General features: G+C 31.6%; 101 protein-coding genes (1 of these 101 running past the window's edge). 56 read left to right on the forward strand and 45 right to left on the reverse strand.

The window, feature by feature from the left end; all coding sequences use genetic code 11:
- The first annotated feature begins 220 nt into the window (after positions 1 to 220).
- Positions 221 to 6,382, forward strand: a complete 6,162-nt coding sequence (locus HNV10_RS09755; protein ID WP_173301165.1) for an Ig-like domain-containing protein — start codon at positions 221 to 223, stop codon at positions 6,380 to 6,382.
- An 80-nt stretch (positions 6,383 to 6,462) separates the two neighbouring features.
- Here the strand turns inward: HNV10_RS09755 and HNV10_RS09760 are convergent, their stop codons facing one another.
- The 7 genes from HNV10_RS09760 to porX all read right to left on the reverse strand — a co-directional run bounded on the left by HNV10_RS09760 (position 6,463) and on the right by porX (position 13,815).
- Positions 6,463 to 7,842 (reverse strand): nucleotide sugar dehydrogenase, encoded by a 1,380-nt coding sequence (locus tag HNV10_RS09760; protein WP_173301166.1) that lies wholly within the window; start codon positions 7,840 to 7,842, stop codon positions 6,463 to 6,465.
- Between the two features lie 157 nt (positions 7,843 to 7,999).
- Positions 8,000 to 9,019, reverse strand: coding sequence for an NAD-dependent epimerase (locus HNV10_RS09765; RefSeq protein WP_173301167.1), 1,020 nt, complete (start codon positions 9,017 to 9,019; stop codon positions 8,000 to 8,002).
- Between the two features lie 88 nt (positions 9,020 to 9,107).
- Positions 9,108 to 9,485, reverse strand: a complete 378-nt coding sequence (locus HNV10_RS09770) for a hypothetical protein (RefSeq protein ID WP_173301168.1) — start codon at positions 9,483 to 9,485, stop codon at positions 9,108 to 9,110.
- Positions 9,486 to 9,534: 49 nt separating this feature from the next.
- Positions 9,535 to 10,734 (reverse strand): alanine dehydrogenase, encoded by a 1,200-nt coding sequence (locus HNV10_RS09775; protein ID WP_173301169.1) that lies wholly within the window; start codon positions 10,732 to 10,734, stop codon positions 9,535 to 9,537.
- Positions 10,735 to 10,842: 108 nt separating this feature from the next.
- Positions 10,843 to 11,397: a hypothetical protein gene (locus tag HNV10_RS09780; RefSeq protein ID WP_241695492.1), complete on the reverse strand. Its 555-nt coding sequence runs from the start codon at positions 11,395 to 11,397 to the stop codon at positions 10,843 to 10,845.
- 245 nt (positions 11,398 to 11,642) lie between these two features.
- Positions 11,643 to 12,107: a tRNA (adenosine(37)-N6)-threonylcarbamoyltransferase complex ATPase subunit type 1 TsaE gene (tsaE, locus tag HNV10_RS09785; RefSeq protein ID WP_173301170.1), complete on the reverse strand. Its 465-nt coding sequence runs from the start codon at positions 12,105 to 12,107 to the stop codon at positions 11,643 to 11,645.
- 160 nt (positions 12,108 to 12,267) lie between these two features.
- Complete coding sequence (gene porX / locus HNV10_RS09790; RefSeq protein ID WP_173301171.1) at positions 12,268 to 13,815, reverse strand: T9SS response regulator signal transducer PorX; 1,548 nt, start codon at positions 13,813 to 13,815, stop codon at positions 12,268 to 12,270.
- A 41-nt stretch (positions 13,816 to 13,856) separates the two neighbouring features.
- Between porX and HNV10_RS09795 the strand changes: the two genes are divergently transcribed.
- The 9 genes from HNV10_RS09795 (at position 13,857) to fabG (ending at position 25,092) form a co-directional block, all read left to right on the forward strand.
- Positions 13,857 to 15,086, forward strand: a complete 1,230-nt coding sequence (locus tag HNV10_RS09795; protein WP_173301172.1) for an HD domain-containing protein — start codon at positions 13,857 to 13,859, stop codon at positions 15,084 to 15,086.
- Positions 15,087 to 15,138: 52 nt separating this feature from the next.
- Positions 15,139 to 16,167: a UDP-3-O-(3-hydroxymyristoyl)glucosamine N-acyltransferase gene (lpxD, locus tag HNV10_RS09800; protein ID WP_173301173.1), complete on the forward strand. Its 1,029-nt coding sequence runs from the start codon at positions 15,139 to 15,141 to the stop codon at positions 16,165 to 16,167.
- Positions 16,154 to 17,560: a bifunctional UDP-3-O-[3-hydroxymyristoyl] N-acetylglucosamine deacetylase/3-hydroxyacyl-ACP dehydratase gene (locus HNV10_RS09805; RefSeq protein ID WP_173301174.1), complete on the forward strand. Its 1,407-nt coding sequence runs from the start codon at positions 16,154 to 16,156 to the stop codon at positions 17,558 to 17,560. Before lpxD (HNV10_RS09800) ends, HNV10_RS09805 begins: the two co-directional genes overlap by 14 nt.
- A gap of 99 nt (positions 17,561 to 17,659) precedes the next feature.
- Positions 17,660 to 18,445 (forward strand): acyl-ACP--UDP-N-acetylglucosamine O-acyltransferase, encoded by a 786-nt coding sequence (gene lpxA / locus HNV10_RS09810; protein ID WP_173301175.1) that lies wholly within the window; start codon positions 17,660 to 17,662, stop codon positions 18,443 to 18,445.
- 59 nt (positions 18,446 to 18,504) lie between these two features.
- A complete protein-coding gene (efp, locus tag HNV10_RS09815) occupies positions 18,505 to 19,071 on the forward strand; it encodes an elongation factor P (RefSeq protein ID WP_173301176.1) in 567 nt (188 codons plus the stop codon).
- 78 nt (positions 19,072 to 19,149) lie between these two features.
- Positions 19,150 to 20,085 carry a UDP-3-O-(3-hydroxymyristoyl)glucosamine N-acyltransferase gene (locus tag HNV10_RS09820; protein ID WP_173301177.1) on the forward strand — a complete coding sequence of 312 codons (936 nt, stop codon included), beginning with the start codon at positions 19,150 to 19,152 and terminating at the stop codon, positions 20,083 to 20,085.
- A 125-nt stretch (positions 20,086 to 20,210) separates the two neighbouring features.
- On the forward strand, positions 20,211 to 21,083 hold the full coding sequence (gene sucD / locus HNV10_RS09825; RefSeq protein WP_173301178.1) for a succinate--CoA ligase subunit alpha: 873 nt from the start codon (positions 20,211 to 20,213) through the stop codon (positions 21,081 to 21,083).
- A gap of 106 nt (positions 21,084 to 21,189) precedes the next feature.
- Positions 21,190 to 24,162: a M16 family metallopeptidase gene (locus tag HNV10_RS09830; protein ID WP_173301179.1), complete on the forward strand. Its 2,973-nt coding sequence runs from the start codon at positions 21,190 to 21,192 to the stop codon at positions 24,160 to 24,162.
- A gap of 183 nt (positions 24,163 to 24,345) precedes the next feature.
- Entirely contained in the window at positions 24,346 to 25,092 is a 747-nt protein-coding gene (gene fabG, locus HNV10_RS09835; protein ID WP_173301180.1) for a 3-oxoacyl-[acyl-carrier-protein] reductase, read from the forward strand.
- A 90-nt stretch (positions 25,093 to 25,182) separates the two neighbouring features.
- Here fabG and HNV10_RS09840 read toward each other — a convergent pair whose 3' ends face one another.
- The 4 genes from HNV10_RS09840 to HNV10_RS09855 all read right to left on the reverse strand — a co-directional run bounded on the left by HNV10_RS09840 (position 25,183) and on the right by HNV10_RS09855 (position 28,464).
- Positions 25,183 to 25,923: a LytR/AlgR family response regulator transcription factor gene (locus HNV10_RS09840; RefSeq protein ID WP_173301181.1), complete on the reverse strand. Its 741-nt coding sequence runs from the start codon at positions 25,921 to 25,923 to the stop codon at positions 25,183 to 25,185.
- The gene (locus tag HNV10_RS09845) at positions 25,904 to 26,953 is read right to left on the reverse strand and encodes a sensor histidine kinase (protein ID WP_173301182.1); all 1,050 of its coding nucleotides are present in this window, start codon (positions 26,951 to 26,953) and stop codon (positions 25,904 to 25,906) included. The genes HNV10_RS09840 and HNV10_RS09845 overlap by 20 nt, the downstream gene beginning before the upstream one ends.
- 23 nt (positions 26,954 to 26,976) lie before the next feature.
- The gene (locus HNV10_RS09850; protein ID WP_173301183.1) at positions 26,977 to 27,327 is read right to left on the reverse strand and encodes a DUF4907 domain-containing protein; all 351 of its coding nucleotides are present in this window, start codon (positions 27,325 to 27,327) and stop codon (positions 26,977 to 26,979) included.
- Positions 27,328 to 27,459: 132 nt separating this feature from the next.
- Complete coding sequence (locus HNV10_RS09855; RefSeq protein WP_173301184.1) at positions 27,460 to 28,464, reverse strand: Kelch repeat-containing protein; 1,005 nt, start codon at positions 28,462 to 28,464, stop codon at positions 27,460 to 27,462.
- Between the two features lie 275 nt (positions 28,465 to 28,739).
- On the opposite strand from HNV10_RS09855, the gene HNV10_RS09860 reads away from it, so the two are divergent.
- The 23 genes from HNV10_RS09860 to truA all read left to right on the forward strand — a co-directional run bounded on the left by HNV10_RS09860 (position 28,740) and on the right by truA (position 53,503).
- Positions 28,740 to 30,035 carry a DUF4270 family protein gene (locus HNV10_RS09860; RefSeq protein WP_173301185.1) on the forward strand — a complete coding sequence of 432 codons (1,296 nt, stop codon included), beginning with the start codon at positions 28,740 to 28,742 and terminating at the stop codon, positions 30,033 to 30,035.
- Positions 30,028 to 31,263 carry a PorV/PorQ family protein gene (locus tag HNV10_RS09865; protein WP_173301186.1) on the forward strand — a complete coding sequence of 412 codons (1,236 nt, stop codon included), beginning with the start codon at positions 30,028 to 30,030 and terminating at the stop codon, positions 31,261 to 31,263. The genes HNV10_RS09860 and HNV10_RS09865 overlap by 8 nt, the downstream gene beginning before the upstream one ends.
- Positions 31,264 to 31,391: 128 nt before the next feature.
- The gene (locus HNV10_RS09870) at positions 31,392 to 32,723 is read left to right on the forward strand and encodes a TolC family protein (RefSeq protein ID WP_173301187.1); all 1,332 of its coding nucleotides are present in this window, start codon (positions 31,392 to 31,394) and stop codon (positions 32,721 to 32,723) included.
- An 11-nt stretch (positions 32,724 to 32,734) separates the two neighbouring features.
- Positions 32,735 to 33,940 (forward strand): efflux RND transporter periplasmic adaptor subunit, encoded by a 1,206-nt coding sequence (locus HNV10_RS09875; protein ID WP_173301188.1) that lies wholly within the window; start codon positions 32,735 to 32,737, stop codon positions 33,938 to 33,940.
- Positions 33,941 to 33,946: 6 nt separating this feature from the next.
- Positions 33,947 to 34,690, forward strand: coding sequence for an ABC transporter ATP-binding protein (locus tag HNV10_RS09880; RefSeq protein ID WP_173301189.1), 744 nt, complete (start codon positions 33,947 to 33,949; stop codon positions 34,688 to 34,690).
- 91 nt (positions 34,691 to 34,781) lie between these two features.
- Positions 34,782 to 36,002 carry an ABC transporter permease gene (locus tag HNV10_RS09885; protein ID WP_173301190.1) on the forward strand — a complete coding sequence of 407 codons (1,221 nt, stop codon included), beginning with the start codon at positions 34,782 to 34,784 and terminating at the stop codon, positions 36,000 to 36,002.
- Between the two features lie 6 nt (positions 36,003 to 36,008).
- Positions 36,009 to 37,043, forward strand: a complete 1,035-nt coding sequence (locus HNV10_RS09890) for a sensor histidine kinase (RefSeq protein ID WP_173301191.1) — start codon at positions 36,009 to 36,011, stop codon at positions 37,041 to 37,043.
- A 3-nt stretch (positions 37,044 to 37,046) separates the two neighbouring features.
- Positions 37,047 to 37,775, forward strand: a complete 729-nt coding sequence (locus HNV10_RS09895) for a LytR/AlgR family response regulator transcription factor (RefSeq protein WP_173301192.1) — start codon at positions 37,047 to 37,049, stop codon at positions 37,773 to 37,775.
- A 128-nt stretch (positions 37,776 to 37,903) separates the two neighbouring features.
- Entirely contained in the window at positions 37,904 to 38,203 is a 300-nt protein-coding gene (locus HNV10_RS09900) for a hypothetical protein (RefSeq protein ID WP_173301193.1), read from the forward strand.
- 231 nt (positions 38,204 to 38,434) lie between these two features.
- Positions 38,435 to 39,028, forward strand: a complete 594-nt coding sequence (locus HNV10_RS09905) for a DUF6515 family protein (RefSeq protein ID WP_173301194.1) — start codon at positions 38,435 to 38,437, stop codon at positions 39,026 to 39,028.
- A gap of 236 nt (positions 39,029 to 39,264) precedes the next feature.
- Positions 39,265 to 41,298 carry a vWA domain-containing protein gene (locus HNV10_RS09910; protein ID WP_173301195.1) on the forward strand — a complete coding sequence of 678 codons (2,034 nt, stop codon included), beginning with the start codon at positions 39,265 to 39,267 and terminating at the stop codon, positions 41,296 to 41,298.
- 10 nt (positions 41,299 to 41,308) lie between these two features.
- Positions 41,309 to 42,121: a prohibitin family protein gene (locus HNV10_RS09915; protein ID WP_173301196.1), complete on the forward strand. Its 813-nt coding sequence runs from the start codon at positions 41,309 to 41,311 to the stop codon at positions 42,119 to 42,121.
- Positions 42,122 to 42,388: 267 nt separating this feature from the next.
- Entirely contained in the window at positions 42,389 to 43,246 is an 858-nt protein-coding gene (hisG, locus tag HNV10_RS09920; RefSeq protein ID WP_173301197.1) for an ATP phosphoribosyltransferase, read from the forward strand.
- Positions 43,247 to 43,304: 58 nt separating this feature from the next.
- The gene (gene hisD, locus HNV10_RS09925) at positions 43,305 to 44,633 is read left to right on the forward strand and encodes a histidinol dehydrogenase (protein WP_173301198.1); all 1,329 of its coding nucleotides are present in this window, start codon (positions 43,305 to 43,307) and stop codon (positions 44,631 to 44,633) included.
- On the forward strand, positions 44,633 to 45,691 hold the full coding sequence (gene hisC / locus HNV10_RS09930) for a histidinol-phosphate transaminase (RefSeq protein ID WP_173301199.1): 1,059 nt from the start codon (positions 44,633 to 44,635) through the stop codon (positions 45,689 to 45,691). Before hisD ends, hisC begins: the two co-directional genes overlap by 1 nt.
- A 32-nt stretch (positions 45,692 to 45,723) precedes the next feature.
- Positions 45,724 to 46,005, forward strand: coding sequence for a GIY-YIG nuclease family protein (locus tag HNV10_RS09935; RefSeq protein ID WP_173301200.1), 282 nt, complete (start codon positions 45,724 to 45,726; stop codon positions 46,003 to 46,005).
- A gap of 40 nt (positions 46,006 to 46,045) precedes the next feature.
- On the forward strand, positions 46,046 to 47,182 hold the full coding sequence (hisB, locus tag HNV10_RS09940) for a bifunctional histidinol-phosphatase/imidazoleglycerol-phosphate dehydratase HisB (protein ID WP_173301201.1): 1,137 nt from the start codon (positions 46,046 to 46,048) through the stop codon (positions 47,180 to 47,182).
- 75 nt (positions 47,183 to 47,257) lie between these two features.
- The gene (gene hisH / locus HNV10_RS09945) at positions 47,258 to 47,908 is read left to right on the forward strand and encodes an imidazole glycerol phosphate synthase subunit HisH (protein ID WP_173301202.1); all 651 of its coding nucleotides are present in this window, start codon (positions 47,258 to 47,260) and stop codon (positions 47,906 to 47,908) included.
- Between the two features lie 123 nt (positions 47,909 to 48,031).
- A complete protein-coding gene (gene hisA / locus HNV10_RS09950) occupies positions 48,032 to 48,757 on the forward strand; it encodes a 1-(5-phosphoribosyl)-5-[(5-phosphoribosylamino)methylideneamino]imidazole-4-carboxamide isomerase (protein WP_173301203.1) in 726 nt (241 codons plus the stop codon).
- Between the two features lie 90 nt (positions 48,758 to 48,847).
- The gene (gene hisF / locus HNV10_RS09955) at positions 48,848 to 49,603 is read left to right on the forward strand and encodes an imidazole glycerol phosphate synthase subunit HisF (protein ID WP_173301204.1); all 756 of its coding nucleotides are present in this window, start codon (positions 48,848 to 48,850) and stop codon (positions 49,601 to 49,603) included.
- Positions 49,604 to 49,709: 106 nt separating this feature from the next.
- Positions 49,710 to 50,309 carry a bifunctional phosphoribosyl-AMP cyclohydrolase/phosphoribosyl-ATP diphosphatase HisIE gene (gene hisIE, locus HNV10_RS09960; protein WP_173301205.1) on the forward strand — a complete coding sequence of 200 codons (600 nt, stop codon included), beginning with the start codon at positions 49,710 to 49,712 and terminating at the stop codon, positions 50,307 to 50,309.
- A 636-nt stretch (positions 50,310 to 50,945) separates the two neighbouring features.
- On the forward strand, positions 50,946 to 52,601 hold the full coding sequence (locus HNV10_RS09965) for a T9SS type A sorting domain-containing protein (protein ID WP_173301206.1): 1,656 nt from the start codon (positions 50,946 to 50,948) through the stop codon (positions 52,599 to 52,601).
- A 116-nt stretch (positions 52,602 to 52,717) separates the two neighbouring features.
- Positions 52,718 to 53,503, forward strand: a complete 786-nt coding sequence (gene truA / locus HNV10_RS09970) for a tRNA pseudouridine(38-40) synthase TruA (RefSeq protein ID WP_173301207.1) — start codon at positions 52,718 to 52,720, stop codon at positions 53,501 to 53,503.
- A 205-nt stretch (positions 53,504 to 53,708) separates the two neighbouring features.
- Here truA and HNV10_RS09975 read toward each other — a convergent pair whose 3' ends face one another.
- Entirely contained in the window at positions 53,709 to 53,930 is a 222-nt protein-coding gene (locus HNV10_RS09975) for a hypothetical protein (protein WP_173301208.1), read from the reverse strand.
- A gap of 289 nt (positions 53,931 to 54,219) precedes the next feature.
- Here HNV10_RS09975 and HNV10_RS09980 point away from each other — a divergent pair, with 289 nt between their 5' ends.
- The 3 genes from HNV10_RS09980 to HNV10_RS09990 all read left to right on the forward strand — a co-directional run bounded on the left by HNV10_RS09980 (position 54,220) and on the right by HNV10_RS09990 (position 56,163).
- Positions 54,220 to 55,122, forward strand: coding sequence for a mechanosensitive ion channel family protein (locus HNV10_RS09980; RefSeq protein WP_173301209.1), 903 nt, complete (start codon positions 54,220 to 54,222; stop codon positions 55,120 to 55,122).
- A gap of 93 nt (positions 55,123 to 55,215) precedes the next feature.
- On the forward strand, positions 55,216 to 55,401 hold the full coding sequence (locus tag HNV10_RS09985) for a hypothetical protein (protein ID WP_173301210.1): 186 nt from the start codon (positions 55,216 to 55,218) through the stop codon (positions 55,399 to 55,401).
- Positions 55,402 to 55,485: 84 nt separating this feature from the next.
- A complete protein-coding gene (locus HNV10_RS09990; RefSeq protein ID WP_173301211.1) occupies positions 55,486 to 56,163 on the forward strand; it encodes a DUF2461 domain-containing protein in 678 nt (225 codons plus the stop codon).
- Positions 56,164 to 56,167: 4 nt separating this feature from the next.
- Here the strand turns inward: HNV10_RS09990 and HNV10_RS09995 are convergent, their stop codons facing one another.
- Positions 56,168 to 56,581 carry a glyoxalase gene (locus HNV10_RS09995; RefSeq protein ID WP_173301212.1) on the reverse strand — a complete coding sequence of 138 codons (414 nt, stop codon included), beginning with the start codon at positions 56,579 to 56,581 and terminating at the stop codon, positions 56,168 to 56,170.
- Positions 56,582 to 56,780: 199 nt separating this feature from the next.
- Between HNV10_RS09995 and HNV10_RS10000 the strand changes: the two genes are divergently transcribed.
- Entirely contained in the window at positions 56,781 to 57,167 is a 387-nt protein-coding gene (locus tag HNV10_RS10000; protein ID WP_173301213.1) for an acyl-CoA thioesterase, read from the forward strand.
- A gap of 10 nt (positions 57,168 to 57,177) precedes the next feature.
- Here the strand turns inward: HNV10_RS10000 and HNV10_RS10005 are convergent, their stop codons facing one another.
- Together HNV10_RS10005 and HNV10_RS10010 are read right to left on the reverse strand one after the other, a co-directional pair.
- Positions 57,178 to 58,410: a mechanosensitive ion channel family protein gene (locus HNV10_RS10005; RefSeq protein ID WP_317166897.1), complete on the reverse strand. Its 1,233-nt coding sequence runs from the start codon at positions 58,408 to 58,410 to the stop codon at positions 57,178 to 57,180.
- Positions 58,403 to 58,699, reverse strand: a complete 297-nt coding sequence (locus HNV10_RS10010) for a DUF3817 domain-containing protein (protein WP_173301521.1) — start codon at positions 58,697 to 58,699, stop codon at positions 58,403 to 58,405. The genes HNV10_RS10005 and HNV10_RS10010 overlap by 8 nt, the downstream gene beginning before the upstream one ends.
- A 135-nt stretch (positions 58,700 to 58,834) precedes the next feature.
- On the opposite strand from HNV10_RS10010, the gene HNV10_RS10015 reads away from it, so the two are divergent.
- The 5 genes from HNV10_RS10015 to HNV10_RS10035 all read left to right on the forward strand — a co-directional run bounded on the left by HNV10_RS10015 (position 58,835) and on the right by HNV10_RS10035 (position 63,754).
- On the forward strand, positions 58,835 to 61,306 hold the full coding sequence (locus tag HNV10_RS10015; RefSeq protein WP_173301214.1) for a zinc-dependent metalloprotease: 2,472 nt from the start codon (positions 58,835 to 58,837) through the stop codon (positions 61,304 to 61,306).
- Between the two features lies 1 nt (position 61,307).
- A complete protein-coding gene (locus HNV10_RS10020; protein ID WP_173301215.1) occupies positions 61,308 to 61,784 on the forward strand; it encodes a DUF4251 domain-containing protein in 477 nt (158 codons plus the stop codon).
- An 83-nt stretch (positions 61,785 to 61,867) separates the two neighbouring features.
- Positions 61,868 to 62,569, forward strand: a complete 702-nt coding sequence (locus HNV10_RS10025; RefSeq protein ID WP_173301216.1) for a hypothetical protein — start codon at positions 61,868 to 61,870, stop codon at positions 62,567 to 62,569.
- Between the two features lie 182 nt (positions 62,570 to 62,751).
- Positions 62,752 to 63,210 (forward strand): cold-shock protein, encoded by a 459-nt coding sequence (locus tag HNV10_RS10030; RefSeq protein WP_173301217.1) that lies wholly within the window; start codon positions 62,752 to 62,754, stop codon positions 63,208 to 63,210.
- A 76-nt stretch (positions 63,211 to 63,286) separates the two neighbouring features.
- Complete coding sequence (locus HNV10_RS10035; RefSeq protein WP_173301218.1) at positions 63,287 to 63,754, forward strand: GyrI-like domain-containing protein; 468 nt, start codon at positions 63,287 to 63,289, stop codon at positions 63,752 to 63,754.
- A gap of 76 nt (positions 63,755 to 63,830) precedes the next feature.
- Here the strand turns inward: HNV10_RS10035 and HNV10_RS10040 are convergent, their stop codons facing one another.
- Positions 63,831 to 66,059 carry a type IA DNA topoisomerase gene (locus HNV10_RS10040; RefSeq protein ID WP_173301219.1) on the reverse strand — a complete coding sequence of 743 codons (2,229 nt, stop codon included), beginning with the start codon at positions 66,057 to 66,059 and terminating at the stop codon, positions 63,831 to 63,833.
- A 59-nt stretch (positions 66,060 to 66,118) separates the two neighbouring features.
- Entirely contained in the window at positions 66,119 to 67,018 is a 900-nt protein-coding gene (locus tag HNV10_RS10045; RefSeq protein ID WP_241695494.1) for a peptidoglycan DD-metalloendopeptidase family protein, read from the reverse strand.
- 242 nt (positions 67,019 to 67,260) lie between these two features.
- On the opposite strand from HNV10_RS10045, the gene HNV10_RS10050 reads away from it, so the two are divergent.
- The 6 genes from HNV10_RS10050 (at position 67,261) to lpxD (HNV10_RS10075) (ending at position 74,132) form a co-directional block, all read left to right on the forward strand.
- Positions 67,261 to 68,814 (forward strand): DEAD/DEAH box helicase, encoded by a 1,554-nt coding sequence (locus HNV10_RS10050; RefSeq protein ID WP_173301221.1) that lies wholly within the window; start codon positions 67,261 to 67,263, stop codon positions 68,812 to 68,814.
- Between the two features lie 77 nt (positions 68,815 to 68,891).
- Positions 68,892 to 69,341 (forward strand): KTSC domain-containing protein, encoded by a 450-nt coding sequence (locus tag HNV10_RS10055; protein ID WP_173301222.1) that lies wholly within the window; start codon positions 68,892 to 68,894, stop codon positions 69,339 to 69,341.
- A 28-nt stretch (positions 69,342 to 69,369) separates the two neighbouring features.
- The gene (locus tag HNV10_RS10060) at positions 69,370 to 70,920 is read left to right on the forward strand and encodes an SDR family NAD(P)-dependent oxidoreductase (protein ID WP_173301223.1); all 1,551 of its coding nucleotides are present in this window, start codon (positions 69,370 to 69,372) and stop codon (positions 70,918 to 70,920) included.
- An 87-nt stretch (positions 70,921 to 71,007) separates the two neighbouring features.
- Positions 71,008 to 71,607, forward strand: coding sequence for a DUF4251 domain-containing protein (locus tag HNV10_RS10065; RefSeq protein ID WP_262887133.1), 600 nt, complete (start codon positions 71,008 to 71,010; stop codon positions 71,605 to 71,607).
- A gap of 107 nt (positions 71,608 to 71,714) precedes the next feature.
- Positions 71,715 to 72,833 carry a DEAD/DEAH box helicase gene (locus HNV10_RS10070; protein ID WP_173301523.1) on the forward strand — a complete coding sequence of 373 codons (1,119 nt, stop codon included), beginning with the start codon at positions 71,715 to 71,717 and terminating at the stop codon, positions 72,831 to 72,833.
- A gap of 309 nt (positions 72,834 to 73,142) precedes the next feature.
- Positions 73,143 to 74,132: a UDP-3-O-(3-hydroxymyristoyl)glucosamine N-acyltransferase gene (gene lpxD, locus HNV10_RS10075; protein ID WP_173301225.1), complete on the forward strand. Its 990-nt coding sequence runs from the start codon at positions 73,143 to 73,145 to the stop codon at positions 74,130 to 74,132.
- A 160-nt stretch (positions 74,133 to 74,292) separates the two neighbouring features.
- Here lpxD (HNV10_RS10075) and HNV10_RS10080 read toward each other — a convergent pair whose 3' ends face one another.
- Entirely contained in the window at positions 74,293 to 74,556 is a 264-nt protein-coding gene (locus HNV10_RS10080) for a hypothetical protein (protein ID WP_157361556.1), read from the reverse strand.
- Positions 74,557 to 74,758: 202 nt separating this feature from the next.
- On the opposite strand from HNV10_RS10080, the gene HNV10_RS10085 reads away from it, so the two are divergent.
- Positions 74,759 to 74,950, forward strand: a complete 192-nt coding sequence (locus HNV10_RS10085; protein WP_173301226.1) for a cold-shock protein — start codon at positions 74,759 to 74,761, stop codon at positions 74,948 to 74,950.
- Between the two features lie 841 nt (positions 74,951 to 75,791).
- Here the strand turns inward: HNV10_RS10085 and HNV10_RS10090 are convergent.
- The 22 genes from HNV10_RS10090 to HNV10_RS10195 form a co-directional block, all read right to left on the reverse strand.
- Positions 75,792 to 78,695, reverse strand: a complete 2,904-nt coding sequence (locus HNV10_RS10090; protein ID WP_173301227.1) for an NACHT domain-containing protein — start codon at positions 78,693 to 78,695, stop codon at positions 75,792 to 75,794.
- 394 nt (positions 78,696 to 79,089) lie between these two features.
- Positions 79,090 to 80,187 carry a type 1 glutamine amidotransferase domain-containing protein gene (locus tag HNV10_RS10095; protein ID WP_173301228.1) on the reverse strand — a complete coding sequence of 366 codons (1,098 nt, stop codon included), beginning with the start codon at positions 80,185 to 80,187 and terminating at the stop codon, positions 79,090 to 79,092.
- Between the two features lie 80 nt (positions 80,188 to 80,267).
- Positions 80,268 to 81,128 (reverse strand): SDR family oxidoreductase, encoded by an 861-nt coding sequence (locus tag HNV10_RS10100; RefSeq protein ID WP_173301229.1) that lies wholly within the window; start codon positions 81,126 to 81,128, stop codon positions 80,268 to 80,270.
- A 109-nt stretch (positions 81,129 to 81,237) separates the two neighbouring features.
- Positions 81,238 to 82,398, reverse strand: a complete 1,161-nt coding sequence (locus HNV10_RS10105) for a serine hydrolase domain-containing protein (RefSeq protein ID WP_241695495.1) — start codon at positions 82,396 to 82,398, stop codon at positions 81,238 to 81,240.
- A gap of 3 nt (positions 82,399 to 82,401) precedes the next feature.
- Positions 82,402 to 83,052 (reverse strand): hypothetical protein, encoded by a 651-nt coding sequence (locus tag HNV10_RS10110; protein WP_173301230.1) that lies wholly within the window; start codon positions 83,050 to 83,052, stop codon positions 82,402 to 82,404.
- Between the two features lie 32 nt (positions 83,053 to 83,084).
- Positions 83,085 to 84,179, reverse strand: coding sequence for a serine hydrolase domain-containing protein (locus HNV10_RS10115; RefSeq protein WP_173301231.1), 1,095 nt, complete (start codon positions 84,177 to 84,179; stop codon positions 83,085 to 83,087).
- A gap of 239 nt (positions 84,180 to 84,418) precedes the next feature.
- Positions 84,419 to 86,161, reverse strand: coding sequence for a tetratricopeptide repeat protein (locus tag HNV10_RS10120; RefSeq protein ID WP_173301232.1), 1,743 nt, complete (start codon positions 86,159 to 86,161; stop codon positions 84,419 to 84,421).
- Between the two features lie 324 nt (positions 86,162 to 86,485).
- Complete coding sequence (locus HNV10_RS10125) at positions 86,486 to 87,340, reverse strand: alpha/beta fold hydrolase (protein ID WP_173301233.1); 855 nt, start codon at positions 87,338 to 87,340, stop codon at positions 86,486 to 86,488.
- 29 nt (positions 87,341 to 87,369) lie between these two features.
- Positions 87,370 to 88,332 carry an NAD(P)-dependent alcohol dehydrogenase gene (locus tag HNV10_RS10130; protein ID WP_173301234.1) on the reverse strand — a complete coding sequence of 321 codons (963 nt, stop codon included), beginning with the start codon at positions 88,330 to 88,332 and terminating at the stop codon, positions 87,370 to 87,372.
- A gap of 6 nt (positions 88,333 to 88,338) precedes the next feature.
- Positions 88,339 to 88,962: a CatB-related O-acetyltransferase gene (locus HNV10_RS10135; RefSeq protein ID WP_173301235.1), complete on the reverse strand. Its 624-nt coding sequence runs from the start codon at positions 88,960 to 88,962 to the stop codon at positions 88,339 to 88,341.
- A 13-nt stretch (positions 88,963 to 88,975) separates the two neighbouring features.
- The gene (locus HNV10_RS10140; protein ID WP_173301236.1) at positions 88,976 to 89,662 is read right to left on the reverse strand and encodes a DUF6624 domain-containing protein; all 687 of its coding nucleotides are present in this window, start codon (positions 89,660 to 89,662) and stop codon (positions 88,976 to 88,978) included.
- A gap of 36 nt (positions 89,663 to 89,698) precedes the next feature.
- On the reverse strand, positions 89,699 to 89,779 hold the full coding sequence (locus HNV10_RS17375) for a hypothetical protein (RefSeq protein WP_394353350.1): 81 nt from the start codon (positions 89,777 to 89,779) through the stop codon (positions 89,699 to 89,701).
- A gap of 451 nt (positions 89,780 to 90,230) precedes the next feature.
- The gene (locus tag HNV10_RS10150) at positions 90,231 to 90,947 is read right to left on the reverse strand and encodes a CPBP family intramembrane glutamic endopeptidase (RefSeq protein WP_173301238.1); all 717 of its coding nucleotides are present in this window, start codon (positions 90,945 to 90,947) and stop codon (positions 90,231 to 90,233) included.
- Positions 90,948 to 91,511 (reverse strand): hypothetical protein, encoded by a 564-nt coding sequence (locus HNV10_RS10155; RefSeq protein WP_173301239.1) that lies wholly within the window; start codon positions 91,509 to 91,511, stop codon positions 90,948 to 90,950.
- Positions 91,512 to 91,519: 8 nt separating this feature from the next.
- A complete protein-coding gene (locus tag HNV10_RS10160) occupies positions 91,520 to 92,089 on the reverse strand; it encodes a hypothetical protein (protein ID WP_173301240.1) in 570 nt (189 codons plus the stop codon).
- Between the two features lie 34 nt (positions 92,090 to 92,123).
- Complete coding sequence (locus tag HNV10_RS10165) at positions 92,124 to 92,726, reverse strand: hypothetical protein (protein ID WP_173301241.1); 603 nt, start codon at positions 92,724 to 92,726, stop codon at positions 92,124 to 92,126.
- A gap of 84 nt (positions 92,727 to 92,810) precedes the next feature.
- Positions 92,811 to 92,960, reverse strand: a complete 150-nt coding sequence (locus HNV10_RS10170) for a hypothetical protein (protein ID WP_173301242.1) — start codon at positions 92,958 to 92,960, stop codon at positions 92,811 to 92,813.
- Between the two features lie 30 nt (positions 92,961 to 92,990).
- Entirely contained in the window at positions 92,991 to 93,578 is a 588-nt protein-coding gene (locus tag HNV10_RS10175) for a hypothetical protein (RefSeq protein WP_173301243.1), read from the reverse strand.
- 37 nt (positions 93,579 to 93,615) lie between these two features.
- Positions 93,616 to 94,080, reverse strand: a complete 465-nt coding sequence (locus HNV10_RS10180) for a thioredoxin family protein (protein WP_173301244.1) — start codon at positions 94,078 to 94,080, stop codon at positions 93,616 to 93,618.
- Between the two features lie 14 nt (positions 94,081 to 94,094).
- On the reverse strand, positions 94,095 to 94,790 hold the full coding sequence (locus HNV10_RS10185; protein ID WP_173301245.1) for a hypothetical protein: 696 nt from the start codon (positions 94,788 to 94,790) through the stop codon (positions 94,095 to 94,097).
- 46 nt (positions 94,791 to 94,836) lie between these two features.
- On the reverse strand, positions 94,837 to 95,922 hold the full coding sequence (locus HNV10_RS10190; RefSeq protein WP_173301246.1) for an acyltransferase family protein: 1,086 nt from the start codon (positions 95,920 to 95,922) through the stop codon (positions 94,837 to 94,839).
- A 12-nt stretch (positions 95,923 to 95,934) separates the two neighbouring features.
- Complete coding sequence (locus HNV10_RS10195; RefSeq protein ID WP_173301247.1) at positions 95,935 to 96,528, reverse strand: ankyrin repeat domain-containing protein; 594 nt, start codon at positions 96,526 to 96,528, stop codon at positions 95,935 to 95,937.
- Positions 96,529 to 96,764: 236 nt separating this feature from the next.
- On the opposite strand from HNV10_RS10195, the gene HNV10_RS10200 reads away from it, so the two are divergent.
- Positions 96,765 to 98,864, forward strand: a complete 2,100-nt coding sequence (locus HNV10_RS10200) for a helix-turn-helix domain-containing protein (RefSeq protein WP_173301248.1) — start codon at positions 96,765 to 96,767, stop codon at positions 98,862 to 98,864.
- A gap of 201 nt (positions 98,865 to 99,065) precedes the next feature.
- On the opposite strand, the gene HNV10_RS10205 is transcribed toward HNV10_RS10200, so the two are convergent.
- Positions 99,066 to 100,064 carry a YhdH/YhfP family quinone oxidoreductase gene (locus tag HNV10_RS10205; RefSeq protein WP_173301249.1) on the reverse strand — a complete coding sequence of 333 codons (999 nt, stop codon included), beginning with the start codon at positions 100,062 to 100,064 and terminating at the stop codon, positions 99,066 to 99,068.
- Between the two features lie 136 nt (positions 100,065 to 100,200).
- Here HNV10_RS10205 and HNV10_RS10210 point away from each other — a divergent pair, with 136 nt between their 5' ends.
- Positions 100,201 to 100,527: a winged helix-turn-helix transcriptional regulator gene (locus HNV10_RS10210; protein WP_173301250.1), complete on the forward strand. Its 327-nt coding sequence runs from the start codon at positions 100,201 to 100,203 to the stop codon at positions 100,525 to 100,527.
- Between the two features lie 55 nt (positions 100,528 to 100,582).
- Here HNV10_RS10210 and HNV10_RS10215 read toward each other — a convergent pair whose 3' ends face one another.
- Positions 100,583 to 101,506 (reverse strand): 1-phosphofructokinase family hexose kinase, encoded by a 924-nt coding sequence (locus tag HNV10_RS10215; protein WP_173301251.1) that lies wholly within the window; start codon positions 101,504 to 101,506, stop codon positions 100,583 to 100,585.
- 260 nt (positions 101,507 to 101,766) lie between these two features.
- Between HNV10_RS10215 and HNV10_RS10220 the strand changes: the two genes are divergently transcribed.
- From HNV10_RS10220 to HNV10_RS10235, 4 genes are all read left to right on the forward strand, one after another.
- Positions 101,767 to 102,687: a glutaminase gene (locus HNV10_RS10220; RefSeq protein WP_173301252.1), complete on the forward strand. Its 921-nt coding sequence runs from the start codon at positions 101,767 to 101,769 to the stop codon at positions 102,685 to 102,687.
- Positions 102,688 to 102,852: 165 nt separating this feature from the next.
- Positions 102,853 to 106,185 (forward strand): transglutaminase family protein, encoded by a 3,333-nt coding sequence (locus HNV10_RS10225; protein ID WP_173301253.1) that lies wholly within the window; start codon positions 102,853 to 102,855, stop codon positions 106,183 to 106,185.
- Positions 106,186 to 106,204: 19 nt separating this feature from the next.
- Entirely contained in the window at positions 106,205 to 108,757 is a 2,553-nt protein-coding gene (locus tag HNV10_RS10230; protein ID WP_173301254.1) for a circularly permuted type 2 ATP-grasp protein, read from the forward strand.
- Position 108,758: 1 nt separating this feature from the next.
- Entirely contained in the window at positions 108,759 to 109,685 is a 927-nt protein-coding gene (locus HNV10_RS10235) for a transglutaminase family protein (RefSeq protein WP_173301255.1), read from the forward strand.
- A 114-nt stretch (positions 109,686 to 109,799) separates the two neighbouring features.
- Here the strand turns inward: HNV10_RS10235 and HNV10_RS10240 are convergent, their stop codons facing one another.
- Both HNV10_RS10240 and HNV10_RS10245 read right to left on the reverse strand, forming a co-directional pair.
- The gene (locus tag HNV10_RS10240; RefSeq protein ID WP_173301256.1) at positions 109,800 to 110,780 is read right to left on the reverse strand and encodes an alpha-E domain-containing protein; all 981 of its coding nucleotides are present in this window, start codon (positions 110,778 to 110,780) and stop codon (positions 109,800 to 109,802) included.
- Between the two features lie 11 nt (positions 110,781 to 110,791).
- Entirely contained in the window at positions 110,792 to 112,228 is a 1,437-nt protein-coding gene (locus HNV10_RS10245) for a circularly permuted type 2 ATP-grasp protein (RefSeq protein ID WP_173301257.1), read from the reverse strand.
- A gap of 553 nt (positions 112,229 to 112,781) precedes the next feature.
- Between HNV10_RS10245 and HNV10_RS10250 the strand changes: the two genes are divergently transcribed.
- Entirely contained in the window at positions 112,782 to 113,648 is an 867-nt protein-coding gene (locus HNV10_RS10250; protein ID WP_173301258.1) for an outer membrane beta-barrel protein, read from the forward strand.
- Positions 113,649 to 113,868: 220 nt separating this feature from the next.
- Here the strand turns inward: HNV10_RS10250 and HNV10_RS10255 are convergent, their stop codons facing one another.
- Positions 113,869 to 115,343: the 3' portion of a sugar porter family MFS transporter gene (locus tag HNV10_RS10255; RefSeq protein ID WP_173301259.1), read on the reverse strand. The gene runs 85 nt beyond the window's last position; the window shows 1,475 of its 1,560 coding nt (coding positions 86–1,560); its start codon lies beyond the right edge, outside the window — the gene reads right to left on this strand; its stop codon occupies positions 113,869 to 113,871.

Here is a 115,343-nt window from a genome sequence, read left to right on the forward strand (position 1 = left end):
TTATAATCTTTTTTTCAATTTGGTTCGTATTTATTAAAATCAGAATGATTGTTTAATTATTTGCAAATAACTACATCTTAAATTGTAAGGTTATTACTTACAAAAATATACATTATATCGAATAACTGTGGATTTTAACTGTTTTTGTTATAATATTTGTTTTTTTTGCCATGTGAATGATTGATAAAGACTTTTTAAATTTTCAAATCCCTAACAATAAATGATTGATTTTAATTTTCAAATAAAAAAAGTATTACCACTATTTTTTTTGTTTTTTATATTTACGGTTAATTGCTTTTCTCAGCAATTAGCTTTTCCAGAAGCTCAAGGTTTTGGGAAATATGCAACTGGAGGTCGAGGAGGTGTTGTATATAAAGTTACAAATACTAATAATGATGGACCAGGAAGCTTAAGAGCTGCTGTTGAAGCGTCAGGACCTCGTACAGTAATTTTTGAAGTAAGTGGTACTATAAATTTAACTAGTAATTTAAGGGTTTTAAATAGTAACCTAACTATTGCAGGGCAAACTGCGCCTGGAGAAGGAATTTGCTTAAAAGGTGCTTCTTTTATTGTTATGGCTCAAGACGTCATTGTAAGATACATGAGGTTTAGACTGGGGGATAATGGATATAAAGATGCAAATGGTAATGTTGTAGGTTCAGACGGACCAGATGCTGACACTGTAGCTATTTTTACTAGCCCAAATTCTACTCGTAATATTATATTTGATCATTGTTCTATAAGTTGGTCTATTGACGAAAATGTTGGTATTAGTGGACATTCTGATTTAACTAAAACTGTTTCAAATGTTACTTTTCAATATTGTATATTTTCAGAAGGATTATTCGCTAGTCATCATGGAGACGGCTCACATTCTATGGGGTTTCTTATTAATAATTTTACTAAAAATGTAACACTATATAAGAATTTATTTGCAAATAATAGAGAAAGACACATAAGAGCAGGTGGAGGATGTAGTTTTGAAATGATAAATAATGTTATATATAATTACACTTATTCATCAGTAATAGGACCTGCTAATAAATTTTCTGTTATAAATAACTATTATAGAGAAGGTACTGAAGGAGTTTCCGTATCCTATATTGTTGATTTTAGTTCACAAAGTGGTTTTAATATGTCCGAAACAGAAGCTTATGCATCTGGTAACATTAACAATTCAAATAAACCCGAATTTGATAATCTTTTCATTCCTTATCAATTAGATACTCCTTCAATTGATTCTGGTATAACACCAGATTCGGTTGATGATGCAATTGCAGATGTATTAGAGAACGTAGGTGCCATATTACCTCAAAGAGATGAGGTAGACTCTAGAATAATTGAACAGTATAATAGTAATACTGGTGCAATAATAGATACACAAGAACAAGTAGGTGGTTATCCAGTACTAAGTTCTTTACCTGCTTTGGAAGATTCAGATGAAGATGGCATGCCAAATGATTGGGAAACAGCTAATAGTTTAAATTATTCAGACCCAGCAGATAGAAATATAATAAATGTTAACGGATATACTAATTTAGAGCATTATTTAAATGGTATTGAATTAGATTTAAATGGCGTAATACCTGTTACAGGTGTTGAAACTTCTCCAGAATCAATTTTCTTAAATATTTCAGAATCAGAAACTATTATCCCATTGATATTTCCTGAAGATGCTACTAATCAATATGGTTATTGGATTTCTGACGACCCATCTATTGCCACAGTTGCAAATAATGGAACAGTCACAGGTATTTCCGAGGGTGAAACAGAGGTTAGATTCTATACAAGTGATGGAAATTATATGGACTCTACTTATGTAAATGTGACTGATGTTTACATACCCTTAGTTTCGGTATCTATTTTACCAGAAACTCAAACTTTAGCTTTAGACGATGAATTACAGTTAACATTATCTGTAACTCCTATTGATGCTTCAAATGTTTTTGGTACATGGACTAGTAGTAATGAATCCGTAGCTTTAGTAGATGATAATGGGAATTTAACCCTTATAAATGAAGGAGAAACAGAAATTAGTTTTGTTTCTGTTGATGGAGTACAGTCTTCAACAGCTTATATTACAGTGACGGATGATTTTTATGGAACTTACCATCTATATAATGCAACTACGGATGTGTTATTAAATGTAATAGAAGAAGATACTTCCATTGATATAAATACAAGCGGAACTCAAATTAATTTTAGAAGTATCCCACAAGATGGTGACGCAAATATATCAGTAGAGAGTGTTGAAGTTACTTGGACAGGTCAATCAGAAGGGTATTGGCTCGAAAGTTCGCCATTATATGCAGGTATGTCTAATCATAATGGTCTTAATTTTGAGCCTTATGCTATAGAGGAAGGTGAGTATTTGTTCACAGTAAAATATTATAGTGAGAATTCAGGTGAAGGAGAAGTAGTAGCGATAGATACATTTAAATTAGTTTTTTTTTATGATGTTGGAGTTACTGCTGATGCTGGTGTAAATCAAGATATTTGTGAAGGAGAATCGGTAACATTAACAGCTTCTGGCGGCTCAAATTATTTGTGGAATACTGGGGAAACTACTGAAACTATAACAGTCACCCCATTAACATCAGAAACCTACAATGTTACTGTTTCAGATGATGACGGGAATTTTGATAGTGATAGTGTAAATGTTTCTGTTTACCCTGTACCAATTGCATTTGCTGGAGAAGATCAAAATATATGTGAGGGTGAATCCGTAGTTTTAATTGCGACTGGAGGAACAACTTATTTATGGAGTACAGGAGAAACATCTGATACGATAGAAGTAAATCCTGTTGTTGATACTATTTATACTGTAGAAGTAAGTTCAAACAATTGTTCAAGTATAGATGAAGTTACGATTTTTGTAAATGAAATTCCAGATTTAATTCTTACAGAAGATTTGAATATTATTGAAGGTGAATCAGCTATATTAACCGTTGAAGGAAATGATAATTACATTTGGAGTACTGGAGATATAACAGAATCTATAACTGTAAGCCCTTTATCTACAACGACTTACTCTGTTAGTTCAACTGGATTAAATGGCTGTGTAGCTACTAAAAGTGTTACCGTTACGGTTCTACCAGAAGTTATTGCAAATGCTGGGGAAGATATTACAATTTGTAGTGGTGAGACAGTTTCTTTATTAGCAACAGGTGGGTCTAATTATTTATGGGATTCAGGGGAAATAACAGATGAGATTACCGTAAGTCCATTAGAAACAACAACTTATGTCGTAACTGTACAAGATGATTATGGTAATTCAAATTCTGATGAAGTAACTGTATTTGTTAACGAATCACCAAATATTACTGTTAATGACAACATGTATATGATGGTTGGTAATTCCGTTACATTAACTGTTTCTGGAGCTAACTCCTATTTATGGAGTACCGATGAAATTACCGAGTCTATAATTGTAAGTCCTGTTGTTACTACAACTTATACTGTTACAGGTTCTCTTGAAAATGGATGTCAAGATATCGAAGAAGTTACAATAACTGTAGTAGATGTTTTATCTGCTAATGCTGGAGATGACGTTTCCATATGTGAAGGAGAGAGTATTATTATGAATGCTTCTGGCGGTATAACATACACATGGAATACGGGAGACACAGGACCATCACCAATATTTACACCAGATGAAACCACAACATATTATGTTACTGTGACAGATGGTTTCGGTAATTCTGATACAGATAGTATAACCGTTACAGTTAATGCTTTACCTATAGCAGATGCAGGGGAGAGTCAAACAATATGTTTAGGCGAGTCAATAATATTAACTGCTAACGGTGGTGAAACTTATTTGTGGAGCACCGGTGAAACAACTTCATCTATTAATGTAAATCCGCAAATAGATACTGTTTATTCTGTTGAAGTTTTTTCAACTTCATGTTCTGATATCGATGAAGTTGAAATATTTGTATCTGAAACCCCAGAATTGTTGCTAACAGAAAATGTGTCAATATTTGAAGGAGAATCAGTAACCCTTCAAGTTTCTGGCTCAGACAATTATTTATGGAGTACAGGAGAATTTACCGATTCTATAATAGTAAGTCCATTACAGACAACTACTTATAGTGTTATAGGTACCTTAGAAAATGGTTGTAATAGTACCGAAAATGTAACTGTAACTGTATATCCAGAAGTTATTGCGGATGCAGGAAATGATGTTACTATTTGTTCTGGCGAAAGTATTACCCTACATGCTTCAGGAGGAGTTACTTATTTATGGAGTACAGGTCACTCTGTATCATCACCAACTTTTATTCCTAATGAAACTACAACTTATACTGTAACTGTTACTGATGGTTTTGGAAATTCAGATACCGATAGCGTTACGGTAACAGTGATTGATTTGCCTAATATTACTGTTACTGATAATTCGGTAATTGTATTGGGTGAAAGTATAACCTTAGAAGCTTTTGGAGCTGAAACCTATTTTTGGAATAATGGTAATACCTCAAATTCAATAACAGTTAATCCAACTACAACAACAACTTATACAGTTACTGGTTATAATTCGACAAATTGTTCGGTTACAGAAGAGATAACTATCACAGTTGTTCCTCAAGTAGAAGCAAATGCAGGCTTAGATTCAAATATTTGTTATGGTGATAGTATAACCTTAGTTGCTTCAGGAGGGAGTATTTATAATTGGGATAATGGAGCAACTACAGCAGAAATAACTTTGAGCCCTTTAGAAACTTCAACTTATACCGTTACGGTATCGGATAATTATGGTAATTCAGATACAGATAGTGTTACAATTACAGTTAATGAATTACCAATTATAAATGTATCTGAAAATGTCACAATAATAGAAGGAGAAAGTATTGATTTATATGTAAATGGTGCATTATCTTATTTATGGAGCACGGGTGAGACGTCGAATATAATCACTGTTAATCCAACACAAACAACAACTTACTTAGTTACTGGGTATTCAAGTCTTGGTTGCCAAAATTCAGCTGAAGTAACTGTTACTGTGATACCAGAAGTCAATGCAAATGCGGGTAACGATGTTTCTATATGTGTAGGTGAAAGTGTAACTTTAAATGCAAATGGAGGTTCTAATTATATATGGAGTACAGGTCAAACTGGCGAATCAATTACTGTAAGTCCTATTTCAACGGAGACATATACAGTTATGGTAACCGATGTATACGGTAATTCAGATTCAGATAGCGTTACAGTAACAGTTAATGAATTACCAATTATCAATGTATCTCAAGATGTTACCATAATTGAAGGAGAAAGTATTGATTTATATGTCAATGGTGCATTGTCCTATTTATGGAATACTGGAGAAACATCAAGCACAATAACTGTTAGTCCAACAGAAACAACAATTTATACTGTTTTTGGTACATCAAATTCTTGTGATAGTATAGTTGAAGAAATTGTTGTGACGGTAACTCCATTATTTGTTGCCTCAGCTGGTATAGATGAACATATATGTGATAATTTAAATTATGAAGTTGTTCTTACGGCTAATCAAGGAGATAATTACTTATGGAGCACAGGAGAAACTTCACAATCAATTATTGTTAGCCCATTATCTACTACGACATATCATGTAACAATCACAAATGGAGGGCAGGTAGATACCGATTCAGTAACAGTTTATGTCAATCCAAGTCCAGAAGTTGTCATTGAAAATGGTGAAAGCGTAGATATTATGAGTGGAGACTTTATAACATTATCCGCCTCCGGAGCGAATACTTTTGAATGGAATAACGGTGCTACTCAGCCAAATATAGCAGTGAGTCCTTCCGAAACTACTACATATGAAGTGAGAGGATACGTTGGAGACTGCTATGATGAGAAACAAGTTACGGTTAATGTATTACATCCAGTTATAGCTGATGCAGGTGAAGATTTTACTATTTGTTTAGACGAAGTAGTAATGTTAACGGCAACTGGAGGTGATGATTATGTTTGGAATACAGGAGAAACAACTCCTACAATACAAGTGTCTCCGTTGGAAACAACTGAGTATACTGTTACAGTTTTTAATGCTTTAGATTTTGATGAAGCTTCTGTAATAGTGGAGGTTGATTTAGATTGTACCACACAATCAAATAATCCATTAGATAATGAAATTTATAATGACTTGGATTTAAATATATACCCAAATCCAGCTAATAACATGGTAAACGTTAAATTAATTGGCAGTAGAGATATTTCAGAAATTCATTTTTATGATGTAACGGGTAAATTAATAAAACAGAAAATAATTACAAATGAAGATTTAGCTCCGATAGTAACATCTCAGATAGATATTAGTTCGTTTCAAGCAGGAGTATACTTTGTTAAAGTATTAGATGATAAAAATGCGATCACTAAAAAGCTTTTAGTTGAATGATTATTTAATATTAATATCAAAACAAAAAAGCACTAAATATTTCTTTTAGTGCTTTTTTGTTTTAAACATATTATTTTTAATCACTTCCCAATTGAGGAGTATTCAAAACCAATTTTTGTCATTTCATCTTTATCCAAAATGTTTCTCCCGTCAAAAATAAATGCAGGTTTCTTCATTTGGTCATAGATTTTTTTCCAATCGTAAGTTTTAAACTCATCCCATTCTGTCATAATTGCAACAGCATGAGCGTCTTTTGTCGTTTCATAAGGGTCGTCAAAAGAAGTTACAAGCTTCTTGTTTTCTTCTTCTGACCGTGTGTTAAGATAGTTAAGGTCTGCTTGTACTTTTAGATTATTTACTTTTGGATCATAAACAGCAATATTTGCTTGTTCGTTTAATAAATGATCTGCAACATAAATAGCAGCTGATTCTCTAGTATCATTGGTGTCCTTTTTAAAAGCCCAACCTAACATTGCAATCTTTTTTCCTGATACCGTGTTATATAATGTACTAATTAGTTTGTCAGAAAACCTTCGTTTTTGATGATCATTTAAAATAATTACTTGTTCCCAATAATCGGCTACAGCATTTAGCCCGTAACTTCTGGCAATGTAAACAAGGTTTAAAATATCTTTTTGAAAACATGATCCACCAAAACCTATTGAAGCATTTAAAAACTTAGGTCCTATTCTAGAATCCATACCAATTGCCTTTGCTACTTCGTTAACATTGGCTTCGGTATGTTCACATAATTCTGAAATTGCATTTATAGATGATATACGTTGTGCTAAAAAAGCATTCGCTGTAAGTTTAGACAATTCAGAAGACCACACGTTAGTTCTTAATATTCTATCTTGTGATACCCAACTGCCATAAACATTTGCTAAACTATCTATAGCATCTTCAGATTCTCCACCTATTAATACCCGATCAGGATTTAATAAATCTTCAATAGCAGTTCCTTCAGCTAAAAATTCTGGATTAGATAAAATACTGAATTTTACATCACTTCCTGTATTGTGCAAAATGCTTTTTATTGCTTGGGCTGTTCTAACAGGTAAAGTAGATTTTTCAACAACTATTTTATCTGTAGTAGCGACTTCTGCAATGTTTCTAGCACATAGTTCTACATATTTTAAATCTGCAGCCATGCCTTTTCCTTTACCATAAGTTTTGGTTGGTGTATTAACAGAAATAAAAATCATTTCAGATTCTTTAATTGTTTTGTCTATTTCGGTAGAAAAGAATAGGTTTTTTCCTCTTGTTTCTTCAACAATTTCAGCCAAACCTGGCTCGTAAATTGGTAATTTAGAAACGTCTTCGTCATTCCAAGCAGCAATACGATCTGCATTTATATCGACAATGGTAACTTTTATATTGGGATTCTTTTTTGCAATTACAGCCATAGTAGGTCCTCCTACATATCCAGCACCAATACAACAGATTTTTGTTATTCTCATTGTTTTAAGTTTATTTAGATTTGAGTTTAATTTTAGTTTTAGAGTGCAAATTTGGTTGAAATAAGTTTAGAATGATAATTTATTACACCAAAAACACTTTTTCACGATTAAGTCTTATAATTGCACAAAAATAAGAACAATAGTTTTAGAATGAAACTTAATTATAATAGTTTTTAAACCAATCAATAAATGATTTTACACCATGTTTAATTGAAGTGTTTGGACTATAATTATAATCTTTAATTAATTCATCTACGTCTGCCCATGTGCGTTCTACATCTCCTGGTTGCATTTCCATCATATCTTTGGTTGCAACTTTATCTAGATTAACTTCGATTTCTTTAATAAAATCTAACAATTTCACTGAATTATTATTTCCAATGTTATAGACCTTATATAAATTATTAGATTCAATTCTAGGTTGAGGAGATTTTTCTATGATTCTTACTACGCCTTCTACAATATCATCAATATAAGTAAAATCGCGCTCCATTTTTCCATGATTAAAGACTTTTATTGGTCTATTGTTTACAATTGCATCAGTAAATAAAAACATAGCCATATCTGGCCTTCCCCAAGGTCCGTAAACAGTAAAAAACCTTAAGCCAGTAGTAGGGAATTTAAACAAATGACTATAGGTATGAGCCATAAGCTCATTACTTTTTTTAGTAGCAGCATATAAACTTATAGGATGATCTACATTATCATCTGTTGAGAACGGAATTTTTTTGTTCATACCATAAACACTAGAACTACTTGCATAGACTAGGTGTTTAATGTCATTATTTCTACAACATTCTAAAATGTTTAAGAAACCAACTAAATTAGAGTCTACATAAGTTTCAGGATTTTCTAAACTATATCTAACACCAGCTTGAGCAGCAAGATTACAAACAATATCAAATTTTTGAGTTTGAAATAATTTTGGAAGTTCTTCACGATTTTCAAGATTCATTCTTACAAATGAGAAGTCATTTGTAGAACTTTTACAAACTGTATTAAATTCCCTTGCTTCATTTTTATCAATACCTAGTTCCTTGAGTCTAGAATATTTTAAATTGACATCATAGTAATCATTTATATTATCTAAGCCTACAACTTTATGGCCTTTAGCTGTTAATACTTTAGAAACATAAAATCCTATAAAGCCTGCAGCTCCTGTAACTAATATTTTCATTATAAAATGATTTAACTTTTAAGTTTGACTTCAAATATTCAAATTTAGATTGAGATCTCTAAATTTTATTGTGATCAATTTCAACAAATTAGTTGTTTGTATAATTAATATCGAGGAGTGTCGCTATAGAATCACAATTTTTAATTTTCAACTCCATATTACGTTCTTTATAGATGTTTTCTATATAATATACATTACATGAATCTAATTTAGTATTACTCTTAGAAAAATTAACACTACCAAACTTTATTAAATTTATAACTGTAGTGGAATCTATATGTTGATTTATTACAAATTCGGATGATTTTTCTGAATATTGAATTGACTTAGAACTAATATTTTTTGTCGTCCGTGCATTGGGTCCGTAATCGCAAGACGCATCTTTACCATTTAAAAAAAACATTAAAAGCACTAATCCAATGGCAAATCCTCCAAGGTAATAACCTAAACGATGTATAAATTTCATAGATAAAAATAAGATTCCGTAATTGCGATTTTAGTCAATAACTATAGTTTTAAAAAATCAACAAATTGGCATCATTGTAATCTAAACCAAACCATTCTGCTACAGATTTGTTAGTTAAAATGCCGTGGTAAAAATACAACCCATTTTTTAAACCACGATCAAAACGAAGTGCATTTTCTATACCACCATATTCGCCAATTTGTAATAAATAAGGTGTAAAAATGTTACTGATAGAAACTGAAGCTGTTCTAGAGTAGCGCGCAGGAATATTAGGAACACAATAATGAATTACACCATTATATTCAAAAGTTGGCTTATCATGTGTTGTAACTTCACTGGTTTCAAAACATCCTCCCATGTCTATACTAACATCTATTACTACAGAACCAGGTTTCATATGGCTTAACATACTTTCCGTAACAACAATTGGTGCCCGATTAGAGCCACGTACAGCACCAATAGCTACATCACAACGTTTTAATGCTTTTAAAAGATTTTTTGGTTGCATTGTTGACGTGTAAACAGTACGACCTAAATTATTTTGAAGTCTACGTAATCTAGTAATTGAACTATCAAAAACTTTAATATTTGCACCCAAACCAATAGCGGATCTTGCGGCAAATTCTCCAACAGTACCTGCACCCAAAATTAATACTTCAGAAGGTGGTACACCATTTATATTTCCCATCATTAAGCCATTTCCTCCATTAACATTGGAAAGAAGTTCTGAAGCGATTAATATGGATGCTGTACCTGCAATTTCACTTAATGAGCTAACAGCTGGATATGCGCCATCATCATCCTTAATATACTCAAAGGCTAGAGCTGTAATTCTTTTTTTTGCTAATGCTTCAAAATAAGATTTATCTTGAGTTTTTATTTGAAGTGCAGAAATTAGAAGTGTTTGTGGATTAATAAGTTTAATCTCATCTAAAGAAGGCGGTTCTACTTTGAGTATAATAGGACAGGAGTAGACCTTTGCAGTATCCTTAGTAACTTCTGCACCAGCTTCACTATAATCCTTATCTTTAAAATTGGCGCCTTCACCTGCACCAGACTCAAACAATACGCGATGACCGTTTGCCGTTAATGCAGAAACAGCATCTGGAGTTAAACAAACACGACGCTCTTGAAAATGCGTTTCTTTTGGGATACCAATAAAGAGTTCCCCTTTTTGTTTAAGAATTTCTAGGGTTTCTTCTTGAGGTAATAATTGGGCTTTAGTAAATGGAGAAAATGACTTACTCATTGAAGTTTTAGCTTTAGTTTACCATTGCAATATAATGAATAACACTATATAATTGGTTGTTAAATCTAAACTTCAAATAAGATTAAAATTATAAAGCAAGTTAGAAACTTAAAAATATTGCTTAACTCTTCCCCAAACACCTTTAGGCTTAATCATAAACTCTTGTTCCAGCTCTTCTAGTGTTTTATCCGCATTGTTTATTTTATTAAACATTTTAGCTCTAATTAAATAAATTGAAGGGACAACAATTACTAAAACAGGTAATAAAAATAAGAATTGATTTTCATCAGTACGAAGTAGTTCTGCATTAACACTTGTAATGATTTGAAATGAATACATAACAATTGGTACTAATAAAGCATGATGCCACCAGTGCCTGCAAGTGAAAAACCAAATTAGAACTAATATAAGAGGTACAACTTTCCCGGTATAAACCCACATTGCATATTGTGCAGACTCCCAAAACCCACTTTCGTAAGTACCTAAAAAAGTGTGCCAGATAGCATCATCTGGCACACTTTCATGTATTAAATATAAAAGAGGAGTAGAAGCAATCACTGTAGATATTATTGTACCTATAACAGCGCTCCTAGTCAATTTAATATTATCCCCATTTAACGAGTTTTCTTTTCTTCTTCTCGATTTTTGTTGTAGTTTGTCCATCTAAGTCAATAATGTTTGTAGCTTGTACAGTAAATAACACTCCTCCAAAGATAGCAATTGCTAATACTAGGTTTTTTTTGTTTTTCATAATTCAAGGGATTTAATTAATTAATTACTTCAAAATTAAATGCATATGGCAGTAATTACAAATGTAATGTTGTTAAAGTCCAATAAATTACGAGATAATTGTTACGGTTTTGACGTAACTATAGTACAATCTTGTAGGAATTTTTATAAAATTTTATTTAAAATTTCACTGTTTTCATAGCTTTATTTACGGTTAAATGATTTGTGTTTATAGTTAATTTGAGGTTTCTTTTATTGTCTTCTAAATCAGTAATAGTAATAGATTGGCTGTTTTCTGGTAGGATGTCTTCTATACGCTCAGGCCATTCTAAAAAAAGCCAATGATCACTGTTAAGATAATCTTCAATACCAAAGTTATATGCTTCTTCTATTGATTCAATTCTAAAGAAATCAAAATGATATACTTTATCATTAGGTATTTTATATTCATTTACAATAGAAAATGTTGGGCTAGTGGCTACATCATTACTGTGCATTGCTTTTAATAACGCATTTATAAAGGTTGTTTTACCTGCTCCCATACTGCCATTAAAAAGTAAAATTTTAGAATTTAAATGATCTAAAACACTAGATGCAATAGCATCAATATCTTTTAAATGGTATGTATAATCAATGGTTTTCACTGTTTCAAATGGAATTTTAGAAAACAATGATAAGGATATAATATGACATAACCAAAGAAAATATGTATTTCATCGGTTATTTTTGCGTTTTAAGGAGTTTTTATTGTAAGTGACTACGAATAAACTCCAAAGATTTAACTACAATTAAATTATTTAAAAACTATTTTGGATCCATTACCACAAACGGTATAATCATTTCTTCTAAAGAAACACCACCATGTTGATAGGTGTTTCTATAGTAACTTACATAATGATTAAAGTTATTAGGGTAAGCTAAAAACATATCACCTTTAGCAAAAATAAAAGAGCTACTCATTGTTAAAGAGGGTAAATGAATGGATTTAGGATTTTTAATAGCTAAAACATCTTTATCTTGGTAGGTTAAACTTCTTCCCGTTTTATAACGTAGGTTTAAACTAGTGTCTCTATCTCCAATAACTTTAGAAGGTGCTTTTACATTTATTGTACCATGATCAGTGGTTAAAATTAATTTAAACCCTAATTGCTGTGATAATTGTATCATTTCTAACAATGGCGAATTTTTAAACCAACTTACAGTTAGAGATCGGTAAGCCTTATCATTAGAGGCTAGTTCTTTAACAACCTCCATTTCGGTTTTAGAGTGAGATAACATGTCTACAAAATTGTAAACAATGACATTAAGGTCATTATCTTTTAATGATTTAAAATTTTCTACAAGTTTTTTACCTGCCTTTAAACTCGTAATTTTATGGTATTCATGTTTTATGTTCTTTAACCCTAAACGTTTAAGTTGTTCTCTTAAGAAGTCGTCTTCATGCATGTTTTTTCCACCTTCATCTGTATCATTTTTCCAATATTGAGGAAATAAACTCTCCATGTCTGCTGGCATTAAGCCAGAGAAAATAGCATTTCTAGCATATTGTGTTGCTGTAGGTAAAATACTGTAAAATGCTAATTCTGAAGATTTTTTGTAATAATTATTCACAATAGGTTCAAAAGCCTTCCATTGATCATACCGTAGATTATCTATTACAATTAAAACGGTTGGTTGCTTGTCGCTTAATTCTGGCACAACTTTGTCTTTAAACAATGTATGAGACATTACGGGAGCATCAGTGTTTGGTTGAAACCAATCTTCATAATTTTTTTCAATGAATTTGCCAAATTGCATATTAGCTTCTGTTTTTTGAGATTCTAAAATGTCAGTCATTCCTGCATCTTCAATGCCTTCAAGTTGTAATTCCCAATAAATAAGCTTTTGGTATAACTCTACCCATTCTTCATAAGAATTAACCATAGATAAATCCATGGCAATCTTTCTGAATTCCTGTTGGTAATTAGATGTTGTTTTTTCAGAAACTAAGCGAGAATGGTCTAAATTCTTCTTCAAACTCAATAAAATCTGATTTGGGTTTACAGGTTTTATTAAATAATCTGCAATTTTATTACCAATTGCTTCTTCCATAATATATTCCTCTTCGCTTTTGGTAATCATTACCACAGGTAAATTGGCTCTACGTTCTTTAATTTCATTTAACGTTTCTAAACCAGTTAATCCAGGCATATTCTCATCTAAAAAGACAATATCGAAATTCGTATCATTAATTACTTCTAAAGCTTCCGTACCACTTTGGCATTTTGTAACTGTATAACCTTTTTGCTCTAAAAAGATAATATGTGGCTTTAATAAATCTATTTCATCGTCAACCCAGAGAATATTTATCATGTTATGGTATATTTGTTTATTAATTTTTGAATTTTAATATTTTGCCTACAAACAATAAGCTTAAAATCTTTAACGACCCAATTTACGGATTTATTACTATACCGAATTCGTTAATTTTCGATATTATTCAGCACAAATACTTTCAGAGGTTACGTCGTATTAGCCAAATGGGATTATCTTATTTGGTTTATCCTGGTGCACATCATACACGTTTTCACCATGCATTAGGCTGTATGCATTTAATGCAAAAGGCAGTCAATGTGCTTCGTTTTAAAGGTGTTACAATTTCTAATGACGAAGAAAATGGATTACTGTTAGCTATTTTATTACATGATATTGGTCATGGTCCATTTTCGCATGCAATGGAACACAGCATAGTTAATGATGTGTCTCATGAGGAAATTTCATTGCGCTTTATGGAAGAACTCAATGTAGAGTTTAACGGAAGTTTAACGTTAGCCATCTCTATTTTTAAAGGAGAATACCCAAGACAATTTATGTGCGAGCTTATTTCTAGCCAATTAGACATGGATAGAGCGGATTACCTAAAACGAGATAGTTTTTATACAGGTGTAGCAGAGGGAAATATTAATAGCGAACGTTTAATCACCATGCTTAATGTGGTTGACGATCAATTGTTAGTAGAAGAAAAAGGTATTTTAAGTGTAGAGAAATTTTTAATTGCCAGACGGTTTATGTATTGGCAAGTTTATATGCACAAAACAGGAGTGGTTGCAGAGCAGTTACTAATGGGTGTTTTAAAACGAGCAAAAGAATTGGTTCAACAAGGCGTTAAGTTAAATTGTAGTGATGCTCTATTTTATTTTTTATTTTCTGAAATAAATGGTGAAAGTTTTACAAATGAAACCCTTATGGTTTTTTCAAAATTAGATGATTATGATATCGTTGCTGCTTTAAAAGAATGGAAAAATCATAATGATTTTGTGTTAAGTAGTCTCTGCCAAATGATTTTAGATAGAAATTTATTAAAAGTGAAGTTAAAGAATAAGGCAATTAAAGCTTCAGATTTAAAAGAACATTCAGAAGAGATAATAAAAAAATATAATATTTCTAAGCATGAAGCTTCATTTTTTGTGTTTCATGGAGAGCTAACTAATCAGGCGTATCAGAATAAATTTCAGAAGATTAACATTTTATTCAAATCCGGAAAAATTAAGGATATTGTTAAAGCTTCTGATCAATTAAACCTAAAAGCACTCAGTAAACCTATAACTAAATATTATATGTGCTATCCTAAAAAGAAAATGTAATCCTTTTTTTCTATTTTTGCGTAAACCAACTTTTGACATTAAAATTTTACCATTGAAATTTACAGCAGAACAAATTGCAGGTATTTTAGACGGAACCGTTGTTGGTGATCCTAGTATTGAAGTTTCTAAACTTTCTAAAATAGAAGAGGGAACTCTAGGATCATTGACTTTTTTATCTAATTTAAAATACACGCCTTATATATATACCACAGAAGCTTCGATTACTATTGTTAATAATACTTTTGTGCCAGATAAGCCAATTTCAACTACATTAATAAAAGTAGATGATGCTTATGAAGGTTTTACAAAATTATTAGAATATTACGATAGAATAAAAACGCATAAAGAAGGTATAGAACAACCTAGTTTTATTAATGAATCTGTTAATATTCCAGAAAAAATATATGTTGGCGCATTTGTTTATATTGGCAATAATGTAGAACTTGGTGATAATGTAAAAATTTATCCTAATGCTTATATTGGTGATAATGTAAAACTTGGAGATAATACCATTGTTTTTCCTGGAGGTAAAATATATTCAGACTGTATTATTGGAAATAATTGTGTAATTAATTCTGGTGCCGTAATAGGAGCAGATGGTTTTGGGTTTGCTCCAACCAAAGATGGAGGTTACACTAAAGTTCCACAAACCGGAAATGTTATTTTAGAAGATTTTGTAGATATAGGAGCTGGGACAACAATAGATAGAGCAACAATGGGATCTACAATAATTAGGTCTGGTGTAAAATTAGATAATCAAATACAAATTGCTCACAACGTAGAAATAGGAAAAAACACGGTAATTGCTGCGCAAACAGGAGTTGCTGGTTCTACTAAAATTGGCGAACATTGCCAAATAGGTGGACAAGTAGGAATTGCAGGGCATTTAGTAATCGGAAATAATGTAAAAGTGCAAGCGCAATCTGGTATTGGTAGAAATGTAAAAGATGACGAAGTCTTACAAGGCTCACCTTCTTTTGGATATACTGATTGGAATAAATCTTATGTTTATTTCAAAAACTTACCTAAGCTTGCAAAAACTATTAATGAATTAGAAAAAAAAGTAGATGGCCATAATTAAAACAGAAATTAAGCAAAAAACCATTGAAAAAGAAGTCACTTTAAAAGGTGTTGGACTTCATACTGGTGCAGAAGTAAATTTGGTATTTAAACCAGGTTCTGAAAACTCTGGGTTTAGTTTTGTACGTGTAGATTTAGAAGGTAGCCCAAAAATGGAAGCTGATGCTAATTACGTAACAAGCACCCAACGTGGTACCTGTTTAGAAAGAAATGGTGTTACAATTCAAACTTGCGAACATGTTTTAGCTGCTTTAGTTGGTTTAGATATTGATAATGCTATTATAGAGTTAGATGCTTCAGAGCCTCCTATAATGGATGGGTCTTCAAAGTTTTTTGTGGAAGCTTTAGAAGAAGCTGGTATTGTAGAACAAGATGCTTTTAGGGAAGAATATGAAGTAACTCAGGTGGTTTCTTACACAGATGAAGAAACCGGAAGTGAAATTATTTTAATGCCTTCAAGTTCTTACCAGATTACAACAATGGTAGATTTTGGGACTAAAGTTTTAGGAACCCAAAACGCCACTTTAAATAATGTTTCAGATTTTAAATCTGAAATATCAAATGCTAGAACGTTTAGTTTTTTACATGAAATTGAAATGCTTTTAGAGCATGGATTAATTAAAGGTGGAGATTTAAACAATGCTATTGTTTATGTAGATAAAGAATTATCTCCAGAAACGATGGAAAAACTGAGAGTAGCATTTAAAAAAGATAATATTGCCGTAAAACCAAATGGTATTTTAGATAATTTAACGTTGCATTATCCTAATGAAGCTGCTCGCCATAAGTTATTAGATGTTTTAGGTGATTTAGCTTTAATAGGTACAAGAATTAGAGGAAAGGTTATAGCTAATAAACCAGGACATTTTGTTAACACACAGTTCGCAAAAAAAATGTCTAAACTTATAAAAAACGAAAGACGAAATAATGTACCACAAATAGATTTAAATGCTGTTCCATTAATGGATGTCAATCAAATAATGGACATGTTACCGCATAGGCAACCGTTTTTGTTATTAGATAAGGTTTATGAATTGTCTGATAACCATGTTATAGGTATGAAAAACGTGACCATGAACGAAGAGTTCTTTAGAGGTCATTTTCCTGGAGCACCAGTTATGCCAGGTGTTTTAATTGTAGAAGCAATGGCGCAAACAGGTGGTATATTAGTATTGAGTACAGTACCTGATCCTGAAAATTATTTAACATTTTTCATGAAAATGGATAACGTAAAATTTAAGCAAAAAGTAGTGCCAGGAGATACCTTAATTTTTAAGTGTTCATTAATTACACCAATCCGAAGAGGTATCTGCCACATGCAAGGTTATGCATATACTAATGGTAAGCTGTGCGCAGAAGCAGAACTAATGGCACAAATATCAAAAGTAAAATAGAAGAAAGTTTGGCATTGTAACTGCATGTCTTAAAACAAAGAAGCTTATAAAGTTTTTATAGCAAATAATATTTTGCTTTATTAAATAAATACAAGAGAAATGAACCAACCGTTAGCATACGTACATCCTGGTGCAAAGATTGCAAAGAATGTAGTAATTGAACCTTTTACAACAATACATAATAATGTAAAAATTGGAGAAGGCACTTGGATTGGAAGTAATGTTACCATCATGGAAGGTGCGCGAATAGGAAAAAATTGTAATATTTTCCCAGGAGCAGTTATTTCTGCTGTTCCTCAAGATTTAAAATATAATGATGAGGATACAACAGTAGAAATTGGAGATAATGTTACCATAAGAGAATGTGTAACGATTAATAGAGGTACAACGGATAGAATGAAAACCGTTGTTGGTAATAACTGCCTTATAATGGCTTATTGTCATATTGCTCATGACTGTATAGTGGGTAACAATTGTATTTTTTCTAATAATAGTACACTTGCTGGTCATATAACAGTAGGAGATTACGTAATATTGGCAGGCATGACAGCTGTACATCAGTTTTGTTCTATAGGCAATCACGCCTTTGTAACTGGCGGTTCATTAGTCCGTAAAGATGTGCCACCTTATGTAAAAGCAGCAAGAGAACCTTTATCATATGTAGGTATCAATTCAGTAGGATTAAGACGAAGAGGATACAGTACCGAAAAGATTAGAGAAATTCAGAATATATATAGAATGCTCTATCAAAAAAATTATAACAATACCCAAGCTGCAGATTTAATTGAAGCAGAAATGGAAGCTACTCCAGAGCGTGATGAAATTTTACAATTCATTAAAAACTCGCATCGTGGTATTATGAAAGGATATTTTAAATCCAATTAAGATTGAATCTTATAGAATCAAATATTAGCTTAAATTAAATAAATAATTAAAAAACAATAATGGCAACTACTTCAGATATTAGAAACGGATTATGTATTAAATACAATAATGATATTTATAAAATTATAGAATTCTTACATGTAAAACCAGGAAAAGGACCAGCTTTTGTTAGAACAAAAATGAAAAGTGTTACTACAGGTAAAGTTTTAGATAATACGTTTTCTGCAGGTCATAAAATAGAAGATATACGTGTTGAAACTCATAAATTTCAATATTTATATAATGATGGTGAATTTTATCATTTTATGAATGAAGCAGATTATACACAAATTAGATTATTAGAATCAGCATTAGATAGACCAGACTTAATGAAGGAAGGTGAAGTGGTTACTATTCAGATTAATACTGAAGATAATATGCCTCTTTCAGTAGAGTTACCCGCTTCTGTTGTATTAGAAATAACAGCAACAGAACCTGGAGTAAAAGGAAACACAGCAACCAATGCAACTAAACCTGCAACTGTTGAGTCTGGAGCAATTGTAAATGTGCCATTATTTATTAATGAAGGTGATAAGATAAAGGTAGAAACGGATAAGGGTACTTATAAAGAACGTATTAAAGAATAATTTATAAGTTAACAGTACATAGACTTCAGTTTGCTATTGCAATCTGGTTACTGTTAACTGAATATTGAATACTGAAACATGAAATTCCCCAAGCCATACTCTTTAAAGGAAATTGCAACATTAATTGGTTGTAAGTATAAAGGCGCAGAAGATTTTGAAATTTTAGGCATCAACGAAATTCATGTGGTAGAACCAGGTGATATTGTTTTTGTTGATCACCCAAAATACTATGATAAAGCATTAGAATCTGCGGCAACAATAGTCTTAATAAACAAAGATGTTGATTGCCCAAAAGGTAAAGCACTATTAATTTCAGACGATCCATTTAGAGATTTTAATAAGCTTACAGAACATTTTAAACCTTTTAAAGCTTCAACCAGTGCAATTGCAAAGGATGCTATTATTGGTGAAGGTACTGTGATTCAGCCTAATTGTTTTATAGGTAATAATGTAACAATAGGAAAAAACTGTATTATTCATGCCAATGTAAGTATCTATGATGAAGCTATAATTGGAGATAATGTAACTATACATTCTGGTACCGTTTTGGGCGCAAGTGCATTTTATTATAAGAATAGACCAGAGGGTTATGACCAATTGAAATCAGGTGGTCGTGTTATTATTGAAAACAATGTAGACATTGGTGCATTATGCACCATAGATAGAGGTGTAACTGGCGATACAACCATAGGAGAAGGTTCTAAGTTAGATAATCAAATACAAATAGGGCACGATACCGTTATAGGTAAAAAATGTTTAATAGCATCGCAAACCGGAATTGCAGGTTGTGTTGTTGTAGAAGATAACGTTACTATTTGGGGACAAGTTGGAGTAAAAAGTGGAATTACTATTTCAAAAGGCACTGTGTTATATGCACAAACTGGTTTAGGACACACAACTGAAGAGGGCAAAACATACTTTGGGTCGCCTGCAATAGAAGCAAGAACATTTTTTAAGGAACGTGCTTATGTAAAAATGATTCCTGAGATTCTTCAAAAATTAAAAAACTTATAATTTTAGTCTTAGAGTTTATTAAAGATTTTAACAAGGAAATAAAATTATAAAAGAGGTCGGTTTTGCATAATAATTCTCTTATTTTTGTGCAACAAATTTATAAAACTTAAAAACAACAATATCAAATGAGCGTTTTAGTTAATAAGAATTCTAATATTATAGTTCAAGGTTTTACAGGTAGTGAAGGTACATTTCATGCTGGACAAATGATTGAATATGGAACAAACGTTGTAGGTGGTGTTACTCCAGGTAAAGGAGGACAAACACATTTAGACAAGCCAGTTTTTAATACAGTTTCTGAAGCTGTTGAAAAAGTAGGTGCAGATACTACAATTATTTTTGTGCCACCAGCTTTTGCAGCAGACGCTATTATGGAAGCTGCTGATGCAGGTATTAAAGTAATTATTACAATTACCGAAGGAATTCCTGTAGCTGATATGATTAAAGCGGCTGACTATATTAAAGACAAAGAATGTAGATTAATTGGTCCTAACTGTCCTGGTGTTATTACACCTGGTGAAGCTAAAGTTGGTATTATGCCAGGTTTCGTTTTCAAAAAAGGAAATGTTGGTATTGTTTCTAAGTCTGGTACATTAACTTACGAAGCTGCTGACCAAGTTGTAAAACAAGGTTTAGGTATTACTACTGCAATTGGTATTGGTGGAGATCCAATTATTGGGACAACAACAAAAGAAGCTGTAGAGTTATTAATTAATGACCCAGAAACAGAAGCTGTTGTTATGATAGGTGAAATTGGAGGTCAGTTAGAAGCTGATGCTGCCAACTGGTATAAGGAAAGTGGAAGTAAAAAACCAGTAATTGGTTTTATTGCTGGTGAAACTGCTCCTGCTGGACGTACAATGGGACATGCTGGTGCTATTGTAGGTGGTAGTGATGATACTGCTCAAGCCAAAAAGAAAATTATGAGAGCTTGTGGAATTCATGTTGTTGATTCTCCTGCAGAAATTGGTAAAAAAGTAGCTGAGGTTTTAGGATAAACTTCTGTTAAAATAAATATAAAAACACCTCGTTATTAATCCATTGGCTATATTTTTAGCTAATGGATTTTTTTTATCTGTTATTCAATCAATTTAAATCTAAACAATGAAAATCACTAAATCAGTATTACTGCTTCTATTTGTTGCAGTAGTTTTTGGGTGCAAAACCGAAAACGATTCAAAAAAACTTGGTTACTCAATTGAAACCAATCAAGACGCTAATGGTTTTAGCTATGAAACTGTGGCGAATGACCCAACAGGTTTGCGTCTTTACACTTTAGACAATGGACTTAAAGTCTATTTAGGTAAAAATGATGAAGAACCAAAAATTCAAACCTTAATTGCAGTAAGAGCTGGTTCAACTTATGATCCTGCTGACAATACTGGCTTGGCACATTATTTAGAACACATGGTTTTTAAAGGGACTGATAAGATTGGTACTCAAAACTACGAAGAAGAGTCTAAATTGATAAAGCAAATTTCTAATTTATACGAAGAACACAAAGCGGAAAAAGACCCAGAAAAGAAAAAAGAGATTTATAAAAAAATTGATGAAATTTCTTTAGAAGCTTCTAAATTATCTATTGCAAATGAATATGATAAAATGGTAAATTCATTAGGAGCAGAAGGTACAAATGCCTTTACCTCTAATGAGCAAACGGTTTATGTAAATAAGATACCATCAAATGAAATAGATAAATGGTTAAAAATAGAAAGTGAACGTTTTAGCAAATTAGTACTACGTCTATTTCATACAGAATTAGAAGCTGTTTATGAAGAATTCAATAGAGGACAAGATAGTGATGGACGTAAACAATACTTTGCAACTTTAAAAGGTTTATACCCAACACATCCTTACGGAACACAGTCTACTATAGGTATTTCAGAGCATTTAAAAAATCCATCTATGGAAGCTATTAATGCTTATTTTGATAAATATTATGTGCCAAATAATATGGCAGTAATAATGGTTGGTGATTTAGACTTTGATGCAACCATTAAAAAAGTAAATGAGGCTTTTGGAAGTTATGAGAAAAAAGAGGTAACACATCCTACATTTCCTGAGTTAGAACCTATTACAGCACCTGTTAAAAAAGAAGTTTTAGGTCCAACTGCAGAATCTATCTATGTTGCATTTAGATCTAAAGGCAAAGGCTCTGACCAAGAGGTAATTTTAAACTTAGTAGATTATATGTTGGCGAATTCTCAAGCTGGTTTAATAGATTTAAATCTTAATCAAAAACAATTAGTACAACGTGCCTCTTCTTTTACAAATTTTAATAATGATTATGGTTTTCATTTACTTTATGGTTCTCCAAAAGCCGATCAGACCTTAGACGAAGTTAAAGATTTGTTATTAGCACAAATAGATAAAATTAAAAAAGGCGAGTTTGAAGATTGGTTATTAGATGCCGTAATTAATGATATGCGTTTGTCCAAAATTAAAGAATTTGAAAATGGTTCTGCTACAGCTTATGCTTATTTAGATGCTTTTATTGGACAGCAAGAATGGAAAAGCCGTTTAGAGATGTTAGATGAAATGAAGAAAATAACTAAACAAGAAATTGTTGATTTTGCAAATTCATTCTATGGAAATAACTATGTAGAAGTACATAAACTAAAAGGTGAAGATACATCTATTGTAAAAGTAGAAAATCCTGGAATTACACCTATTGAATTAAATAGAGGTAAAGAATCTGATTTTTTAAAGTCCATAAATAAAATTGTTTCTCCAGATTTAAAACCGCAATTTATTGATTATAAAACGGCTATTAAGGAATCTAAAACAGATAATGGACTAAAACTTTCTTATATAGAAAACCCAAACAATGATATTTTTGATTTAAATATTATTTTCGATATGGGTCAAGATAATGATAGAATGGTATCATTAGCAGCAGGATATTTAGATTATTTAGGGACTGATAAATATACACCAGAGCAATTAAAGCAAGAATTCTACAAAATTGGAGTAAGCTACAATGTGTTTTCATCTAGTGATAAAACTTATGTTGGTATTTCCGGACTTAAAGAAAACTTAGATGCAGGTTTAGCCTTATTAGAACACTTATGGAATAACGCAGAACCTAACCAAGAATCTTACGATAAGTATGTTGAAAGTATTCTAAAAGGAAGAGAAGATGGGAAAACTCAAAAAGGAAATATATTTTGGAACGGATTAATGAATTACGGACAATATGGTGAAAATTCTCGATTAAGAAATATTTATTCTGAAGTAGAACTTAAAGCTATAAGCCCAACAGAATTAGTAAATAAGATTAAGGAAATGCGAGCTTATAAGCAGAGAATTTTTTACTATGGTAATGCAGAAGACGAAGCAAAAGTGGCTTTAAATAAACATCACAAAATACCCGAAACTTTATTAGACTATCCTGAAAAAGTAGAATACACTAATTTAGAAACAGGTGGAAATGTTTACTTTGTAGATTATGATATGGTACAAAGTGAAATTCTATTATTAGCTAAAGGTGAAGAGTTTAGCCCAGAAAAAATGGCAGCTTCACAGTTGTTTAATACGTATTTTGGTAGCGGATTATCTTCAATAGTGTTTCAAGAAATAAGAGAATCAAAATCCTTAGCTTACTCAGCATTTTCTAGTTATAGAATGGCAAACGAACAAGGAAAACCAGATTATACAATGGCATATGTTGGTACGCAAGCAAATAAATTAGAAGATGCTGTTAACGCTATGATGGAATTAATGACCAATATGCCAGAAGCAGAAGATCAATTTAATCAAGCAAAAGAGGCTACTTTAAAACAAATTGCCGCTAAGCGAATTACTAAGTCTAATATATTTTGGACGTATGAAGGTTTAAAAAAGCGAGGTATTGATAATGATAACCGTGAGGAGATTTACAATGCCATTAAAAACATGACGATGGATGACCTTAAAACATTTTTTAATAATAACATCAAAGGTGAGAAATACAATGTGATGGTTATTGGAAATAAAAAGGATATGGATTTCGATGCCTTAAGTAAATTAGGAACAATTAAAGAATTAGATATCGATTATCTTTTCAATTACAATCAACCTGTAGCGTTAAAGCAATAGCAGTATTATCTGAACCTAAAAAATAAACCTCATATTGATTTAAAAATATGAGGTTTATTTATATCTAAGAATTTTTAATTTATAGTATATTTGAATACAAGTGTTAAGTATAATCATTTTTAAAATAGATTTGCTTTATACATTACCATTAAAGACAACACTAACTAAACGAATTTTATATACATGAAACTTTTAGAAGGAAAAACAGCAATTATAACAGGTGCAAGTAGAGGTATAGGCAAAGGAATAGCCGAAGTATTTGCAGAGCATGGTGCCAATGTAGCCTTTACATACAGTTCATCTGTAGAAGCGGCCAACGCTTTAGAAAAAGAATTAAATGCAAAAGGTATTAAAGCAAAAGGTTACCAAAGTAATGCAGCTAATTTTGAAGAAGCTCAAAAACTCGCAGCTGATGTTTTAGAAGAATTTGGTGCTATTGACATTCTAATAAATAATGCAGGAATCACAAAAGATAATCTCTTAATGCGAATGCAAGAAGCTGATTTTGATAAAGTGATTGAAGTAAACTTAAAATCAGTTTTTAACATGACCAAAGCTGTGCAACGCACTATGCTAAAGCAACGTAAAGGCTCCATAATAAATATGAGTTCTGTGGTTGGTGTTAAAGGAAACGCAGGACAAACAAATTATGCTGCATCTAAAGCCGGAATCATTGGTTTCTCTAAGTCAGTAGCCTTAGAGTTGGGATCGCGTAATATTAGAAGCAACGTTATTGCTCCTGGTTTTATTGAAACTGAAATGACAGCAAAATTAGATGAAGAAACCGTAAAAGGTTGGAGAGCTGGTATTCCTTTAAAACGTGGAGGTTCACCAGAAGATGTAGCAAATGCTTGTGTGTTTTTGGCTAGTGATTTAAGTGCGTACATTACAGGACAGACAATTAATGTTGATGGCGGAATGTTAACTTAATACATAACTCATTTTAATATATTAAACAAAAAACAGCACTATAATAGTGCTGTTTTTTTATTTAAAAAGGGTAAGTAAAAAGGGAATTTGTTAAATATTTAATCTGCTATAAACCATTGATTTGTAGCTCTCTCCAATTGGTATTCTTTCGTCATTAATTACAATTCTATTTTTTTGAATAGATGTAATTTTATTGACATTAACAATATAAGAACGATGAACTCTAATAAATGTATTCTCTGGTAATTTATCCTGAATTTCCTTAAAACTCATTAAAGTTAAAATAGGCTTAGATGCTTCAGCATGTATTTTTAGATAATCTTTTAACCCTTGAATATGCTTAATGGCCTTTATATCAATTTTTAAATTTTCGTACTCAGATTTTACAAAAATAAAATCGTCCTCATGAGGTGTTGAGGAAGATATAGATTCTCCACCTGCTGAAGACACATTAAAAGAGCTGTTAGCTTCATTTAATTTAATCATTTCTTTAACTCTGTTTACAGCTTTAAGAAAACGTGGAAAGGGTATGGGTTTTACTAAATAATCAACAGCATTTAAGTCAAATCCTTCTAAGGCGTATTCTGGATATGCGGTTGTAAAAATAAAAAAAGGAGCTTTTCCTTCTATAGCTTTTATTAGTTCTATTCCAGATATATTAGGCATTTCAATATCAGAAAAAACTAAATCTATGGGATTGCTGTTAATAAAATCTAAAGCATCAATGGCATTAGTAAATGTAGTAATAACCTCTACTGCGCTAATGGCTTTACAATAAGATTCAATTACATCTATTGCTAATGGTTCATCATCAATTATTATACATTTCATTATTGCTTAGATTTATAGTTAAATACACTCTATAATGCGTTTTGTTTTCTTCAATGGTTAATGTGTGATTATTACTATACAAGTGTTTGAGTTGATTTTTTATATTCTCTAAACCTACACCTGAGTTTTTATCATCACGCTTATATAATCCAACTATATTTTCTACATTGAAAATTAATTTATTATTTTCTACAACAATTTTAATATCAATATGTGTGTTTCCTTTATAGTCAGTACCGTATTTAAACGCATTTTCTATGAATGAAATTAATAACAAAGGATATATTTTTAGGTGTCTAGTCTCACCTTTTATGTTAAGTTTAACAGCTTCTGTGTTTTTTAGACGTAATCGTTGTAAAGCGATGTAATTTTGTATGTAATTCATCTCTTTTTCCAAAGGTACTTGCTCATCTCCAGCTTCATAAAGCATGTAGCGCATTAACTCAGAAAGTGTAATTACGGCTTCTGGAGCATTATCTGATTTACTTCTAACTAAGGAGTAAATACTATTTAGTGAGTTAAATAAAAAATGAGGATTTAGTTGATTTCTTAAAAATTGAAGTTTAATTTCCTTCTGTTCATTTTCTAACTCTTTAGATTCTCTGTCTCTTTTGTAAAAATCAACGACTAAACTAAAAATTCCACCTAATAAAAATATAGATAATGAAAATACTATTGGGATAGCATGTCTTATTCCTAATGGTCCGGCAGGTCTACCATCAGGCTGTGGCATTCGTCTAAATTCATTAAAAATAAGATTTGATATTAAATCTTCACTAACGTAATTAAATATTATTAAAAATGCTATTGAGAGGATGATGTATAATAATAGTTTTCGTTTTAGTAAAAAATGAGGAACTAGAAAAAGATAATTAACATAGAATAAAATAGGGCGTAAAGCTTGTCTAAAATATAAGTCTGTTGGTATTTTTCCTAAATCAATATAAGCTGTGAATAATGGAAATATACTTATTATTAGCCAAACGAAAATATGAACTAATAATTCTTTATATGAGATTTTTTTTATCAATGTTGAATTCTTAAAGTGCTAAACTAAATTTTTTCAAAATTAATGTTATTATCAATAAGTTCTTTCTTACTTATAACAGGAAAAGCATTTTTTGAAAGTTTTTTTAGCATAAGATTACCAATTTTCTCTGCATCTTCTTTTGTTTTAAAACTTTGCTTGCCTTTTAACGCAGGAATATATTCTTGTCTTATAAACAAACTGTCATTATTATAAATTTCATAAATCCAAGCGCTGTCATTGTCTATAACATGTAAAGTATATGGTGAATTGTTATTTTCAATTGTTTCATTATTATTGCTTTGAACGTATATAAACAAAATGGTAGCAATTGAAATTACACAAAAAACCAAGAAGTAGCTATATATTTTTTTCATTCTATAATTATTAAAAAATAGAGTCAGAAAAATGAAGTTAAATCAACATTCTCCCGACTCAGAGTTTGGCTATTAACCAGTGTCTAAAAAATTAATAGCGCATTAAACAATTAATCAAAACAATGTTGTTTTTTAGTTATCATCGTCATCTTGTTCTTCATTAGGGAAAAACTCCATGTTATCATCTAAATAAAGTGTTCCGTTTCTTCCTAAAGCTACAAATGCACGTTCTCCGTTATTAAAGGAAACAGCATCCTTTCTAGCATATAGTTCAAAGTCAGTTTTTTCTTCCCAAGCTTCGGTAGATGGAGTATACTCATAAACGGTACTTATACTTCCACCATATTCACCACAAGCAATATAACCTAAGCCGTCAATAGTAAAAGCAACTGCATTAGATCTCTGAACGTAATCATCGTCGTCCTCATCAACATCTTCGAGTTCTGTCCATGTTTCTGTATCTAAATTAAATACCCAAAAATCTGTTTCATAAACTCCATTACTAATTCCTGTTCCTAAATAAACATTGCTTCCAATTGTAAAGGTTACACCATCTCTTCTTTTATCACCTCCAAATCCATAAACTTCGGTCCAAGTATCTGTTATTGGGTCGTATTTGTAGAAATCTTTTTTATCGCTACCATCATATCCTGTACCAACGTATCCAACATTATCAGAACCAAAGCCTACAGCTCCATATCTTGCAGAACCACCAAAATCGGCAATTTGCGTCCATGTGTTGGTTGTAGGATTGTATTTGTAAAAATCAGATAATTCTTCATTAGTATCACCATTATAACCAGTGCCTAGATAGCCTTCATTATTAATAACAAAAGAGGTGGCAGAACTGCGAGCTTCTCCAGGAAAATCTGCTAATTGTTGCCATGAGTTAGTATCAATATTATAGCTCCAAAAATCCTTATAATAATCATCGCCATCATAACCTGTACCCATATATCCAATGTTGCCAATAGTAAAGGCAGAAGAGCTACTTCTAGCTTCTTCATTAAAGGTAGATTTTTTTACCCAGTTTCCTAATACCTCTTCACTGTCATCATCATTACAGCTAAAAAACAAAGTAAGTATTGCACTTAAATAAAGTAATCTTAGAGTTGCTCTGCTATTAAATTTTTTCATTTCAATTATTGTTTTTGATTAAACTAATTTGTTTGCTTAATTAAGAGTGTTTTTACACTTTGTACTGCGAACTTACTACCTCAAACTTTTAATATAATTATAAAATAGACCTAGACCAATATTGTGTAGACCAACACTGCTATTTAATCTATAAATCCATTCACTCAATTTAATAGCATAAAATGTACTATTTGTAGATAAATAATTCCCATCGGTATATTTTACTTTTTATTAAACATATTGCTTAGTTGATTTGTACAAATTCTAAAAAGCAAATGTTTAAATATTATCTAAAATTAGTCTTCACTTTGGTTGTTGCCATTGTTGTAATTTCTTGTTCAACTGATTCTGAAGAAAATTTGTTAGCAGGAGAAGATTTTACAAGTACAAATATTAGAGTCTTATCTGTTGATACATTCTCTGTGAAATTTTCTACGATGAAATTCGATTCTATTGCGACCTCAATAAGCAGTAGATTAATGATAGGGAAGTATACAGATGATGATATGGGAATTGTAAATTCTTCATCATATTTTAGCTTCAATTCAACATCTTATTCTATTGATAATGATGCTGTTTTAGATAGTGTAGGATTAGTGTTAGGCTACGACACATACTATTATAATGATACAACGCAAGTGGCAACTCTTAACATACATAAGCTGACGGAAAAAATGAGTAGCGATGATGATACGTTTTACAATACGTCTACAACAGCATATGAAACCACACCTTTAATAACTAAATCATATATACCTACACCAAATAAAGATTCGATATATGTTACATTACCTTATACATTTGGAGAAGAATTATTTAATGATATTAGGGATAATAATATCACAGATGATGAGTCCTTATATCAAAAACTAAAAGGATTTACAATAATTCCAGGCACTGATGATAATGGTTCTGTAATTGGATTTTCTCCATCTAGTGAAGATACATACATCCGCTTTTATTACACTATTCCAGATGAGTTGTATACAGATGAATATACATATGATTTTTCAATAGATACCTATTATAATCATACAGAAACGGATGTCACTGGTTTACCTTTAGAATCTATTATAGACCAAGAGTACAACCTAGATTCTTCTGACAGTAATGGTATTTGTTACAACCAATCTGGTACAGGTTATGTAACTAAAATTGAATTTCCGACCATAAAAAATATCTACGACATTGGCAGAGAAGGAACCATATTAGATGCTGTTTTATATATAGAACCTAATACAGGTTCCCATTCTGATATTCAACCGTTAAACGAATCGTTACTACTTTATACCATTGATCAAAATAATGATTTGGCTAGTCAGATTTCCAACAGTTCAGATGTTGTAACTGCCACATTATCTACTGATGATTCTGAATTTAATGTAATTACTTATGAGGTTCCGGTAATTGATTTTATTGATAAAAAATTAAATGAAAGTCCAGAAACTGAAGATGCTCTTATTCTAATTCCGAGTGATTACAATTCTGAAATAAATAAAATAATTTTTAATGACACTGAAAAATCTAATTATAACACCAGATTAGTCATAACCTATGCTATATATGAATAAATCTAAACACATTATTATTTTTACCATGGTATTAGGATTATTTGGCTATTCTCAATCCAATAATTTAACCAGTTCACCATATTCACTTTTTGGGCTAGGAGTAGAAAGCAACTCTGGAACAGGAAGAAATAGTGGATTAGGAAGAACCGGAATCGCTTTAGATGCCAGTTATGGTTTAAACCTTTATAACCCAGCTTCACTAGCTACTGTAAATCCTGACGAATTTATTCTTGATTTTGGTGGTACAGGAGAGTTTGTTAACGTATCAAGTAATGATTTAAATGAACAAAGTTCCACTTATAATTTTTCCAATATATCCTTTGGCTTTAATAGTGGAGGGAACTACGGAATAGCTTTTTCATTAAAACCAGCTTCTAATGTAGGTTACGCATTAACTGGGATACAAAGTAATATTGAAGGAAGTACTGAACAGTTTATTACCAATATTGAAGGTTCTGGTGGATTAAACGAATTGAGAATAGATTATGGTAGAACCTTATTAAAAAATTTAAATGTAGGTCTAAAGGCATCGTATCTATTTGGTAAAATTGAAGAAAATGAATCTATTCTTACAACAAACAGTTATTTAGATGTAAATGAAGTAAACTATTATAGAGGTGCACAACTTGGTTTAGGTTTACAATATAAACTAAAAGAAAAACATAATTTTGGATTGACTGTAGATTTTCCAACAGAATTAACAGGTACCCAAGATGTGGTTATTGGTAAATATTCTAATTCGGCATATTCATTATTAGAGGAAACCGAAGATGAAGAAATAGATAATTTTTCTATACCATTTAATTTAAGGTTTGGTTATAGTACAAAAATTAAAAACATATTATTAGCGGCAGATTATAGTAAAAGCTTTTGGTCTAATACTGACCAATCTGATGCTATTGGAGAATATGTAGATCAAGATATTATTAGTTTGGGAGCATCTTATTCTGTAGATCCCAGAAGTCATAAATATTGGAAACGTGTGGATTTTAGAATGGGTTTAAATTACAATTCAGGATATCTTAAAGTAGATGATACAAGGATTGACACATATGCTGCTTCAATTGGTTTAGGCTTACCTATTGGTAAAAAATCGTTACTAAATGTATCTTATACTTTTGGTAAAAAAGGAACTACACAAAGTATACTTATACAAGAAAATGTTAATACACTAAATATTAATATTTCGCTTTCGGATTTATGGTTTCAGCAACGTAAATTCAATTAAAATTAGTAAAATTCTCTTCGATAAAATAAGCGTTTTCGTCTAGAGAATTAAAGCAATCATCTATTACGGTTTTATACATTAGTATATAGTTTCATTTTTGAAGTGTTAAATAGAAAACACCAAAAAAAATGAAACTATTCTTTTTTATAATAAGTATAATTTTTGCGCAAGTAACTTTTGCTCAAGACACTTTAGTAAACTCAAAACCTAAAGTTTGGTCTTTAGAAGACTGTATAACTTACGCTTTAGAAAATAACATTACAGTTAAAGATGCAACCTTAAATAAGAACATTGCAGAAGTTAGTTATAATAGTGCAAAATCTTCAAGATTACCAAACCTTAATGCTAGTGTTTCTCAAAATTTTTCTAACGGAAATACTATTGATCCTATCACTAGTGATTATGTAACTGATCAAATACATAGTACTAATGTTGGAATAAATAGTTCAGTAACATTGTTTCAAGGAAATCAAATTAGTAATCAAATTAAACAGAACAAAATATTATTTGATCAAAGCGTTTTTCAAGAAACAGTCGAAAAAAATAATATAGCATTAAGTATTCTCGAAATTTATTTACAAACCCTTTATAGTAAAGAAAGTATCATTATAGCAGAAAACAATGTTGTTGCGTCAGAAAAGGAAGTAGAAAGAGCTAAAGCACGTTTAGATGCTGGCACAATTGCATTAAGTGAATACACTGAAGCACAAAGCCAAGCAGCAACTAATAAATACAATGTTATTTCTGCAAAAAATGATTATCAACAATATATTATTCAATTAAAACAGCTATTAGAGCTAACGCCTTTAGATACTATTGAAATTGAAACTATTGATGAATCTATTGATTTAGTCAACCTAGAACTTAACAGAATAGAAGTGTACAATAAGGCATTAGATTATATGCCAGAAATACAAGTTAGCGACTTAAATATCGCGGCAAATGAAAAAGAATTAGATATCGCTAAGGGAGCTTATTTGCCAACGCTATCTTTATTAGGAAGCTTAGGTTCTGGATATACAAGTATTAATGATACTACGTTGTCTGATCAGTTTGATGTCAATTTTAATCAGCAATTAGGGCTGTCATTAAATATTCCAATATTCAATAGAAAACAAACAAAGGCAGCAGTAACAACAGCTTCTATAAATATAGAAAAAGCAAAGATTCAAAAGCAGTCTACAGAGAAAGAAATCTATAAAAAAGTAGAAACAGCGTATCAAAATGCATTATCGGCTCAAGAGCAAGTTATTGCAGCAGAAGCCTCAAAGTTAGCTGCAAAACAAAGTTACGAACTAGCACAAAAAAAATACGAGCTGGGAGCTTTAAGTACTACTGATTTAGTAATTAGTCAAAACACTTATACCAATGCGCAGCAAAACTATTTGCAAGCCAAATACTTAAGTGTATTATACCATCAATTATTACAATTTTACCAAGGAAACGATATCAAAATTTAATCTTAATAGTCATGAACAAAAAAACAAAAATCATAATAAGTGGCATTGTACTAGTTGTACTTGCAATAGTAGCATACGGTTTTATAAAAAGCGATGATACCGTTGTTATAGAAGCTAAAACCGTTATTGCCAAAAAAGAAAATGTAACCACAATGGTTACAGCAACAGGAACAATTGAACCTATAAACCAAGTAGATGTTGGCACGCAAGTTTCTGGAGTCGTTGAGAAAATATATGTAGATTATAATAGTGTAGTTAAGGAAGGGCAACTTATTGCTGAGTTGGACAAAACCAACTTAAAAGCAGCTAAAACACAAGCACAAGCGGCATATGATAATGCTTTAAGTCAAAGAAATTATATGAAGACAATTTACGACAGACAAAAAACATTGTATGAAAATCAAGTTATAAGTAAATCAGATTATGATGATGCCGTATACAATTACGAAACTGCAAAAGGTACGGTAACACAACGTTATTCAGATTTACAACAAGCAATAACCAATTTAGGATATGCTAATATTTATTCTCCAATTGATGGTGTTGTTTTATCGAGAGATATTGATGAAGGACAAACCGTTGCAGCAAGTTTAAGCACACCAACCTTATTTAATATTGCACAAGATTTAAAAGAAATGCAAGTAGAAGCAGATGTAGATGAAGCAGATATAGGACAGGTAAAAGAAGGCCAACGTGTAGAATTTACAGTAGATGCGTATATCGGTGAAATATTTAATGGTGTAGTAACTCAAGTGAGGCTAGACCCAGCAATCACCTCAAATGTAGTGACTTACACTGTGGTAATTAAAGCAGAAAATGAAGATTTAAAACTAAAGCCTGGTTTAACAGCAACCATTTCAATTTACACCTTAGAACTAAATGATGTCCTAACTGCAGAAGCAAAAGCTATCAATTTTAGTCCAGATACTGAAACTTTAAAAACTTACAATCTGCATCATGAATTACCTGAAACAACGATTAAACCAACTGAAGATAAAACTGTGTTATGGGTTTTAGGCAATGATAAAAGCATCACACCAAAACAAGTGACTATTGGAGCTAGCGATGGTGTTAAAGTTCAAGTTTTAAGTGGTGTTTCAGAAGGAGAAAAGCTAGTTTATAGTTTAAAAGGTGTCTCTAAATCTGAAGCAAGTTCTGGAGGAGCAAACGAAAGTCCATTCATGCCAAAACCACCTGGAGCCAACAAAAAAAAGTAAACAGCCATGAGTAAAGAAATTATTAAAATAGAAAATTTAAAGCGTGAATTTATCATGGGTAGTGAGACGGTTCATGCATTAAAAGGGATTTCGTTTGATATAAAAGAAGGTGAGTTTGTAACCATTATGGGATCTAGTGGTTCTGGTAAAAGTACTTTATTGAATATTTTAGGATGTCTAGATAATCCTACTTCTGGAAGCTATGAAATTGATGGTGTAAAAATGAAGGATTTAACTAAAAATCAATTGGCTACTATTCGAAACGAAAAAATAGGTTTCATTTTTCAATCCTATAACTTATTGGCAAGAACTTCGGCTTTAGAAAATGTAGAATTACCATTGTTTTATAACAGCAAAGTGTCATCTGAAGAACGTAGAGAAAGAGCTATAAAAGCCTTAAAAATGGTAGGTTTGGAAGACAGAATGGATCATACACCATCGCAACTTTCTGGTGGACAACAACAACGTGTTGCTATTGCAAGATCATTGGTAAACAATCCAGTTATGATTTTAGCTGATGAAGCCACAGGTAACTTAGATACAAGAACATCTTACGAAATTATGTCTTTGTTTCAAGAGTTAAACAAACAAGGTATAACAATCACCTTTGTAACGCACGAACCTGATATTGCAACATTTAGCAGTCGAACAATTGTGTTAAAGGATGGCAATATTATACAAGATAAATTAAATAACGATGTGCAATCTGCTTCAGTAGAATTGGCAAAATTACCTAAAGAAGATCATTAATTATGAAATGTCAAAATAAAGATTTCGATTTCAATTAATATGTTAATTATGGCATTCCAAATGACCTTAAAAAAACAATAAATATCAACATATGAGACTATTAAATTTACTTAAAATCGCCTTTAAGGCCATTGTTCTTAATAAAACGAGAACATTGCTAACCATGCTAGGTATTATTATAGGTGTGGCTTCAGTAATAGCCATGTTAGCTATTGGAGAAGGCTCTAAAGAAAGTATTCGTTCTACCATTTCTAGTATGGGTTCTAATATGGTAACCATTAGACCTGGAGCTGACGATAGAGGTCCAGCAAGAGGAAGTGGTGGTGATGTACAAACCTTAATATTTGAAGATTATGAAAAAATAAAAGAACAAGCAACCTTATTAAGTCACATTACACCAGTAGTAAATGGTGGCGGACAAGTCATTAACGGTTCTAATAACTGGCCTTCAACAATTTTTGGTGTTAATCCAGAGTATTTAGAAATAAAAGCTGTTGGTTTACAAAGTGGTAGCATGTTTACAGATACCGAAGTAAAAACGGCTTCAAAAGTGGCTTTAATTGGGCAAACGGTTGTTGAAAATGTGTTTCCTGATGGCCAAGAGCCAGTCGGACAAATGATTCGATTTAATAATATTCCTTTTAAAGTGATTGGTGTGCTAGAGGAGAAAGGAGAAAACACTTTTGGACAAGATCAAGATGATATTGTAATTGCACCTTATACAACAGTACAAAAACGTATTTTGGCCATCGATTATTTAAATCAAATTATGGCTTCTGCAGTTAGTGAAGAAGATGCTTCTGAAGCTGTAGAGCAAGTCACCGAAATATTACGTACACAACATAAATTAATGGATAATGAAGATGATGATTTTACAGTACGTTCTATGGAAGAGTTAATTTCTACCTTTAGTTCTACTAGTGAAATGTTAACGGTTCTATTGGTAGCAGTTGCAGGTATATCCTTATTAATTGGTGGTATTGGTATTATGAATATTATGTATGTTTCCGTAAAAGAACGTACCAAAGAAATAGGATTACGAATGGCTGTAGGAGGTAAGGGGTCCGATATTTTAATGCAGTTTTTAATTGAAGCTATTTTAATTAGTATTACTGGTGGACTTTTAGGTGTAATCCTTGGACTTGGAGCCACAGTTTTTATAGAAAATTTCTTAAATTGGCCAACAAGTGTTGCGCTTTACTCAATAGTTATATCTTTTGCTGTTTGTGCTTTAACAGGCATCTTTTTTGGATGGTATCCTGCAAGAAAAGCTTCGGCTTTAGACCCAATAACCGCTTTACGTTACGAATAATAAATTATGTATAAAAACAGAAATATAAACGTCTTTTCTCACGTACTTGTTTGGTTAGTTCTATTCAGTATGCCTTATGTGTTGTCTTATGGACAGTCGCAAGAAATTGATAGAATTATAGCACATTTCTGGATTCCTATAGCTTTTTATGCCATAATATTCTATACCAATTATTTTATACTTATTGATCGTTTTCTGTTTCCTAAAAAAATGGTGTTTTTCGTCATCATTAATTTAGTAATGATTGCATTATTTATTACCATAAAAGAGCAAATTGAAAATGCTTTCTTCAGTGATTTAATGAGAAGACCTTCTCAAAATGATGTCAATAGTCCACCTTTTAAAATGTTCGTTTACGTTCAAATGATATCGTATATGGCACCTTTGTTATTTTCTATAGCCATAAAAACAACGCAACGATGGATAAATACCGAAACCGAACGTAAGGAAGCTGCTAACTTTAAGTTAAAGTCAGAATTACAGCATTTACATTATCAATTGCAACCACATTTCTTTTTTAACTCGTTAAATAACATATATGCATTGGTGGATATTTCGCCAGAACAAGCAAAAACGTCTATTCATAGTTTAAGTAAATTGATGCGTTATATGCTATATGATACTAATGAAGAAGTGGTACCTTTATCTAAAGAAATCGATTTTATGAAAAAATATATCGAGTTAATGAAACTGCGAGTTTCAGATAAAACTAAGGTGACTTATAATTTTATTTCTGAAGAAACTGGTATTAAAATTGCGCCTTTATTATTTATTTCATTAATTGAAAATGCCTTTAAACATGGTGTATCTGCAAGTAATGAAAGTGAGATTATAATTGATATGACTGTTCAAAATAAAACAGTTTTGTTTAGCATTGAAAATGATAACTTGCCTAAAAAAACAGAAGATAAAAGTGGATCTGGTATTGGGCTTCCTAATATTGAAAAACGTTTGCAATTATTATATCCTAATCAGCATAATTTTAAAACTATGGTGAAAGATAATCGCTTTGTAGCGCAGTTAGAAATTGAAACCAACTAAATTATGAGCAACCTAAAAATTACTTGTGTTATTGTAGATGATGAACCTATGGCACTTAATTTAGTAGAAAGCTATGTTGAAAAAACACCTTTTTTAGAGTTGAAAAAAAAGTGTAGTAGTGCTATTGAAGCTATGGAGTTTATAAAAACAAATCCCGTAGATTTATTGTTTTTAGATATTCAGATGCCAGATTTAACAGGTTTAGAATTTTCTAAAATGTTACCAAAAGAAACAAGGGTAATATTTACAACTGCTTTTGATCAATATGCTCTCGAAGGTTTTAAAGTGGAGGCTCTAGATTATTTATTAAAACCCTTTGATTATGCTGAATTTTTAGCTGCAGCAAACAAAGCTAATACCTGGTTTGAATTAGTAAAAGGAAAAAAGCAATCCATTCTTTCCGAAGAAAAAGAATTCCTTTTTGTCAAATCTGAATACAAACAATTACGCATAAAACTAGCAGATGTACTTTATTTTGAAGGGCTAAAGGATTACATTAAAATTTGGTTAAAAGACAATACAAAACCTATTTTAACTTTAATGAGTTTAAAATCTTTAGAAGAAGAATTACCAGCTACAAATTTTATGCGTGTACATCGTTCATTTATTGTTTCTTTAAATAATATTGATGTCGTTGAGCGTAGTCAAATACTTATTAATAATCAACGAATAACTGTATCAGAACAATATAAACCCAAGTTTTTGGAGTTTATTAACAATAACTCATTGTAATTAAAATCTTTTACCGTTGGTCTATTATTCTAGAGGATTAAAAGAGAGATTTACCCTATTAGTATATTCTCTTTCTTTAAACTAAAAGGTAACTTTACTTTTGCATCATAATTTAAATATATATAATTATGAAAAAAATCATACTTCCCTTAGCGTTAGTTATAAGCATGTTTAGTTGTGATAGTGTAAAGAATGTTAATTCTTCAAGTCTGTCGCAAGCAACAACATTATTAAGCTCATTAAGTTCTAATTCTACAGTTCAGCAAATAACTACTCTTTTTGGATTATTAGATGCTAATAAAGATGAAGCTATCAGTTCTACAGAGGCAATTGGTTCGGTAGCAGATAATTTTAATGTGTTAGATACAGACAACAGTTCTAGCTTAAACTTAACTGAATTAACAGGTTTGTTAGGCTTATTAAAATAATTTTTTAGCCCTTATTAATAGAAGGCATACATTAAATTGTATGCTTTTTTTATGGGATTTTTAAAAAAAAGGTAGAATCATGTCTATAAAAAAAACCAATACGTAGATGAAATTGTATTGAACATCTATTTGGCTTTTATTCAAGAATAAACAAGTTTACTTTTAAACTATCATTATTAAAAAAAGTCTTAATAATGAATAAAGAAGTTTAATCTTTTAAATATAAAAATCATGAAAACATTTATAAAAGCATTTGTTTTGCCAGCCATATTTATAATGGCTGTTTCTTCAGAAGCTACAGCTCAATCCAGAAGAAGTACAGCAACAAAAAAATCAGAAAAAACAGAAAGAACAGTTAAACAAACGACAGTTAGGAGAGTACCAAGTACTAGAGTAACTTATAAAAAACCTACTAGAAAAGTGGTTTCTGTAAGGTCTATACCTAACAGAAAGGTGGTGAAACATAAGGGTCAAACCTATTATTATGCTAACAATAAATTTTACACTCAATCTAGAGGCCGTTTTATAGTAATAGCTCCAAAAGTTGGATTTAGAATTAAAGTTTTACCTGCACATTACAAAAAAGTAAGATTTAATTCAGGTATATATTATAATGTAGATGGAACGTTTTATTTAGAGATTGATAATGAATATGAAGTTGTAGAACCAGAAATAGGAACTATTGTTTATGAGTTACCAGACGACTTTGAAAAAGTTACTATAGATGGACTAACTTATTACGAATTCGGAAACATTTTATACGAAAAAATACAAGTAGATGGTACAAGAGCTTATGAAGTTGTAGGTATCATAGATATGGAATAAAAGTTAGATTAGATTGATTGTTTATTAGTAGAAAAGGAGGATAGTTTTTTATTATCCTCTTTTTTTTGATTTTAGAAATTGATTTTTACAATTGCATTATATTTAATTCTTCTAATTATTCGTAATTTTGATTATTGAGAAACACTAATAAGTATTGTAATTTGTTAGTGTTTCTAAATTATAGAAAACACTAAAGCTGAAATCTATCCTTTTTCTTTAGTAACAGGTAAATTTAGATGCAAAACTCAACAATAATTTATATAGTTATAGCAGCAATAGCAGCGCTTTTATTAGCGCTGTTTCAATATTTATATAAGTCAAAAATAAAGTCTAATTTAAAATACCTACTAACAGCATTAAGAGCTATTTCTCTTTTTGGAATTTTGTTATTGCTCATTAACCCAAAGTTTGAATCGTTTACGTATTTTAATGAAAAACCAACACTAGTTATTGCGGTAGATAATTCAGAATCTATTTCATATTTAAAACAAGACCAAAAATCTCGTGAGGTTGTTAAAGTACTAAAAGATAATGCAGAAATAGCAAACCGATTCAATCTAGAAGCATATAGCTTTGGAAAATCAGTTTTTACATTAGATAGTCTCAACTTTAATGAACGCCAATCTAACTTAGCCTATGCTCTAAAGCAATTTGGAGAGATTTACGCTAATCAAACGGCACCGATTGTAGTTATTACGGATGGTAATCAAACTTATGGTTCAGATTATAGTTATATAGCTAAAGATGTAAAACAACCTGTATATCCGATTGTATTGGGCGATTCTACAATACATTCAGATTTAAGTATTAAACAACTTAATGTAAACCGTTATGTATATTTAAAAAATAAGTTTCCTGTAGAGGTTATTGCAAACTATAGTGGAAATCAGTCTGTTAATACTGAGCTTAAAATTTGGTCTGGTAATACTTTGGTGTTTAGAAAAACACTTCAATTTAATGCTTCAAAAACATCCGAAATTATTGAAACAACACTTGCCGCAAATAGCGTAGGTGTAAAAACATATAAAGTAGAACTGACCACATTAAATAATGAAAAAAACACTATTAATAATACTAAAAATTTTGGAGTAGAAGTTATTGACCAAAAAACAAATATTGCGTTGATTTATGATCGTATGCATCCAGATTTAGGTGCGTTAAAAAAAGCGATTGAAAGTAATGAACAACGTAGTGTTTCAATTTTAAAACCAAAAAAATATTTAGAAAAAATTAATGATTTTCAATTAGTTATATTGTTTCAACCTAATAACAACTTTAATACTGTTTTAAGAGAAATTGAAGATCAAAAAATCAATACGTTTATTATTACTGGCGAAACTACTAACTGGAATATCTTAAACGAGAGTCAAGATTATTTTAGACAAAAAATAACAAATCAATTTGAAAATTACCAACCGATACTAAATAATAACTATGGAACTTTTATCGTAGAAAATTTAGACTTTAATAGTTTTCCGCCATTAAAATCAGAGTTTGGTTCTCTTCAAATTACAGTGCCTTATGAAACTTTATTGTATAAATCCGCTAACGGAATAACAACCGAAGATGTTTTATTAGCAACTTTTGAGGCTAATAATACAAAGCATGCTATTTTAAATGGCGAAGACATTTGGAAATGGCGAGCGCAGTCATTTTTAAATACCAATAGCTTTAATAATTTTGATGAATTTATAAACAAACTCGTTCAATACTTAAGTTCTAACAAAAAACGAAAACGCATTAATATTGATTACAAATCGTTTTACAATGGAAATGATAATGTTGTTATTTCGGCTCAATATTTTAATAAAAATTACGAATTTGACGATTCAGCATCATTAAGCATTGTCTTAAAAAATAAAGAAAATGAAAGTGTAAATGAAGTACCACTTTTACTAAATAATGGTAATTATACAGTTGATTTAAGCGGTATAGAAGCTGGTTTGTATGATTTTACTGTAAAACACAATTCAGAGTCTGTTGCGGTTTCCGGAAGTTTTCAAATTTTAGAATACAATGTTGAACAGCAATTTTTAAATGCTGATATCACAAAATTAAATGCATTAGCTAATAATAGTGAAGGTGAAGTTTATTTTTCTAATCAGATTTTACAATTAGTAGAGCATCTAAATAAAGATAAACGTTACGCAACTATTCAGAAAAGCACTAAAAATATCGTACCTTTGATAGATTGGAAATATCTACTTGGTTTAATTGTATTATCCCTTTTTATTGAGTGGTTTATTAGAAAATATAATGGATTAATTTAAAGACTAAAAAATGGAAAAATTACCAAAGGTTGGATTGCCAATTTTAATTGGAGTTGTATTATTAATAATATTAGTAGCTAAATCTGCTGTTACAATAGGTCCTGGAGAAGGAGGTGTTTTATTTGAGCCACTTGGTGATGGTATAAATACCGAACGCACTTATGGTGAAGGTTTTCATATTGTTGCACCATGGAATGATATGATTGTTAAAAAAGTAAGACAACAGTCTATATCAGAAAACATGAATGTACTTTCCGTAAATGGATTAGATATTACAGTAAGCGGAACTATTTGGTTTGAACCTGAATATAAAAATCTTGGAAAATTAATTCAGACAAAAGGTGAAGATTATATAGAAGAATTACTAAATCCTGCCATTAATGCCGCAGCTAAAAGTGTTGTGGGTCGCTACACACCAGAGCAATTATATTCTAGTAAAAGAGATATTATTGAGCTTGAAATCTTAGAAGAAGTAAGAAATGAGCTAGAAGGGCAGTTTGTAAACGTTAAACGTGTTTTAGTAGAAAATGTAAAATTACCTACCACGATTAAAGATGCTATTGAGCGTAAATTAAAACAAGAGCAAGAATCTTTAGAATATGAGTTTAGACTAGAAAGTGCTAGAAAAGAAGCTGAAAAAGTAATTATTGAAGCTAAAGGTAAAGCAGAATCTAACCGTATTTTAAGTGCGTCGCTTACAGATAAGATTTTACAAGATAAAGGAATTGAAGCTACAGTAAAACTATCGGAATCACAAAACAGTAAAGTTATTGTTATTGGTTCTGGAGAAAGTGGAATGCCAATTATTTTAGGAAATCAATAAAGTTTAAGTTGAAATAATAATTATTTCCTAAAAATGTGATTTTTTTAATCATAAATTAGGATTTAAAAATATTATTTCACAATCTTTGTAATAAGAATCAAAAATATGACATTTATTCAATTACATCATCATTTTCATACTAGCGATCAAGCGAGGTGAATTTGTATTGAATAATTTCAAAATATATTATAAAAACCCGTTTGAGAATTTCAAGCGGGTTTTTTATTTTTTAAACTCAGAGATTCTTAGACATTATCAAATTAAGAAATGAATAAACTAAAAATTGCAGTACAAAAATCTGGACGTCTTAATGAAGACTCTATGAGAATTTTAAAAGAAATCGGAATTTCTGTAGATAATGGTAAAGACCAGCTTAAAGCGTCGGCTCGAAATTTTCCTTTAGAAGTTTTCTATTTAAGAAATGGTGATATTCCTCAATATTTAAGAGATGGTGTGGTAGATGCAGCTATTATTGGCGAAAATGTATTAATAGAAAAAGGAAACGATTTAACCATTGTAGAGCGTTTAGGGTTTTCTAAATGTAAAGTGTCTATTGCAGTGCCAAAATCTTCAAAAGCAACAAGTTTAAAAGATTTAGATGGTAAACGTATTGCAACATCTTATCCAAATACAGTTAATCAATATTTAGAAAAAGTAGGTGTTAAAGCAAATTTACATATCATTAATGGTTCTGTAGAAATTGCACCAAATATTGGTTTAGCAGATGGCATTTGCGATATTGTTTCTAGTGGAAGCACCTTATTTAAAAACGGACTTAAAGAAATTGATGTATTATTAAAATCTGAAGCTGTATTAGCAACATCGCCTTTAATTTCTGAAGAAAATCAAGAGTTGATTGATAAAATCCAATTCCGATTAAAATCTGTCTTAAAAGGAAGAGGCAGTAAATATGTATTATTAAATGCACCAAACGAAAACCTTGAAAAAATTATTGGTTTGTTACCAGGCATGAAGAGCCCAACAGTTTTACCTCTAGCTACAGAAGGTTGGAGTTCTGTACATTCAGTAATTAATAAAAATGATTTTTGGGAAATTATAGATGAGTTAAAAGCTAATGGCGCGGAAGGCATTTTAGTTTGTCCAATTGAAAACATGGTGCTATAAATTCCTGCGAATGCAGGAATCTTAAGATTATATTGAGTGCTTTAAGAATTAGAAAAATATGAAACTACATATTAATCCAGATAAATCAACCTGGTCAGCGTTATTAAAAAGGCCAACGCAAACCATTGGAGATATTGAAGAGACTGTAAAAACAGTTTTCAATGACATTAAAACCAATGGCGATAGTGCAGTTGAAAAATACACATCAAAGTTCGATGGTGTTACACTAAAAAACAACATCGTTTCTAAAGAAGAAATAATAGAAGCAGCCAACAACGTTGATGAAAATCTAAAAACTGCAATTCAATTAGCTAAATCTAATATTGAAACATTTCACAGTGCACAAAAAACGGATAGAGTTGAAGTAGAAACAATGTCTGGTGTAGCATGTTGGCAAGAAAAACGACCAATTCAAAAAGTCGGATTGTATATTCCTGGAGGTACAGCACCTTTGTTTTCAACGGTTTTAATGTTGGCTGTTCCTGCGCAGATAGCAGGTTGTAAAGACATTGTATTGTGTTCACCACCAAATAAACAAGGAAAAATTGCCAACGAAATTTTATATGCCGCGCAATTATGTGGTGTAACTAAAATTGTAAAGGTTGGAGGTATTCAAGCCATAGCAGGATTAACGTTTGGTACGGAAACAATACCACAAGTCTATAAAATATTTGGTCCTGGTAATCAGTTTGTAACAGTAGCAAAACAATTAGCGACGCAATTTGGTGTTGCTATAGATATGCCAGCTGGTCCAAGTGAACTTTTGGTTATGGCAGACGATTCTGCAAATGCGGCTTTTGTAGCGTCAGATTTATTGAGTCAGGCGGAACATGGTGCAGATAGCCAAGTAATTTTGGTCACGACGTCTAAGGAATTTTCAGAAAAAGTAAATGCAGAAGTTGAATCACAATTAGAAGCTTTACCAAGAAAAGATATGGCTCAGATTTCCATTTCTAATTCAAAGTCTATTGTTGTTAATGATTTTGAAACCGCTTTAGAATTAATAGATACTTACGGTCCAGAACACTTTATTGTTGCTACTGAAAACGATGATTTCTTTGTTGAAAATATCAGTAATGCTGGTTCTGTTTTTATTGGAAATTACACACCAGAAAGTGCAGGTGATTATGCATCAGGAACGAATCATACCTTACCAACTAATGGATTTTCAAAAGCTTATTCAGGTGTGAATTTAGATAGTTTTCAAAAGAGCATGACCTTTCAAAAGATTTCTAAGGAAGGGATTCAAAATATAGGAAAGGCAATTGAACTTATGGCAGAAGCAGAAGGGTTGCAAGCACATAAGAATGCGGTAACTTTAAGATTAAATGACTTACAAATTCCTGCGAAGGCAGGAATCTCGATCTCTAAAACTCAGAATACATAATGAAGAATTTAGAGTTCAATTTAGACGCATTATTGCGTAAAAATATTCGCAACATCAAACCCTATTCTTCAGCTAGAGATGAATATAAGGACATTACAGACGGAATGTTATTTATTGATGCTAATGAAAATCCGTTTAATACAAACGTAAATCGTTATCCAGACCCTCAGCAAGTCAAATTAAAAAGTCAATTAGCTGAATTAAAAGGTGTTTCAGAGAAAAACATCCTTTTAGGTAATGGAAGTGATGAAGTTTTAGATTTGATTTTTAGAGCGTTTTGCGAGCCAAATAGCGACAAAATTATTACGTTGCCACCAACTTATGGTATGTATTCTGTGTTGGCGAATATTAATGCGGTAGAAAATATTGAAATTGAATTAGAATCTAATTTTCAACCTAATACAAATGCGATTTTAGAAGCAGCAAACAACCAAACGAAACTATTATTTTTATGTTCGCCAAACAATCCAACAGCCAATAGTTTTGAAGCGAGTAAAATAGAAGCATTACTAAATAATTTCAAAGGAATTGTAGTGATTGATGAAGCATATATCGATTTTTCTAAAGAAGAAAGTTGGTTAAATCGTTTGCAGGATTTTCCGAATTTAATCGTAACACAAACTTTGTCTAAAGCTTATGGTTTAGCCGGAATTAGATTAGGAATTTGTTATGCTTCCGATGCAATTATAGCTGTTTTAAACAGAATAAAACCACCATATAATATTAATCAACTGACGCAAGATAAAGCCTCAGAACGCTTAAATAATATGGAAATAATTAAGGATGAAGTTTACACAATTCTATCTGAACGTGAATTATTATCGAAAAAGTTAGAAGATGTATCACTTGTAGAAAAAGTTTATCTATCAGACGCTAACTTCTTATTAGTCAAAGTGGATGATGCTACAAAACGTTATAATGAATTAGTTGAAAAAGGGATTGTGGTAAGAAATAGAACAACCCAAGCTTTGTGTGAAAATTGTTTAAGGTTCACTGTTGGAACTGAGGTTGAGAATGAGAAATTAATCGAAATTCTTCGATTAATTTCGAAATCCTGAACTTGTTTCAGGAACTCATAAATTTAAAAATAATGCAGAAATATTATTGTTACATAATATCAAATAAAAATAGAATTGTATTATATATTGGTTACACAGAAGATATAAAAAAGAGACTAAAAGAACATTTAAATGGAAGAGGAGCAAAATTTATTAAAAGGTATAATGTTCATGAATTAGCACATCTTGAGGAATTTGAAACTAAGAAATTAGCAAAAGGAAGAGAAAAACAATTAAAAAATTGGCATAAAGAATGGAAATGGAACTTAATTAAAGAATCCAATCCAAATTTAGAAACATTAGAGATAAATTAAAAAAGCCCTGAAATAAATTCAGGGTTGCACAATAAAAATTATGCAAAAACCAGTATTATTCATAGACAGAGACGGAACACTAATTAAAGAACCAGCAGACGAGCAAATTGATTCGTTTGAGAAATTAGAGTTCTACCCAAAAGTATTTCAATATTTAAGTAAAATCGCTAAAGAATTGAATTTTGAAATCGTGATGATTACCAACCAAGATGGTTTAGGTACAGATGTATATCCTGAAGATACCTTTTGGCCAGTTCATAACTTCGTTTTAAAAACGTTTGAAGCTGAAGGTGTAATTTTTAAAGAACAGTTCATTGATAGAACATTTGCCAAAGACAATGCACCAACTCGAAAACCAAATACAGGTTTGTTAACCAAGTATTTTTCCGAGGATTATGATTTAGCGAATTCCTATGTTATTGGCGACCGTTTAACCGATGTAGAGTTGGCTAAAAACTTAGGTGCTAAAGGGATTTTTATTAATGACAATACCAATTTAGGAACCGATGAAGTTACCGTTAGTAATTCTGAATTAGAAGACTACATCGCTTTAGAAACAAACGATTGGGAAGTCATTTATAAATTCTTGAAAACCACAGAACGTGTTGGTTCTATAGAACGAAACACAAATGAAACTAAAATTAAAATCGACCTAAATTTAGACGGAACCGGAAAAAGTAACATAGATACTGGTATTGCGTTTTTCGACCATATGTTAGACCAAATTTCGCGACATGGACAATTAGATTTAAACATTAAAGTTGACGGCGATTTAGAAGTAGACGAACACCACACAATAGAAGATACAGCAATCGCACTAGGCGAAGTATTTGCAACAACCTTAGGAAACAAGTTAGGAATTGAGCGTTATGGTTTTTCTTTGCCAATGGACGATTGTCTAGCACAGGTGGCAATAGACTTTGGAGGTAGAAATTGGTTAGTTTGGGAAGCCAAATTTAAACGCGAAATGATTGGAAAAATGCCAACCGAAATGTTTTATCATTTCTTTAAATCTTTTACAGATGGCGCAAAATGTAACCTAAATATAAAAGTAGAAGGCGATAACGAACATCATAAAATTGAAGCTATTTTTAAAGCATTTGCAAAAGCGATTAAAATGGCCGTAAAACAAGATGTTGAGAAAATGATTTTACCGAGTACGAAGGGAATGTTGTAGAAAGCCCATCTTAATCTTCCCGAAGGGAAGAAACTGTTGCGGATTTAAAAATTTAAAAATAAGTAGTTTTTTGAGATGAAAAGCGAGAAGCAAAATCAACATAAGAGTAAAAGTTCTTCCCCTCTGGGGAAGCTAGAAGGGGCTTCGTCTTTAGTAATAATAAATTACGGAGCAGGAAACATTAAAAGCATCCAATTCGCCTTTAAGCGATTAGGTGTAGAAGCTGTTTTAAGTAACAATCCAGATGAAATTATTGCTTCAGATAAAGTGATTTTTCCTGGTGTAGGCGAAGCGAGCTCTGCCATGAAAATGCTTAATGAGAGTGGTTTGGACCAACTGATTCCAACGTTAAAACAACCGGTTTTAGGCATTTGTTTAGGAATGCAGTTGATGTGCAATCACACTGAAGAAGGCGATACTAAAGGTTTAGGAATTTTTAATGCTGAAGTGAAACGGTTTTCAAACAAGGTCAAAGTGCCTCAAATGGGTTGGAATACCATTTCAAACTTAAAATCTGATTTATTTAAAGATATTAAGGACAATGAATTTATGTATTTAGTGCATAGTTATTATGCTGAAAATTGTGATGAATCCATTGCTACATCAAATTACGAATTAGAATATGCTTCCGCATTAGAAAATGATAATTTTTATGGCGTTCAGTTTCATCCAGAGAAAAGTGGAAAGGCAGGCGAGCAGATATTACAAAATTTCCTAAATCTTTAATAGAAAGATAGTGCTCTTTAGAGGGTTTTAGAGATGTTTTTTATCCTGCAAGGTTTCAAAAACTTTGTAGGTTTATAATCAAAGTTAATAATTAAAAAGATTCCTGCTTTCGCAGGAAATGTTATGAGAATAATACCAGCAATAGATATCATAGAAGGAAAGTGCGTAAGACTTACAAAAGGGGATTACGACACTAAAAAAATATATAACGAAAATCCGTTAGAAGTTGCCAAATCTTTTGAAGATGCAGGTATTGAGTATCTTCATGTTGTGGATTTAGATGGCGCAAAAGCCAGTCATATTGTAAACTATAAAGTTTTAGAAAGTATTGCCATTAAAACCAACCTTAAAATAGATTTTGGTGGAGGCTTAAAATCTGACGAAGACTTAAAAATCGCATTTAATTCTGGAGCAAATCAAATTACTGGAGGAAGCATAGCAGTGAAGAATCCAGATGTTTTTGAAAATTGGATTTCAAAATTTGGAGCAGAACGCATCATTCTTGGAGCGGATTGTAATAACGAAAAAATCGCGATTAGCGGATGGCAAGAAGAAAGCACTTTAGAAGTGATACCATTTATTAAGGACTATCAAGCTAAAGGTATTCAGTATGTAATTTGTACAGACATTTCAAAGGATGGTATGTTAGAAGGACCAAGTTTTGAGTTGTACGAGAGGATTTTAGACGAAAATCAGAAAATAAAACTAATAGCATCTGGTGGTATTTCAAAATTTGAAGAGTTGCCTCAATTAAAAGAAATGGGCTGCGAAGGAGTAATTATAGGTAAAGCCATTTATGAGAATAGAATTAGTTTAAAAGAATTAGAGGATTTTATAGTTAATGGATAATCAAATTGTTGTCATTCCGCACTTGATGCGGAATCCACTTTGAAGAATTAAATAATTAGATTCCTGCCTTCGCAGGAATGACAGAAAACTATGTTAACAAAAAGAATAGTACCATGTTTAGACATTAAAAACGGAAGAACCGTTAAAGGTGTCAACTTTGTAGATTTAAGAGATGCAGGCGACCCAGTTGTACTGGCAAAGCAATATGCAGATTTAGGCGCAGATGAATTGGTGTTTTTAGATATTGCAGCGACTATAGAAAACCGAAGAACCATGCATGATATGGTTTTAAAAGTAGCAGAACAAGTTAATATTCCGTTTACAGTTGGTGGTGGAATATCATCTTTAGAAGATGTAGATGATTTGTTGCATTGTGGTGCAGATAAGGTGTCTATTAATTCTTCGGCAGTAAAACGACCAGAATTAATTAATGAGTTATCTCAAAAATTTGGAAGTCAATGCGTTGTTGTAGCTATTGATGCCAAACAAGTGGATGGCGAATGGTTAGTGCATTTGGCAGGAGGAACTATTCCAACAGACATTAGTTTATTCGATTGGGCAAAGGAAGTTGAAGAACGAGGCGCAGGCGAAATACTATTTACCTCTATGAATCATGATGGTACAAAAGGCGGCTTTGCAAATGAAGCGTTAGCACATTTATCAGAATTGGTTAATATTCCGATTATTGCTTCAGGAGGCGCAGGAACCATTCAACATTTTGTTGATACCTTTAAAGAAGGTAAAGCAGATGCAGCATTAGCAGCAAGTGTGTTTCATTTTGGCGAAATACCAATATTAGAATTAAAAGAAGAATTAAAACAACAGGGTATTCCTGTGAGATTATAGTTGTCAATCCTGTTTAGACAGGAATACAAAAAATATTAATGAAATAGATCCCTGCCACAGTTTATCTTGAGCGATAGTCGAAAGGCAGGAATGACAAAACAATATTATGAACGTAGATTTCAATAAAAGTCCAGATGGTTTAGTGCCAGCAGTAATTCAAGATGCGGCAACTAACAAAATATTAATGCTAGGTTATATGGATGCTAATGCGTTAAAGAAAACCATTGACACTAAATTAGTGACATTTTTCAGCAGGTCTAAGCAGCGACTTTGGACTAAAGGCGAGGAGAGTGGTAACGTTTTAAATTTAGTAGATATAAAACTAGATTGTGATAGTGATGCTTTATTAGTAAAGGCAAGTCCAGAAGGTCCAACGTGCCATAAAGGAACAGATACGTGTTGGAACGAATCTAATATTCAAACCTATGGTTTTATCTCTGAATTAGAAGAAACAATTGCTTCTCGCATAAAAGCAGGTAATTCTGAAAAATCTTATGTGGCTTCTTTATTTGAAAAAGGAATTAATAAAATTGCTCAAAAAGTAGGAGAGGAGGCTGTTGAAGTTGTTATTGAAGCTAAAGACAGTAACGATGATTTGTTTTTAGAAGAAAGTGCAGATTTATTATTTCATTATTTAATGTTGTTGCAAGCCAAAGGGTTTAAAATGAATGATGTTGTTGACGTATTAAAAAAAAGAAACAAATAATTGTAGCGTTTTAAGTATTACTACAATATTTAGAAGTTTTTCTAGAACAAGTTTTTCTGGTTACAAGAAAATGAAGATTTGATAGTATAAATTAATACAGTGACGAGATTATAATTTTCCAAATTTAATGCTATAGGAAGACTGAACTTATTATGCTATACATAATAATTATTTCTTATTGTATCCTAAAAGCATAAACCTATGTGTAATTAATTACATCTATTAATGATGTTTTAATTTAACTGAAAGTTTAAAGTCTATAATAGTATAATGCTGAATTTTTTTTTCTTATTGTCATAACTATATACTACTTCAAATACTTATTATTGAATCTGTTAAATTCAAATTATTTTAATTATAAAGTAATTTTCTACTACTGATAAGTATTTTACAATCAATTATGTTTAATTAAATATTTTGAAAATTAAACAGAAGGAAATATTTCTTGCCTCAGATACTAAATTGGTGTTTTCAAACAAAATTATTTAATTGCTTTTTATCGATTAAATATGTATTTAATCGATTTTAACGTAATTTAATCGATTTTATTGTTTTTTTTAACGATTAATTTTGCGTTTCAACGAATAAAAATGATGTTTTTATAAATTTGACATATAAATTTAAAACCCTAATCTTATGAAAACTTTAAAATCTACATTTTTATTACTATTTGCGATTTTCGCATTTAATTTTACAAACGCCCAAATTAGCTATACCTATAATGGTATATGGTCTCCTAGTAATCCAGTTGGAGTTTCAACATCTGATGATGAAATTGAAATTGAATCTGGTGTTGCAATCATTGATGCTAACACTACATGTTCAAGTTTAGTTATTAACGAAGGCGCTACTGTCATACTTAATAGCGGTTATACATTGACTGGAGATGTTGAATTATACTCTTCTTCTTATTCTTTTGCTAGTATAATATCTAATGGTACTGTAGTTGGTGATGTAAGTTATTACAGACATGTTGCACAAGTTGCACCTATCGGAACAAATGACTTAATATCATCACCACTTTCTGGTCAACTTTTTCCTGACTTTGCATCTGATAATGTTAATTTACCTGCTTTAGCTGATCTTAGAGCATTTGCTCCTTATAACACTGCTACAGGTTTATATGAGAATTATGACGTAAAGTTAAACCAGTATACTGAAATTGAATCAGGAATAGGTTATAGAACAGCCACTACAGACGATTCTGAGTTAGTTTTTACTGGTGAAATTAGAACAGACGATGTTTTAGATATACTTATTTCAGATGATGCTGCGGGTAGTGGATGGAATCTTATTGGAAATCCTTACCCATCATATATTGATTTTGCTTCATTCTTTGCGGTTAATGAATCTCAATTAGAATCTGGTCTAGCTCATGCTATATATGGCTTTGATGGTGATACGTCGGATGGTTGGGTTATTTGGAATCAAGCGGTTATTGATGCACCAGATGTTCCTGAAATGATTGCTCCAGGTCAAGCATTTTTCGTAAAATCTAAACCAGGTGGAGGACTTATTGATTTTACAACAAGTATGCGTTGTATTGGTTCTTCAGATGACTTTATTGCAGGTAGATCGGAAACAACTTCTCCTCACCATGGACATATTAAATTAAACTTAAGTTCTAATGGTTCTAATTTTGATTCTGATTTTTATTTTAATGACAACGCAACTTGTGGTTTTGACCCAGGATATGACTCAGGTCTTTATGGATCTACACCTCCAGAATTTTCAATTTACTCTAATTTAATAGAAGAGAACTCTGGTTTAGCACTTGCTATTCAAGCAATGAACCCAGAATCAATGGATGATGTTGTAATTCCATTAGGTGTTAATGCAACACAAGGAGAACAAATTACTATTAGTATTATTGAAACAGATATGCCAGAAAATATAAATATCTATTTAGAGGATGCTGTTACAAATTCATCAATGTTATTAAATTCTAATGATTATGTATTTACTCCAACTTCTGATGTTGCTGGTGTTGGTCGTTTTTATTTGAGGTTTACTAATCCAGAAGCATTAAGTATAGATAACTCAAAGTTGAATACAATTAGCATTATTTCTAATAACAGTAACAAAACCATTGAAATTAATGGTCAGCTTGAAAACGATACAAAAGCAGAATTATACGATATTAATGGACGTCTTATCTTAGAAAGTGCATTAAATACAAACAGTACAACTCAAATATTAGATGTAAGATATTTAATACCAGGTGTATATGTTATGGCTTTAAATGGTGATGATACCAATGAACAACGTGTAGAAAAATTGTTAATTAAATAATCTTTAACAACTACACTTAGAAAAACTATCATAGTCTTAAGATTATGATAGTTTTTTTATTTAATAAAAGTAGTCTTTACTTTTGGAATCTTCTTTAAAATAACGTTATTGCTCTTATGTTTGACAAACGTTATTATTACCTTATTAAAATTCAATATTTAGGTTATCGTTTTCATGGTTGGCAAAAGCAACCAGATGTAAAAACGGTTCACTTAATGATAGATCGTACGTTAAAATATATTCTAAAAGATGTTAGATTTAAAACCTTAGGTGCAGGTAGAACTGACGCTATGGTTTCTGCCAATGAAGCTGCTTTAGAATTGTTTATTTATAACAAATCCATTACTGATTTGAACGAATTTTTAGCATTGTTTAATCATAACTTGCCTCAAGATATTAGGGCATTGTCTATTAAAGAAGTTGATAAGGAATTCAATATTATTCAAGATTCTAAACTCAAGGAATATCATTATGTGTTTTCTGAAGGTCAAAAAAATCATCCGTTTTGCGCACCAATATTAACTACAATATTAGAGCCTCTAAATGTTGAAATAATGAAACGAGGTGCTAAGTTGTTTGAGGGTTCTCATAATTTTAAAACCTATTGTTATAGAGCTACAGATAAAGGTGAATATTTTAGAACCATAGAGTCTTCAGAAATTATAGATAATACAGTGTATAAAGCAAATTTCTTTCCTGAGCAATCGTATGTTTATAAAGTTGTTGGCAAGGGTTTTATGCGTAATCAAATACGGCTAATGTTTGGATGCCTAATAAAATTAGGTAGAGGAGAAGTAACTTTAGAATATATTGAAGAAACCCTAAAAAATGAAAGTACAGAAGTCATGGATTACATAGCACCAGCTTCTGGATTAATATTACATTCTCTAGATTTTCAATAAAAAAAAGGTAGAAGAATTATCTAATACCTTTTTAAGTTTTGGTTGGTTAAAATACCTACTTATTTCAAATACAATAAATAAGATTTTCAATAAATATACTATTTTAAATTAAACATCTTAATAAAATTGCGATGTTGAGAATAAATAATAGGACTAATCAATTTTATTAATTGCTATATTTTGAAAATAAAATTATACTGCAAAATTAATCTGCAACATGAAGTTTTGGTTCTTTGTTAACAAATTTTCCGTCTACAGATTCTCCTAATATGATTACTTCTTTAGAGCGCTCGTACATTTTTATAGCACGATGCATCTGTAATTTAGTACCACTGTAAAGTTTTACACCCGATCTTGATCCTTTATTTCTGATTTCAATATAGTAACCGTCCTTTAGTTTTGTTGGTCTTGTTGCTGGTCTACCCATAAATATATTATCTGTTTTTAAAAGTAGTGCATAATAGCAAAAATAATAGCAACTCACAAGTTTATTTAACAACAATTATTCATGAAATATTCACTTTTATTAAACCTTAATTTAAGTTGCTTGGTATTTATTGAGCTAAACCTTATAGCATAAGAGCAAAACGTTTAATAATATGTATGCGATATTTGCTCTATACAAAATGAGTTGATTATTTATTACTATAAAAAGTACATTCTTTTCATTTAAAAAAATATAATCAGCTATAATAATAATCTAAAATTCAATAATTATGAAAGAACAATTCAATATAGCATTCGGCAATCTGGTAGATAAATTAATAGGCTGGTTTAATACTCTAATAGCAAGTATCCCAAATTTAATTTTAGCCATATTAGTAATGGTTTCAACTTATTTCGCTGCAAAATATATTAGTAGATTAGTTGGCAAACTTATAGACAAAAAAGTAGAACAAACATCAATTAAAAATGCCATTAGTAGAGTGAGTGCAGTAGTTGTTGTTGCCCTAGGATTATTTATAGCTTTAGGCGTTTTAAACTTAGGTAAAGCGTTAACATCTTTGCTTGCAGGAGCTGGTGTTGTTGGTTTGGCTATAGGTTTAGCTTTACAGGGAACTTTAGCAAATACATTTGCAGGACTTATATTATCCTTTAGAAAAAAAATACAAATTGGTCATTGGGTAGAAACTACAGGTTATTCTGGTGAAGTAATGGATATTAATTTAAAAGATTTTACCTTAAAAGAAGCTGATAATAATATTGTCATTATTCCGAATAAAACAATTCTAGATAATCCTTTAAAAAACTATTCCTTAACTACACGAATGCGTGTTTTTATTGAATGTGGAGTAGGCTATGAGTCCGATTTAGAAAAAGTAGAACAATTAACAAAAACAGTCATTGCTAATACATTCGACCAAGTAAAAACGGCAGATGATGTAGAGTTTTATTATACGGAATTCGGCGGAAGCTCTATCAACTATTTATGTCGCTTTTGGATTGATGCAGATAGTATGCTCGAAAAGTTAAGAGCAAAAACCAAAGCGATTATTGAGATTAAGAAAGCTTATGACAAAGAAGATATTAATATTCCGTTCCCAATAAGGACGTTACAATTCGATAACAAATTAAATGTTAAAGCTCCAGATTTTAAACAAGCTTATGCAAATAATTAAAATAAGCTATTATCTAAAAGCTCTTAACAACAGAGCAAATAAAAATAAATATCATAGTGGTATTTGAAAAAAAATTAATTTAAAAACAATAATATGAAGAAGTTAAGTTATTTATTTATAGCATTATTTAGTTTGAGTTTAATGACAACAAGTTGTAGAGAACAAAAATCTACTGGTGAAAAAGTTGAAGAAGCTGTTGAAGATACAGGCGACGCAATTGAAGATGCTGCAGATGATGTTTCTGATGAAGTTGAAGATGCCGTTGACGACAATAAATAATACCAAATAGTAAAATTAAAAAGCCATCATTACGATGGCTTTTTATATTTTTATAAAAATAAGACCATATTAGAAATAAAACCTATGAGTAAGTCCATCCCAAAAGAAATATTAACTTTTTTTAAAAAGCTTGAAAAAAATAATAATCGCGATTGGTTTAATGAGCATAAGCCAGAGTTCAAGGCTATTGAAGCTACAGTGAAGGCTTCTTATAATCATTTAGGTGAATTAATGAATACGCATGATCAAATTGAAAAAATAAAGATTTTTAGAATCTATAGAGATGTCCGTTTCTCTAAAAACAAATTACCCTATAAAACACATTTTGGTGGTTCTTTTGCAAGAAAAAAGCCAGAATTAAGAGGTGGTTACTATGTACATATTCAACCCAATAATGAATCTTTTATAGCTACAGGGTTTTGGGATCCAAGTAAAGAAGATATTTTACGAATAAGAAAAGAATTTGAAATGGATGATAGCGAAATGCGCGACATTTTAAACGATAAAACCTTTAAAGTCACTTGGGGAAATTTTACAGGAGACGAACTAAAAACGGCACCAAAAGGATTTGATAAAGAACATCCTGCCATAGACTTAATAAGAAGAAAGCAATTTATCTTTGTAAAGAAGTTTACCGATAAGGAAATTCTTGCAGATAACTTTTTAGACGAAGTTAATAAAGCTTTCAAAAATGTAAGACCATTTTTTGATTATATGAGTGATGTGCTTACAACTAATCTTAATGGCGAATCGCTATTGTAAAATTTTAGATTTCCTGTAATTCTGGCTGGTTAAAAAGTTGGATACTATGTATTAAGCGCTCTTTTATAATACTAGTCATTCGCTTATTTAATGCCGAAGAATTTTTAATGTAAAGTTTATATTCTTCAACTGTAAATTGCCCAATAACCATTCCTTTTAAAGAATTTCTAAATTTTATATCCTTTTGTATGGCATTACCAATATAAATTATCTGCTTATCTAAAGTTAAATGGAAAAATACGTTTTTATGTTTTCTAATATAATTTTTAAACACAGCAATAAACAAATCGTGCTGTAACTTTATAATAGGTCTCAAGGTTGTATTCTGAAAAGCCTCTTCAGCACTAGTGCCTGCATGTACTTTAGCGGATAAAATTTGAGGTCTAATGGAAAGTAGGTTATTTAATCGTGAAGCCATAACATGGTTATAAAGGATTATTTCGGAATTAAAATTAATCAATTAGATAACGCATTAACTTACCGCAATAATATCTTGTTAACGCTGTTATTAACATTGTACATTTTAATATAAAAAAATGCAATAGGTTTTAAGACCTATAATTGTATCATTCTTATACCTTTATGGTTTAATAATTACAACTAAAAACACACAACATATGAGATTTCATACAAGAAAATGGGTAAAACCCGAAGATTTAAATCCAAATGGTTCTTTATTTGGAGGTCAGCTTCTAGCGTGGATAGATGAAGAAGCTGCACTTTACACAATTATTCAATTCGAAAATTCTAAAATAGTAACAAAATATATATCCGAAATTAATTTTATGAGTTCAGCTGTACAAGGTGATATTGTTGAATTAGGAATAGATGTGGTAAAATTTGGAAAATCTTCAGTGACATTAAAATGTGAAGCCAGAAACAAAATGACCAGAGAAACTATTTTAACTGTAGATAATATTGTAATGGTTAATTTAGGAAAAGATGGAAAGCCTGCACCACATGGTAAAACAGAAATAGAATTTGTAAAAGACAGACTTGCTTAAGTTGAGATATTTATTTTCCTAAATCTAATTCGTATATCTCTAAATCAAAATAATTTACGGCTGCTAAAACATGGTCAAAAATATCACCAATAATAAACTCATAGTTTTCCCAGCGTTGATCTTTACTAAAAGCATATATTTCCATAGGTATTCCTTGAGCTGTTGGCTCTAATTGTCTTACCATTAAAGTCATATTTTTATTTATGGCAGAATGATTCTCAATATAAGTTTGTAAATATTTTCTAAACACACCAAAATTAGTAAGATTAATACCATTAATTAAAACGGACTTATCAGCACCATGATTAATGTTATACTTATTTATTTCAACTTCTTTGCGCTCAATATAGTCAGTAACTAATTGAATTTTTTTCAGCTTTTCAATATCTTCTGCATCTAAGAATTTAATAGTAGAAACCTTTATAATCACAGAACGCTTAATACGTCGTCCTCCAGAAGAGAGCATACCTCTCCAGTTTTTAAAAGAATCAGATATTAAGGCATAAGTAGGTATTGTAGTAATGGTTTTATCCCAATTTTGAACTTTTACGGTAGCTAAACTAATTTCAGTTACTTCACCATCTGCACCATATTTTTCAAAAGTAATCCAATCTCCAATGCGCACCATATCATTAATAGAAACTTGTATACTTGCTACAAAACCAAGAATGGTGTCCTTGAAAATTAAAATAATTACAGCAGAAGCTGCACCTAAAGAGGTGGCAAATCCAATAAAAGAAACACCTGTTACAATAGCAATTATTGAGAAAAACCCTAGAAGCCAAGCAAATATCATAAAGACTTGCACGTAACTATCTATAGGTTTATCTCTATACCTAGGCAACGTTTTTAGGTAATCCTTAATAGAGCTTAATAGACTTCTTATAATTTGAAGTGTTAATAAAATTGTAATGACTTTTAGAGATTTTTCAATTACCGTTTTCGCCATTTCAAAATCCGATAAAACCTGCGGCACAAACTCTATTAGAATTAATAACGGAATAATATGGGCAACATTTCGTGGTAGTTTATTGGTGATTAAAATGTTATCAAAATTAGTTTTTGTTCGTTTGGCAACACTCGATGAAAAACGCCAAAGCACACGCTTAGTAATATAATCTACTATAAAGGCAATTACAATTAGAGCGATAAGAAGACCAAGCATGTTAAGATACTTGGCTGTATTTTCAGACAAACCTTTGTCTATTAAAAAATTGTATAAAAGGTGTTTTATATTAAGCACGACTAGATTTTGTTAAGTATTTTTTATCAATATAAAATGTGCCAAAGGGTAAAACGGAAGCAATTAAAACAATCCAAAGCGTACGTGTTGTCCATTTCATTTCAGAACTAATTAAAACAGCAATAACTACATATATCATAAATAAAATACCATGTGGCATTCCTAATAATTTAACGTATTGCGGATCGTCATAAAACCATTTTAAAGGGGAAGCTATAAACAATAATAACAGGTATGAAACACCTTCTAATACAGCTACAATTCTAAAAAAGGGTAATAGTTTTAACATCATTCTAATTTTGGTGCAAAAGTACTGTAGAATTAAGGAATAAGTATAGACTTTAACAGCTTTTAAGATTTTTTTTGAAACTATAATTCTTTAAGTATCTTTAACCAGATATTTCAATAAAATTCCAACCAATCCATGAAAAAAATCCTAACCCTCACATTGTGCGTATTCATTGTGCTTTCTTGTTCAACAGCACAATCGGCAAGTAAGAAAAAGAGTAATTCTAAATCTACTGAAGTTGCTGCTGTAACTCCAAAAAAGAAAAAAGGAAAGATAAAGGATTATAGTCAAGTAATTACCAAAGAAGCAATTACAGATAAAGGTTTGTTTGATGTGCATATGGTAGGTGAGAAGTACTATTTTGAAATTCCGATGGCGCATCTAAATACAGATATGCTTTTGGTAAGTCGTTTTGCTAAATTACCTTCAAATTTAGGTGGTGGATATGTAAATGCAGGTACTAAAACAAATACCAGATTAATTAATTGGGAACGTTTTAAAGATAAAATTTTAATTAAAGAGAAATCGTCGAGCGCAGTAGCTTCAGATAGTTTACCTATTAATGTTTCTGTAAAAGCTAATAATTATGAGCCTACGTTATATGCTTTTGATATTACTGCATTTTCAAAAGATTCATCTTCAGTTGTTATTGATGTAAGTAGTTTTTATGGTTCAGATGTGAAGTCAATTAGTGGAATGTCTTCAAGATTACGTTCAGCTTACAAGGTGAAGAATTTAGATAAGTCTAGGAGTTTTATAAACTCTGTTAAAAGTTTTCCTGAGAATATAGAAGTGATTCAAGATTTTACATATAATGCGGCAAAGCCTCCTATTAACACAGGTGATGAAACGATAAGTGTACAAATGAATCAATCAATGATTTTGTTACCAAAAGTACCAATGCAACCAAGACTTTTTGATGAACGTGTAGGTTGGTTTACCTTAAGTAAATACGATTATAGTAGTGAAGAATTAAAAGCAGACAGAAAAACATACCTAAGACGTTGGAAGCTTATTCCTAAAGACATTGAAGCATATAATAGAGGTGAATTAGTTGAGCCAATTAAGCCAATTGTCTATTATTTAGATCCTGCAACACCAATGAAATTTAGGTCGTATATGAAAGCTGGAATTGAGCTTTGGCAAAAAGCTTTTGAAGCAGCCGGATTTAAAAACGCGATTATAGCTAAAGATCCACCAACCAAAGAAGAGGATCCAGATTTTAGTCCAGAAGATATAAGATATTCTGTTGTGAGATATGTTGCTAGTACTACCAGAAATGCAATAGGACCTAGTGTTACGGATCCTAGAAGCGGTGAAATTATTGAAAGTGATATTATTTGGTACCATAACCATTTACGCTCTTACAGAAACAGATATTTATTAGAAACAGGAGCAGCAAACCCTTTAGCAAGAACTTTAAATACACCAGATGAAGAAATTGGTGAGATGATGAAAATGGTAATAGCTCATGAGGTTGGTCATACAATCGGACTTCCTCATAACATGAGTGCAAGTTATGCTTACGATGTAGAAAGTTATCGAGATGGCGATTTTACACAGAAAAATGGTATTGCAACGACTATTATGGATTATGCTCGTTACAATTATATAGCGCAACCAGGTGATCAAAACATTAGGTTTGTGAGACAATTAGGGCCATACGATGATTATGCTATTAATTACGGTTACAGATATATTGATACGGTAAATTCTGCAGATGAAGAGAAAGCAATATTAAATAGCTGGATTCTTGAAAAAGCAGGAAATCCTATTTATAAATTCGGAAAACAAAGCAGTCGTTTTGATCCTACAGCACAAACAGAAGATATTGGAAACAACAGTATTAAAGCAAGTACTTACGGACTTAAAAACTTAAAAATAGTAGCAAAGAATTTACCTAATTGGACTAGTGACCAAACCGATAACTACGAAGATTTAGAAGAACTTTACGGAGAACTGTTAAGTGTTTGGAGTCGTTACGTTGGTCATGTAGTAACACATGTTGGAGGTGTTGTGGAAGATACTAAAAACCCATCACAAGGAGGTGTGGTTTATAGCCCAGTTTCTAAAGCTTATCAGAAATCTGCGATAGATTGGTTACATAAAAATGCCTTTGAAACACCAACGTTTTTAATAGACAAGTCTATTCTGCAAAATATAAATTATGCTGGATATACCGATAAGATAAGACGTTACCAAGCCAGACATTTAAATAATTTACTGAATTTTGAGCGTTTAGGAAGATTAATAGATCATAGTGCATTAGATGCAAAAAGTTATTCAGCATTAGACATGTTAAGAGATTTACGTAAAGGAATTTGGGCAGAAGCAAATACAGGTAAAAATGTTTCAGTTTTTAGACGTAACTTGCAACGTGTTTATTTAGATGCAATGTTCAATTTAATGACAGAAGATTTAGACCCTAACAGAAGTCGTCAATATTTTAATGTTAACCAATCTGATGTTAGAGCATTGGTTAGAGGTGAGTTAAATGTAGTTAAGCGTATGCTTACTTCAGCATCTAGAACAGAGATAAATACAGAAACACAATACCATTATAGAGATGGTATAGAACGAATTAATACAATTTTAGACCCAAAATAACATGAAAAAATTAATCCTATTAGCTTTCATTTTTAGTCTTTCAGCTTCCACTTATGTTAGCGCGCAAACCAAGCAATCGCAAAAAGAAGTCTTTGCTTCAATCTACCAAAATTCAAAATCTATAGTAAAATCGGAATCATTTGTCTTTGTAGGTAACATGGTTTTAGAAGATAGAACGCGTGAGAAATTAAGTGATGATTCTAATCAATTAGTTATTTCTGATTCTAAAATGTCTGGAGAACTAGTTTCAATTAAATCTAAAAATAAAACAATTAATGTTTCTGGTGATATTAGCGATTACAACGTTAATTTTAATGACGACAAACAAGAGATTTCTATCAACTTTAGTGTAAAGTCAGCAAGCAAAACGGTATCAGTTAATATTGAAGTTAAACCAAACGGAAATGCTTTTTTAACAGCATCTTCTGGTAATGATACTTCAATTTATTGGACAGGAAAAATAAAAAACAAGGACTAAATAACGTCTCAATTTAGATTTTAAACGTAAATAAGGTGTTATATAATTTTATAACACCCAATCGTTTAACCTAAATCTAAATTATGAACCTACTTAAATCAATGCTATTTTTAGCATTTTTCAGCATTTCCTTATTTTCATTTTCACAAAAAGCAACCAATCAAGATTCGCAATTCGCTCTTGGTTTTTTTAGTGGATATAATAGAGGACTAGGATTTAACCTTAATTTTACTGCTCTAAAGCCTATAGAATCTTTACCATTACATTTTCGGTTTGGTATAGGGTATACCAGTTTAAATCCTGGAAATTCAGCAGATGCAAGGCGTATATTTATCAATAATGCCACAAATGGTGTGCCTGAAGAAAAAGGGAAATCTTTTGATTACAGATTAGATTTTATGTGGAAGCATGACATACTTAACCTTGAAGAATCTTACATCGTATTTGGGCCACGTTACTCAAGTTTTACTGCAAATTTTAATTACATTGGTGGTAATGAGGATTTTGATGTTACTTCTAAACAATTTGGATTAGGAATAGGAGCAGAAACTCAGTTTAAAATTTCAGAAAAATTTAATCTAGCTGCAGCAATTGGTTTAGATTATTTTTTCAACAATACCTTAAAAGGGCATGACTCATCTTACAGTCCTGATGATGATAATGTAAATCCGAGGGATGATAATCAAAACAACAATACTCAATTCACCTATAGCGATGCAAATAAGGCCATAAAACAGCCAAGTCTTATGCCTAGAGTACTTTTAGGAGTTGTTTATAAGCTTTAAACTAAAATATTTGGCATATATTTTGTATATTCGCAATCGGTTTATTGAAGATATACTACACAAGTAACGTTATCCTTAAAGTTATTTTACTAGAATTTAATACTATTCATTGTTAAGTTAATTAACGTGTTTGCATTACAATATTTTCAAAAGCACACATAATTTAATTTTTAAAACTACGAATGGCTAAATCACAACAGACTTTTAGTAAAAGTGAAAAAGAAAAAAAACGATTAAAAAAACGAGAAGACAAGCGCAAGAAAATGGAAGCGCGTAAACTTCAAAAAGAAGAAAATGGAACAGGTGGAATTCCTATGGCTTATGTTGACCATAACGGAAACTTAACAGATACACCTCCAGATCCTTCAATGAAAGTAAAGGTTAAAGCAGAAAACATAGTTATTGGAATTCCTCAAAAAGATGATTCTGATGTTGAAGAGTTTGACCCAATTAGAAAAGGAAAGGTTTCTTTTTATGATAGTTCTAAAGGTTTTGGCTTTATTATAGATACAGAAACTAACGAGAAGCATTTTACGCATGTTAGCGGAATTATTGACGAGATTGCTGAAAATGACAAAGTTACTTTTGAGCTTGAAAAAGGACAAAGAGGTATGAATGCTGTTAAAGTAAAACAAGCATAAAGATTGTCAAATAATATATAAATAATAATTGGCCATTATCTTATAGATAGTGGCTTTTTTAATACCATAGACTGATTTGAAGGTAAAAATAGAATCTGTTTTAGAAAAAAAACTAATAGGAATAAAAAGCACCATGAATCATGGTGAATATAAAAATATTGTAGCCCTATGGCAACAATTTATGCCTCGCAAAAAAGAAATTTTATCTAAATTAAATGAGGAGTTATTCGCAATTCAGGTATATGACAACTTTAACGCAATAGAAAAACCATTTGAAATTTGGGCATGTGTTGAAGTTTCAAATTTTGATAGCATACCTGAAGGAATGACATCTTTTATAATTCCTAAAAGTGAATATGCTATTTTTCTTCATAAAGGGATGGATGCTTCTGCAACTTATCAAAAAATAATGACGGAATGGCTACCAGCATCTGGTTATGAGATTGATAATAGACCACATTTTCAAGTCATGGGTGCAAAGTACAAAAACGCCAGTGAGGATTCGGAAGAGGATTTTTATGTACCTGTTTTAACTAAAAAGTAATATGGTTTTCTCTATAAAAAGTTTTAGGTTTTTGTCTACTAAAATTAACCGGTGAGAAACGTTGGCTGCTTTAATACTAGAAATTAACTCTAAAATCACAGCCTGTTTTATAATTACTACAACCAAAAGCAGTTTTACCTTTTAATATATTTCCTGTTTTACATTTAGGGCAAGTATCTCCTGCTTTTATATGCTCTTTTTTTGTAGTCTGTTTTGGCTCGAATTTTAGTTTGTAATTATCGTCAAATCGTATTAAACCTTCAGAGGTTTGTCCATCAATTTTAAAGCCCTTTAAATTTACGGTAGAGCCTTTAGATAGCAAACGAATATATTGTTTTTCAGAAATTTTCTTTTCACCAAAACTAAATGGCAAGGTAAAATCACAAGATTTTCCATACAAATTACAACCGTAAGCCGATTTTCCTTTTAAAAGCTGACCTGTTTTACATTTTGGACAAGCACTACCTACTAAGGCTTCAGTTTTAGTTTTAGATTTTACTTTTCCTGTTGGTTTGTTGTTTACAGCAGATATTCTAGTTTGTACGTTTTCACTTCTTACTTCGTAAACTAAGGCATCTACCATACGCTTCATACCTCTAATAAAAGCACTAGCACTAAATTCTCCTTTTTCAATATCTTTTAATTGCTTCTCCCAAGAACCTGTTAGCTCTGCAGATTTTAATAATTCGTTTTGAATTGTATCAATTAATTGAATACCTGTAACCGTTGGTAAAATTTGTTTTTTGTTTCGTTTAATATATTTACGTCTAAACAATGTTTCAATAATATTAGCCCTCGTTGATGGACGACCAATACCATTTTCTTTCATTAAATCTCTGAGTTCATCATCTTCAACCTGTTTACCTGCAGTTTCCATGGCACGTAGGAGAGAGGCTTCTGTAAATTGATTTGGTGGTTTGGTTTGTTTCTCTAGGAACGAAGGTTCATGAGGTCCTTTTTCGCCTTTTACAAAAGTGGGTAACAATTTGTCTTTTGACGTATTAGTTGTTGTTGAAGTATCTTGTTTCTCAAAAACCACACGCCAACCTTTAGATAATATTTCTTTTCCTGTAGTTTTAAAATTTACATCAGCAGCTTTTCCTATAACTGTGGTGTTAGAGACTTTACAATCATCATAGAAAACAGCAATAAAACGTTTTACAATAATATCATATACTTGTTGCTCGTTGTATTGTAGGTGGGTTTGCATTCCGGTTGGAATAATAGCATGGTGATCCGTTACCTTTTTATCGTTAAATACACGAGTAGATTTCTTAATTTTTTTGTTTAATACTGGTTCTATAAGCGACGAGTAATCAGTAAGTTTAGATAAAATACCTTTTACTTTAGGATAAACATCATTTGGTAAAAAAGTAGTATCTACTCTAGGATAGGTAACTGCCTTTTTTTCGTATAACTTTTGTGCTATTTTTAATGTGTCGTCTGCTGAAAATCCAAATTTTGTATTACAATACACTTGCAAACCTGTTAAGTCAAATAACTTAGGCGCATATTCGGTTCCTTTCTTTTTGGTGATTGATACAATTTCAAATTCGTGTTCTTTTACTTTATTGGCCAAAACTTCACCATCTTCCATTTTAAGAAAACGACCTTCCTCATAACTAAAAAGTGTATCTCTATAAAGTGTCTGTAATTCCCAATAAGGTTGTGGCACAAAGTTTTCAATTTCTTTAAAGCGATTAACCAACATCGCTAAAGTAGGTGTTTGTACACGTCCAACAGAAAGGACTTGTTTGTAACCACCATGTTTTACCGTATACAGTCGTGTTGCATTGATGCCTAAAAGCCAATCTCCAATGGAGCGCGAAAAGCCTGCATAATATAAGTTATCATACTTTTCAGAGGGCTTTAAGTTTTTAAATCCTTCTTTTATAGCTTCTGTGGTTAAAGATGAAATCCATAAACGCTGAACTTTTCCTTTATATTTCGCTTCACTAATTACCCAACGTTGTATCAATTCTCCTTCTTGCCCAGCATCACCACAGTTTATAACCACTTCGGCTTTATCAAATAAACTCTTTACAATTTTAAATTGCTTCTTTATGCCGTCATTATTAGAAACCTTAACTTGAAATTTTTCAGGAAGCATTGGTAAGTTGTTTAAATCCCAGCTTTTCCAATAGGGTTTGTAATCTGCGGGTTCAAATAAAGTACATAGATGCCCAAACGTATAGGTAACTGCATAACCGTTGCCTTCATAGTAACCATCACGCTTTGTGGTAGCTCCTAAAACAGAGGCAATTTCTCTGGCAACACTTGGTTTTTCGGCAATACAGACTTTCAATTAGAGTAAATTTTAATGACTGCGAAAATACAGAAAATAATAGATGAAGTTGTTATTTTTTAAAGTTCTAAAACTAATTTTTGACCAATTTTTAAAGGTGAGGTTGGCTTAATTGCATTAGTTTTACAAAGTCTATATACAGACATATGATTACGTCTCGAAATGCCATAAAGTGTATCACCTTTTTTTACCACATAAAATCTAGGCTGATGAGTTAAACTCAACAAAGCAGCTTCATCTGCGGATTTAATAACTTTTACATTACTCATTCGTTTTGAACTATGGAACCTGGCATGTGTCCATTTCTGAGTTACCCAAACGTGCTGAGATCTAATCTCATTTTTTGGTGAAAAATCAAATAAATATTCCGGATGAATAGGTTGACCTTTATAACTTAATTCTAAATGCAAATGGCTTCCTCTTGAGTTTCCTGTATTACCACCTTTTCCTAAATATTCTCCTTTTCTAATGGTGTCATTGGCCTTTACACTTATATGAGATAAATGAGCATAAGTAGATTCTAATCCGTTGTAATGCCTTATAACCACAACGTTTCCAAATCCATTAGAATACTTTGCAATTCTTACAATTCCATCTAGTATAGAAACTACAGAATCACCAGTTACTAAATCAATATCAATGCCATTATGTGGTCGACCTCTGCGCCAACCATAACGGGATGTTACTATTTTTTTATGAGGAACAGGAGAGGCATAAGTACTATCCGTAAATTTTAATTCTAACGGAAATTGTAGAGCGGTTTCTAAATAAGGATTATGATTTGTATTATCCCAATAATCTCCTTTTATATCTATAACAGGCTCTTTAGCTATTGGCTTAGCTATTATTGGTATTTCAACGGCATTGATAATAAGCCCTTGGTTAAGTTTATGAGATTGCAATTCAATTTTAATAGACGTTGGAATAGAATCTTTCTGAGCAAAACAGAAAGCACTCATAAAGCATAATAAATTGCAAAAAAAGATGTTCTTCATAGAGGGATTTATAGTCTAACAAACTTTAAAAACGTAAATATAAAATAAATATTATTGTTGTTTAAATTTTAGGATTTGTTAACTTTTAAAGTGAATAATAGGTAAGGCTAGAGTTCGTTTGCTTTTGTATATAATGGCTTCACGTTTTTTTTGTGAAGGAAAGTGTTGTAAATTTGCATCTTCAAAAATAATCCGAAACAAAATTTATGTCTCAAACAAATCAAGCTGTTCAAGAAAAAAAGACCGATAAAGAATTATACGATTACCAACAAGGTGCAATAAGTCAGATATTCGAAAAGTTTGATAACGAACGTGAAGATTATCACTTACTTTATCAGTTACCAACAGGTGGAGGAAAAACGGTTATCTTCTCAGAAATGGTGCGTCAATACCTTAAAAATCATAAAAAGAAGGTATTAATAATGACACATAGAGTAGAGCTTTGTAACCAAACCTCTAAGATGTTAGATGGTTTTGGTGTAACAAATAAAGTAGTAAATAGTAAGGCTAATTTAGATGACCAAGATCAATACTCTTGTTTTGTTGCTATGGTAGAAACATTAAATAACAGGCTAAATGACGATATGTTAGATATATCTGATGTTGGTTTGGTAATTATTGATGAAGCGCACTACAATTCTTTTACAAAGCTATTTAAGTTTTTTGAAAAATCCTTTATTCTTGGTGTAACTGCAACTCCTTTAAGTTCTAATAAAGAACTCCCAATGAAGGATAACTACGATGAACTTATTACAGGTGAAACCATAGAAAATCTTATAGAAAATGAGTTTTTAGCAAGAGCAGAAACTTATGCTTATGATATGGGATTAACATCATTAGAAGTCGGTTCTAATGGTGACTATACCGTAAAATCATCTGAAGACTTATATTCGAGTCCTGCAATGTTGCAAAAACTAATAGATGCATACAAAAGACATTCCTTAGGAAAGAAGACATTGATTTTTAATAACGGTATTAACACGTCTATAAATGTGTATTACGCTTTTAAAGAAGCGGATTTACCAATTATGCACTTAGATAACACAGCAACTAAAAAACAACGTAAACAGATATTAAAATGGTTTCATGAAACTCCAGATGCTATTTTAACTTCGGTAAGTATTTTAACAACTGGTTTTGATGAGCCAACCATTGATACTATAATTTTAAATAGAGCAACAAAATCATTAACACTTTACTACCAAATGATTGGTCGTGGTTCTCGTATTCTAAATAATAAAACAAAATTTACTACCATAGATTTAGGTAATAATCTATATAGATTTGGTCCTTGGGGAGCAGATTTAGACTGGCAACTTATTTTTAAATCACCAAATTGGTACGCAGATCGTATAAAAGATGATGAAACCATTGAGGCCAATTTTAAGCACGATTTATCCGAAGAAATAAAGGAAGAATTTTCTAAATCTGAAGATACTTATTTCGATATAAAACAAACCTATAAAGATGCTGTTGCCAAAGGCGAATCATCTAAAGTGGTCTTAGAACGATCTATAGAACAACATGCTAAAATTTGTATAGAAAATAGTGAAGATGTATATGATGCCTTAGCTTTAGCCAAATTGTTAAAAGAAGATATTAATCAACGTATAGAGGTCTACGCCAAGTGTATTAGTAGAAGTACATATAATTTCTTAAAATGGTTGAAGGACGATTATCAGAAAAAACTAAACGCTTATCTAAGATCTAATTTTGATGAAAAGTTTGAAGAAATTCATGGTTTTCCACCAGAAGATTAAGCTTTTGTATATAAAATATTAAATTAATTTGGTGTTATATTTTAGTGTATTTTCGCGCCTCAAAATAAAACACTTACATGAAACGTATTAACCAATACAAAAAGTTATTTTCAGTAGAGGATGCTATAGATTTAAAAACTTTAAAAAAATCCTACAGAAACCTCGTAAAAGAATGGCATCCAGATAAATTTCAAGATGGTGATGTTGGACAAGAGGTAGCAGAAAAAAAGAGTGTAGAAATAATAGATGGATATCATTTTTTGGTAAGTATAGCTCCTGAAACAAAGGTTGCTAACCTTAAAGAGTATACAGAAACAATATCCAATTCTAGTATATTAGATTTTCAGCATAAAGGGCAATTGTTAGAAATTACCTTTTTAGATGGAACAACGTATGAATATTTTGGTGTTTCTAAAGCCGTGTTTATAAAGTTTTTAAACTCTGATAAACAAATGCGTTTTGCTAGACGAAGTATTTTTAATTCCTATCTATATAGAAAATCTAAAAAAGACTTACAGGAAGCATAACAATAAATAGTTAAAGTTCTAAAGCGTTATGAGCGACAAAAATTCAAATCAACCTGAAGATATCTCTATCGATGAGATAGAAAAGTGCATTTCTACATTAGAACGTTTGGTTAAGGATACCGATCAGATTTTCGAAATCCCTAAATCGTTAAGAACCGCTTTAATTAAGGCTTCTGGTCAATTATCTCGTCCAAGTAGAGAAGAATTTTCACGTCGTAAAAAAGATGCTAAAAAAGCAGCAAAACGTAAACAAGCAGCAAGAGATCGAAGCGCAAGGAAAGAAACAGGCATTAGATCGGCAAGAGAAGCACATATCTTTGTTGCACCTAAATTGTTACCAGAAGCAGATTTAAAAGCCAAAGAACAGTTAGAACTAGAATCACCTAGAAATTGTTATGTATGTAAAACTGTCTATAACAAATTACATCATTTTTATGATACAATGTGCGAAGAATGTGGTGATTTTAACTACGCAAAACGTTTTCAAACTGCTGATGTTAAAGGGCAAGTAGCTGTAATTACGGGTTCTCGATTAAAAATTGGGTATCACATTACTTTAATGCTATTGCGTGCTGGTGCTACAGTAATTGCTACAACGCGTTTTCCTGTAGATTCTGCATTGCGTTTTTCTAAAGAAGAAGACTTTACAGAATGGGGACACAGACTAAAAATCCATGGTTTAGATTTAAGGCATATTCCTAGTGTAGAAATCTTCTGTAACTTTATAGAGCAACGTTATGAGAAGTTAGATATTCTTATTAATAATGCTGCGCAAACGGTGAGACGTCCTGCCGGATTTTATAGTCATTTAATGCCAAATGAGGAACGACCAATTGAGGAACTTCCAAAATTTGCTCGCGACTTACTAAACGACCATACCGAATGTTTACAAGAATTAAAAGAATTAACACCAGGTGCATCTTCTAATAAAAATATGCCTGTAACTTGGCATGGACCAGAACCAGGAATCGGTTTACGTTCATCTGCTAAACTATCTCAAATACCATATAGTTTTGATAATACTTTAGTAGCACAAGAGGTGTTTCCGGAAGGTAAATTAGATGCCGACTTGCAACAAGTAGATTTAAGAAAAACTAACAGCTGGCGCTTAAAATTAGGAGAGATTGAAACCACTGAAATGATAGAAGTGCAATTGGTTAATTCCGTAGCACCTTTTGTTTTGTGCAATAGGTTATCTGAAGTAATGAAGAAAGAAAACACTGGTAAAAAGCACATTATCAATGTTTCAGCTATGGAAGGAAAGTTTCACACTTTTTTTAAAGAAGATCGCCATCCACATACCAATATGGCTAAAGCGGCTTTAAATATGTTAACACATACCTCTGCTGGCAGTTTGGCTAAAGATGGTATTTATATGAATGCTGTAGACACAGGTTGGGTTACCGACGAAGATCCTGCAGAACTCGCAAAACGAAAACAAGAGTTGCACGATTTTCAACCACCTTTAGATATTGTAGACGGTGCAGCCAGAGTAATGGACCCATTATTTGATGGCATTAATACCGGAAAACATTGGTCTGGTAAATTCCTTAAAGATTATCGTCCTATTAGTTGGTAATTGATAACGACTTTAATTCATTTTTATACTTTAAAATACTGTTAATGATATTGTTAATTTAATATTTTGGTAGTATCTTAGATTATTATGTTGAAGAGACTTATATATAAACGTTTTAATCTAATTTTCTTATTAACTATCTTAACTGTGTTATATAGTTGTAAAGCTAATGAGGTTGCGACAAACAATAAGCATACTTCTGACCTTAACAAATTACAAATGTTAATAGATAAAGATGCTTATTATATTGATATAGAAGCCGTATATCCTATGAATACAGCTGCTACACAGCAAGTAGCTAATGCGTTGTTCTTATCAAGAACAGGCAATAGTGCTAGTAGAATTGATGTTGCAGGAGATGGTCATTTTATACATATAAAGTCCGATTCAGTAAAAGGAAATTTATCCTTTTTTGGAGAAAGACGATTAAGTGGAGGTCATTATGGTAGTACAAATGGCGGCATTGTGTTCGATGGTTTGTCTAAAAATTACGAAAAGACAATTAACAAAAAGAAAAGAAAGCTAGAGATTAAATTTACAACTAATCAAAAGGATGAAATTTCAGAAACGTATGAAATTAAAATAGAAATATTTCCTAATAATAATGTTAATGTAAATATAGCTTCTACGTTTAAAAGCTTTATTAATTATACCGGAACGCTAAGAGATGACAACATATCTCTATAACCCTTTTTAGTGTTCTTATTAACGATCTTAAAAATCATTCATATTTTACCATTAATTCTATTGTTTATACGATGGACAAATTACCTTTGCACCTCAATAAAAACGCTATGGCTACATTTTCAGAATTAGGAATTCACAAATCATATATCAAAGGATTAAAAGAGCTTAACATTGTTAAACCTACCGAAATACAAGAAACCGTAATTCCTGTACTGCTAGATTCTAAAACAGATTTAATTGGTTTAGCCCAAACAGGTACTGGAAAAACAGCTGCCTTTGGTCTACCTGTTTTACACGCTATTGACACAAATAATACTAATGTACAGGCTTTAATTATTGCGCCAACACGAGAGTTAGTGCAACAAATACAGAAGCAATTGTTTAGGTTTACAAAGTATGCAGATCATAAAATTTTTGCGGAAGGTGTTTATGGTGGCGAAAAAATAGATAAGCAAATTAAAAAGCTAACAAGAACAACACATATTATTGTGGCAACGCCTGGCCGTTTGCTCGATTTAATTGAGCGTGGTGCCGTAGATATTTCTAAGATTAAAATTTTGGTTTTAGATGAAGCTGACGAAATGCTAAGCATGGGTTTTAAAGAAGAATTAAATAAAATCTTAAAGTATAATACATCTAGAAGAAATACTTGGTTGTTTTCTGCAACAATGCCTACTGAAATAAAAAACATAGTTAAAAACTATATGTCGCCAAACGCTGTTAGAGTAGAGGTCAACAAAAATGCATTGGTTAACGAGAATATTTCACATCATTTTATTCAAACAACCATTAAGGATAAAGTGAATATGATTATTCGCATTTTAGATAAGCGTCCAGAAGAAAGAGGTATTATTTTTTGTAGAACTAAAGCTGGTGCAAAAGCGTTATCAGAACAATTACAAAATGAAGGATTTGCGGTTGATGCTCTAGAAGGTGATATGCAACAAAAAGAGCGTGATAAAGTGATGAGAGCCTTTAAAAACGAAAGTTTACAAGTCCTTATTTCTACCGATGTTTCTGCAAGAGGTATCGATGTTAATAATCTAGGATTTGTGCTGCATCACCAATTACCAGAGCATTTAGATTATTATACTCACCGAAGCGGAAGAACTGCAAGAGCAGGAAAAACAGGACAATCTATTGCGTTAATAATTCCTGGCGAAATGCAAAGAGTAATTGAAATACAAAAAGCCTTAGGTATTACCTTTAGAGAGCTAACGATGTAGTTGGGTGTAAGTTTTTGGGCCTACTTGTCATTTCGACAGAGTGAGGAACGAGCGACGAGAAATCGCATTATGTAATTCTAAATTTACTATACATTTCTTTTTACCAATCATTTATAAGCTTAAAGAGATGAGATTCCTCTTCGTGCCTCATTCGGAATGACAAATCGAATCAAATTATTCTTTTAACGAGAATTACTTCCTCACAATTCAAATACAAAAATCATAACCTTAGAGCAGCAGAAAATTGCATTTTCATTTTTAAGCACTATCTTGTCTGTCTAATAAACTATAAACAACAAAATAATACTAATGAAATCATTCTCAATAGAAGACATCAATGCCTTTGTAAACGGTGAAGTTGTCGGTTCTACAACGCATAGAATTACAGGATTAGAGCAAATTCAAAATGCCACCGAAAATCAAGCAACATTTATAGGTAATCGAAAATTTGCAAAACTTTGGCCAGATTCTAAAGCGAGTTTAGCTATTGTAAATGACAATTTAGATATAGAACCTGGTGAAAATAGGGTATTGATTAAAGTGAAGAATGCCGATTTAACTATGGCTAAATTACTAGAATCGTTTACACCTGAAACGCCTTATTTTGAAACAGATATTCATCCTGCAGCCAACATAGATGCTTCTGCTAAAATTGGCAATGGCAGTAGAGTAGGTGCTGGTTCATACATTGGTAAAAACGTCGTTTTAGGCGATAACGTTACAATATATCCTAACGTTACTATTTTAGATGAAACTACCATTGGTGCTCACACGACTATTTGGTCTGGTGCTATAATTAGAGAGCGTTCTGTTATTGGTAGTCATTGTATTTTTCATAATAATGTAAGTATTGGTGCCGATGGTTTTGGCTATCGTCCAAGTGAAGATGGAAGAGGACTTGTGAAAATTCCGCACATTGGTAATGTTGTAATTGGTAATGGTGTAGAAATTGGTGCTAATTCTTGTGTGGATCGTGGTAAATTTAGTTCTACCATTATAGGCGATGGTTGTAAAATCGATAATTTGGTTCAAATCGCTCATAATTGTATTTTGGGTCGTTCTTGTATAATGGCAGGAAGTTCAGGACTTGCAGGTTCTGTAACCTTAGGTGATGGTGTAGTAATAGGAGGTAGCGCGTCTATAAAAGACCATACAACGATTCATTCTGGTGCAACCGTTGGTGCAGGTTCAGGTGTTATGAATGATGTTGCAGCCGGAAAAACAGTATTGGGTTATCCTGCTGTAGATTCTAGAGAGATGCTGAAACAATGGGTGGCGTTGAGAAAATTAGCGCGATAATCTTCAAACAAATAGTACAGTTTAGTCGTCACTTTGAGTGATGACATTCGATTTTTAGAATTTTGTATCGAGAAGCTTCTAGGTATAAGAGGTTCTCGATACAAATTTGCTATTGCAAATTCACTCGAACTGACGTTACTATGTAATATAAGCGGAACAATTAAGCCGATTTCTGCTCAACATTTTGTTTTAAATGCAACAAACCAGCCACCATGCCATCTAACTCATGCTCTAAGAAGCTGGCATTTCGTTTGCTAAAACCTTTAATGGTATTAGCATATAGTTCTACACCTGCATGCTTTATACAAACACTATACGTGTCGTTTTCTGCATCTAACTTTACCGAAGTTCTGTAATCACTAGAAATTAATAACCAGTAGCATAAGCTGTTAATCTGGTTAAACAAAGAGAATTTTGTTTCCATAATATTTAGATTTAAGATCGAGGGAAATCTGGTGTAAAGGTATTATCAAACCTGCTTTAGCTTTAATTTCTATGTTGAATCGTTAAGTTTTATCGATGATGTAGTTGTAATGAACTTAAAATCCGATGATTAACAACCCTTTTATTTTTGGCATCATTGTTGAATACCTCTAAGTAATTATTAAAATAAAAAATAGAATACAATGATTAAAGGAACAGTAAAATTCTTCAACGATGCTAAAGGCTTCGGATTTATAACAGAAGAAGGTTCAAACAAAGAACATTTTGTACACATCTCAGGATTAGTAGACGAAATTCGTGAAGGCGATAACGTTGAGTTTGATCTTAAGGAAGGAAAAAAAGGATTAAATGCAGTTAACGTTACAGTTATCTAACAATATATATTACTTAACCTAGAATTTATGGAGGCTCATCATTTTATGATGGGCTTTTTTTAATGCTATAATTGCGCGTGTTCAACATTTTGAAACACCGTATAAATACCTTGCAAGCGATTTATACGTTAACTATAAACTGTTTTTTTGAACTCATAGACTATTGCAGCAAGGTTATTGTAAGCGCTGTGGAGTAGTATTCTTTATATTTCTATTTTACATAATATAAATTATAGGACATTTATAACCTTTAGTATAATAGCGGTTTTAAGTGCTATTTGCCATCATTTGAGTTTTATGACAGCTGTGATAGATTATGTACAAGTTAATTGTGTCTTGGTTAGACTAATTAAGATGTGTAGCTATACTGATATTTTGTACTATTGCGTTTTTTGTTAATTTGCATAGACTGTACAACGCTGCATTTATTTTAAAATACGCGATTCTCAGCGATTGGTATTGTATGCATCTGCCATACCTAGTATAATTATAGGTGTCATTTATTTATACCAAGTTTATTTGTATACATATGTACCATTTTGAATCCTAATTATATAATTACAGTTATTCTTATTAAAAAAATACCTTACCCGAAGCATACCCGACGCACACCCGACGCATACCCGACGCATACCCGAAGGAGCTCTTTGTGAAAATTAGGTGAAAATGCGCTCAATTTGTGGTATTATGTAAAATAGAACTAGAAATTGTATTTTTTAAATTGATACTCCATTAATTCTTTAAAATAGTATATCATTTTGGAAACATATACGGTTCGCTATGCTATATAGTATGCTCTTCTCTCCTATTGTTTTATCCAAAATTTTATGATGATAATAAACTAAATATAAACAATCTCTTTTTTATTAATCTCATCAATAACAAAGAATAAATTTTCAAATCTTTTATATATATGAGGTTCACTAATTGTTTTTATTTCTTCTGCAAAATTTCCTTTATTTCCAGTTATTTCAAAGAGGCCGTCAATTTCTAATTTCGTTAACATTTTATTTTCTTCCAAAAATTCCTTTTCAAAATAATGTTCAATTTCAAAAAACTTAAATTCTTGTTTAGCTTGATTATAAGCAGCTAATTCATCTGGAATTGGCAAAATGATGGCATAAATATTTTTAGTCTTATGTTTTTTTATCACTCCAGGTTTAAAAACTTCAAAATCTTCATTTTTAAAACCATTAAATTCTTTAAACCCTGAAGCATCATTGTCAAAAATCCCAATAATTGTCTTATCTTGATATTTACCAGTATCCATTTCTAGAGCTATGTTATTTAATGTTTTAGCCAATTCATGAGTTCCTCCTCCATCTTTATTTGTTTTAATTTCACAAGATTCGACATTCCAATATGGTTCGGTATTTCCTGTTAAAGCCTTAAAAGCTTGCATCATATATGTTGCATCAGTTTTTCCTTCAGTATAAATTTCTACATTTTTAATTGGTTTAATAGCTTCTAAACTAGTAAACCTAGTAACATCAACACTATTGTCTAAGTAATACCTAACTCCTTTTTGCATTTTCTGTAGACGTTTTTTTAATTTATACCTCTCTTTTAATTCATTTTTGTTTTTTGGGTCTATAATGTCAAGACCATTATCAAATAATAGAGCGAAAATTGGATTTGAAAGAGTATTCTTCCTAGAGTAAAATAAATCTAGTTTATCATTTTCATCAAATTTATCTGAAGTTAAAGTTGCACCTATACAAAATAGCTTATATTTTAAGTTCACAATATCATTAGGCAACCCAGTATCCTCAATCTTGTCCAATTGTAAACTTATATGGTCAAATGCAAGCTTTAAAGTATCTTCAAGAGTTTTTGAATTGAAGTGATTAAAAAACCAAAAGAAGTTCATTAACGCAATATCTGCATCTCTTAAATTTTTAAAAATGGGTAATGTCGACGATAGTCGCTTAACATCTTGGTCAGCTTTAATTAAAAGCTCCAAAGATTTAATTACACCATCTTTTCTTAAATCGGAATCTGTTAACCATAAAGATTGTAAAATATAACCTAAACCAGAAGATGCTATTAATTCGTCTTTTAGTTCGGTGTATTTATCTACTCTAGTTAGTAATGCCGTCAAAAAATCTGGCATATCTTTAGTTCTACCAGTATAAAAAATAGCTGTGTTTTGCCAACTGAATTTTGTAAAGTTCTCAATTAGTTTTGGTTCTAAATCTCTGCGTTGATTAAAAATTTCTCTAGATGCATAATACTCCATAAAATAATCATGCTTAAAATCAATTTTACCATTTTCATCTTCATATAAAACACCTGTTCCTTGGGTTAAAGATTTGATTAGTTCAGGATAAACTTCATCTTTAATAGTTATATTCTTTCCTTTAAAAAATTTCTTTATAAATGATTCAAATTCTTGTTTTGACTTTCTCGTATTATTTGGGTCTCCAATAACTTCAACTGCATATATTGATAGAATTCTTTCTTTTATAGTTATATCTAAGAATTCAAGGCTAGATTTTACAGATGTTCTTCCCAATAAGAAAATATTAAAATTATCGTATATATCTGTTATTGTAGCTGGTATTTCATATTGTTTTTCTTCAAAAAGTATTGAAATGAGCGACACAGTTAGAGGTGTAATTGGTATTTTTTCTAATATGTTATTATCATGAAGCGTATCCCATAATTTATTCGATTTTTCTAAATTAAACCTAAAAAAATTATCCAAAAATAATTTAACTTGGTTCATATCAAAATTACTTAGGTTAACTCTAATATGGTCATTCAATTCAAAACCTTCAACTAGGTAATCGTAATTTCTTGTTCCTATAATAAAACGAATTCCTATTTTTTCTTTTAAATCATGTATTTCATTTAAAACCTTCAATTGATTCTCCCTTTCAAATTCATCAATAGAATCAACAATTAAAACAATCTGATATTCGTTATATATTCGCTCTATATCAAATGCTTTATAAGTTTTTAGTAACTCTTCATCTAAAATCTTTTTAATCTGAAATTTCGACTCAAGAATTTTACTAGCTTTAATTATTATTGGTATATTTTTAAAGATTAACTCTTTATTTTTTTCAATAAGCTCCTTTCCTATTTCTTTCAGCAATGTACTTTTACCAGTTCCAGCTTCACCTGAAAGCACATAACTACCTGATTTTATAATTTTATCCTTATTTACCCTGCTCTTTGTTAAGGTCTCCGTTTCAGAATCTTCTTTATATATATATAATTTTGGTTCTATAAATATTTCTAATAACTTATCATATTTATCATCTAATTTTAATAAACTTTTTAAATGTTTATCTGCTTGTACTGAATCAATAAAGCTTATTTCATATGGCTTTAAGAAAGTGTCATTATGCGACCAAAAGTCTTCATAATATTCATTGATATTATCAATTACATCTTTTTTACTCCAATACTCAATTACTGTGTTTTGGTTTTCACTATTTAGCCAATCTTGAAAATAGTTTGAAAGTTTGGCATTTGAAGTAACAATATATAAATGGTCATATTTAGGAGTAATGTTTTTTACTCTTTCATCAATAGCTGGAACTTTGCCGTTTAATTCACTTAACGTAATTAAAAAAAATATTTTTTGATTTTTAAGGGCTGTTTTTTGAGTTGCTTCGATTAGATTGTTTGTAATCCTAATTACATTTTCCAAACCCATTCTAACTAACAAATCTTCAATTAGTTTAGAGAAGTCGCTTTCTTTATCTATTGCTTCAATTATACCGTTCTTGTTCATATTTTATATACTACCAAAATTATCCTACTAAAATATGATTATTGAATTAGAAAAATGCAATAAGTTTATTAAAATCCATTCCACACATTATGCTTCCCTCCTACGTCGTCGCATAAAGAATGTTTAATCACAAGGTTAATATTGTTTTAGATGAATTTTTGAATCTCGTACATCGATTTCATTAACTAAGTAAAAAAAAACTTATAGATTAAATTTTTCTGTAATAAGAAGACAAACATGCGCTTTTAACCAAAACTTATGTTGTACATAACGCAAGTACATTATAGGACATTTGCAACCTTTAGTATTATAGCGGTTTTAAGTGCTATTTGCCATCTAAAACTAAAGTTGACCAAAAGCATAAACTTATGACTATTAATATTCTCATTATTTTCTATGTATTCGGTTCAATATCTTTTGCATAAGATGCTAATCGAAGTATATCATAAAACTTTTTAAGGTCACCTTGTATTATTGAAATGGCACTATGACTTACTAATAATGATCTAGAAACGGATTGTTTATTTTTTTGAATGATTTGTTTAATTTTTGCTTTAGAATTTTCTAATCCTTCTGTTTTGTATGTATATAATACTTTAACTGCATTTTCTTCAGCTGTTATTGTTCTTTGTTTAGGTGTATATCCCATTTGTTTCACCATAGTTTCTGCTAATGCCCAAACCGACCATGGGTTTTGTCCTGTTATTAAATTATTATCATGGCTGATTTTTTCCAGATACATGAAATTTTCGTTAAATGTCGCTCCTTGAGCAATCAATTTGTCTTGCAATAAGAAAGGAAATATTGATTCAGCTTTTGGAATTAACAATAATTCTTCCTTATTAGTAAAGCCACTTACCTGTTTGTTTTTTAAAAACAACTGTCCATCTTCTAATTTAACATTTACCAATGCTGCAGGTCCATGACAAACTGCACCAATGACTTTGTTATTATTATGGAAGTTTTGTATTAAGGCTTGGATATATTTGTTATCTGGAAAATCATACATAGCGCCTTTACCGCCAACAAAATAAACAGCTTTATAATCTTTAGAAATAACTTCATCTAACAACAGACTATTATTTACTTTGGACTGTGCGGTTACATCATTTAAAAACGCATAATCAAAAACTCCCATATCATCATCATCTAAAACAACTGGTGGCTGACCGCCTAATGGACTTGCAATATCAACTTCAAAACCATTAGCTTTAAATACATAATAAGCTCTTGCTAATTCTGTGAGTTCATAACCTGTACTTTTACCACTTGATCCCATTGCATCTGTGCTTGTTACAACAGCGAGTATTTTTCCTCTATAAGAAGGGACATCTTCGGTAAGATATGTAATATCACTTACCTGACTATGTATTAATTCTGCCTCCTCTTCTGGTAATAGACTGGCAATATATATACCTAAAAGCAGTATTAAGGTAATCATAAGAGCCAATGAGGCTAGAATCCATTTTAAAATTTTATACTTTTTAAACATAATTTTATTGGTTAATTAATTTATATACTGAAGACGACTTATAATGAAAATCGCTACATGTAATTAGAAACAACGTGCTATTAAGTTTGTTCTCTAAAAAACTTATACAACCTCCTAGTTCCAAAACGCGGTGCAATGTTATCTTCTGCCATAAGTGTTAAAAAGAACTCAATTGGGCCATACGTTTTAGATGTTGTAAACGTGCGTACAGTCCAAATCACAAATTTTCTTACCCAATCTGGTAAATGAATAATTTTTATTGGTTTTTGATGTGCATCTAAAGCCATTTCTCCTATTTCATTTAAGGTTAAAATATCAGGACCACCAACTATTATTTCATTGCTAGTTGATTTAATAGCTTGCAAACAAACGATTGCCAAATCTTCGCCATGAATGGGATTAAATTTTTGTTCTCCATTACCGAAAAGATATATTTTACCGTTTTTTGCCATGTCTAAAAAATCTTTCATATCAGAAAAAAAACCATTCGGACGAATTACAACATATTCTAACCCAGAATTTCTTAGAGCATCGACAAACTTTTCTTTAGCTTCAAATATTTTTAGATGTCTATATTTATTACCATTAATTGCAGATACATAGATAAACTTCTTTACTCCTGCTCTTTTTGCTTCGTTTAATAAGTTTAGATTAGCCTGATAGTCGACATCCATATAAGTTAAACCATCTTTTTGACGTGTAATACCAACTGTAGATATAACAGTTGTTACTCCTTCGCAAATTCCATATAACGTATCAGGCTTGGTTACTTCAGCTTTTATAATTTTTACTGTTTTACTTTCAAAAGATTTAAGAGTTTTTGTTGACCTTGCTATGAGTTTAGCTTTAAAATTATCTTCGACTAAAGCTTTAGCAACATAACCACCTAAATAACCTGTAGCTCCTGCAAGTAAAACGGTTTTTGAATTCGTAGTGTTCATTATTATGATTTTTTTATAACCTAGATTTTACACTGCCTAAATGTAAATCACCAACCAATTTAGATTGTGCGTTGCGTGTTCAATCCCTTTTTTCTAAATTTCGATTCTGTTAATTTTTGTTTTCTATAAGTTTAAGTATTTCATAAACCAACAGTAATGCTTTTTTAGAAGCTTCTAATTGATTTAACGTACCAGAGATGTACGTGTCTAATTGTTTACAATACCATAAGAATGACGCTGTACTTCCTGGATGTCCAATCAGTTGTAGTTCTGAGTCTCTATCTATTAAATCTTTAAAAGATACCTTACGTATTCCAAATCCATATTTCATTCCCTTTGTTTCGTATATCCAATTTTGCATTGATATTCGAGTCTTTTTATTTACAATTAAGTCATTATTAAAAGCTTCAAGAAATGTGATTAAGTCATTTGTTGTCGATACTAAGCCACCTCCACCCCAATCGGCACTTAAACTTTTAAGGGTTGATAACTCAATATCTCCAACAAAGAACTTAGCCATAGGAAAAGTTTTGTCTATTGGTGATGATTTTAGGTTGATGTAAGAACTATGCATTTTTAAAGGCTGAAAAATATTTTCTTCTAAGAACTGAGAGAACGTTACACCGCTTACTTTTTCTATAATCAATGCTAAAAGTACATACTCTGTATCTGTATAATGATAGTATGTACCAGGAACAAAATGAGGTTTCATGTTATGCTTAGTAAATTCTATCATTTCTTCTGCTGACCATGACTTATTGGTGTTCATTAATATCTGATTGATCATATTAGGACTTCCATCAATAGTGTTGTCTGTAAAATAGTCTGGCAAACCTGAAGTGTGTTGCAATAAGTGAGCAATTGTAACATCTTTTGAATAGTCTTTACCATCCAAAACGTGCAGATTATACATCATAGTTTCTGATAAATATTGAGCAATTTTATCTTCAAACTTTAGCTTATTGTCATCAGCTAAAATTCCTATGGCTGTTGCAGTAAGCATTTTAGTGACACTAGCTGTATAAAATGGGCTGTTGATATAAATAGAATCTTCTTTACTTTTGGCTAGTTGAATATCAATACCACGAGATTCAGAATATATATGTAGAATTCCACTTTTAATATTTTCTTTTTCTAATTCGGTTTTAAATAATTTTGTGACTTCATCATCAATGATTTGCTGACCAAAACAGTTTAAACTAATAAAAAGAGTCAAGCTTAAAAATATAGTTCTCATAGGATTTGTATTGATGTAATTTGACGGTATCATAACTTAAAATCTTATACCAATATATAGATTAGGTTCAAACAAAAAATAAGATTTCCACCTGTTGTCTAGCTGCTTAAAGTCTTCAGGTGTGTTGGTGTCAATAATCCAATTATTACAATGAAATTGAGGCTCAATAAAGAATTGTTTCTTTTTACCAAAAGCGAAGTGATAACCAATGTGATAAGAGGTATACAACTTAAAACCATTGGCTATTTTCTTATTGTCTAAATCTAAATAGGTTTTGTATTGTGGTAATACTTCTACTGAGGCGAATAACCCTTTCCAAAGCATACGTTGATATGTTACTCCTAAACCTGTTTCACGCAAGTAGCCAGGATAAAATTCGGTTTCAGAATCTATTTTATCTAAAAGCCCGTCCCACCATTGAATGCCCATAGGCTGAAATAATCTCCAAGTAGCAAATTTTACACCGACAATGTTTTTAGAATCTAATTGACGTTTTACATGAAATTCTATGTGTTGCGTATTAATTCTTTCTCCTCCTTTACCAATATTGCCTAAGATTATTGCAGGAAAGCTCACTCTGTATTTGTAATCTTTGTTATCTTTTGTTACATCTTCTTTAATGCTTTGAGCAAATCCATTTGTAGCAAGTAGTGCAAATAATATTGTTATTGATACTAACTTTTTCATGTTTCTATTATTTTAAGAGTCGTTTACTATTTTTAATTAAATTCATTTGTTAATACCTGTTGAATAATGGCATTACGTTGTGTCCCTGTATCGTCTTGATTATTACTTAAAAGCACAATTGTTGCATCATACTCAGGTATAAAGCCAATCATACTCCAATAACCATTAATATCACCTCCATGCCAGTACATTGTAGTATCTCCTTCTTGGGTAGTGAACCAACCTAAACCAAAATCAACAAAACCACTTGGTACGTTTTGCGCAAATATTTCGGTTTTTTCAGTTTCTGTAAACCAAGTGGTTTTAACAGCATTAGTCCACGTTTCCATATTTTTGGGTGTACTACTAAAATCGCCTACACCAAAAGCAATAGTCATTGGATACGTACTATTAATGCTGCCACTTTCATAACCTTCAGCATGAGTATCAGCATCAATAATATTGTCACCTTTATAGGTGTCAGTCATTCCTAAAGGGATTAAGATTTTTTGCTGAATATACTCGTGGTAAGACATTTGAGATAATTCTTGAACTAATAAAGCTGCGATAAGAAAGTTTGAATTGCTATACTGTTTACCAGAACCTGGCTCAAAATTGAGTCCGTTTTCTGAAATCATATCAGTAATAACTTCATATATATCTTCTTCATCCAAGGTTGCTCCTTGTTCGTAAGCGTCTTCAACTACAAACTGATAATCTGAAATGCCAGATTGATGCGATAATAACTGTGCAATGGTAATTTGTTCGCCATTAGGAAATTCTGCATCAAATTCGTTTAAGGTTTGGTTAAAATCACTAATTAAACCATCACGTTTTAGTTGTACGATAGCTGCTGCTGTTAACGTTTTAGTAACTGAACCTATACGGTAAGCAAGGTTATCACTTTGAGGCATTGCTGTGCTTTCATTTGCCAATCCAAAACCTTGACGTACTAAATCATTTCCATTTTTAGTTACAATGGCATACCCTTGAAAATCAATATCAGTTAATACATTTTCAACGGTTGTGTTATTGTTATTCGGTGGATTGACATTGTCATCATCATTGGAACATGATGTTAAAAAAGTAGTCATAGATAGTAATAGAACTATCATAAAATGACCTGTCGTTTTGAGCTTGTGAATCATTGTGTTGGTTTTGAATTTGTGATTTGATAAATTCATAAGTGTTCGTTTTTTATTGATTAATATTAATTTGATAGTGCAAAGTTGATGCATAATAAGCCTCCAATCGTCCGAGATTATAATTTCGAACGTTCGGAATTAATTTTAAATCAAATTTGAGTAGTAAGTTTGAGAGTCCGCTTTAAACCAATTTCGGTAGAGGATTTTAAATAGAAGTATGAGTATTACTTGATGACGAGTATTTAATTATGAGACTTGACCCATTGACTTGGTGTAACACCTTCTGTTTTTTTGAAGTATGTATTAAACACACTTTTAGAATTAAAACCGCTATCATAAGCCAAGCCCAAAATAGTAATGTGCTTAAATTTTGGGTCGAGTGCAATGGTTTTAAAATGTGTTAATCTGAATTGATTAATAAAATCGTTGAAGTTTTTATTATACTCTGCATTAAGTAACCACGAAAGCTTGTTTGGATGCAAATCAATGCTATTACCAAGTTCTTTTAAAGAAAGATTAGGATATAAATAAGCCTCATTATTTTTTATAAAATTCTCTAAAACTAATTTGTATTTATCTATTTCAGAAGTATCCAATGGTTTTGTAACTTCTTTTTGGGCGTCATTTAAAGATTCTTTTTTTACAGGAATAAACCCTGAAGAGATAATTTGTTTTTTGATTAACCTAAACCTTTTATGATGTCTCAAAGGCTCTAAAAATGGGTCTAATTGAAAATTGACGAGTTGCCCGATTTTCAGTTTCATTTTATCTTCAAAAATTTGCATTGCTTTTTCTGTTTTACCAGAATGTATGAGGAAATAAAAGTGCCAAGGGTAAATACTTTTAAAACTCTCTTCAACATCAACAATTATTTCATCAATCCCAATATTTAACTGCTCATTATTAATCAGACTATAGAGGATTTCACAAATTTTTGGACTTATTAATTGCGGCATTGTAGCTATATAACTTTTAAAGTTAGTTTTGTCATTTAAAAATATAAAGCAAGCCAATTTTGTCTCAATTGCTAAAGTGAAATTTGGATCAATCCTTAAGCATTCATCAATATAATTAATGGCTTTTCGATATTCTTTTTTCAGAAAATACACATTACCTTTTGTAAAATGGTGATTAGGTGATAAAGGACTAATTTCTATAGCTTTACTAATGTTTAACAAGGCTTTATCTAATTGATTTGTGGCCATATAAATCTCAGCAATTCCCTCATAGGCTATAGCATAACTCGTATTTTTATGCAATGTTTTTTTTAGAGAATCTATACTTTTAGTATAATTCCAATCATTCCAAAAGTTTAACGAAGACTCAGAAAAATAACCTAAATAAGATGTAGCGTTAATTTTCAAACCTTCCTTTAAATAATACCTAGCCTTCTTCTCCCCTTCTTTTTTTTCAATAAATCCCCAACTCGATAATATGCCATAGGATCTACTTATTGCAAAATAGGCATCATAAAAATTCTTGTCAATCTCAATACTTTGTTTATAACAATTTATGGCCTCAATATAATCTTCTAAAGCCCAATTAAGTTGATAGGCTCTTCCTTTTAAATAGAGTTTATAAGCATTAATATTTTTAGTTCCGATAATAGATATATGGTTAGAGATATCTAAATGCCCGAAATTTTCTCGTATCTGCTCAGCAATGATGAGACTAATTTCGTCTTGAAGCTCGAAAATATCATCTAATTTTCTGTCGAAATCTTGTGACCAAACTTGAAAGCTGTCATTGGTTCTAATCAATTGAATATTAATACGAATTCTTGCATTAAATATTCTAATACTGCCTTCGAGAACTGTTGCAACTTTTAATTGATTACCAATAGACCTAACATCTACGTTCTTATTTTTAAAAGCAAAAGAAGAAGTTCTTGCTATAACTTTAAGACCTTTTACCTTTGTTAAGGCGTTAATGATTTCTTCGGTTATACCATTGCAAAAATACTCGTTATCAATATTATTACTCATATTGACAAAGGGTAAAACTGCTATGGATTTTTGGTTTATCAAATTTTAATTTTATACAAAGAAAAATAAAAAATATAGAAACATAAATAAGTGAGAGCAAATCATTTTAAGTATTCCCATATAAACTCATTCCACACACATTACGCTTCTAAAATTCATGATCTAAATCACTTAAAATAGATGTGTCGAAAATAAGCCCATGTTTACACTTTAGTGAAACCTATCTTGAGCAAAGTCGAAAGGCGCAGTGCAGGTGGCACAGCATTACATTATAGGACTTTTCTAAATAATTAAACACAATTGCCTTGAAAGCGTTGTCATAATTTAAAAGTCTTTTAGTATACCTTTTTCAATTAAACTAAAATTATTTCGACTAGGTACATGTTTTGAATTTTCTAATAGCACACTATTATTAAGTGATGGTAATACCTTTTTGGCTCTTTTAATCATTTTTTCACCTGGAAACATAATGTCATTTTTACAGGCGAAAATGGTAATTGGTGTTTCTATTTGTTGAGCAGATTTTTTAGCTATAATGGGTAATGGTGAAAAATCCATATTACAATTTAAGAAAGTGGTGGTGAGAAACTCCTGCGCAAAATCATCGTATTCCGTAAAAAGTACATTCATCACTTTTATTATTTTCTGTTTGTTCCCAGTTTTAATAAACTTTTTTAAGGGGATAAACATTTTCCATAAATTAATTAATGGGTTCCCGTTAACAATATAAACAGGTGCTATTAAGAAGACTTCCTTTATAAGTATTTCACTATATTCGAGCGCTTTTAAACTAATTAATCCGCCAAAGGAAAACCCAACTAAAGTGACGTCTTTTAGTCCTAATTTGATAACGACTTCTAACAGCCATTCTCCATAATCGAGCGATTTTATATCTAAGCTTTGTTCTGCGCTTTTGTTAGGTTGGGCAAGCACATCAATGGCATAAACACAGTATTTAGATGATAAATTAGGGAATGATTCTAAAATTAATGGTGCACAACCACCTGTACCATGAACAAGAACTAAAGGTGGTTGTTTTGTGTCACCCGTAATTATAATATTTGTATTACCGAACTTTGTTTTTAATAGTTTTTCGGAATAATCTATATTGAGTTGATTAAGCTTTTGATTGTAAAGTTTTAATATCTTTTCTTTTCCTTCTTTTGATTTAAAAAACATACACTGTTCTTTTTTTGATTGATGAATTCTTATTGATTTATGAGGACGATGTTCCCTACTTTTCGGTCAGTTTCGAGATAATGATGCGCTTTTTTAATATCTGACAAGTAGTAACTTTTATCTATAACCGTTTTAAGTTGTTTTTGCTTAAAAAAGTCTACTAATTCTAAAAGCATTTGTTTTAATTCCTCTGGTTTTTTTAGACCTGTAGCTGCGAACTTTACTCTTTTTGGATTACTCATTGAGTGCCACAAGATATTTAAGCTTAATACAGGCGTTAAAAATACGCCTCCAGATTTTAAAGCATTTCTGGACTTACTATAATTGGTTTTTCCTACTGAATCATAAATAACATCATATGTTTTGATGTTTTTTGTGAAGTCGTTGTTTTTATAGTCGATTACAAAATCGGCTCCTAAGGCTTTAACCAACGCCATATTCTTAGTACTACAAACACCTGTAACGGTAGCACCCATAAGTTTTGCAATTTGCACTGCGGCCGTTCCTAAACTTCCTGAGGCACCATTTATTAAAATATGTTGTCCTGGCTGAATGTTTGCGATATCTTTTAAAAAGTTATAAGAGGTTAGAAAACCATCACAAACAGGTGCAGCCTCTTGATGTGATATATTGTTGGGTTTAAGCGCAATTATTGAGTCTTCAGCAATGCATATAAATTCTGCGTTAGTACCATTACTAAATAGTTTTTCTCCAAAAATTTCATCACCTACGTTGAATTGCGTTACCTCTGAACCAACCGAATCAATAACTCCAGAAAAACCTGTACCTAGTGACGTGTTCTTTGGTTTAAAAAGACCGAGAAACAATCTCCCGAATTTGGGTTTACCTGCTCGCATCATTGTATCGGCACGAGTAGCGGATGATGCTTTAATTTGTACTAACATGTCCTTCGATTTTGGCAATGGTTTTTTCGATTCTAAAATTTGAATAACTTCTGGTGAACCATAAGATGTATAAATTGCTGATTTCATAATCACTTATTCTATTAATTTTTCAATTTTGTTGTCCGTTAAGTTTTGAATGTTCTTTGTGATTTTTTCGATATCCCAATTCCACCATTTTAGTTCTAAGAGTTTTGCAACTATAGCCTCTGAAAATCGCTTTCTGATTGCTTTGGCAGGATTTCCACCAACAATTGTATAAGGCTCAACATCTTTAGTTACGGTTGCGTTTGTGGCAATAATTGCACCATCTCCAATGGTTATACCAGCCATAATAGTTGCGTTATAACCAATCCAAACATCATTACCGATCGTAATATTTCCTTTATTTGGATAGCTTTTTCCATCCATTGCGTTTTCCCAACCCTTTCCAAAAATGGCAAACGGATAGGTTGACAATGCATCTGTTAAATGATTTGCGCCATTCATTATAAATTTTACGTCAGAAGCAATCATACAGAACTTACCGATTATTAATTTGTCATCTACAAAGTCAAAAAGGTATTTTACATTTTTCTCAAAGTTCTCTACATTTTCAAAATCGTCATAGTAAGTATAGTCTCCAATACTAATATTAGGGTTTTTTACAACATTTTTTAAGAAACAAAGTCTGTCGTAATTCTGAAGTGGGAATTTTAAGTTTTTGTCTGGTCCATGCATAGGTGTTATGTTTTTAGTCAGTACTATTTATTTTGTGCCTTGCTTGCTCAAAGTCTTTTGATCTCTTTATCTGTTCTTCAAGATTCCATTCAAAATCAAATCTATTCTTTAGGAATATGGCAATAGAGTCTAAACCAATTTCAGTTCTTCTCTTATCAATATTTGCAGGATCAAAGACTGGCCATAAATTAAAACTTTTGGTTTCTGGATAGTATTTCATTTGTCCACCATAGATTTGTAAATCACCTCTTTCTGTAGCAATTCTGTCTTCTGCTCTTACCAAAAAGCGTGGTTCTAACTTTTTGTCTTTAACCGCCTGCCTCATCATTGGCAGGTATTGTATTCTAACTTCATTATCTGCGTGTTGAATAACATTACAAATGGTCCAATTACCACGTTCTCCCATCAATTCTTTTGTTGGCCAACCATGTTTTTCAAGGATACTTTTCACTTTAGTTTCATTAATTATATGATTTTTATCTATAATAACTTGCTGTTCTTTTACCAACTCTGAGTCGACACCATAAATAGAAATTAAGGAATCTCTTAGTCTAATTGGTAATTGTTCTGTTTGCCAGATCGTATCTATAACTGCAATAAGATTTTCTTGAGTCTCCTTTTCTATTGATACAAATTTTGACTTAGATGTATTAGAGCATCCCATCATTATTAGTAAACTTGTTATTAAAATATATTTCATCTTTATATATAATTGTATTTTTTTCGTTTTTCTGATTTATTTAATTTTTACTCCTTTTACCAATAACCAAATTCCAAAATTGAGTTCGAAAATTGCACCTGGAGCCATAACTACCATTAACTGTTTTGAAGTCTCTGGAAATAGTATTTGCAATGTAAAACCTATAAATACTGTTGCATAAGTAAAAAATCAGGTGAAGCCAACTATTTTGGCTTGTTTCTGAATATTTTGAGTGTTTAAAATTGATGAATTCATTTCTTCTTTAATTGTTGATTAATTCATATTGATTTATAATGACGATGTTACCCACTTACGACAGTTTCTAAATTTCTCTGTTCTCAATCTTTATCATAGCTAGCTCTACCGATATAATGGCTTAAATGAAAATAGTTCCCTTTTGGTGCTAATTGATATAGGATAACAGAATAATCAACACCTTTTTTAATTAATTTAAAACTCAAGATTCCTTAAAAAAGAGCCATTTATAATCACTCCTTTTTTTAAAGGTTCTGATTTAAAAATCAAAACATCCTTTAATTTGATATTCTCCTTTTCTAAAGGACAAGCTCTAAGATATAATACCATTATTTAGGTACAATCCAATAAGACTGAAGGAATTAATAATTCCATGTGCAATTATTATAGGAAAAAGTTTTCGCTTAATTATAAAATAGACTGAACCAAATATAAGTGCAATACAACCAGTGGCAATAACACCTGCTAGTCCCTGGTAAATATGTAACATTCCAAATATTACAGCATGTGTAATTAATGCTATAATTATTCCCGATTTATTATTTCCAGTAAATTCAACCAATCTATTTAGTAAATAGCCACGAAATAACAATTCTTCACCTAACGCTGCACCAAACCAAACAACTGTAATTAGGTAACTTATAAACACAAGAGGTTTTCCCATAAAAAAGGCAAATCTATCAGCTACATCTGCTGGGTTTGTTAGACCAAAACTTTCCAAAATTGGTTTTACAATTAGTCCCATAATTGAAAAAACTAGTATTACAGTGCCAAGTGCTATCAATATATTAATCAACCAATTTTTTGTGCCTTTTGGAATCTGAGGCCCAAACGCTTTCGATTTTATTTTATTCTGTTTCATAAAAATTGTACTAACTATAATTCCGCACCAAATTGCTATTGAGCCAGCACCAATCACTTCGAAATAATCCGCAAGGTGTTTTATGGTTACTATAGTTAGGAATACAATTGCTATTTCTACAAGTATTTTAATTTTAAAGGATTTCTTTTGTGGTTCTATATTATTCATTTAATTGTTTGTTTTATTTATGGTTTTTAGCCCAAGTATCGTTAAAACGATAATTAGGATAACAAAAAAAGCAGTTGTCGAAATACTTTTTATCAGTGAAAATAAGCTAGTTGTTTTTACTGAAATCTCTATTAAATCAGGGTAACTTTTTAGCATTATGATAATACCGATATTCTCTAGATAATCAGCAATCCCAGCAATTATAGGAATTAGGCAGAGATACATATATTGGGAATTTAATTTGTTCAATTTTTTTAAGAAATATCCCAAAAGCAAACCGTAAGAAAGTCCGAATAGTAGTGGGTAAATCATATCCACAGGTATTTGATTGGTTAGGTATGTTAAACGTCCATTTTCTCCAAGTGAAGTGAATAATTCATTGACATAATTTAAATTATACCCTGTAGGCATCATATCCAGTAATTTCATTCCGTTAGAGAATTCCATTGTTTTAGGAATTGTAACAGTCAGCATAAAGGTGTAAACAACATTTGTCAAGATAAAAAGTCCTAAAACTTTTTTTCCTGAACTATTCTTTTCTATGAATTTTGTTAAATGTTTCATTTTTTAAGTTAAAATCTATACCCAATTCGCAAGTGCATATTTAATTCCATTTCACTTTTGTTCTTTACATAACCTGCTCGTTTAGCAAATGTGTAACTAAATCCTGCTCCAAGTCCTGCTTCATAATTAAAATGCTTGCCTAAATTCCGTCTAATTCCCCAAGTTGGTATAATGGAAAAATCACTCACAACAGGAGCATTGTCTTTATTGAATAAGACAAACCAGTCAGGATGATAGCCCATTTTTAAAGCAATAAAATTGCCACTATTACCATCAATTCTTTTTGATTTCTCTGAGCGTTTTTTGAGGTTGTAATAGAACCTTGGTTCCACAACTATAACAGGTGTTAATAGAAATGGTGAATCATAATCATCGTAAAAAGTTGTTTCCCAAATACCAAAATCAAAACCAAGTTCTGTTCTCAATGCTATGGTATTTGATAGTTTTGCTTCATTATATGCCCAGATTCCTAAAACTCCGGTTTGTAATCCATATATTGATTTTTCTACACTTGTGTTTTGTGATTTGACGATAAAAGTGAGTCCACACAAAATCAAGGTAAATATTGTTTTTTTCATAATAAAAATTTTAAGTGAATTTGTTAATTCTAACCTATAACCAGCTAAACCCTAATCCAACATTAAAGATTACTACATCTCTATGTGCATCTCCATCTAAAGATGCACGACCCATAACTAGTTTAGATTGTACATTAAGTGCGAAATTTTTCTTTTTATAGATTTCGTACCCTGTACTTGCCATAACAGCGCAACCAAAGTTCCAGTCATCATTTACATCGTCTTTAATATCATAAAGTGCTGGCGCATCTATAGCTAATCCAATGCCTCCGTGAATCCACCAACGGTCTTTTACCCAATATTGCACAGAAGGAATGAACCCTCCGAAGTGCCTGTCGCTATCTTGAAATTCGTATATGTTTCCTGGTAAAGAAGCGGTAATGGCGAGATTATCGTTTAGCATATAGCCAAATTTTAAATCAGGAAAAACGAATGTTCCTTGAGATTTGTCAAACGTTTGAATACCTGCACTATCTTCTAAACTGATAATACCGCCACCTGCTACGAATTCGAAGATGAAGCCATCTCTTTGTTTTGTTGATTCTGGATTTGTGTTTTGTGCATATGTTATACTAGATACTAATGCAAAGGCAATACAAGCTGTTCTTAATAAAATTTGATTTTTGATTGTTTTCATAATTGTTCGTTTTTTGATTTTAATTGATGTCATGATTGTTCATTTTTTGATTGATGATTTATTTTTGTATTGTCAGTTAATACATCAAGATTTTTTTGAGTATTCTAACGCTGCGCCAATAGCAATTCCAATAGGAAGCCACAAAGCTATGTTTGAGGTTAATAAGCCTAATAATACTCCTAAAACTATGCCTATTGTAAGTCTAATTCCTTTTTTACTTTTAATTAATTTCATAATTGTTCGATTTTAATTATGTGGTTGTTTTTATTTCGAATATTCAATTAGTTCCTCCACGTAGTGAAAATCACCTTGACTTTGAGTTAGTTTTATGAAATTTTTTACAGCAGGTGCATATAACCAAACTTCAGTTTCATCTGCGTTATATCCTCTGGAATTGGTGGTTTTACCAATGTATTTAATTGTGTAAGCCATAAATGCTCCAGCCTCTACTGTTTCTTCTTGGTAGGATAGTACCTCGGCATTCTGACTTAGGCTTCCTGTAGTTCCATCTTGACTAGTCCAATTGTTTTCATACTTCCATTTTTTACCCACTTTAAGAGGCCAGTCATACTTCGGTGTTTCGCTAACCTCTGGTTTAGTAATTTCGGAAATAGGTATTGTGTCCTTACCGATAGTCATTCCTAAAACCTCTCCAAATTTTACGACTTTCCTTGTATCTGTTCCTTCTGAACGTATTTCTCCTTCGGTAGTTACACCTTTATACTTCCATACCCATTTTTCACCAATAGTATAGTCGTTTAGTGTCGGTTGCTGTGTAATACCTGATTTGATTTTGTTGTTACACGCGCTAAGAATCGTAAAAGCAAATAGTACAATAAATCTATTTTTCATTTTGTCTTTTATTTTTTATTAAAATTTTTCTCTCAGATTAAATCTTTAAAAGCATTTCAAGGAATTTTGTTTTCCCAACTTTTCCAACAGCGTAGTCCTTTACTTTTCCTTCAGGATTAATGAAAACTGTAGTTGGCGTAGCTCCAATATTATAATGCTTTACAAGTGCTTTTGCATTTGGGTCATCAATATCAATTTCAACTGGTACAACTTCCGCATGCATAGCTTTCATAACTTCGCTATCAGCAAAAACTTGACGTTTCATAATGCGACAAGGTGAGCACCATTCTGCAGTAAAGAATATCATAATATTTTTGTCAGAATCGTTTGCATGCTTTTGAGCGGATTCAATGTCGTTTGTCCAAGCAATATCATTTGAAGGTGCATAAAATGAGTACCAGGCATACCAAAGGGAAACCACAAGAAAAGTCAGCCAGAAAAATTGCCAAAAGGGATGTGATTTCTTTTTTGATGGCTCTACATTTGAATTATTTTTCTTCATTTTTAATTTGTGTTTTATAATTCAGCATAAGTACTTTTTAGACTTTTTAATGATTCAATGGCGTCACTGTAAGCCTCTCTATTTTGTGCAAGCGTCGTCATTCTCGTTAACACCATATTTTCGAAATAAATATCTTTTTCGTAAGTGTCTGAAGAAATGCCCATATCCCTAAATTTGACGTTTCGCATCAAAAAATTTTCATAATAGGCCTCAATAGCTTGTTGTTCTGAAGCTTCAAGTTTTTCTATAGGGTTAAAGGTTTCGTAGGTTTCAGAGATAGCGTTACGTAAGTTTAAATCGTCAAACAATTTTAAGTCACCAGAAAACTTTAAATTTTCATAGGTTATCATAACTGGATAAAACTTTTTAGACATTATTAAATAGAATGATTTTGTAGATAATCTTGGGTTATCATAATCTTTAAATAATAGAATTTTGAATACAGTATCTAACTCTTTGAGCATTTGCTTTGACTCATTATCTAGAATTGCTAACTTTTTAAGATTACGATCGGCTTCATCATGCAACTGAATAATGTATGAATTCCGCAACTCCATTTTCTTCTTGCTATTTGAATGTTCATTAATTGCTAAGGCAATAAGTATCCCAACAATAACTAGAATAATCTCTCCAGTTGCGTAAGCAAAATAATTACCGAACTTATTTTGAGTAAGCATTTTTAGTCTATTTTTTCTAAATAATTTTATCATGACTTAATGGTTCATTAAATTGAAAAACAACGTTTTGTGTGTTACTTTAAATACGCTTTAACTCTTTCTGTATTACACTTTTAAATTTCCATTTCAATCCAAATAATGGTCTTAAAATATTAATTCGTTTAAGGATAAATTCATAAATAAGAACACAGATAATAAACGTAATTACGGTGATCGCAATAAACTCTAACATAGGATGAAGATCTAATGGTAAAATCAGTAGTGCAGCTGCATATAAAACAAACATGTGAATAATGTAAATAGGATAAACAGCAGGACTCAAATAATTTAGTAATGCACTTGGTTTATTAAAGTAGCTATACCCTATTCCGAATAAACCCAATATCCAAGTATTAGATTCTATAGTAGTGATATACATATTTGATATGGACTGATACCCTGTAAATCGAAGCGTAAATAAGACAGACGCTATACTTATATACAACCATTTCCACTTTGCAACGGTTTGCCAGAATGCTTTACCACTATACACAAAAAGAAATCCGAAAAAGAACGCCAAAAATCCTATAATAAATCCATGCCATGTTTGAGCGTATAGTTCAAATAGCTGTGGTTTTACTAAACCTACTTCCAACATAAAGAAAATAGATATAGTTAGAGGACCAAAAGCATAACTCATCACTTTTGAAATTATCTTTTTGAATCTTCCTTTTTCATTTTTCTTTAGATAGAAAAATAGTGGCGACAACAACAGAACGTATACAAAAATGTTACCCAAAAACCATAAATGGCCCATATGTGGAAAGTAGCTCAATGGCATCTTATAATATTGCTGAAAAATTAAAAAATGTAATGGCGTAATGGCCAAAAACCCGAATACAAATGGTAAAAGAATTCGTTTTCCACGCTCTAAGAATAACTGTTTCCAATTTCTTTTTTTCATTGCAAAATAGAGTCCCATTCCCGATACAAAAAAGAGTAAAGGTATTCGCCAAACATTCAGCATCGTCATTGGTTTCCAAAGTCCTTCTAAAGCGTCATCACTTTTTATAAAACCTATAAACAATGCCCAAGGTTGAAAAATAATGGCTATATGATAAATTAGTAATAAACCAATAGCAATAACTCTTAACCAATCTATATCGTATCTTCTTTCTGTTGTCATCTTAAATTGTGTTTATTGTAACATCATTGCTACAACAGGACGTGCTTTTTGTAATTCATTAAGGTCTAAAGTAAAACCCATTGGTTGTAATTGCTGAATTAGCATTTCATAGATAGGTTTCATTTGAGCAAAATCTGCCATTGCTGTTTCTCTTGCTGTAGCTCCAAAATTATTGCGAACCGTTTTATCTGCTTTTGCATCAATAAGTAATTGTACAATTTCAATACGACCAAAGAATGCTGCTGTATGTAAAGCCGTTCCTCCATCATTATTTTTTATAGACAAATCTGCATTTGCATTAATTAATACTTTAGCGATTTCAGGTTTATTAAAAGTGGCTGCAGACATTAAAGGTGTAGATCCAGACATGGCCTCTTTTTGATTAATATCAGTACCAGCTTCAATATGCTGTTTAACTGCTTCCAAATTTCCGGTGAGTACAGCACTATGAATATCTACATTTGGTTTGTTTACTGTCTTAGCTGTAATAGCAGTATTTTCCGAGTCTATTTTTTTATCAGATTGTGCGCAAGAACTCGTTAATAAAAGGATAAAGAATAACATTTGAATGGTAGTTCCAATTGAAGTCATATTAAGTGTTTTCATGATTTAAATTTTTAATGATTAATAACTTGGTTTTTGTTTCCACAAAGATGCGACACTACCCTAATTAATTGATAATGTGCATGAAGCCAATAGTATTAAGTTTGATGAGAGGTTGAAAATTATGACGCAGAAGTATAAATTATGACGCAAACAACTGTTTTTGACAAAGAATTTTGAATTTTGAGCTACTCCGTGTTTAAATAAAAAATTATACATTTGAATTAATACAAAACAACATGTCTAACAACTCATATCAAGGAAAATTCATTGAGGAAGCTGAGTCGCTTATTTTAGAGCATATCTCTAATGAGCAATTTGGTGTTTCAGAATTGGCAGACCTTATGAATATGAGTCGATCAAACTTGTTGCGGAAGATTAAGAAACAAACACAAGGTAGTGCTAGTCAGTTTATTCGTGAAGTACGGCTACAAAAAGGCATGACTCTGTTAAAAGAAACGGAACTTACTGTTTCTGAAATATCTTATCAAGTTGGGTTTAGTAATAATTCTTATTTCACTAAATGTTTTAGGGACTATTATGGGTATTCGCCAGGTGAAGCTAGAAAAAAGATATACGAACAAGTAGAATTAAGACAAGAAGATAGCCCAAACACAGCAGCTAATAAAGTAACTAAAAAAGGGTTTTTACAACAGTACAGCGTTCAAATACTATTAGCTGTTATTTCGGTTATAGTCTTAGCAGCATTCTTTTTATTTCGAAAAGAAACGCTCAATACCGATAAAGAAGATGTTTACCGTAGTAAATCTATAGCTGTATTACCGTTTAAGAATATGAGTAGTGATTCTAACAACTTATATTTTGTGAACGGACTTATGGAGTCGACATTAAACAATTTACAAAAGATAGAAGATCTTCGAGTAATAAGCAGAACCTCAGTAGAAAAATACAGAGACACAGATAAGACCATCTCAGAAATAGCAGAAGAACTTAATGTCAATTATTTAATTGAAGGAAGTGGACAACGCGCTGATAATCAAGTTTTATTGAATATTCAATTGATTGATGCTTCAAATGACACACCAATATGGGCAGAACAGTATAATCATAAAACAGAAGACATTTTTTCTATACAAAATGAAGTCGCTCTAAAGATTACCGAAGCGATAAAGGCGACAGTTACACCATCTGAATTGCAACAAATTGATAAAAAACCAACTGAAAACCTACTAGCATATGATTATTATTTAAAAGGACTTGAAACATACCAAGCAGGAACGAAAGCGGGCTTGGAAGCTGCTATAGTTTTATTTGAAAAAGCGATAGAGCAAGACCCTGAATTTGCGCTCGCATATTCTGAGATTGCTATATCATATTATTATTTAGATTTAAACCAAGCTGAAAAACGGTACACAGATGTTATTAATAACAATGCAGATAAAGCTTTGTTATATGATTCTAAATCTGCTAAAAGCCTTATATCAAAGGCGCTTTACTATATAAATAGTAAGGAGTTTCGATTAGCTATTCCACATTTAGAAAAAGCCTTAGAATATAATCCCAATTCGTCTTCTGTGGTTCAAATACTTGCCGATTTGTATTCACGAGCAATTCCTGATACTGGAAAATATTTGCAATATGCTTTAAAAGGTTTACAAATTGATATTGAAGCAAATGATTCAATAAACAAAAGCTATATGTATTTGGCGTTAAGTAATGCTTTTATTCAAAATGGTTTTACAGGTGAAGCACAGAAGTATATAAAATTGTCTTTAGATAATAACCCAGAAAATTATTATGCACCATTCTTAAACGTATTTATACAATACGCACAGCATCAAAATATAGAAAAGGCCACAGATGCATTGGTAAGAGAATGGGAAAAAGATACGACACGCCTAGATATTATGCAGGAAGTGGCTAAGTTTTATTACTTCCAAGAAAAATATGATAGTGCTTTTTACTACTATGATAAATTTGAAAAAATCAAGGCAAGAAATGGATTAAACATGTATCCACAAGAGAACCTAAAGATTGGAATGGTATTCGATAAAATGGGCATTACGGATAAAGCTGAAGACCATTATAAGGCTTATGCAGAATACTGTAAAAATGACCAATCTATTTACCAGCCTGTTAGTTTGGCCATGAAATACTTGAATGAAAAAAAACCAAATCTTGCTATAGAGCAATTAAAACTGTTTGCAACCAAAAATAATTATCAATATTGGGTTTTGTTGTTTCTTGAAGAAGATCCCTTAATGAAAACTTTAAAAAATCATCCTGAATATGATGAAGTCGTTCAAAAAATTAAAGATAGATTTTGGGAAAATCATAAGCAATTGGAAAAATCACTAAAAGATAAAAACCTATTATAATTCATTTGATTTAAAATAGGTTGTTAAGGATTTTTTAATAGAAATAAGTAGTTTACTATGTTTAGTTTATGATATTAATGTCATTCTACACACATTTACTCACGGCATTCTTATTGTTTAAGACATCGTGAATCTCGTTTCTCGATAAAAAAAGCTCATTAATTCACCTCAATGAGCTTTTTAAATCTATTTACTAAAATCCTAAACCAATTTTAAAACGGTTCTTCCTTTTAGTTGCCCTTTTAACATCTGGTTGATTTGCTCACTAACAGCATCTAAAGAAATGACTGTGGTATTGGCTTCTAAACCATCTAATTTCCATTCGTTAGCAAATTTATTCCAAACTTCTATTCTGTAATTCATTGGATAGTTTTGAGAATCAATGCCAATTAGTGAGACACCTCTTAAAATAAATGGGAATACCGTTAATTCTAATTTTATAGATGCTGCATTGCCACACGCGGTTACTACACCTAGAGGCGCAACAGATTTAATCATATTTTGTAAAATAACGCCACCAACGGTATCTATAGCGCCTGCATAAAGTGGTTTTAATAGTGGTCTGTCTTGTAGTGCTTCAAAATCGCTACGTAAAATAATTTCTGAAGCGCCTAAATCTAGTAAATACTGCTCTTCTGATGCTTTTCCTGTTATGGCAACCACCTTATAGCCTAGTTTATTTAAAATCATAACACTTACCGAGCCTACACCTCCTGTTGCTCCAGAGACGACAATAGTGCCATCTTCTGGCTTTACGTTATCTATCAATCTTAATACACACATGCCTGCTGTTAAACCTGCAGTGCCAATCATCATGGCTTCTTTCATAGACAGATTAGAAGGGCGTTTTACAACCCAATTGGCAGGTACTTTTACATATTCTGCAAAACCTCCATCGGTATTCATGCCTAAATCATAACTAGTTACAATCACGCTGTCGTCAACAGAAAATTGATCTGAATTTGTTGAGACTATAGTACCAACAGCATCAATGCCTGGCGTATGAGGAAAGTTTCTAGTTACGCCTTTATTTCCGCTCGCCGATAAGGCATCCTTATAATTTAAGGAGCTGTAATGTACTTTTATAAGGACTTCATTGTCTTCTAAGGTTGTAAACGGTATATCTTTTATATGGGTTATAAATTTTCCGTTGACTTCTTCTACTCTAAATGCTTTGAAGGTTGATTTGTTATTTATCATCTTATTCTCTATCTTTTTTATTAATTTTACATCAAATTTCGGTTATTAAGTAAAGCTATACAAGAGCTTACAAATTATGCACTTACGAACATTTTGTGCGGTTTTGTTTATAGCTTGGACTTTAAATGAAAAAAAAATGAAAAAAAGTTACTGTCCTATTGATACATTTATAAATGTGATTAAAGGAAAACGAAAAAGCACCATTATTTTGCATCTTTCACAAGGAAACAAAAGATATAATGAATTGATAAAACTCATTCCGGATATTAGTGATCGAATGATGACGAAACAATTAAAGGAATTAGTGGCCGATCAATTAATAAATAGAGAGGTTTTTCCTGAAGTACCACCTAGAGTTGAATATAGTTTATCTGAGTTAGGTCGTGAAATTCACCCTCACTTAAAAGGCATGTTTAGAGGTGGTATTCTTTTTGAAAAAATGATTGACGCAGAAAATAATTAAATCAAAAGGCCATATTAATATATTGGACTTATGTGTTCTTAAAACTCCTTAAACGCTAATCTAATAAGTCTAAAACAATACCAATATTGGCTTTAGTGGCTAAATTAGTGCCACCAGTCATAGTGGTTGCTACGCCACAAACAACACCCCATTTTAAGATGTCTTTAGAGGACCAACCTTGCGCTATAGCATATACTAATCCTGCTACCATACTATCACCAGCACCAATAGTGCTTTTTACTTTAACTGAGGGTGTGTTTTGGTAAAAAATACCACTTTTTGAGGCTAAAAATGCACCACGTGCACCTAAAGAGACAACAACATATTCTGCTTGGTTGCTATTAATTAAATGCATAGCAAAGGCTTCTTGTTCTGGTTTGGTTAAAAAGTCTTTACCTGCTAATTCTGCCAATTCACCTTGATTGGGTTTCATTAAAAACACAGGTTTTTTAAGACTAGACTTTAAGGCACCTCCAGAGGTATCTATAATTATTTTTACATTTTTTGCCTGTAAACTATCTATTAATTGAATATAGAAATCCGATGGCATATTATCTGGAATACTCCCACTCATTACAAACATTGAGCCATCCGTAACTGTTTTATTTAAAGTGTCTTTAAGGATGTTAATTTCAGTAGAAGTTAAGGCTTCTCCTGGCATACCAAATCGGTACTGCAAATCGGTTTTAGCATCTACAATGGCTAAGTTTTCGCGTGTCCAGGCGTCTACAAGAATTGGTTTAATTTCTAATTGCTCGTCTTCTAATAAACTTTTTAGAGTTTTTCCTGTATCACCACCATAAGTAAACATACAACTGTTTTTAACACCTAACGTATGCAGTACACGAGAGATATTAACGCCTCCTCCTCCTGCTTGAAATTGAATAGCTTTACATTTTAGTTTTTGCTCCGGAATTAATTGATCAATAGTTGCGCTTTTATCTAAGGCAGGATTTATAGTTAAAGTAACAATATTCATGAGATGTGTAATTTTTAAATTCTCTTTATAAATGCTATAAATTTAGGTATAATATTAAGAGATTGTCTTAATATTTTCGCCAAATTATAATTTTAATAAGTGCTGTACGCCTTTTACACAGTATATGCCTATTATTGGTAATTAGCACGATACTACAGAGCACAACATGAAAAATAAATCTTAAAATTAGGCTTTAAAATTAGCATATTAAAACCAAATTAAATTATAACTTGCCATGGTAAAATTAACCTAATATTGGTATGCAATCAAATTATAAAAACATCATAGAAAATGCCTATAACCTCACTAAACCACTTAAAGATTTAGGCAAATTAGCAACTTATATTCCAGAATTAGCAAATGTAAATCCGAATAAGTTTGGTGTGCACATGACGCATATAGATGGCACGCATTATGGTATTGGAGATAATCAAGAAAAGTTTTCTATACAGAGTATTGCAAAAGTGTTGTCATTAACATTAGCTGTAAAATTTATTGGTGAAAAGATCTGGACACGTGTTGATGTAGAACCTTCTGGAACTAAGTTTGATTCGCTTCTTTTGCTAGAAACCTACAATGGCATTCCACGTAATCCGTTTGTTAACTCTGGAGCTATTGTGATTTGCGATATTTTATTGACACATTTAGAACATGCTCGCGAAGAATTTCTAGAGTTTGTTAGAGACTTAAGTGATATACCAGACCTTACCTACTCTGATAATATTGCCGATTCTGAAAAAGCAACAGGGTTTAGAAATGTAGCTTTATGTAATTTTATTAAATCTTTGGGTAATATTAAAAATAAACCAGAAGATGTACTCGATTTTTATTTTGACATGTGTTCTTTAGAAATGAATTGCCAACAGTTGTCACATACCTTTGCTTTTTTAATTAATGGAGGTCGCAAATTAAATAATGGAAAGAAAATTATTTCGAGGAGCCAAGCCAAACGTATCAATGCCTTAATGCTAACTTGTGGTTTTTATGATGAATCTGGAGAATTTGCCTTTAAAGTAGGCTTACCAGGCAAAAGTGGTGTTGGTGGTGGCATTGTAGCCGTATACCCTAATAACTTCACAATTGCCGTTTGGAGCCCCAAATTAAACCCTAATGGAAACTCTTTTAAAGGCATGAAATTACTTGAAGATATCACCACACATTCTGAAATGAGTATTTTCTAGGTACATTAATTGCGATTTTAAAAACCTATGGAACGTTATTTAGGTAAATTCCCAAAAATTAGACGATCCACATCAGCCTGAAGTATTATTGAGCAAAATACCTTATTTTGCATATGTAATAGACCTGTGCTGTCTATTTTGTTTCTTTAATCTTACTCACACACTATGGCATTAAAAATTGTAATATCACATAAAACTGTTTATAAATACGATCGTAAGGTAGCATTATCGCCTCATGTTTTTAGATTAAGACCTGCACCACATTCTAGAACACCAATAGAATCTTATTCGTTAAAAATAAAACCAGAAAATCAATTTTTTAATTGGCAACAAGATCCATTTGGTAATTATGTAGCACGCTTGGTTTTTCCAGATAAAACAGATGAGTTATCTATAGATGTAGAAATCATTGCAGATTTAAAAACCATTAACCCTTTTGATTTCTTTATTGAAGAATCTGCAGAAGAATTTCCTTTTGAATATTCCGATACCGTTAAAAAAGAACTTCAACCCTATTTAGAAATTACGGACCATGGTAAATTATTACAAGAGTTTTTAGAGACTTTAGATTACACACCTAGAAAAACCATCTATTTTTTGATTCATGTTAATCAAAAAATTTACGAATACTTAAATTATAATATCCGCATGGATCCTGGTGTGCAAACCTGCGAAGAAACCTTAGAATTAAAAAAAGGGTCTTGTAGAGATTATGCATGGTTATTTGTGCAAACATTAAGACATCTTGGTTTTGGTACGCGTTTTGTTTCAGGCTATCTAGTTCAATTAAAATCAGATGAAAAATCTTTAGATGGTCCTTCTGGTCCGGAAGCGGATTTTACAGATTTACACGCCTGGGCCGAAGTCTATTTACCTGGTGCAGGTTGGATTGGCTTTGATGCCACTTCTGGCTTATTAGCTGGTGAAGGTCATATTCCACTAGCGTGTACACCATCTTTTGAAAGTGCTGCGCCAGTTTCTGGTATGACAGATAAATGCGAAACGGAATTCTTTTTTGAAAACTCCGTAAAACGAATTTTTGAGTCGCCAAGAGTAACCAAACCTTATACAGAAGACCAATGGAAAGCCATAGATAGACTCGGAAATAAAGTAGAAAAACAATTACAAAAAAATGATGTGCGTTTAACCATGGGTGGTGAACCTACATTTATTTCTATCGACGATCTAGAAGCTCCAGAATGGAATACTGCTGCAGATGGCCCTCATAAACGCCAACTGGCCAAAGCGTTATCTAAAAGACTTCATGAAAAATTTGCTAAAGGTGGTGTTTTACATCATGCGCAGGGTAAATGGTATCCTGGTGAACCTCTACCAAGATGGCAAATAGAAATTTGTTGGAGAAAAGACGGTAGACCAATTTGGTACAACAAAAAGTACCTAGAAACCTATGCTAGTGATTTTACAGTGCCTCCAAATACGGATAAGCTTTTCTTAGAAACCTTAACCACCTATTTAGGAGTTTCAAATCAACATATTTTACCAGGTTTTGAAGATGCTTTTTATTTTTTATGGGAACATGGCAATTTGCCTATAGATATAGACCCAACTAAAGACAGAGATAACACTTTAGTAAAAAATAAACTAAAAGAAATTTTAGAAAACGGAACCTCTAATCCTGTTGGTTATGTATTACCCTTAAATAATACTGGTGGCAATTGGTTTACTAGTGAATGGGCATTTAGAAGGCAGCATTTATTCTTAACACCTGGTAATTCTCCAATGGGACTGAGATTACCATTAAATTCGTTAATGGAAAAACCAGAGTACGAGATTTTCCCTTCCTATGAACCCGATTTATTTTCTCAGAAGAAACGTTTACCCAACTTTAGAGATCGTGTAAAAAAGCGTCATAAAGCTGTTTTAGAAAATGGATTAGATACTAACCAACCGAATTATTTTGTTAGAACGGCCATTTGTGCAGAAATAAGAGCGGGTAAATTGTACTTGTTTTTACCGCCTTTAGATGCGGCTGAAAACTTTTTAGATTTAATTGCTGCTATAGAATTTACAGCGAAAGAATTAAAAGTACCTGTGATTATGGAAGGTTACGACCCTCCTAAAGACAACCGATTAGAATCTCTTAAAATTACACCAGATCCAGGTGTAATTGAAGTGAACGTGCATCCTGTAACCAATTGGAAAGATTTGTGTCACAACACATTTACCTTTTATGAACAAGCAAAACTAGCGCGATTAGGAACTGAAAAGTTTATGCTAGACGGCAAGCATACTGGTACAGGTGGAGGAAATCATGTAACCTTAGGTGGTACGAGTCCTGCAGATAGTCCACTGCTGAGACAGCCAAGTTTATTACGAAGTTTATTAACCTTTTGGCAACATCATCCTGGTTTAAGCTACTTGTTTTCTGGTTCTTTTGTCGGACCCACAAGTCAGGCACCAAGAATAGATGAAGCTCGCCAAGATAGTTTATATGAATTAGAAATTGCCTTTAGTCAAATCCCTAAAAATGGCGAAGTGCCGTTTTGGTTAACGGATCGTTTATTTAGGCATTTATTAACCGATTTAACAGGCAATACGCACAGAGCTGAATTTTGTATTGATAAATTATATTCACCAGATTCTTCTTCTGGTCGTTTGGGCATTTTAGAATTACGTGGTTTCGATATGCCACCACATCCTAAAATGAGCTTGGTGCAAATGCTTTTGGTAAGAACTCTGGTCGCTTGGTTTTGGAAAAAACCATATGAACATAATCTGGTACGTTGGGGAACAGAATTACATGATAAATTCTTAATAGAACATTATGTAAGAGAAGACATAAAAGATATTGTATCTCAATTAAATAAAGCAGGTTATAAGTTTGAAGAAGATTGGTTTAATCCGTTTTTCGAATTTAGATTTCCGCTACATGGCATGGTAGAAATTAATAATATTCATTTAGAATTAAGAGCTGGTATTGAACCTTGGAATGTTTTAGGCGAAGAAATGACAGGTGGTGGTACAGCTAGATATGTAGATTCGTCTTTAGAACGTCTACAAGTAAAAGTGTCTAATTTTATTGAAGAACGTTTTGTATTAACCTGCAATGGTGTACGAGTGCAATTAAAAAGTACAGGTGTAAATGGAGAATATGTTTCGGGTATTCGCTATAAAGCATGGAATCCCTATTCGGCATTACATCCTACAATTCCGCCAGATACACCATTAGTTTTTGATATCGTAGATACTTGGAACAAGCGTTCAATTGGTGGCTGTACGTATTATGTGGCGCATCCTGGTGGACGTTCTTATGATGTGCATCCTGTTAATAGTTTTGAAGCAGAATCTAGACGTATCAACCGTTTTTGGGAGTTTGGACATACCCAAGGTGAAATAAAGCCTTTTGACAACATCACTTTTGATAATGAACCGACCTCTAGAAGTGTAAAAGAAAAAAGTAGCTCAAAACGTTTTTCTTATAAAGAATTACCAGTTAATTTTGAATTTCCTTATACTCTAGATTTACGTAAAAAATAAAGAGCATTGTCGCTTATATATGAAAACCATAACTAAAACATTATTTGAAAACTATTTTTCTGCGTCATCACGTTATGATGAATTACTTACACCTAAAATGAGCATAAAAGACAACTGGAAAGTCTTGTCGCAAAATTTAGTAAAAATTGGTCCGGAAAATCTGGTATTAAAACAAAAAGAAATCAATTGGCTGCTGGCAGAAAATGGTGTTACCTATAATGTTTATAATGATCCAAAAGGTTTAAATAGACCATGGGATTTAAATGTTGTTCCATATATAGTTCATCAAAACGAATGGAAAGACGTTGAAAAAGGGATACAACAAAGAGCTGAAATATTAAATCTTGTTTTAAAAGATTTATACGGAAAAAGAGACCTTTTTAAAAATGGTATTATTCCACCAGAAGCAATTTATGCCCATAGTGGTTTTTTACGGCCATGTGATCAAATACTCTATAAAAACGCTAAACAACTTTCAATATATGCTGCAGATTTAGCCAGAGGTCCAGATGGCAGAATGTGGGTTGTAAATGATAGAACACAAGCGCCATCAGGTATGGGCTATGCTTTAGAAAATAGGTTTTCTACAAGTAAGATTTGTCCTGAACTTTATAAAAATATCAACGTTTCGCAACCTTCTCAGTTTTTTAACGACTTTAATAAGTTGTTACTCAATGCGGCCAATACAAATGTAAAAAGTCCAATGATTGTGATCTTAACTCCAGGACCACATAATGAAACCTATTTTGAACATGCATATTTGTCGTCATTTTTAGGCTATCCGCTTGTAAAAGGGAATGATTTAGTGGTTAGACATGGTAAGGTTTGGTTAAAATCGCTTAAAGGATTAAAACAAGTTGATGTTATTCTAAGACGTGTCGATGATAGCTTTATGGACCCATTAGAGTTGCGTGAAGATTCTTATCTTGGTGTTGCTGGTTTATTAGAAGCTGTTCGTTTGCAAAATGTGACTATTTTAAATCCTATAGGCAGTGGTATATTAGAAAATCCTGCGTTAATTCCTTTTATGGAAAATATTTGTAAATATTTCTTAGATGAAGAATTAAGGTTACCGCAAATAGCTTCCTGGTGGTGTGGTCAAGATAAAGAACGTCAACATGTTTTAGAAGATTTAAAGTCTTTTGTCGTAAAACGAATTGACCGCTCTAAAAGAGAGCATATTTATTTTTGTGAATTTTTGGATAAAAAGGAACTCGATAATCTTAAAGCAGAGATTTTAGAATATCCTCATAAATTTGTGGCTCAAGAAAAAATATCGTTTTCTACAGCACCTAATTTTGTAAACAATCAATTAGAACCTCGAAAAATTTCGTGCCGCACTTTTGCTATTGCTAATGCGAATGGTTATAGTATTATGCCTGGTGGCTTAGTAAGAGTAGCAACAGAACGTGAAGAATTATTTGTATCTAACCAACGTGGTGGCACCAGTAAAGATTTTTGGATTGTAAATGATACGCCTCAAACTAATTTGCAAAACTATTCTTGGAACAAAACTAATTCTAGCCCTTCTACAAACATCAATGATGTCCCAAGTAATACAGCAGAAAATTTATTTTGGTCAGGTAGATATATCGGAAGAGCGTTAGTAACGGCAAGATATTTGAGAATGGTACTTAGCCAAATGACGCACGCACAGTACAATCACCGAAAATCAGAGTCCGAAAGTCTAAAAATACTGTTTCAATCAATTACTAAAATTACATCTACATTTCCTGGTTTTATTACAGAAAATGAAGAGGTGTTAAATAATCCTCTGTCAGAAATAAAAGATATCATTCTAGATGAGACAAAAATTGGAAGTTTCGCACAATCAATGCAAAGCTTTAGCAACTCGTACTATGCATTGCGTAATTTATGGTCTAGAGATATGTGGCGTGTTTTTGACGGCATTCAAAAACACCTAAAAAATCTAAAGAAAGAAGAAGATTTCACGGTTAATAAACTCACTAATTTCTTTGATAAAATTATAACCAGACTCATTGCATTTATGGCGCTTACCGAAGAGAGTATATTAGTGAGGCAAGGACTCCTACTCTACTTTATTGGTTTGCAGCTAGAGATTGGCGCTATGAATATAGAGAAATTTAGAGCAATGTTAATTGTTAATTACGATGAAGAACTAGAATATGAAGTTTTAGAATCCTTATTAAGTAGCCACGAAAGTTTAAATATCTATAGGTACAGCTATAACTCTTATTTAAGTTTAGAAAATGTGTTGAATCTAATAATCTTAGATAAAGAATACTCTAGGTCATTAACATATCAAATGCATCGTTTAAAAAAGGATATCTATAAATTACCTAAAACAAATAATTCCGAGGAACTTACTATATGTCAACAAAATATAAACGCCGTTATTTCTAAAATGGACCGCTTAAATCTAAAAGACATGTTAGTCATAGACGACAATTCAAACATGCGTAAGAATTTAGATGATGTATTGTCTGATTTAAGTGATTTACTGCATAACACATCATTATCTATTTCAGATACCTATTTTAATCATTCGCAAGCCCAAAAACAATTGGTTAACCGAAACATTACATCTTAATATGATTTTTGATCTTTGGCATAAAACAAAATACACATACGAGCATGGCGCTTCGTTTTGTCATAACCTTACAACTATAAAACCTAAAAGTTTTGCAGGTCAAACACTATTAGACTATAGTTTAGAAATTACGCCTACGCCAACTGATATTACAGAACGTCTAGATTTTTTTGGAAATGCTGTAACCCGTTTTTCTATACAACAACATCATAAAGAACTAATTGTTATAGCACGCAGCAAAGTGGCCAGAGATTATGAAAAACAACATAATGAAGCCGATTTTTTAAAAGCTAAAAAAGTAACAATAGCAGAAACCTTAACACAACTCAAAGGAACAGATGCAGAAATTATTGATGTAAGACAATTTGTAATGCCTTCACCATTAATTTCTATTGGTAATAATGAAATTAAGGCCTATGCAGCCAAATCGTTTAGTTCAGAACGTTCATTTTATGAAGCGGCTAACGAACTTATGCAACGTATTTATACCGATTTCGATTTTGTACCAGGATTTACCAATATCGCAACACCGCTAAAGGATGTAATGGCGGCTAAAAAAGGGGTTTGTCAAGATTTTGCTCAAATAGCTATTGCCTGTATACGTGCTATGGGTTTACCAGCTAAATATGTTAGTGGTTATATAGAAACATTACCGCCAGAGGGTAAAGAAAAATTAATAGGTACAGATGCGTCACATGCCTGGTTTTCCGTTTATATTCCTTCCTTTGGTTGGGTAGATTTTGACCCTACCAATAATCAAATCCCTAAAAACCAACACATTGTTGTGGCACATGGAAGAGATTATTATGATGTACCACCTTTAAAAGGTGTCATATATAGCATGGGCAAAAATACCATGGAAGTTTCCGTAGACTTAAGACCCTCTGCATCTTATATTAGTCAAATGCAAAGCCAAGCGCAACAATAAACATAGTTAGTCCTTCTATGAATAAGTACTTAGACAAAAAATGAACAAAACACTAAAGCGCTGTGTTTAGAGTACCTATTGGGTTTCAATACAATTAAACTAGCTCTAAATTAGTTATTGTTTTTGACTTTGCGATGACTCCTGTACATAGGGTGTAATAGAAAAGAATGAATTATAAATTGCAGAAGAAATAGCATTTAATTTAAGCTGAATATGATCTAAATATTCATGCATTCCTTGGGCTATAATATCATTGATGTCTACATATTCTAACTGTGATTTTAAAACACCTAATTGCTTTTGAGCGTTATTACTAAAACCAACAGAGCTTCCAGATAAACTCACTAAACAACGTTCAGCACTGAGTAAACATGCCAAAATAGACCTAGGAAATTCAGTGTCTAATATTAAAAATTCTGCAATACCAGATGGAGTTAATTTTCCATATTTTTTGCGGTACATATCGTATGCACTTACCGATTTTAAAAGCGCTGCCCATTGAATTAAATCTAATGACGACCCTATTAGTTTTGGTGATTTTAATAAGAAATGATACTTAGCATCTAAAACCCGAGAGGTTTTATCGGCTCGCTCAATTAATTGACCCAATTTTGCAAAATGCCAACCTTCATTTCTAGATATAGTGGCATAATACATACCATACACCAATTGACATCCGTTTTTAATGTCTGTAAAAAAAAGTCGTAATTGCTTATCGGTTTGATTTTTCTTAACCGCTGAATTTTTTACTAAATAATAAAGCGCATTTATTTGCTCCCAAACTTCTTTAGTAATTTCTGCGCGTACGGCTCGTGCATTTTCTCTCGCACTAGAAATACAATTTAAAATAGAATTTGGGTTGTTTTTATCAAAGGTTAAAAAATAGATAACCTTATTCTTTTCAACTTTTGGATATAGAGAAGTAAATAATTCCCAATCGCCAGTAATAAGCACAAGGGGTTGCCACTGTGCTACTTCATCAGGTGGTAATTCTAATGATAAGTTATAATTTACATCCATAAAACGTGCGTAATTCTCTGCGCGTTCTAGATATCTATTCATCCAATATATAGTATTTGCAACTCTGCCTAACATAGTTTTTATTTTTAACTGTTTAAAACCCAAGTATCTTTACTACCGCCACCTTGTGATGAGTTCACCACAATAGACCCTTTTTCTAAAGCCACACGTGTTAAAGCTCCGGGAATAATTTTAATAGAATCACCATACAACGCATATGGTCTTAAATCTACATGCCTACCTTCAATAGTATTATCTGCTATAGTAGGCACGCGTGATAAATTAATCATTGGCTGAGCAATATAATTTCTTGGCTTCGCTTTTATTTTTGTAATAAACTCTTGTTGTTCTTTTTTGGTGGACTTTGGACCAATTAGCATCCCATATCCTCCTGAAGCATCTGTCTGTTTTACAACCAAATTATGAATATTTTCAATCACGTATTTACAATCACTTTCTTCATCACAGATATAGGTTTTTACATTGGGTAATATCATATCTTCACCCAAATAATATTTAATAATTCTGGGGATATAGGCATAAACAGCCTTATCATCTACAACGCCTGTACCTGGTGCATTAACTAAAACGACATGGCCTTTAAGGTAGGCTCTAAATAATCCAGGTGTTCCTAATAAGGATTTCTTATTAAAGACTTCTGGGTCAATAAAATCATCATCCACACGACGGTAAATAACATCTACACGCTGTAAACCATGAGTTGTAATCATATAAACCATATCATTTTTTACCACTAAATCGCGACCTTCTACCAAAGCGGCTCCCATTTGTTGTGCTAAATAGGAATGTTCAAAATAAGCCGAATTGTAAATACCAGGTGTCATTACAACAACGGTTGGTTTGTCTATATCAACTAAAGATTCTAAGGTATCTCTTAAGGTGTGCGTATAGTTATAAACGGGTTTCACATCAAGTTTTTCAAATAACTCTGGAAACGTACGTTTTAATATTTCACGGTTTTCAAGCATATACGAGACACCAGATGGACATCTTAAATTATCTTCTAAAACATAATACTTGCCATCACCACCTTTTATTAAATCAGACCCTGTAATGTGGCACCAAATATCTTTTGGTGGTTTAAAGCCTTCTAATTCTTTTAAATAAGACACACTAGATAAAATCATCTCCTTAGGTATTATTTTATCCTTCAATACCTTTTGGTCATTATATATATCTTGAATAAATAAGTTAAGGGCTTTTATGCGTTGTTGTAAACCTTTTTCGAGTTGATTCCATTCGCTATTACCTATAATTCTTGGAATAATATCTAAATGAAGAATACGTTCTATTCCTTGATTGTCACTGTAAACATTAAAGGTCATACCCAATGACAGTTGTGCGCGGTCGGTTGCATGCTGTAGGGTGTTTAATTTCTTCTGACTTAATTTTTGAAGCCGTTCTGCAAACAATTGGTAATTAGGTCTAATGTTTTGGTTCTCATCAAACATTTCATCGTAAAACCCTTTGGTGTCGTAAGCGGAGAAATTTAGTTTTGGCATAAGCAGTTAAAGTATATATGAGTTAGTCAACGTTTTTAATTAGTCTTTTTTAGCTAAATGTTTATGGCCTAGTATTAATAAATACAATCCAAAAAAAATAGTGCAACCCTGTTAAAACCGTTGTATCCTAACAAAGTACAACAAATAATAATGCGAAACTAATATCAAGATTCAATTTACGATTCCGATAATTAACAAGAAGAAAAACTATGAAAACAGAAATTTAGGATACCTATAATTGAGATGTTAAAAATAGTATGTAGGAAAATTAGCTAGACAATGATAAGTATTGTGCTTCTAATTGATATATAAAAACAGGGTTGAATAGCTCTTTTAAAACTATGGTGCATTAAAACGAAATTGGCAATCTACAAATTAGGATAATCAGTTTTGGTTAAATTAAAATAGAATTTTAAGGGACTGTAAGTGCTTAATTCACCTCAAACAAATAAATTTTATTTTGTACACCTTTTTTTACAGAAAAGGTAACCACAGAAACACTTTAAATATGTACCTTTATATAAGTTTTAGTTGATATCCTAAATGTTCAATTATGAAGCAAATTATAATCTTTTGTACCGCGCTATTAATTAGCACAATAAGCCATGCACAATTTGAAATTTCCGCAAGTGGCGGTTATGCTATAGGTAGTGCAGGCATGAAAATTGGCGAAAAACAATCCGCCAGTTCAATCGAAAACACCTACGGAAGTTATGGTGAAGGACTTAATGCACAATTACGAGGAACCTATTTTTTTAACGAGCACATTGGCGCAGATTTAAGTCTAGGCTATCTTCATGGTGATGACCAAACCGTGTCTAAAGTGAGACTGACAGGTTTTGAGGTAGATGCTATAGCAAGAGCGCGTGCCTTTGGTGCCGCCGCATCTCTGGTTTATAGATTTAATCCTAATGTTTATACACGTCTCGGCGCCCTAGTTAAATTAGGTGGAAAAACAGAGGCCGTTGTACATCAAAAAGCAAACTTTACACAAGCAGAAGCCGATGCTTTTGGGGTGCCTTTTGGCTCTTATACAGAGACTAGCTATGTAGAAGATTATCACGGACACTTCCCTTTAGGCTTTATTGCTGCTATTGGTTATAGACATCAATTAAACGCTAAGTTTAGTCTTTTTATAGAAGCTGAGTATTACGGTATTAGTCTAAAGCGTAAGGATTCTGAAATTAAAGAATTTAATACTAATGTAGTTTTACCCGATGGTACGGTGGCGGTTAGTGGCCTGTATTCTTTAGATAATTTGCCAACGGGTGTCAATAGGACTACAACTTATGTAGATGATTTACCTAGTGATAATACGGATACATCTAAAGAACTTTCTGTAAAAGTACCATATTCTTCCTTTGGTATTAATTTTGGTATTATCTATAAATTTAAACGCAAAACTGAACATAAGCAATAAATAGTTATCTAGGAATTTGGTAATCCTTTTGTGTTCAAATCATATTAATATTAATAGATAAAAAAACACGCGCTAAAATGATAACATTGAAGAACGCGTGTTAATTAAGCACTATTAATCTATTTATAAGATGTGCTTTTAATTACATCGAAGCACTAAAATTAGACCCGTATAGTGCACGTTATTATTAATTCTTGTTTAAGAATAGTGTTGATACGTGTTATAGACTAACATCCATACTTGATTTAACTAATTCTTTCTCTATCGCTTCTAAAGATTTCCCTTTTGTCTCTGGTAATATTTTTAAAAGAATAAAGAAACCTATTGTGGCAATAGCGCCGAATATAAAAAAGGTTAACGCATTGCCTAAATGCGACAGTTCCCAAGGGAAAATTAATTGTATGATAGAACTCATTAACGAGTTTACAAAAGCAATGACACCTATCGCCAATCCTCTATATTTTAATGGGAATAATTCTGACAATAACACCCACATTACTGGACCAAGTGAAAATGCAAAACAAGCTACAAAACCTAATATGCCTATCAATATTAAAGGAGCATTAATTTGAGTTGCAGCTTCTAAAATTGCTCCGTCATTTTTACCATATATTTTTGTACCTAAAGCAGATTTTATATCGCTTTTAAAATCGATGTCGTTATCATAAACTTTATCCGCAAAAGGCATTAATTTTTCAGCGTCAGAAAACTCAAATTGAGCTATCTTCTCTTTTGGTAATTGATACGTCGCTTGATTAAAACCATATGCGCATAATAATAAACTAACTGCAATACCTGCTGTACCTATGAGTAGCAGAGGTCTTCTGCCCATTCTATCTATTAAATAGATGGCGACAAAAGTAAATACAACTGAAATGGTACTTAATAATACACCCGATGAAAAGGCTGCATCTGTACCAATGCCTGTTTGCTTAAATATCGATGTTGCATAAAAATAGACTGCATTTATACCTGTAATTTGCTGAAGCACACCAACAATTAAGCCTACAATTAGTATAAATCGTAAGGATGGTTTCAATAAATCTTTAATGTTTAATTTCGATTTGTCTTTATTAGTATCCGCGTTTTCTTCTATCGAAGCAATTTCCGCATGGCCCTTTTCAATGCCATGAAGTTTTATTAAAACTTGTTTTGCTTCAGTTACTCTATGTTTTAAATACAACCAACGTGGGCTTTTTGGCACAAAAAATAAAAACATAAAATACAATAACGCAGGTATTAATTCTACGCCTAACATCCATCTCCATACATTTTCATCGGTAAAAAAATCACTTTCTGGTGTATTGTATTTATTAAAAAAATAATTACTTAAAAAAGCGGCAAAAAAACCAAAAACAATATTTAGTTGTTGCAATGTTACTAGCTTACCTCTATTTTCTGCTGTGGATATTTCTGCTATATAAATAGGCGCTAAAACCAAAGCTGCGCCAAAAGCTAACCCACCTATCATTCTTGCTATGTATAGTATTTCATAAGATGTTGCTAAAGCGGATAATACAGCCGAAATTCCGTAAAGAAAGGCTACTATAATAAGCAATCTTTTTCTGCCAAATCGATCACTTAATCGACCTGAAAATAGCATAGCAATCATTGCCGCAAATGAAGGCGAACTTACAACCCAACCAGATTGTATTTCATTTAGGTCAAACTCTGGTCCAGCAAAAGACATTACTC

It is taken from the genome of Winogradskyella litoriviva, assembly GCF_013249065.1.
In the GTDB taxonomy this organism is placed as follows: domain Bacteria; phylum Bacteroidota; class Bacteroidia; order Flavobacteriales; family Flavobacteriaceae; genus Winogradskyella; species Winogradskyella litoriviva.

Excerpts from the sequence above, each read along its gene's own strand:
- HNV10_RS09755 (WP_173301165.1), top strand. The coding sequence starts at position 221 with ATGATTGATTTTAATTTTCAAATAAAAAAAGTATTACCACTATTTTTT.
- HNV10_RS09760 (WP_173301166.1), bottom strand. The coding sequence starts at position 7,842 with ATGAGAATAACAAAAATCTGTTGTATTGGTGCTGGATATGTAGGAGGA.
- HNV10_RS09765 (WP_173301167.1), bottom strand. The coding sequence starts at position 9,019 with ATGAAAATATTAGTTACAGGAGCTGCAGGCTTTATAGGATTTTATGTT.
- HNV10_RS09770 (WP_173301168.1), bottom strand. The coding sequence starts at position 9,485 with ATGAAATTTATACATCGTTTAGGTTATTACCTTGGAGGATTTGCCATT.
- HNV10_RS09775 (WP_173301169.1), bottom strand. The coding sequence starts at position 10,734 with ATGAGTAAGTCATTTTCTCCATTTACTAAAGCCCAATTATTACCTCAA.
- HNV10_RS09780 (WP_241695492.1), bottom strand. The coding sequence starts at position 11,397 with ATGGACAAACTACAACAAAAATCGAGAAGAAGAAAAGAAAACTCGTTA.
- porX (WP_173301171.1), bottom strand. The coding sequence starts at position 13,815 with ATGATAAATATTCTCTGGGTTGACGATGAAATAGATTTATTAAAGCCA.
- HNV10_RS09805 (WP_173301174.1), top strand. The coding sequence starts at position 16,154 with ATGGCCATAATTAAAACAGAAATTAAGCAAAAAACCATTGAAAAAGAA.
- lpxA (WP_173301175.1), top strand. The coding sequence starts at position 17,660 with ATGAACCAACCGTTAGCATACGTACATCCTGGTGCAAAGATTGCAAAG.
- efp (WP_173301176.1), top strand. The coding sequence starts at position 18,505 with ATGGCAACTACTTCAGATATTAGAAACGGATTATGTATTAAATACAAT.
- HNV10_RS09820 (WP_173301177.1), top strand. The coding sequence starts at position 19,150 with ATGAAATTCCCCAAGCCATACTCTTTAAAGGAAATTGCAACATTAATT.
- sucD (WP_173301178.1), top strand. The coding sequence starts at position 20,211 with ATGAGCGTTTTAGTTAATAAGAATTCTAATATTATAGTTCAAGGTTTT.
- HNV10_RS09830 (WP_173301179.1), top strand. The coding sequence starts at position 21,190 with ATGAAAATCACTAAATCAGTATTACTGCTTCTATTTGTTGCAGTAGTT.
- fabG (WP_173301180.1), top strand. The coding sequence starts at position 24,346 with ATGAAACTTTTAGAAGGAAAAACAGCAATTATAACAGGTGCAAGTAGA.
- HNV10_RS09840 (WP_173301181.1), bottom strand. The coding sequence starts at position 25,923 with ATGAAATGTATAATAATTGATGATGAACCATTAGCAATAGATGTAATT.
- HNV10_RS09850 (WP_173301183.1), bottom strand. The coding sequence starts at position 27,327 with ATGAAAAAAATATATAGCTACTTCTTGGTTTTTTGTGTAATTTCAATT.
- HNV10_RS09855 (WP_173301184.1), bottom strand. The coding sequence starts at position 28,464 with ATGAAAAAATTTAATAGCAGAGCAACTCTAAGATTACTTTATTTAAGT.
- HNV10_RS09860 (WP_173301185.1), top strand. The coding sequence starts at position 28,740 with ATGTTTAAATATTATCTAAAATTAGTCTTCACTTTGGTTGTTGCCATT.
- HNV10_RS09865 (WP_173301186.1), top strand. The coding sequence starts at position 30,028 with ATGAATAAATCTAAACACATTATTATTTTTACCATGGTATTAGGATTA.
- HNV10_RS09870 (WP_173301187.1), top strand. The coding sequence starts at position 31,392 with ATGAAACTATTCTTTTTTATAATAAGTATAATTTTTGCGCAAGTAACT.
- HNV10_RS09875 (WP_173301188.1), top strand. The coding sequence starts at position 32,735 with ATGAACAAAAAAACAAAAATCATAATAAGTGGCATTGTACTAGTTGTA.
- HNV10_RS09880 (WP_173301189.1), top strand. The coding sequence starts at position 33,947 with ATGAGTAAAGAAATTATTAAAATAGAAAATTTAAAGCGTGAATTTATC.
- HNV10_RS09885 (WP_173301190.1), top strand. The coding sequence starts at position 34,782 with ATGAGACTATTAAATTTACTTAAAATCGCCTTTAAGGCCATTGTTCTT.
- HNV10_RS09890 (WP_173301191.1), top strand. The coding sequence starts at position 36,009 with ATGTATAAAAACAGAAATATAAACGTCTTTTCTCACGTACTTGTTTGG.
- HNV10_RS09895 (WP_173301192.1), top strand. The coding sequence starts at position 37,047 with ATGAGCAACCTAAAAATTACTTGTGTTATTGTAGATGATGAACCTATG.
- HNV10_RS09900 (WP_173301193.1), top strand. The coding sequence starts at position 37,904 with ATGAAAAAAATCATACTTCCCTTAGCGTTAGTTATAAGCATGTTTAGT.
- HNV10_RS09905 (WP_173301194.1), top strand. The coding sequence starts at position 38,435 with ATGAAAACATTTATAAAAGCATTTGTTTTGCCAGCCATATTTATAATG.
- HNV10_RS09910 (WP_173301195.1), top strand. The coding sequence starts at position 39,265 with ATGCAAAACTCAACAATAATTTATATAGTTATAGCAGCAATAGCAGCG.
- HNV10_RS09915 (WP_173301196.1), top strand. The coding sequence starts at position 41,309 with ATGGAAAAATTACCAAAGGTTGGATTGCCAATTTTAATTGGAGTTGTA.
- hisG (WP_173301197.1), top strand. The coding sequence starts at position 42,389 with ATGAATAAACTAAAAATTGCAGTACAAAAATCTGGACGTCTTAATGAA.
- hisD (WP_173301198.1), top strand. The coding sequence starts at position 43,305 with ATGAAACTACATATTAATCCAGATAAATCAACCTGGTCAGCGTTATTA.
- hisC (WP_173301199.1), top strand. The coding sequence starts at position 44,633 with ATGAAGAATTTAGAGTTCAATTTAGACGCATTATTGCGTAAAAATATT.
- HNV10_RS09935 (WP_173301200.1), top strand. The coding sequence starts at position 45,724 with ATGCAGAAATATTATTGTTACATAATATCAAATAAAAATAGAATTGTA.
- hisB (WP_173301201.1), top strand. The coding sequence starts at position 46,046 with ATGCAAAAACCAGTATTATTCATAGACAGAGACGGAACACTAATTAAA.
- hisH (WP_173301202.1), top strand. The coding sequence starts at position 47,258 with ATGAAAAGCGAGAAGCAAAATCAACATAAGAGTAAAAGTTCTTCCCCT.
- hisA (WP_173301203.1), top strand. The coding sequence starts at position 48,032 with ATGAGAATAATACCAGCAATAGATATCATAGAAGGAAAGTGCGTAAGA.
- hisF (WP_173301204.1), top strand. The coding sequence starts at position 48,848 with ATGTTAACAAAAAGAATAGTACCATGTTTAGACATTAAAAACGGAAGA.
- hisIE (WP_173301205.1), top strand. The coding sequence starts at position 49,710 with ATGAACGTAGATTTCAATAAAAGTCCAGATGGTTTAGTGCCAGCAGTA.
- HNV10_RS09965 (WP_173301206.1), top strand. The coding sequence starts at position 50,946 with ATGAAAACTTTAAAATCTACATTTTTATTACTATTTGCGATTTTCGCA.
- truA (WP_173301207.1), top strand. The coding sequence starts at position 52,718 with ATGTTTGACAAACGTTATTATTACCTTATTAAAATTCAATATTTAGGT.
- HNV10_RS09975 (WP_173301208.1), bottom strand. The coding sequence starts at position 53,930 with ATGGGTAGACCAGCAACAAGACCAACAAAACTAAAGGACGGTTACTAT.
- HNV10_RS09980 (WP_173301209.1), top strand. The coding sequence starts at position 54,220 with ATGAAAGAACAATTCAATATAGCATTCGGCAATCTGGTAGATAAATTA.
- HNV10_RS09985 (WP_173301210.1), top strand. The coding sequence starts at position 55,216 with ATGAAGAAGTTAAGTTATTTATTTATAGCATTATTTAGTTTGAGTTTA.
- HNV10_RS09990 (WP_173301211.1), top strand. The coding sequence starts at position 55,486 with ATGAGTAAGTCCATCCCAAAAGAAATATTAACTTTTTTTAAAAAGCTT.
- HNV10_RS09995 (WP_173301212.1), bottom strand. The coding sequence starts at position 56,581 with ATGGCTTCACGATTAAATAACCTACTTTCCATTAGACCTCAAATTTTA.
- HNV10_RS10000 (WP_173301213.1), top strand. The coding sequence starts at position 56,781 with ATGAGATTTCATACAAGAAAATGGGTAAAACCCGAAGATTTAAATCCA.
- HNV10_RS10010 (WP_173301521.1), bottom strand. The coding sequence starts at position 58,699 with ATGTTAAAACTATTACCCTTTTTTAGAATTGTAGCTGTATTAGAAGGT.
- HNV10_RS10015 (WP_173301214.1), top strand. The coding sequence starts at position 58,835 with ATGAAAAAAATCCTAACCCTCACATTGTGCGTATTCATTGTGCTTTCT.
- HNV10_RS10020 (WP_173301215.1), top strand. The coding sequence starts at position 61,308 with ATGAAAAAATTAATCCTATTAGCTTTCATTTTTAGTCTTTCAGCTTCC.
- HNV10_RS10025 (WP_173301216.1), top strand. The coding sequence starts at position 61,868 with ATGAACCTACTTAAATCAATGCTATTTTTAGCATTTTTCAGCATTTCC.
- HNV10_RS10030 (WP_173301217.1), top strand. The coding sequence starts at position 62,752 with ATGGCTAAATCACAACAGACTTTTAGTAAAAGTGAAAAAGAAAAAAAA.
- HNV10_RS10045 (WP_241695494.1), bottom strand. The coding sequence starts at position 67,018 with ATGAGTGCTTTCTGTTTTGCTCAGAAAGATTCTATTCCAACGTCTATT.
- HNV10_RS10050 (WP_173301221.1), top strand. The coding sequence starts at position 67,261 with ATGTCTCAAACAAATCAAGCTGTTCAAGAAAAAAAGACCGATAAAGAA.
- HNV10_RS10055 (WP_173301222.1), top strand. The coding sequence starts at position 68,892 with ATGAAACGTATTAACCAATACAAAAAGTTATTTTCAGTAGAGGATGCT.
- HNV10_RS10060 (WP_173301223.1), top strand. The coding sequence starts at position 69,370 with ATGAGCGACAAAAATTCAAATCAACCTGAAGATATCTCTATCGATGAG.
- HNV10_RS10065 (WP_262887133.1), top strand. The coding sequence starts at position 71,008 with ATGTTGAAGAGACTTATATATAAACGTTTTAATCTAATTTTCTTATTA.
- HNV10_RS10070 (WP_173301523.1), top strand. The coding sequence starts at position 71,715 with ATGGCTACATTTTCAGAATTAGGAATTCACAAATCATATATCAAAGGA.
- lpxD (WP_173301225.1), top strand. The coding sequence starts at position 73,143 with ATGAAATCATTCTCAATAGAAGACATCAATGCCTTTGTAAACGGTGAA.
- HNV10_RS10080 (WP_157361556.1), bottom strand. The coding sequence starts at position 74,556 with ATGGAAACAAAATTCTCTTTGTTTAACCAGATTAACAGCTTATGCTAC.
- HNV10_RS10085 (WP_173301226.1), top strand. The coding sequence starts at position 74,759 with ATGATTAAAGGAACAGTAAAATTCTTCAACGATGCTAAAGGCTTCGGA.
- HNV10_RS10090 (WP_173301227.1), bottom strand. The coding sequence starts at position 78,695 with ATGAACAAGAACGGTATAATTGAAGCAATAGATAAAGAAAGCGACTTC.
- HNV10_RS10095 (WP_173301228.1), bottom strand. The coding sequence starts at position 80,187 with ATGTTTAAAAAGTATAAAATTTTAAAATGGATTCTAGCCTCATTGGCT.
- HNV10_RS10100 (WP_173301229.1), bottom strand. The coding sequence starts at position 81,128 with ATGAACACTACGAATTCAAAAACCGTTTTACTTGCAGGAGCTACAGGT.
- HNV10_RS10105 (WP_241695495.1), bottom strand. The coding sequence starts at position 82,398 with ATGATACCGTCAAATTACATCAATACAAATCCTATGAGAACTATATTT.
- HNV10_RS10110 (WP_173301230.1), bottom strand. The coding sequence starts at position 83,052 with ATGAAAAAGTTAGTATCAATAACAATATTATTTGCACTACTTGCTACA.
- HNV10_RS10115 (WP_173301231.1), bottom strand. The coding sequence starts at position 84,179 with ATGATTCACAAGCTCAAAACGACAGGTCATTTTATGATAGTTCTATTA.
- HNV10_RS10120 (WP_173301232.1), bottom strand. The coding sequence starts at position 86,161 with ATGAGTAATAATATTGATAACGAGTATTTTTGCAATGGTATAACCGAA.
- HNV10_RS10125 (WP_173301233.1), bottom strand. The coding sequence starts at position 87,340 with ATGTTTTTTAAATCAAAAGAAGGAAAAGAAAAGATATTAAAACTTTAC.
- HNV10_RS10130 (WP_173301234.1), bottom strand. The coding sequence starts at position 88,332 with ATGAAATCAGCAATTTATACATCTTATGGTTCACCAGAAGTTATTCAA.
- HNV10_RS10135 (WP_173301235.1), bottom strand. The coding sequence starts at position 88,962 with ATGCATGGACCAGACAAAAACTTAAAATTCCCACTTCAGAATTACGAC.
- HNV10_RS10140 (WP_173301236.1), bottom strand. The coding sequence starts at position 89,662 with ATGAAATATATTTTAATAACAAGTTTACTAATAATGATGGGATGCTCT.
- HNV10_RS17375 (WP_394353350.1), bottom strand. The coding sequence starts at position 89,779 with ATGGTAGTTATGGCTCCAGGTGCAATTTTCGAACTCAATTTTGGAATT.
- HNV10_RS10150 (WP_173301238.1), bottom strand. The coding sequence starts at position 90,947 with ATGAATAATATAGAACCACAAAAGAAATCCTTTAAAATTAAAATACTT.
- HNV10_RS10155 (WP_173301239.1), bottom strand. The coding sequence starts at position 91,511 with ATGAAACATTTAACAAAATTCATAGAAAAGAATAGTTCAGGAAAAAAA.
- HNV10_RS10160 (WP_173301240.1), bottom strand. The coding sequence starts at position 92,089 with ATGAAAAAAACAATATTTACCTTGATTTTGTGTGGACTCACTTTTATC.
- HNV10_RS10165 (WP_173301241.1), bottom strand. The coding sequence starts at position 92,726 with ATGAAAACAATCAAAAATCAAATTTTATTAAGAACAGCTTGTATTGCC.
- HNV10_RS10170 (WP_173301242.1), bottom strand. The coding sequence starts at position 92,960 with ATGAAATTAATTAAAAGTAAAAAAGGAATTAGACTTACAATAGGCATA.
- HNV10_RS10175 (WP_173301243.1), bottom strand. The coding sequence starts at position 93,578 with ATGAAAAATAGATTTATTGTACTATTTGCTTTTACGATTCTTAGCGCG.
- HNV10_RS10180 (WP_173301244.1), bottom strand. The coding sequence starts at position 94,080 with ATGAAGAAAAATAATTCAAATGTAGAGCCATCAAAAAAGAAATCACAT.
- HNV10_RS10185 (WP_173301245.1), bottom strand. The coding sequence starts at position 94,790 with ATGATAAAATTATTTAGAAAAAATAGACTAAAAATGCTTACTCAAAAT.
- HNV10_RS10190 (WP_173301246.1), bottom strand. The coding sequence starts at position 95,922 with ATGACAACAGAAAGAAGATACGATATAGATTGGTTAAGAGTTATTGCT.
- HNV10_RS10195 (WP_173301247.1), bottom strand. The coding sequence starts at position 96,528 with ATGAAAACACTTAATATGACTTCAATTGGAACTACCATTCAAATGTTA.
- HNV10_RS10200 (WP_173301248.1), top strand. The coding sequence starts at position 96,765 with ATGTCTAACAACTCATATCAAGGAAAATTCATTGAGGAAGCTGAGTCG.
- HNV10_RS10205 (WP_173301249.1), bottom strand. The coding sequence starts at position 100,064 with ATGATAAATAACAAATCAACCTTCAAAGCATTTAGAGTAGAAGAAGTC.
- HNV10_RS10210 (WP_173301250.1), top strand. The coding sequence starts at position 100,201 with ATGAAAAAAAGTTACTGTCCTATTGATACATTTATAAATGTGATTAAA.
- HNV10_RS10215 (WP_173301251.1), bottom strand. The coding sequence starts at position 101,506 with ATGAATATTGTTACTTTAACTATAAATCCTGCCTTAGATAAAAGCGCA.
- HNV10_RS10220 (WP_173301252.1), top strand. The coding sequence starts at position 101,767 with ATGCAATCAAATTATAAAAACATCATAGAAAATGCCTATAACCTCACT.
- HNV10_RS10225 (WP_173301253.1), top strand. The coding sequence starts at position 102,853 with ATGGCATTAAAAATTGTAATATCACATAAAACTGTTTATAAATACGAT.
- HNV10_RS10230 (WP_173301254.1), top strand. The coding sequence starts at position 106,205 with ATGAAAACCATAACTAAAACATTATTTGAAAACTATTTTTCTGCGTCA.
- HNV10_RS10235 (WP_173301255.1), top strand. The coding sequence starts at position 108,759 with ATGATTTTTGATCTTTGGCATAAAACAAAATACACATACGAGCATGGC.
- HNV10_RS10240 (WP_173301256.1), bottom strand. The coding sequence starts at position 110,780 with ATGTTAGGCAGAGTTGCAAATACTATATATTGGATGAATAGATATCTA.
- HNV10_RS10245 (WP_173301257.1), bottom strand. The coding sequence starts at position 112,228 with ATGCCAAAACTAAATTTCTCCGCTTACGACACCAAAGGGTTTTACGAT.
- HNV10_RS10250 (WP_173301258.1), top strand. The coding sequence starts at position 112,782 with ATGAAGCAAATTATAATCTTTTGTACCGCGCTATTAATTAGCACAATA.